At 52.0% G+C, this 89,506-nt stretch carries 78 protein-coding genes and 2 pseudogenes (1 of these 80 only partly in view); 29 read left to right on the top strand and 51 right to left on the bottom strand.

Going from position 1 to position 89,506, the window contains the following annotated elements:
- The first annotated feature begins 41 nt into the window (after positions 1 to 41).
- Positions 42 to 2,120 (top strand): annotated as a pseudogene (locus SPM24T3_RS05735) (YccS/YhfK family putative transporter).
- A gap of 480 nt (positions 2,121 to 2,600) precedes the next feature.
- Here SPM24T3_RS05735 and SPM24T3_RS05730 read toward each other — a convergent pair.
- The 4 genes from SPM24T3_RS05730 to SPM24T3_RS24535 all read right to left on the bottom strand — a co-directional run bounded on the left by SPM24T3_RS05730 (position 2,601) and on the right by SPM24T3_RS24535 (position 5,381).
- Positions 2,601 to 3,815, bottom strand: coding sequence for an aspartate aminotransferase family protein (locus tag SPM24T3_RS05730; protein WP_009635771.1), 1,215 nt, complete (start codon positions 3,813 to 3,815; stop codon positions 2,601 to 2,603).
- A gap of 142 nt (positions 3,816 to 3,957) precedes the next feature.
- A complete protein-coding gene (locus tag SPM24T3_RS05725) occupies positions 3,958 to 4,533 on the bottom strand; it encodes an aminodeoxychorismate synthase component II (RefSeq protein WP_009635770.1) in 576 nt (191 codons plus the stop codon).
- A gap of 97 nt (positions 4,534 to 4,630) precedes the next feature.
- Positions 4,631 to 5,221, bottom strand: coding sequence for a putative adenosine monophosphate-protein transferase Fic (locus tag SPM24T3_RS05720; protein WP_009635769.1), 591 nt, complete (start codon positions 5,219 to 5,221; stop codon positions 4,631 to 4,633).
- Positions 5,211 to 5,381 (bottom strand): YhfG family protein, encoded by a 171-nt coding sequence (locus tag SPM24T3_RS24535; protein WP_009635768.1) that lies wholly within the window; start codon positions 5,379 to 5,381, stop codon positions 5,211 to 5,213. The genes SPM24T3_RS05720 and SPM24T3_RS24535 overlap by 11 nt, the downstream gene beginning before the upstream one ends.
- Before the next feature lie 207 nt (positions 5,382 to 5,588).
- Between SPM24T3_RS24535 and SPM24T3_RS05715 the strand changes: the two genes are divergently transcribed.
- Positions 5,589 to 6,452, top strand: a complete 864-nt coding sequence (locus SPM24T3_RS05715) for a hypothetical protein (protein WP_009635767.1) — start codon at positions 5,589 to 5,591, stop codon at positions 6,450 to 6,452.
- Here SPM24T3_RS05715 and SPM24T3_RS05710 read toward each other — a convergent pair.
- The 4 genes from SPM24T3_RS05710 to SPM24T3_RS05695 all read right to left on the bottom strand — a co-directional run bounded on the left by SPM24T3_RS05710 (position 6,423) and on the right by SPM24T3_RS05695 (position 10,863).
- On the bottom strand, positions 6,423 to 7,952 hold the full coding sequence (locus tag SPM24T3_RS05710) for a helicase HerA-like domain-containing protein (protein ID WP_009635766.1): 1,530 nt from the start codon (positions 7,950 to 7,952) through the stop codon (positions 6,423 to 6,425). The two genes, SPM24T3_RS05715 and SPM24T3_RS05710, sit on opposite strands and share 30 nt — an antisense overlap.
- A gap of 65 nt (positions 7,953 to 8,017) precedes the next feature.
- Entirely contained in the window at positions 8,018 to 8,593 is a 576-nt protein-coding gene (gene ppiA, locus SPM24T3_RS05705; protein ID WP_009635765.1) for a peptidylprolyl isomerase A, read from the bottom strand.
- A gap of 113 nt (positions 8,594 to 8,706) precedes the next feature.
- Positions 8,707 to 9,990: a cytosine deaminase gene (locus SPM24T3_RS05700; RefSeq protein ID WP_009635764.1), complete on the bottom strand. Its 1,284-nt coding sequence runs from the start codon at positions 9,988 to 9,990 to the stop codon at positions 8,707 to 8,709.
- Positions 9,991 to 10,110: 120 nt separating this feature from the next.
- A complete protein-coding gene (locus tag SPM24T3_RS05695; RefSeq protein ID WP_009635763.1) occupies positions 10,111 to 10,863 on the bottom strand; it encodes a helix-turn-helix transcriptional regulator in 753 nt (250 codons plus the stop codon).
- Between the two features lie 128 nt (positions 10,864 to 10,991).
- On the opposite strand from SPM24T3_RS05695, the gene SPM24T3_RS05690 reads away from it, so the two are divergent.
- Positions 10,992 to 12,365 carry an MFS transporter gene (locus tag SPM24T3_RS05690; protein WP_009635762.1) on the top strand — a complete coding sequence of 458 codons (1,374 nt, stop codon included), beginning with the start codon at positions 10,992 to 10,994 and terminating at the stop codon, positions 12,363 to 12,365.
- Positions 12,366 to 12,443: 78 nt separating this feature from the next.
- Here SPM24T3_RS05690 and trpS read toward each other — a convergent pair whose 3' ends face one another.
- The 11 genes from trpS to pilM all read right to left on the bottom strand — a co-directional run bounded on the left by trpS (position 12,444) and on the right by pilM (position 22,681).
- On the bottom strand, positions 12,444 to 13,448 hold the full coding sequence (trpS, locus tag SPM24T3_RS05685) for a tryptophan--tRNA ligase (RefSeq protein ID WP_009635761.1): 1,005 nt from the start codon (positions 13,446 to 13,448) through the stop codon (positions 12,444 to 12,446).
- A gap of 3 nt (positions 13,449 to 13,451) precedes the next feature.
- Entirely contained in the window at positions 13,452 to 14,150 is a 699-nt protein-coding gene (locus tag SPM24T3_RS05680; RefSeq protein ID WP_009635760.1) for a phosphoglycolate phosphatase, read from the bottom strand.
- Entirely contained in the window at positions 14,143 to 14,832 is a 690-nt protein-coding gene (gene rpe / locus SPM24T3_RS05675; protein WP_009635759.1) for a ribulose-phosphate 3-epimerase, read from the bottom strand. Before rpe ends, SPM24T3_RS05680 begins: the two co-directional genes overlap by 8 nt.
- 56 nt (positions 14,833 to 14,888) lie before the next feature.
- Complete coding sequence (dam, locus tag SPM24T3_RS05670; RefSeq protein ID WP_009635758.1) at positions 14,889 to 15,701, bottom strand: adenine-specific DNA-methyltransferase; 813 nt, start codon at positions 15,699 to 15,701, stop codon at positions 14,889 to 14,891.
- 79 nt (positions 15,702 to 15,780) lie between these two features.
- A complete protein-coding gene (locus tag SPM24T3_RS05665) occupies positions 15,781 to 16,920 on the bottom strand; it encodes an SPOR domain-containing protein (RefSeq protein ID WP_009635757.1) in 1,140 nt (379 codons plus the stop codon).
- A gap of 26 nt (positions 16,921 to 16,946) precedes the next feature.
- Positions 16,947 to 18,035, bottom strand: coding sequence for a 3-dehydroquinate synthase (gene aroB, locus SPM24T3_RS05660; protein ID WP_009635756.1), 1,089 nt, complete (start codon positions 18,033 to 18,035; stop codon positions 16,947 to 16,949).
- A gap of 56 nt (positions 18,036 to 18,091) precedes the next feature.
- A complete protein-coding gene (gene aroK, locus SPM24T3_RS05655) occupies positions 18,092 to 18,613 on the bottom strand; it encodes a shikimate kinase AroK (RefSeq protein WP_009635755.1) in 522 nt (173 codons plus the stop codon).
- Positions 18,614 to 18,967: 354 nt separating this feature from the next.
- Positions 18,968 to 20,317 (bottom strand): DNA uptake porin HofQ, encoded by a 1,350-nt coding sequence (hofQ, locus tag SPM24T3_RS05650; protein ID WP_237712979.1) that lies wholly within the window; start codon positions 20,315 to 20,317, stop codon positions 18,968 to 18,970.
- A gap of 64 nt (positions 20,318 to 20,381) precedes the next feature.
- Complete coding sequence (locus tag SPM24T3_RS05645; RefSeq protein WP_009635753.1) at positions 20,382 to 21,275, bottom strand: hypothetical protein; 894 nt, start codon at positions 21,273 to 21,275, stop codon at positions 20,382 to 20,384.
- 15 nt (positions 21,276 to 21,290) lie between these two features.
- Positions 21,291 to 21,833: a PilN domain-containing protein gene (locus tag SPM24T3_RS05640; protein ID WP_009635752.1), complete on the bottom strand. Its 543-nt coding sequence runs from the start codon at positions 21,831 to 21,833 to the stop codon at positions 21,291 to 21,293.
- A complete protein-coding gene (gene pilM / locus SPM24T3_RS05635) occupies positions 21,833 to 22,681 on the bottom strand; it encodes a type IV pilus biogenesis protein PilM (protein WP_009635751.1) in 849 nt (282 codons plus the stop codon). Before pilM ends, SPM24T3_RS05640 begins: the two co-directional genes overlap by 1 nt.
- Before the next feature lie 157 nt (positions 22,682 to 22,838).
- Between pilM and mrcA the strand changes: the two genes are divergently transcribed.
- Positions 22,839 to 25,394 (top strand): peptidoglycan glycosyltransferase/peptidoglycan DD-transpeptidase MrcA, encoded by a 2,556-nt coding sequence (gene mrcA, locus SPM24T3_RS05630; RefSeq protein WP_009635750.1) that lies wholly within the window; start codon positions 22,839 to 22,841, stop codon positions 25,392 to 25,394.
- 99 nt (positions 25,395 to 25,493) lie between these two features.
- Here mrcA and nudE read toward each other — a convergent pair whose 3' ends face one another.
- Positions 25,494 to 26,051: an ADP compounds hydrolase NudE gene (gene nudE, locus SPM24T3_RS05625; RefSeq protein WP_009635749.1), complete on the bottom strand. Its 558-nt coding sequence runs from the start codon at positions 26,049 to 26,051 to the stop codon at positions 25,494 to 25,496.
- A gap of 459 nt (positions 26,052 to 26,510) precedes the next feature.
- Between nudE and SPM24T3_RS05620 the strand changes: the two genes are divergently transcribed.
- The 7 genes from SPM24T3_RS05620 to SPM24T3_RS05590 all read left to right on the top strand — a co-directional run bounded on the left by SPM24T3_RS05620 (position 26,511) and on the right by SPM24T3_RS05590 (position 33,438).
- Complete coding sequence (locus SPM24T3_RS05620) at positions 26,511 to 28,658, top strand: intracellular growth attenuator family protein (RefSeq protein WP_009635748.1); 2,148 nt, start codon at positions 26,511 to 26,513, stop codon at positions 28,656 to 28,658.
- A gap of 27 nt (positions 28,659 to 28,685) precedes the next feature.
- On the top strand, positions 28,686 to 29,351 hold the full coding sequence (yrfG, locus tag SPM24T3_RS05615) for a GMP/IMP nucleotidase (RefSeq protein ID WP_009635747.1): 666 nt from the start codon (positions 28,686 to 28,688) through the stop codon (positions 29,349 to 29,351).
- A 48-nt stretch (positions 29,352 to 29,399) separates the two neighbouring features.
- The gene (gene hslR / locus SPM24T3_RS05610; protein ID WP_009635746.1) at positions 29,400 to 29,813 is read left to right on the top strand and encodes a ribosome-associated heat shock protein Hsp15; all 414 of its coding nucleotides are present in this window, start codon (positions 29,400 to 29,402) and stop codon (positions 29,811 to 29,813) included.
- Positions 29,814 to 30,027: 214 nt separating this feature from the next.
- Entirely contained in the window at positions 30,028 to 30,906 is an 879-nt protein-coding gene (gene hslO, locus SPM24T3_RS05605) for an Hsp33 family molecular chaperone HslO (protein ID WP_009635745.1), read from the top strand.
- A gap of 191 nt (positions 30,907 to 31,097) precedes the next feature.
- The gene (gene pckA, locus SPM24T3_RS05600; protein WP_009635744.1) at positions 31,098 to 32,717 is read left to right on the top strand and encodes a phosphoenolpyruvate carboxykinase (ATP); all 1,620 of its coding nucleotides are present in this window, start codon (positions 31,098 to 31,100) and stop codon (positions 32,715 to 32,717) included.
- Positions 32,717 to 32,962, top strand: a complete 246-nt coding sequence (locus tag SPM24T3_RS05595) for a plasmid stabilization protein (protein WP_009635743.1) — start codon at positions 32,717 to 32,719, stop codon at positions 32,960 to 32,962. The genes pckA and SPM24T3_RS05595 overlap by 1 nt, the downstream gene beginning before the upstream one ends.
- A complete protein-coding gene (locus SPM24T3_RS05590) occupies positions 32,959 to 33,438 on the top strand; it encodes a PIN domain-containing protein (protein ID WP_009635742.1) in 480 nt (159 codons plus the stop codon). The genes SPM24T3_RS05595 and SPM24T3_RS05590 overlap by 4 nt, the downstream gene beginning before the upstream one ends.
- 83 nt (positions 33,439 to 33,521) lie before the next feature.
- Here the strand turns inward: SPM24T3_RS05590 and envZ are convergent, their stop codons facing one another.
- Positions 33,522 to 34,877 carry a two-component system sensor histidine kinase EnvZ gene (envZ, locus tag SPM24T3_RS05585; protein ID WP_009635741.1) on the bottom strand — a complete coding sequence of 452 codons (1,356 nt, stop codon included), beginning with the start codon at positions 34,875 to 34,877 and terminating at the stop codon, positions 33,522 to 33,524.
- On the bottom strand, positions 34,874 to 35,593 hold the full coding sequence (gene ompR / locus SPM24T3_RS05580) for a two-component system response regulator OmpR (protein ID WP_009635740.1): 720 nt from the start codon (positions 35,591 to 35,593) through the stop codon (positions 34,874 to 34,876). Before ompR ends, envZ begins: the two co-directional genes overlap by 4 nt.
- 329 nt (positions 35,594 to 35,922) lie before the next feature.
- Between ompR and greB the strand changes: the two genes are divergently transcribed.
- From greB to SPM24T3_RS05555, 5 genes are all read left to right on the top strand, one after another.
- Positions 35,923 to 36,402, top strand: coding sequence for a transcription elongation factor GreB (gene greB / locus SPM24T3_RS05575; protein ID WP_009635739.1), 480 nt, complete (start codon positions 35,923 to 35,925; stop codon positions 36,400 to 36,402).
- Positions 36,403 to 36,506: 104 nt separating this feature from the next.
- The gene (locus SPM24T3_RS05570; RefSeq protein ID WP_009635738.1) at positions 36,507 to 38,852 is read left to right on the top strand and encodes a Tex family protein; all 2,346 of its coding nucleotides are present in this window, start codon (positions 36,507 to 36,509) and stop codon (positions 38,850 to 38,852) included.
- Positions 38,853 to 39,202: 350 nt separating this feature from the next.
- Positions 39,203 to 39,487 carry a ferrous iron transporter A gene (feoA, locus tag SPM24T3_RS05565; RefSeq protein WP_009635737.1) on the top strand — a complete coding sequence of 95 codons (285 nt, stop codon included), beginning with the start codon at positions 39,203 to 39,205 and terminating at the stop codon, positions 39,485 to 39,487.
- A 4-nt stretch (positions 39,488 to 39,491) separates the two neighbouring features.
- Entirely contained in the window at positions 39,492 to 41,843 is a 2,352-nt protein-coding gene (feoB, locus tag SPM24T3_RS05560) for a Fe(2+) transporter permease subunit FeoB (protein ID WP_009635736.1), read from the top strand.
- Positions 41,844 to 41,916: 73 nt separating this feature from the next.
- A complete protein-coding gene (locus SPM24T3_RS05555) occupies positions 41,917 to 42,846 on the top strand; it encodes a LysR family transcriptional regulator (RefSeq protein ID WP_009635735.1) in 930 nt (309 codons plus the stop codon).
- A gap of 102 nt (positions 42,847 to 42,948) precedes the next feature.
- Here the strand turns inward: SPM24T3_RS05555 and mdcH are convergent, their stop codons facing one another.
- The 10 genes from mdcH to bioH form a co-directional block, all read right to left on the bottom strand.
- Positions 42,949 to 43,878 carry a malonate decarboxylase subunit epsilon gene (gene mdcH, locus SPM24T3_RS05550; RefSeq protein ID WP_009635734.1) on the bottom strand — a complete coding sequence of 310 codons (930 nt, stop codon included), beginning with the start codon at positions 43,876 to 43,878 and terminating at the stop codon, positions 42,949 to 42,951.
- Positions 43,878 to 44,516 carry a malonate decarboxylase holo-ACP synthase gene (locus SPM24T3_RS05545; protein ID WP_009635733.1) on the bottom strand — a complete coding sequence of 213 codons (639 nt, stop codon included), beginning with the start codon at positions 44,514 to 44,516 and terminating at the stop codon, positions 43,878 to 43,880. The genes mdcH and SPM24T3_RS05545 overlap by 1 nt, the downstream gene beginning before the upstream one ends.
- Positions 44,517 to 44,544: 28 nt before the next feature.
- Positions 44,545 to 45,507 (bottom strand): AEC family transporter, encoded by a 963-nt coding sequence (locus SPM24T3_RS05540; protein WP_009635732.1) that lies wholly within the window; start codon positions 45,505 to 45,507, stop codon positions 44,545 to 44,547.
- Between the two features lie 151 nt (positions 45,508 to 45,658).
- Positions 45,659 to 46,471 (bottom strand): biotin-independent malonate decarboxylase subunit gamma, encoded by an 813-nt coding sequence (gene mdcE, locus SPM24T3_RS05535; protein ID WP_009635731.1) that lies wholly within the window; start codon positions 46,469 to 46,471, stop codon positions 45,659 to 45,661.
- On the bottom strand, positions 46,471 to 47,319 hold the full coding sequence (locus SPM24T3_RS05530; RefSeq protein WP_009635730.1) for a biotin-independent malonate decarboxylase subunit beta: 849 nt from the start codon (positions 47,317 to 47,319) through the stop codon (positions 46,471 to 46,473). The genes mdcE and SPM24T3_RS05530 overlap by 1 nt, the downstream gene beginning before the upstream one ends.
- On the bottom strand, positions 47,309 to 47,611 hold the full coding sequence (gene mdcC, locus SPM24T3_RS05525; protein ID WP_009635729.1) for a malonate decarboxylase acyl carrier protein: 303 nt from the start codon (positions 47,609 to 47,611) through the stop codon (positions 47,309 to 47,311). Before mdcC ends, SPM24T3_RS05530 begins: the two co-directional genes overlap by 11 nt.
- 15 nt (positions 47,612 to 47,626) lie before the next feature.
- Entirely contained in the window at positions 47,627 to 48,505 is an 879-nt protein-coding gene (locus tag SPM24T3_RS05520) for a triphosphoribosyl-dephospho-CoA synthase (RefSeq protein WP_009635728.1), read from the bottom strand.
- Positions 48,506 to 48,507: 2 nt separating this feature from the next.
- The gene (gene mdcA, locus SPM24T3_RS05515; RefSeq protein ID WP_009635727.1) at positions 48,508 to 50,169 is read right to left on the bottom strand and encodes a malonate decarboxylase subunit alpha; all 1,662 of its coding nucleotides are present in this window, start codon (positions 50,167 to 50,169) and stop codon (positions 48,508 to 48,510) included.
- 428 nt (positions 50,170 to 50,597) lie between these two features.
- On the bottom strand, positions 50,598 to 50,867 hold the full coding sequence (locus SPM24T3_RS05510; RefSeq protein ID WP_009635726.1) for a YdgH/BhsA/McbA-like domain containing protein: 270 nt from the start codon (positions 50,865 to 50,867) through the stop codon (positions 50,598 to 50,600).
- Between the two features lie 274 nt (positions 50,868 to 51,141).
- Positions 51,142 to 51,924: a pimeloyl-ACP methyl ester esterase BioH gene (gene bioH / locus SPM24T3_RS05505; protein ID WP_009635725.1), complete on the bottom strand. Its 783-nt coding sequence runs from the start codon at positions 51,922 to 51,924 to the stop codon at positions 51,142 to 51,144.
- A 51-nt stretch (positions 51,925 to 51,975) separates the two neighbouring features.
- Between bioH and gntX the strand changes: the two genes are divergently transcribed.
- Together gntX and nfuA are read left to right on the top strand one after the other, a co-directional pair.
- Positions 51,976 to 52,659, top strand: a complete 684-nt coding sequence (gene gntX, locus SPM24T3_RS05500; RefSeq protein WP_009635724.1) for a DNA utilization protein GntX — start codon at positions 51,976 to 51,978, stop codon at positions 52,657 to 52,659.
- A gap of 59 nt (positions 52,660 to 52,718) precedes the next feature.
- Positions 52,719 to 53,294: a Fe-S biogenesis protein NfuA gene (nfuA, locus tag SPM24T3_RS05495; RefSeq protein ID WP_009635723.1), complete on the top strand. Its 576-nt coding sequence runs from the start codon at positions 52,719 to 52,721 to the stop codon at positions 53,292 to 53,294.
- Between the two features lie 127 nt (positions 53,295 to 53,421).
- Here nfuA and malQ read toward each other — a convergent pair whose 3' ends face one another.
- Positions 53,422 to 55,500: a 4-alpha-glucanotransferase gene (malQ, locus tag SPM24T3_RS05490; protein ID WP_009635722.1), complete on the bottom strand. Its 2,079-nt coding sequence runs from the start codon at positions 55,498 to 55,500 to the stop codon at positions 53,422 to 53,424.
- 9 nt (positions 55,501 to 55,509) lie between these two features.
- The gene (malP, locus tag SPM24T3_RS05485; RefSeq protein ID WP_009635721.1) at positions 55,510 to 57,918 is read right to left on the bottom strand and encodes a maltodextrin phosphorylase; all 2,409 of its coding nucleotides are present in this window, start codon (positions 57,916 to 57,918) and stop codon (positions 55,510 to 55,512) included.
- Between the two features lie 156 nt (positions 57,919 to 58,074).
- On the opposite strand from malP, the gene glpE reads away from it, so the two are divergent.
- Positions 58,075 to 58,395 carry a thiosulfate sulfurtransferase GlpE gene (gene glpE, locus SPM24T3_RS05480; RefSeq protein WP_009635720.1) on the top strand — a complete coding sequence of 107 codons (321 nt, stop codon included), beginning with the start codon at positions 58,075 to 58,077 and terminating at the stop codon, positions 58,393 to 58,395.
- Positions 58,396 to 58,481: 86 nt separating this feature from the next.
- Here glpE and SPM24T3_RS05475 read toward each other — a convergent pair whose 3' ends face one another.
- Positions 58,482 to 59,558: an acyltransferase gene (locus SPM24T3_RS05475; RefSeq protein ID WP_009635719.1), complete on the bottom strand. Its 1,077-nt coding sequence runs from the start codon at positions 59,556 to 59,558 to the stop codon at positions 58,482 to 58,484.
- Positions 59,559 to 60,176: 618 nt separating this feature from the next.
- Here SPM24T3_RS05475 and glpG point away from each other — a divergent pair.
- The 3 genes from glpG to glpD all read left to right on the top strand — a co-directional run bounded on the left by glpG (position 60,177) and on the right by glpD (position 63,593).
- Positions 60,177 to 61,013, top strand: coding sequence for a rhomboid family intramembrane serine protease GlpG (gene glpG, locus SPM24T3_RS25285; protein ID WP_037377629.1), 837 nt, complete (start codon positions 60,177 to 60,179; stop codon positions 61,011 to 61,013).
- 9 nt (positions 61,014 to 61,022) lie between these two features.
- On the top strand, positions 61,023 to 61,781 hold the full coding sequence (locus SPM24T3_RS25280) for a DeoR/GlpR family transcriptional regulator (protein WP_009635717.1): 759 nt from the start codon (positions 61,023 to 61,025) through the stop codon (positions 61,779 to 61,781).
- 300 nt (positions 61,782 to 62,081) lie between these two features.
- Positions 62,082 to 63,593 carry a glycerol-3-phosphate dehydrogenase gene (glpD, locus tag SPM24T3_RS05460; RefSeq protein WP_009635716.1) on the top strand — a complete coding sequence of 504 codons (1,512 nt, stop codon included), beginning with the start codon at positions 62,082 to 62,084 and terminating at the stop codon, positions 63,591 to 63,593.
- A 49-nt stretch (positions 63,594 to 63,642) separates the two neighbouring features.
- Here glpD and glgP read toward each other — a convergent pair whose 3' ends face one another.
- From glgP to asd, 6 genes are all read right to left on the bottom strand, one after another.
- A complete protein-coding gene (gene glgP / locus SPM24T3_RS05455; protein WP_009635715.1) occupies positions 63,643 to 66,090 on the bottom strand; it encodes a glycogen phosphorylase in 2,448 nt (815 codons plus the stop codon).
- A gap of 29 nt (positions 66,091 to 66,119) precedes the next feature.
- Complete coding sequence (gene glgA / locus SPM24T3_RS05450; RefSeq protein ID WP_009635714.1) at positions 66,120 to 67,550, bottom strand: glycogen synthase GlgA; 1,431 nt, start codon at positions 67,548 to 67,550, stop codon at positions 66,120 to 66,122.
- A gap of 83 nt (positions 67,551 to 67,633) precedes the next feature.
- Complete coding sequence (gene glgC / locus SPM24T3_RS05445) at positions 67,634 to 68,911, bottom strand: glucose-1-phosphate adenylyltransferase (protein WP_009635713.1); 1,278 nt, start codon at positions 68,909 to 68,911, stop codon at positions 67,634 to 67,636.
- A gap of 24 nt (positions 68,912 to 68,935) precedes the next feature.
- Entirely contained in the window at positions 68,936 to 70,924 is a 1,989-nt protein-coding gene (gene glgX, locus SPM24T3_RS05440; RefSeq protein WP_009635712.1) for a glycogen debranching protein GlgX, read from the bottom strand.
- The gene (gene glgB / locus SPM24T3_RS05435; protein ID WP_009635711.1) at positions 70,924 to 73,110 is read right to left on the bottom strand and encodes a 1,4-alpha-glucan branching enzyme; all 2,187 of its coding nucleotides are present in this window, start codon (positions 73,108 to 73,110) and stop codon (positions 70,924 to 70,926) included. Before glgB ends, glgX begins: the two co-directional genes overlap by 1 nt.
- Before the next feature lie 400 nt (positions 73,111 to 73,510).
- The gene (gene asd / locus SPM24T3_RS05430) at positions 73,511 to 74,614 is read right to left on the bottom strand and encodes an aspartate-semialdehyde dehydrogenase (protein ID WP_009635710.1); all 1,104 of its coding nucleotides are present in this window, start codon (positions 74,612 to 74,614) and stop codon (positions 73,511 to 73,513) included.
- 360 nt (positions 74,615 to 74,974) lie between these two features.
- Here asd and SPM24T3_RS05425 point away from each other — a divergent pair, with 360 nt between their 5' ends.
- On the top strand, positions 74,975 to 75,568 hold the full coding sequence (locus SPM24T3_RS05425) for a YhgN family NAAT transporter (protein ID WP_009635709.1): 594 nt from the start codon (positions 74,975 to 74,977) through the stop codon (positions 75,566 to 75,568).
- Between the two features lie 94 nt (positions 75,569 to 75,662).
- On the opposite strand, the gene SPM24T3_RS05420 is transcribed toward SPM24T3_RS05425, so the two are convergent.
- Entirely contained in the window at positions 75,663 to 75,962 is a 300-nt protein-coding gene (locus tag SPM24T3_RS05420; protein ID WP_009635708.1) for an XRE family transcriptional regulator, read from the bottom strand.
- 2 nt (positions 75,963 to 75,964) lie between these two features.
- Positions 75,965 to 76,099 carry a hypothetical protein gene (locus SPM24T3_RS26035; RefSeq protein WP_009635707.1) on the bottom strand — a complete coding sequence of 45 codons (135 nt, stop codon included), beginning with the start codon at positions 76,097 to 76,099 and terminating at the stop codon, positions 75,965 to 75,967.
- A gap of 121 nt (positions 76,100 to 76,220) precedes the next feature.
- Between SPM24T3_RS26035 and SPM24T3_RS24525 the strand changes: the two are divergent.
- Positions 76,221 to 76,319 (top strand): annotated as a pseudogene (locus SPM24T3_RS24525) (MarC family protein); the annotation flags it as partial.
- A 25-nt stretch (positions 76,320 to 76,344) separates the two neighbouring features.
- On the opposite strand, the gene rhaM reads toward SPM24T3_RS24525, so the two are convergent.
- The 4 genes from rhaM to rhaB are packed head-to-tail and all read right to left on the bottom strand — an operon-like array spanning position 76,345 to position 80,226.
- Complete coding sequence (rhaM, locus tag SPM24T3_RS05415; protein ID WP_009635706.1) at positions 76,345 to 76,659, bottom strand: L-rhamnose mutarotase; 315 nt, start codon at positions 76,657 to 76,659, stop codon at positions 76,345 to 76,347.
- The gene (gene rhaD / locus SPM24T3_RS05410) at positions 76,649 to 77,491 is read right to left on the bottom strand and encodes a rhamnulose-1-phosphate aldolase (RefSeq protein WP_009635705.1); all 843 of its coding nucleotides are present in this window, start codon (positions 77,489 to 77,491) and stop codon (positions 76,649 to 76,651) included. Before rhaD ends, rhaM begins: the two co-directional genes overlap by 11 nt.
- A 9-nt stretch (positions 77,492 to 77,500) precedes the next feature.
- The gene (locus SPM24T3_RS05405) at positions 77,501 to 78,757 is read right to left on the bottom strand and encodes an L-rhamnose isomerase (RefSeq protein WP_009635704.1); all 1,257 of its coding nucleotides are present in this window, start codon (positions 78,755 to 78,757) and stop codon (positions 77,501 to 77,503) included.
- Positions 78,754 to 80,226 (bottom strand): rhamnulokinase, encoded by a 1,473-nt coding sequence (rhaB, locus tag SPM24T3_RS05400; protein ID WP_009635703.1) that lies wholly within the window; start codon positions 80,224 to 80,226, stop codon positions 78,754 to 78,756. Before rhaB ends, SPM24T3_RS05405 begins: the two co-directional genes overlap by 4 nt.
- 302 nt (positions 80,227 to 80,528) lie before the next feature.
- On the opposite strand from rhaB, the gene rhaS reads away from it, so the two are divergent.
- Together rhaS and rhaR are read left to right on the top strand one after the other, a co-directional pair.
- Entirely contained in the window at positions 80,529 to 81,353 is an 825-nt protein-coding gene (rhaS, locus tag SPM24T3_RS05395) for an HTH-type transcriptional activator RhaS (protein WP_009635702.1), read from the top strand.
- A gap of 12 nt (positions 81,354 to 81,365) precedes the next feature.
- Positions 81,366 to 82,217, top strand: a complete 852-nt coding sequence (gene rhaR, locus SPM24T3_RS05390; RefSeq protein WP_009635701.1) for an HTH-type transcriptional activator RhaR — start codon at positions 81,366 to 81,368, stop codon at positions 82,215 to 82,217.
- A 42-nt stretch (positions 82,218 to 82,259) separates the two neighbouring features.
- Here the strand turns inward: rhaR and rhaT are convergent, their stop codons facing one another.
- Positions 82,260 to 83,294: an L-rhamnose/proton symporter RhaT gene (rhaT, locus tag SPM24T3_RS05385; protein ID WP_009635700.1), complete on the bottom strand. Its 1,035-nt coding sequence runs from the start codon at positions 83,292 to 83,294 to the stop codon at positions 82,260 to 82,262.
- A gap of 435 nt (positions 83,295 to 83,729) precedes the next feature.
- Here rhaT and aldA point away from each other — a divergent pair, with 435 nt between their 5' ends.
- Together aldA and SPM24T3_RS05375 are read left to right on the top strand one after the other, a co-directional pair.
- Complete coding sequence (gene aldA, locus SPM24T3_RS05380; protein ID WP_009635699.1) at positions 83,730 to 85,169, top strand: aldehyde dehydrogenase; 1,440 nt, start codon at positions 83,730 to 83,732, stop codon at positions 85,167 to 85,169.
- Between the two features lie 263 nt (positions 85,170 to 85,432).
- The gene (locus tag SPM24T3_RS05375; RefSeq protein ID WP_009635698.1) at positions 85,433 to 85,900 is read left to right on the top strand and encodes a DUF3574 domain-containing protein; all 468 of its coding nucleotides are present in this window, start codon (positions 85,433 to 85,435) and stop codon (positions 85,898 to 85,900) included.
- A 52-nt stretch (positions 85,901 to 85,952) separates the two neighbouring features.
- On the opposite strand, the gene SPM24T3_RS05370 is transcribed toward SPM24T3_RS05375, so the two are convergent.
- Positions 85,953 to 87,137: a NupC/NupG family nucleoside CNT transporter gene (locus tag SPM24T3_RS05370; protein WP_009635697.1), complete on the bottom strand. Its 1,185-nt coding sequence runs from the start codon at positions 87,135 to 87,137 to the stop codon at positions 85,953 to 85,955.
- Between the two features lie 184 nt (positions 87,138 to 87,321).
- Positions 87,322 to 88,638 (bottom strand): gluconate transporter, encoded by a 1,317-nt coding sequence (gene gntT, locus SPM24T3_RS05365; protein WP_009635695.1) that lies wholly within the window; start codon positions 88,636 to 88,638, stop codon positions 87,322 to 87,324.
- 278 nt (positions 88,639 to 88,916) lie between these two features.
- Between gntT and SPM24T3_RS05360 the strand changes: the two genes are divergently transcribed.
- Entirely contained in the window at positions 88,917 to 89,450 is a 534-nt protein-coding gene (locus SPM24T3_RS05360; RefSeq protein ID WP_009635694.1) for a gluconokinase, read from the top strand.
- 41 nt (positions 89,451 to 89,491) lie between these two features.
- Here SPM24T3_RS05360 and gntR read toward each other — a convergent pair whose 3' ends face one another.
- A protein-coding gene (gene gntR, locus SPM24T3_RS05355) for a gluconate operon transcriptional repressor GntR (RefSeq protein ID WP_009635693.1) crosses the window boundary here: on the bottom strand, positions 89,492 to 89,506 show its final stretch. The gene runs 981 nt beyond the window's last position; 15 of the gene's 996 nt are visible here — the last part of the coding sequence; its start codon lies beyond the right edge, outside the window; its stop codon occupies positions 89,492 to 89,494.

Genomic DNA, 89,506 nt, shown 5'->3' with positions numbered 1-89,506 from the left:
CAGATAACTGTCGCGCCGTTTTTTGTTGTATCCTCTCAATTATGACGCTTTGGCGACGAATCTTTTATCACCCTGAAGTTAACTACGCGCTGAGACAAACGCTGGTTCTCTGCCTGCCTATTGCTATCGCCATGCTGTTTGGTCAGTTAAGAATGGGAATGCTGTTCGCGCTGGTCCCTGCCTACTGCAATATTTCCGGCCTCGACACCCCGCATAAACGTTTTTTCAAACGCCTTGCTGTAGGCGGCTCGCTGTTTGCCGTAAGCAGTGTTCTGCTCCAGTTGATGCTGATTAACTGGCATTGGCCGCTGCCGCTGATCATGCTTGGCCTGACGCTACTGGTTGGCGTGACCGGCGCGATTGGCCCACTGCATGCTCGCCTGCTGCCCGGCGCACTGGTAGCGGCGATTTTCACCTTGAGTATGGCGGGCGCGGTGCCGATCTGGCAGGCTCCGATGCTGTTCGTGGTCGGCACGGCGTGGTACGGGCTGTTTAACTGGTTCTGGTTTCGACTCTCTGATGAGCAGCCGATGCGCGAAACGCTCAGCCAGCTTTACCATGAACTGGCCGACTATTTTGAAGCGAAATATAGCCTCCTGACCCAGCACACCGACCCTGAAACCGCGCTGCCGCCGTTGCTTAACCGGCAACAAAAAGTTATCGACCTGATCGCTACCATGTACCAGCAAATTCACATGCTACCGACCGGCGATCGTCAGCACCACAAGCGACTGCTGCGAAGTTTTTAGGTGGCGCTGGATTTGCAGGAGCACATTACCGTCAGCCTGCATTTACCTTCAGAGGTGCAAAAGCTGGTAGAGGAGAGCCACGCCGAGGCGGTTATCCGCCGTAACGCAAAGATTATCGCGACCCGACTGCGGGTAATTGCCGGAGACATTCTCTATCATCGCCGTTCTGACCGTTTTACCATGGCCAACGAGCTGGCGGCGCTGGAAAAAATCTCCTCCCGCTATCGAGATAATCCGGTTGGCCAATTCTGCTATTACCATTTCAGCCGCATCGCGCGCCTGCTGCGCACCCAGCGCCCGCTGTATCGTCGCGATTTGATGCAAACGCAAAATCGCCTGCCGTTCTGGCCCGCGCTTAAAAGTTATTTATCTTTCAAATCGGCGGCGCTGCGCAATGCTGCTCGTTTAGGACTGATTCTGGCGCTGGGCAGCAGTCTGGGGCTATTTTTCAATTTGCCCAAGCCATACTGGATTTTGCTGACTACGCTGCTGGTTAGCCAGAATGGTTATAACGCTACCCGTGTGCGTATCCAGCACCGAGCATTGGGCACACTGATTGGCCTGATTGCCGCTGCGGGGCTTTTGCAGCTAGAAATTCCGCAAAACATCACGCTATTTTTCATGCTGATTATCACACTGGTTTCTTACACCGTACTGCGTAAAAACTACGGTCTTGGGATGATTGGCCTGACCGTGACCGCCGTTTATACCCTGCAATTGCTGGCGCTTAACGGCGCGCATTTCCTGCTGCCGCGACTGTTCGACACACTGATTGGCTGCGCGTTGGCGTTTGGTGGCACGATTTGGCTGTGGCCGCAGTGGCAAAGCGGCATGCTCAGGACCAACGCCCATCAGGCGCTGGAGACCGATCAACAGGCTATTCGGCTGGTCTTACACGACAATCCCGACCCTGCCGAGTTGGCCTATGCGCGCATGAAGGTCAATCAGGCTCACAACCAGCTGTTCACCTCGCTGAATCAGGCGATGCAGGAGCCGGGTTTTAATTCGGATTATCTGTCAGATATGCGTTTGTGGGTAACTCATAGCCAGTTTATTGTCGATCACATTAACGCGATGACGATTCTTGCCCGCGAGCATTATATGTTGACGCCGAAGCTGGCGGTCGAGTATTTGCAAACCTGCGAAATCGCGCTGCAAGGCTGTCAGCAGCGACTGATTTATGATGGGCCGAGCAGCGAAAAGTCACTGTTTAACGCGCCGGAGCAGCATTCCGACATGCCGATCACCGAGATGGAACGCCATTTGCGCCGCATGCTGTCGCATCTGGCTGCCATGCATACCATTTCGTCCCTTGCCTGGAAACAACGGCCGCATCACGGGATATGGTTGACGAGAAGAGTGAAAGAGTAAGCGCTGTTTTATGGAGTGACGCAATCGCATTTTCAAGGTCAATAAACTTTGAATCAAGGCCAATAAGCTCTCAGGAGTTTTTCCGGTTCAATAATTTCAATGAGCATTTAACCGGCAACCTGAACTGAGGTCAAAACACCTTCCCTAATGAATTTAATTATCTAGATTTAAATAACAAATCCTAACCTAAGCACCTAAAAAAATTAAAGAAAGCTCTTTAAGAGAACGGGTCTTGACCGCCGTAGAGTTGCCGGGTTTTCTTTGTAAGGTGGGATTGGCGGCCCAAGGCCAACGCTGAGAGCTGCGGTCAATGAAACGATCTCGTTCTTTTGCACTAATCGCGTCGCGAGGGCAAAGGCACGGGTGTCCAGAGGGGATTTGCCTTGGAATCCCCTCTGGCTGGTGTGGGCCAGCGCCCAGTAAGCGCAGCGCATGCAGTCATGCCGTCATGCCGTGCGCAGCACACCAAACGGAGTGTTATTAGCCGACGACTTTCTGCACAGCTTTTTCAAAGCGTGCCATGCCTTCTTTGATGTCTTCGAAGTCGATCACCAGCGAAGGCGCAAAACGCATTACGTTGCTTCCCGCTACCAGCATCATCAAACCAAACTCAGACGACGCATTGAGGAATTCACCAGCGCGATCCTTGTAATTGTCTGACAGCTCGGCACCGATCAGCAGGCCCTGACCGCGGAATTCGCTGAACACGTGATATTTCGCGTTAATGGCTTCCAGCGCGTTGATAAACGCATTGCGACGCTCGGCAATACCCGCCAGCACTTGCGGGGTGTTGATCACGTCCAGCGCGGCTTCCGCTACCGCACAGGCCAGCGGGTTACCGCCGTAAGTGGTGCCGTGTTTGCCCGGAGCCATGACAGAAGCCACTTCTTCGGTGGTGATCATCGCACTCACCGGGAAGCCGCCGCCCAGCGCCTTGGCGGTGGTCAAAATGTCTGGCGTCACGCCGTAATACATATAGCTGAACAGTTTGCCGCTACGGCCCATACCGCTCTGCACTTCATCGAATACCAGCAGCGCTTTATTGGCGTCGCACAGCTCGCGCAGACCTTGCAGGAATTCTTGAGTTGCCGGGGTCACGCCGCCTTCACCCTGAATCGGCTCAACCACAATAGCGCAGGTGTGATCATCGATTACTGCTTTCACAGCCTCGAGATCGTTAAAAGGTACGTGGACGATATCGGCAGGTTTCGGGCCAAAACCGTCTGAATATTTAGGCTGACCGCCAACAGAGACAGTGAACAACGTGCGACCATGGAAACCGTTGTGGAAAGCGATGATTTTGCTTTTGTACGGGCTGTGCTTAGCTGAAGAATAGTAACGCGCCAGCTTAAAGGCAGCTTCGTTCGCTTCTGCGCCGGAGTTGGCAAAGAACACACGGTCGGCGAAGGTGGCGTCGATCAGTTTTTGCGCCAGACGCAAAGCCGGTTCATTGGTGAACACGTTGCTTACGTGCCACAACGTTTCACCTTGCTCATGCAAGGCTTTCACCAGCGCAGGATGGCAATGACCCAGTGCAGTAACCGCAATCCCGCCGGCGAAGTCAACGTATTCGGTCCCTTGCTGGTCCCACACGCGACTGCCTTTACCTTTGACGGGAATAAACTTGGCTGGTGAATAAACCGGCAAAATTACCCGGTCAAATGCATCACGACCTACCGCTGTTTTTTCTGTCATTGCCCTACTCTCCTTTGCGCTGCCGCTGCTTTCAGGGAATCACACTCGAAATGAATGTGAAAATATAATCACAAAATATGCATAAAAAATCACTCACAGGCAAACACTAATCGCCTTCCTGATGTAAGTAATTTTTAATACTCTAAATTTTAAGGAAATTATCCAGCAGCTCATGCCCCTGCTCGCTGAGGATACTCTCCGGGTGGAACTGCACGCCATGCAAAGGCAAAGTGCGATGAGCGATACCCATGATCTCGTCAGGCGCATCGGCGCTGCCGGTCCAGGCGCTCAGGGAAAAACAGTCAGGCAGCGTTTCCGGCTTAACCACCAGCGAATGATAGCGCGTAACGGTTAACGGATGATTAAGGCCCGCAAATACGCCGGTGCCAGTATGCTGAATCAACGAGGTTTTGCCGTGCATCACCTGACGGGCGCGCACCACTTCTGCACCAAAGCTTTGCGCCATCGCCTGATGACCCAAACATACGCCGAGAATCGGCATAATTTCTGCAAAATGCTTGATGGCCGAAAGAGATATCCCCGCTTCATTGGGTGTACATGGGCCGGGAGAGATCACCAAATGCGAGGGGGCAAGGCGGCAAATGTCTTCAAGCTGCAGCTCATCGTTACGTTTTACCATCACCTCCGCCCCTAATTCGCAAAAATACTGGTATAGGTTGTAGGTGAAGGAGTCGTAGTTATCGATAATCAGCAGCATGGTTTTCCGGTTTGGCAAAGTCTGGGATTTAGCCGCGTCATTCTACCTATTTTCGTCAGTAACCCGCAGACTTTTCCCAGACTCAGTCTATCCAGAGCTAGGCATCACTGATAATGGTTTTAAAAACCTCACTCAACGGTTTTTCATCGCCAAAAGCTGCCGCCTTGTTAGCATCAATCCAACGCTGATTTTCTACTTTACTCCAGTCAATCGCATAACCCGCATGAGTCAGCAACTGTTCAAAGAAAATGCGCTGCGCTCGGCCACTGCCATAACGGAAAGGATGCAGAAGATTAATTTCGGAATAGTAGTGCGCGAGGCGTTCGCAAAGTTCCTCCTTGGGCAATCCAACCAGATAGTCTTCGTCTTCCAACCCCTGCATCAGATTATTGCCTTCGCGCTCAATATAGGCGAAATGGCAAAACGGCGTATCGTCTTTGACAATGTCCACCTCACGCAGTTTGCCGGCCCAATCGAACAAATCCTGAAACAGCGTGGCGTGAATGGCGCAAAGATGCGGCAAACCGATGTTCGGCTGCCCCAGCTCGATAGTGGAAGCACGCAGCGGAGTAAACTCCATCTCTGCTTGCAACAGACGATGAGATTCATGGATTTCAAGCTTGTTTCTCAGCACATTAATCCCCTTGTAGAGATAGGGATCGGCACCGGTGACCGGCTTATCGCTCATAGTGCCTCCTCAGCTCTTCAATGCGGTCAAGGACTCGATCTTCCGATAATTCAACGTGCTCGGTTTGCAGATCATCCAAAGCCGCACTGCGCTGAAAGTTCAAGCTTCGCTGTTTGCGGAAAAATTGCTCTTTCTGTTTGTCTGTCATTTTCGTTGCCATACTGATTCCTCCAGTGACCGAAGACAGTGGAGTTTAAGTATAGACGCTGAGAATGATTTTTTAGCCCGTGGCCATGTGATTCAGATATGAGCGAAACGCGTAAGTAAAAAATCACAATCTCCAGCAAAGTAGGCACTTCTTATCTGCTGTAAACGCCACCTCCGTGGCGCAAATTACGGCTAAGCCCAGCCAGACAGGGAAGCTAAAATGCCAACACCAATCTCCTCAGGGAATCGCAGCCACAGTCCAAGACCGATGGAACCAAGGGCGGTACAATCGAGCTCGATAGAGAGAAGCAACAACATCAATCTTGAGAATGCGAACAGAATTTCGAGAAATCTTAAAAACGTCACTTCCTATCAAGGCGGTATTGTCATCAAGAGCAACGACTCCGAACGCCCCTGGAATATCACAGGCGATATCAGAGCGCATAAAAGTATTGTGCTGGAAAACGTGATTCACACCGGGGAAATCATTGAGTCACTGTCCGGTAACATCTCCATGAAACAGTGCAAAGCAGGCTCTAAAATTCAGGCTAGCGGCGATATTATCCTTGATCAGGTCATTCAGATTAGGACAGGAACGGTCGAATCGACCCATGATAGCGTCGAGATTATCAACTCACAGGTTGGTCAGATTAACGCCTCTAAAAATATTAAGATCCAAACGCTTTACACCACTCCAGAACACAAGACAACGGTTAGGAAACTCGGCAACAATCAAGTACATCCACGAGATCACGCCGCCGGTGTTGATACCTTTGATCAAGCTAGCCGTTCGGCTGATAGGCGCAATGGCGAAGTGAATGGCACAGATATTGGTAGGCCTGAGCAAGGCAAAATCCCGGTTGCAGCTGTCATCCGGAATGTGGAAGTAGTCGGCAATGACTTTTACATGACCGAGGACACATTGATCTTGGGACAACATGTCACCAAAGAAAACGCCTTTGGTCTCATCGTCAAGGCCGACAGTAATAGAGACGTTAATTTGATGGGCAAAAATTTCTACCTAAACGGCGAGCTGATTTGCAGCCCGAACTATTTACAAACGTTTTCTGCCGCCAGTAATTGACCCAAGTACGCCGCGTAAAATTTGACGGCCCAAGTCTCTTGCCATGCTTTTTGCTGCCGTTTGTACGATGCCGTCGTGCTTACCACCGCGCGGGCCGGTGGTTCCAAACAGAAGATCGTTGAGACCGTCCATGAGTCCACCGCCAGCAGATTTTTCGGCGGCAGGATTTTTGGCCTCGACGCTATCCCCGTTTGTTCCAACCGTATTAAATCCCTGAGCGTTAAGTTTTTCATAAGCGGATTCGCGGTCGATGGCGTCTTCATAGCGACCATACAAAGGTGACTGATTGATTGCTTTGTTGAGCCCTTCTTCACCCAGCGGCCCCATTTTCGACTCCGGCGCAATCACCATTGCTCGCTCAACAATTGCCGGACGACCTTTTTCATCGAGAAATGAGATCAATGCCTCGCCGACGCCAAGTTCGGTTATCGCAGTTTCGGCATCAAACGCAGGATTAGCGCGCAGCGTTTGCGCCGCTGCACGTACGGCTTTTTGGTCGCGCGGGGTAAATGCGCGCAAGGCGTGCTGAACTCGGTTGCCGAGCTGCCCCAGCACTGAGTCGGGAATATCCAGCGGATTCTGAGTCACGAAATAGATACCCACGCCCTTGGAGCGGATCAGCCGCACCACTTGTTCAATTTTAGTCAACAAGGCCGCAGGGGCATCGTTAAACAGCAGGTGGGCCTCATCGAAGAAAAACACCAGCTTTGGCTGTTGCGGATCGCCGACTTCGGGCAGATGTTCAAACAGCTCGGCCAGCAGCCACAACAGAAACACCGAATAAAGTTTCGGCTGATTGATGAGCTTGTCCGCTGCCAGCAGGTTGATTATGCCCTGCCCATTGGCGTCGGTTTTCATTAAATCGTTAATGTCCAACATCGGTTCGCCAAAAAACTGATTGGCGCCCTGACTTTCAAGGGTCAAGAGTCCCCGCTGGATAGCGCCTATCGAAGCGGGAGAAATATTGCCGTATTGGGTCTGGAACTGTTTAGCGTTATCGCCGACAAATTTCAGCATTGCGCGCAGGTCTTTCATGTCGAGCAGCAGCAGGCTATTGTCGTCGGCAATTTTGAACACCAGCTGCAATACGCCATTTTGTACTTCATTGAGATCTAACAGACGACCCAGTAATAAAGGGCCTAAATCGGAGAGCGTAGCGCGGATCGGATGACCCTTTTCGCCGAAAATATCCCACGGAATAATGGTGCAAGCCGAGGGTTGCCAGTCTGTGACGCCAATCGCGGCGAGTCTGGCGCTGAGTTTATCGGAGGCCACAGCCGCGGTGCCAATTCCCGATAAATCCCCTTTTACATCGGCAAGAAATACCGGTACGCCAATGCGTGAAAACTGCTCGGCCATTTTTTGCAGCGTAACCGTTTTACCGGTGCCGGTAGCACCGGTTATCAACCCGTGGCGATTAGCCAAAGCAGGGAGAATAGCCAGATCCTGTGCCGGTTTCCCGGCCTGCATTGCTTTTGCAATAACACGAGGTTCACTCATCTTTTCTCCTTGCACGGCCGCCTGTAAAAGCGCGCAGGCAGCCTTGGCTTAAGCTTTAAGAAAGGTTATGGCAAAACTTTAGCAGAAAGAATGACAATTGGTGTTACCGGGACATTCTGATAAGGCCCAACGTTGTCGGTTTTCACTGAGGAAATCTTGTCTACAACATCCATCCCTTTGATAACCTTGCCAAATACTGCATAGCCAAAATCAGTTTGACCATGGTCGAGGAAGGCGTTATCCGCGACATTCAGGAAGAACTGGCTAGTGGCACTGTTTGGATCGGAAGTGCGCGCCATAGAAATAGTACCGCGCAGGTTACGCAGGCCATTGTCCGCCTCGTTTTTGATCGGCGGATTGGTGCTCTTCTGCTGCATCTTGGCGGTAAAACCCCCGCCCTGAACCATAAAGCCCGGGATCACGCGATGGAAGATGGTGTTGTTGTAATAACCACTATTCACGTAATCGACAAAATTAGTAACGGAAACCGGTGCCTTCGCGTTATCGAGTTCCAGCTCAATGTTCCCCGCCGAGGTGGTCAACATGACGTGGGTATCCGCAGACTTGGCTGCAAACGCCGCAGGGGCCATCGCAGTGAGGGAAAGCAAAGCAGTGAAGGTCACTAAAGTACGTTTAAACATGACGGTTCCTTTCTCCATTAGGCAAGCAACAAAACGCATTGATTCTAAAGACCCTCTCACCATCGCGCCAGACCTTTACCGTTATTTACGCAATGCGAGCACAAGCCTTTGAATCAGCGTGTAAAATCGATTAATTCACTCTTCTCGAGATGAATCATTGTTTCAGCAGGGCGCGTCTCGGCGATCACTTTGCCATGACGAATAGAATAGCGCACTGGCACCTGGCGTCGAACGGCATCAAAGCCGTTTTCGGCTGGTAAAATAATCAGATTGGCAACATGGCCGTTTTCGATGCCATATTCCGGCAAATTCATAGTCTTGGCGCTGTAATGAGTGATCAGATTAAGGCCGTCGTTGATCTGCTCGTAGCCCATCAGCTGGCATACGTGCAGCCCCATTTGCAAAACCTGCAACATGTTGGCGGTGCCCATCGGATACCACGGGTCAAACACGTCATCGTGGCCAAAGCAGACGTTAATCCCCGCCTCTAGCATTTCTTTGACCCGCGTAATGCCGCGACGCTTGGGATAGGTATCAAAGCGCCCCTGCAAATGGATATTAACCAACGGGTTGGCGACAAAGTTGATACCGGAGAGCTTCAGAAGACGGAACAGCCTGGACGTATAAGCGCCATTGTATGAATGCATCGCAGTCGTATGGCTGGCGGTCACGCGCGCGCCCATATTTTCACGATGCGCCAGCGCGGCAACAGTTTCCACAAATCGCGACTGCTCGTCGTCAATCTCGTCACAGTGTACGTCAACCATGCGGTTATATTTCTGCGCCAGCGCGAAGGTTTTATGCAGAGACTCGACGCCGTATTCGCGGGTAAACTCAAAATGCGGGATAGCACCGACTACATCTGCGCCAAGTTTCAGCGCCTCTTCCAGCAAAGCTTCGCCGTTGGGATAAGACATGATCCCTTCCTGCGGAAAGGCAACAATCTGTAAATCAACCCAGGGAGCGACTTCTTTCTTGACCTCAAGCATTGCCTTCAGTGCAGTCAGGGTCGGATCGGAGACGTCTACATGGGTGCGAACGTGCTGAATACCGTTGGCGATTTGCCATTTCAGGGTGATCCAGGCGCGTTGTTTGACGTCTTCATGAGTCAGCAAGGCTTTGCGTTCAGCCCAGCGTTCAATCCCCTCAAACAGAGTGCCCGAGATGTTCCACGATGGCTCACCGGCGGTCTGAGTGGTATCAAGATGAATGTGCGGCTCGATAAACGGCGGCAGAGCCAGCCCACCCTGCGCATCGAGAACGTCATCGCCTTGGTTATCGCCCTGCATTTGAGGCGTTATCTGGGTAATTTTTCCATCTTCAATATCGATCTGCCACAGGCCCTGAGTAAACGGCATGCGTACATTCTTAATCGCTCGCAGGCTGGATTGCGTCACCTTTACCTCTCTGTCAGTGTCAGTTTTTCGATGATTACATAAACAATACAGCCTGATACTCGCCAACGGGTAGAAATTTAACGCAAATTTATGACATTCGCATCAGCCGCACGACAGGTGTTAATTTCTCTGACCGTGATTTTCATTCTCGCAGCTGGAGGCGGGTAGGCATTCACTCACGCAAATGACTCCTTGCTGACAGCCAATACCGAAATGCTGCTCCAGAGAGCTCCAGCCAAGCGCGGTGACTTTTAAAGCTCGCGACTCGGCCGATCGGCTTAGCCAATTCCATGCTAAAAAAGCCTCTAACAGCACGGCACCCAAACTTCCGGCAAGGTGATATTGCCGTTCGGTCCAGTCAAGGCACTGGCGAATATTTTCGCCGTGATCCGCACGAATCTCCACGCCCTGCTGCTCAAGCCAGTACCTACCGGCGCTGGTCAGAGAAAAATGTAGCCCTTCTTCTGCGACGATAAGACCGCGTCTCAGCATGCCCTGGGTCACCGCTACGCCTATTTGCCCGGCAAGATGGTCGTAACAGCAACGCGCAAAACGCAAATCTTTGGCAGAGCGATTGGGCGTAGTTAGCCAAGGCGAAGTCACCGGCCCGACCGAGGCCAGACTCTCAAGAAGCTGGGAAATATGCGGGCCCGCCAGTTGGTAATAGCGATAGCGCCCCACCGACTCCACGTTTATTAACCCGCCATCGCGCAGCTTTCCGAGATGAAAACTGGCGGTTTGTGCGGTAATTCCCGCCGCCTCAGCCAACGCGCTGGCGGAAAGGGCTTCCCCACCGGACAAGGCGATCAGCATCACTGAACGCACGGGTTCGGCGATAAGATGGGCCACGACCGAAATATGAAATTGGTTCATTTGGCACGCCAGTGAAAGGGAGTTATATATTTATCAAAGTAGATGACACTTCGATTCGGCTCGAATCATTATTAAGTGCATGCAGGGTATAGTCAATTTATCCCCCCTATGGACTCGTAATATTGCCCATGAACACCACCCCTGCTCAGAAATGGTTATTGGCAGCAACCAGTATTAGCTACATCATCGTTATCCTGGATACTTCAATTGTTAATGTCGCCCTCGCGCCGTTGGCAGCAACTCTACACTCGACCATCACCGGCCTGCAGTGGGTAGTCAGCGCCTATACCGTTACTTTCGCCAGCCTGCTGCTCAGCGGCGGCGCATTAGGTGACAAACTGGGTGCCAAAAAAGTTTATCTCAGCGGTTTGCTGCTATTTGCCGTCGCCTCGGCGGGATGCGGTTTATCAACATCACTCTCTGCTCTCGTGGTTTCACGTATTTTGCAGGGCGCGGGCGCGGCATTGCTGGTGCCTGCTTCTTTATCGTTGATTAATGGCGAATTTTTGGCTGCGCAACAGCGCATCAAAGCAATTGGCATCTGGGCCGGTTGCGGCGGGATCGCCATGGCTGCTGGCCCCTTACTCGGCGGCATACTCATCCAGTTGTTAGGCTGGCGCAGCATTTTTCTGCTCAATATCCCCATTGCTCTGCTCGGCGTGCTCATAACTATGCGCATCTCGGTGATAAAAAATCCCGTCCAAAAGAGGCCAATAGACGTGCCTGGGCAGCTGCTGGCCATTATCGCGCTGGGATCGTCCATCGCCGTGCTGATTGAAGGGGTAAGTCGGGGATGGCAGGACCCGTGGATTGTCGCGTGTATGGTTGTGGCAGCACTTGCCTGGTGTTTATTCATTTTCATCGAACGTTCCATCGAGCAGCCCATGCTGCCGATGACGTTGTTCCGTCAGCCGGAATTTTCCGCTGCGGTTGCCGTCTCGCTGATCTCCGGATTGGTATTTTATGGCCTGTTTTTCCTGCTGAGCCTTTATTTGCAAACCGTGCGCGACTGGTCATCGCTCGATACCGGACTGGCTTTCCTTCCCTTGACTATGCTGGTCACACTCGGGAGTTTTAGTGCAGGAAAACTTAACCGACAATTCGGTGCTTTTTGGCTGATCACCGGCTGCTGTGGACTTTACGCCGCGGGTTTTGCCGGACTACTGGTACTTGGGGAAAACCCTGCCTACTGGCGGATTGCGCTGTGTTTTCCTGCGCTAGGACTTGCCGCTGGAATCATTACGCCAGTCGCCACTTCGGTGGTTATGAATTCGATTACGAGAGATCAGGCCGGGATCGCCGCCGGCGTGCTCAACGCAAGCCGACAGACCGGCTCGGCGCTGGGAGTCGCAATTTTTGGCGGCTTGCTCGGCGCCGTAAAACCGCTCGCTACCGGCATTCATCTCGCCGTCTGCATCGCCATTGCTCTCTCGCTGCTCGGCGGCGCGCTGTGGGCAACCACACTCAGCAGGAATTCAGCGCATAAAAAAACCACGCCGTAAAAAGCGTGGTTTTAATATTTATTACTCAGAACAAATCCAAGTCATTGGCGTTGCAGCCAGGCGTCAAGAACGAAGGATTTATGGAGCAGCAACGAAGCCGATAGCTTCATAAACCTTCTTCAGCGTGACCTGTGCACGAGCGCGGGCTTTTTCTGCACCTTCGCGCATCACCTGCTGCAAGAAAACTTCATCAGAACGATACTGGTGATAACGCTCTTGCAAACCAGTGAGCATTTCTGAAACGGCTTCGGCTACTGCGCCTTTCAGGTGGCCGTACATTTGACCTTCAAACTCGGCTTCCAGCTCGGCAATGCTCTTACCATTCACGCCTGACAGGATATCCAGCAGGTTAGACACACCCGGTTTCGCCGCCTGATCGTAACGGATGACCGGTGGATCTTCCGAGTCAGTCATCGCACGCTTAATCTTTTTGGTCACCGACTTGGTGTCTTCCAGCAGGCCAATCACGTTATTGCGGTTGTCGTCGGACTTGGACATTTTCTTGGTCGGGTCCTGCAAAGACATCACGCGAGCACCAGACTTCGGAATAAACGGCTCTGGCACGGCAAAAACATCACCATACAGCGCGTTGAAACGACCGGCAATATCGCGGCTCAGCTCAAGATGTTGCTTCTGATCTTCACCGACCGGGACCTGGTTGGTCTGATATAGCAAAATGTCTGCCGCCATCAGCACCGGGTAGTCAAACAGACCGGCGTTGATGTTTTCAGAATAGCGCGCCGACTTGTCTTTAAACTGGGTCATGCGGCTCAGCTCGCCAAAATAGGTGTAGCAGTTCAGCGCCCAGCCCAGCTGAGAATGCTCGGCAACGTGAGACTGAACGAAAATGGTGCTCTTCTTCGGATCAATACCACAGGCCAGGTACAGCGCCAGCGTATCCAGAGTCGCTTTGCGTAATTGAGCAGGATCCTGACGTGCAGTGATTGCGTGCAGGTCAACGATGCAATAAATGCAGTCATAGTCATCTTGCATTTTAACCCATTGACGCAGAGCACCCATGTAGTTACCAATGCTCAATTCACCAGAGGGTTGTGCGCCACTAAAGACGATGGGTTTACTCATTTTTTATGCTTCCTGATCCTTTAAAGGGGATAGCCCGAAGAGGGGCAAAAGGTCGGCAAAGCGTTCAAGAACCCGACTGGGTTTACTCAGCGCAATGGCTTCGCCGTAATTATAACCGTAGGTCATTCCAACGCTCTGACAACCAGCAGCCTGCGCCGCTTGAATATCGTTGCGGGAATCGCCAACAAACACCAGCTCGCTGGCTCGCAGGCCTAGATTGGCCAGCATCAGGTACAGAGGCGCGGGGTGCGGTTTTTTCTGCACGACGTCGTCACCTCCCAATACCTGGGAAAATAGCTCATCAATGCCCAAAGAAACCAGCAAAGGTGCAACGAACGGCGTCGGCTTGTTGGTAATCAGCCCTAACGGAATGCCCGCCGCAGCCAAAGCATGCAGGGTTTCTTTAACTTGAGGATAAAGCGTGCTGCCCGAAGCGGCAGTTTGTGCGTAATAATGATCAAACTTATCGCGCACTTTTTGGCAGAACTCAGAGCTAAGGTCACCCTCCGCCCAGCGCACTGCGCGCTCGACCATAACATCAGCGCCGTTGCCAATCCAGGTGCTGACTCGCTCAACGCCCGCTGCGGATAATCCTGCGTCGACCAGCGCTTTATCTACCGCCTCGGCCAGACCCGGCGCGCTGTCTACCAGTGTCCCGTCAAGGTCAAAGGCGACACCTAGCGGAGAAAGCGTGTCAGTCATGAGAAACCTTAGCCAGCTCGCTGCGCATCTTGTCGATCACCGCACGGTAGTCAGGCTGGCCGAAAATAGCCGAACCGGCGACGAACATGTCGGCACCTGCGGCAGCGATTTCAGCGATATTATCGACTTTAACGCCGCCGTCGATCTCAAGACGAATATCATAACCACTGGCGTCAATGCGCTGACGCACCTGACGCAGCTTGTCGAGGGTTCCTGGAATAAACGATTGACCACCAAAACCAGGGTTAACCGACATCAGCAGGATCACGTCGAGCTTGTCCATCACGTAATCGAGATAGCTCAACGGCGTTGCGGGCGTAAACACCAGACCCGCCTTGCAGCCGTGTTCTTTAATCAGTTGCAGCGTGCGGTCAACGTGCAGAGAGGCTTCCGGATGGAAGGTAATATAGGTCGCGCCGGCCTCTGCAAACTGTGGGATCAGGCTATCAACCGGCTTCACCATCAGGTGAACATCGATAGGCTTGTTGATCCCTTTATCTTGCAGATACTTATGCAAAGACTGGAGCACGGTTGGCCCGATAGTCAGATTCGGCACATAGTGATTATCCATGACATCGAAATGCACGACGTCGCCGCCCGCTTCCAATGCTTTAACGGTATCTTCACCCAGACGAGCAAAGTCAGCCGCCAGAATGGACGGAGCAATCAAAAAATTTTTCATCCGTTTCTCCTACTCTCTACGTTTAGTCAGGCCAATACCTGTCAGCATAGGTGGCTTTAGCTAAATAACGCCAACAGCTCAATCACCTTGCTGCGCTGCAATATATTGCTGCTGATAGTCCGTCTTGCCGTAACCTCATGCAAGGTGGCAGAGGAATACCAGTCACGAGTCAACTCGGTATCATGGTTAGAGATAAGTACCGGCACCTGACGCTCAGATAAAAGCTGTTTTGCCAGATTGGCCAGATTTTGCTGGTCATTCAGGTTAAAACTGTTGGTATGGTAAGCCGTAAAGTTCGCCGTGGCCGAAAGCGGCACGTACGGCGGATCGCAATACACAACCGATCCTTTTTGCGCCTTCAACAGAGTTTGCTGGTAATGCTCACATACAAACTGTGCATTCTGTGCTTTTTCAGAGAACCAGCGCAGCTCATCCTCAGGAAAATAAGGTTTCTTGTAACGGCCAAAAGGCACGTTGAAAGATCCACTAAGGTTATAGCGGCAAAGACCGTTGTAGCAATGGCGGTTCAGATACAAAAAGAGCAGAGAGCGGCGATACACGTCGTTACAGGCGTTAAATTCGCCTCTCAACTGGTAATAAAGCTCTGACTGGTTGAATTCTGGAGTAAAAAGCTCGCGAGCGTCACGGATAAATTCCTCATGACGCGTTTTCACGATGTTGTATAGGTTGATCAAATCACTGTTGATATCGGCCAAAATATAGGCGTCATAATCGGTGTTCAGAAACACCGAACCCGCACCGACAAAAGGCTCAATCAAACAATCTCCCGCTGGCAGATAACGTTTGATGTCATCAACCAGCGGATATTTGCCACCAGCCCATTTTAAAAAAGCGCGGTTCTTCTTCATGCCGTCAGTTAGCTACTTATACAATTCACAGCCGCGGATTGTACCCTGTTTTAGACAGCACATCGCGTACAGATCAAATTCATTTTTTAAGGTCTTGCTGTACCTGGTGTACAGGCTTGACCCACGGTTTTTTCGCTTGAACATCGGCAGGCAAACTGGCTATCGCGCGCTTCGCATCGGCAGATGACGCATAATTGCCGCTGACCAGAACGAACCACGGTTTACCATCGCGTTCTGTTTGGTAGACGGTGTAGTTTTTAAGTCCCTGCTGGCGAGCAAAGGCGTTCAAAGAGTTCGACTGCGAAGCACCACTAAGCTGCAGGGTAAAATGGCTACCCGGAGCAGACTTGAGGGCGGCAACGCTGCCTGACTCAACGGCAGAATGCGCAGGTGCAGCGGCCTGGTGAGCAGCCTCTGGTTTTCTGGATTCCGGCTTACGAACCGGTTCGGCAGCACGGGCAGCTGGCGTTGCATGCTCGGCGCGACGCTCGCTACGATGTTCGACTGCAGTGGTTTTTTCTGGCGCACGACGGGCCTGATGCGGCGGTATAGTGACCGTTGAACGACCTTTCAGGCTGCCGTTAAGGGTAGCCGGACCGGTTGGCAACGAGGTCAAAGACTGCGCGCCTGCGGCATTGATGCCATCCTGAGCGGCGGCATTAACCTGCCCTTGCTGCTGGGAAAGCGCATCATTCATGTCGCCCGGCAGGTCAACACGCTCTTTCTGACCATTATCAGCCTGCGGCTGTGCGTCAGTTGGCGTAGAGGAAACAGGAGGCAGACCAATGCTTTTCGGTTGCGATGCACCATTGGCGGCGTCATTTGCAGCACTGTTGTTTATGGCAGTATTGTTTGCTGCTGCACTGTTGGTAGCTGCATTACCTGCATTGGCATCAGACGGCGCAGTGGCGGCCGGAGTCTGAGCGTTTGGTGTAGTAACAGGCGTGCCCGCTGCAGGAGTCGCATCACCGCTATTGCCAGACAGGTTAATATCTTTAGGTCCGTTAGATGGAGCCGCAGCGCCATTTTGGCTAGGGGATTTCAGCGCAGAACCGATGCCTAAAATGACCAGCAACAGCACGATAATGCCGATACCAATCATTAAATACTGACGGGAGACCGCAAGCTTGGGTGCCTGTGAAGACGGTTTGCGCGAGCGCTGTGGGCGGCGGTCGCTGGTATCTGGCTTAAGATCGTCTTCCGGTGTTAAATCGTCCATCTAAAATCCTCCAACCCGTCTGAATGTCAAGGTACACGGCTGTCTTCGATCGACGCCAGAACCATGTCATGAGGTACACCTTTACGAACTTCCGATTTCCCGATAGCCGTAGGCAGAACCAGTCGCAGTTCACCTGCTAACACTTTTTTATCGCGCATCATGTGCGGCAGATAAGATTCGGCAGTCATCTCTTCAGGCCCGCTGACAGGCAAACCTGCTCGTGCCAGTAGAGATTTGACGCGTGCGATATCTTCAAGGCTAAACTGCCCCAGGCGATGTGCGGTGTAGCAGGCCATGATAATGCCCGCTGCCACAGCTTCGCCATGCAACCAGACGCCGTAGCCCATGGCCGCTTCAATCGCGTGGCCGTAAGTGTGGCCCAGATTGAGCAAGGCACGCATGCCGTGCTCGTGTTCATCGGCAGCAACCACTTCGGCTTTCAGCTCGCAGCATCGACGAATACAGTAGGCCAGCGCGGTGAAATCCAGCGTTAGCAGTGCATCGATGTTGTTTTCGAGCCAGACAAAGAAGTCAGCATCAAGAATGATGCCGTATTTGATAACCTCGGCCAGACCGGACGAAAGCTCACGGGCTGGCAGAGAGCGCAGGCAGTCTAAATCGACCACAACGGAGGCTGGTTGATAAAACGCCCCAATCATGTTTTTGCCCAGCGGATGGTTGACGGCAGTTTTGCCACCAACGGAAGAATCGACCTGAGAAAGCAGCGTGGTAGGCACCTGAATAAAGCGCACACCACGTTGATAACTGGCCGCAGCGAAACCGGTTAAATCACCGATTACGCCGCCACCAAGTGCCACGAGGGTGGTATCACGACCGTGAGGCTTTTCCAGTAAAGCAGAAAATACCTCATTGAGAACAGACAGGGATTTGTACTGTTCGCCATCAGGCAGGATCACCTGATCAACACGAACGCCTGCTTGCTCGAGCACTGAACGTACTTTGTCCAGATAGAGAGGTGCCAATGTCTGGTTTGTTACCAGCATGACTTGATCACCCGCCTTTACAGGCATAAAAGAAGCCGGATCGTTAAACAATCCGGCGGCAATCGTAATGGGATAACTACGCTCCCCCAACGTTACAGTAATCCTCTCCATGTCGTGCTCTATGACCTTCTTAACTTACACCCTCAGGCAGTGGTGGAATGCCATAACTAGTTGCTTTCAATCATGTTAATAATTTGATTGGCAACAACTTTGGCGCTTTGGTCGTCAGTACGGATTGTCACATCCGCGATCTCTTCATACAGCGGGTTGCGCTCCGCCGCCAGTGCTTCAAGCACTTCACGTGGCGGTGAACTTACCTGCAGTAAAGGACGTTTCTTGTCACGTTGTGTACGTGCCAGCTGTTTTTCAATTGTAGTTTCTAAATAAACGACGACGCCGCGGGCTGACAAGCGATTACGGGTTTCGCGAGACTTAACGGAACCTCCACCAGTTGCCAGAACGATGCCTTGTTTTTCGGTGAGCTCATTGATCACTTTCTCTTCGCGATCGCGGAATCCATCCTCACCTTCCAAATCAAATACCCAGCCCACATCAGCTCCGGTACGTCGCTCAATTTCGTGATCGGAGTCAAAAAACTCCATATTGAGTTGTTGAGCTAACTGTCGACCAATAGTGCTTTTGCCGGCACCCATAGGCCCAACCAGAAAGATATTGCGTTTCTCTGCCATGTTTTTCGGTATTACTAAGACAATTCGTTGATGATAACCCGCCCCGCCAATCAAATCAGCGACGGGACCTAAACTGAAACCTCATGAGCGATAGTGCGAGATCAGATGAAAATTATCTCAACACTCCTGGTAGTTTGGCAACCGAATAAATTACATAGCGCGCCGCAGGAGGGAAACCATACGTTTTTAACAGCGCGTTGGCATTAAATAAAAATCTCGGTGCTCAATTCGGTAACCCTTGTAAGCTAAATCAGCCGCAGCGTCAAACTCAGAAGCCTTTCCCGGCACAAAAAGTTGCATAAGCTCAACGAAATTGTGCGATTTCAGTCAACAGTATACCTAAACTATTGGATGCTATTGGCTGTTGATTAACGTTGGGGTGATAAAAATAACTAATTCGCGACGTTGGTCATGTGCTGACTGTTGTTTGAACAGCCCTCCAACCAGCGGAAGACCGCCTAAGCCGGGGACTTTATTCACCGTGTTTATATCCTGTTGCTGAAATATTCCGCCCAAAACTAAAGTTTCGCCGTCCTTAACGGTAACCTGGGTCTTAATTTCCTGCTTGTCTATCGACAGCGCCTCCCCCTCAGCCTGCTTTATTTTCCGTCCTGGCATATTTTGGCTGATTTGCAGCGCCAGCGTAATTGCTCCGTTAGGCAGAATTCTCGGCGTAACTTCCATACCCAACACCGCTTCTTTGAATTCAATAGAGGTTGCTCCACTGGCACCGCTTGACACCTGATAGGGGATTTCGGTGCCCTGCTTGATGCTGGCGGTTTGCATGTTGGCGGTCATCAGACGCGGGCTGGCGATAATATGTACTCGGTCTTTCTGTTCCAGCGCCGATAATTCCAGGCTCAAAAGACGTTCTCCGATGCGCGCCAGCGTGAAACCAGCAGTAATCATCGGGTTTTCAACCGCAGCGCCAATATTTACGTCGCCGATTGACGCCCTTTTGCTGGCAATCTCTGGCCTATTCAGCCCCCACTTCACACCCAGCTCACGTAAATTATCTTGATTCATGGTGACGATGTGCGCGGCCAGCTGTACTTGTTGAATAGGAAAATCCAGGGCACTGACCCACACTTTTGCATTGTCCAACTCGGGTTGAGTATCGCGGATCAACAGCTGATTGGTGCGCGAATCGGCGCTCACCAATGCTCTCAATGAAAGTAATGTGCCCTTCTGCGCGCTGAGCTGAGTCGCGACTGCCGTTGCGTCTGCATGTTTCAACGCCAGCGTACTGCTGATTAATGGACGCGCCAGCTTTTGCCGTTCTGCCTGTTCGGTTTTTTGCTGACGCTGTCGAGCCAGTTCGGTTTCGGGAAAAACCATCAGCACGTTGCCCTGCTTCTGGCTGGTCAGCCTGCCCATGCGCATGACGATGTCCATCGCCTGTTGCCATGGCAGCGTATTGAGACGCAGCGTCAAATTACCTTCCACGCCTTGCCCGATAACCAGATTTAGCTGCTGATGGTCGGCCAATGCGCGTAAAATCAATCCGATAGGGGCCTCAAAAAATTCCAGGCTGATCGGTGCCACAGTCGTTTTTTCGTTTTTTACTGCCGCAGAAGTTTTGGCTGCTGGAGTCGTCTTGCCCGCAGCATGAGCGGAAAAGGTAAACTCCAGCACCAGCACGGCGGCACACATTATCCGCAGTAAAAAAAATGCAGAATGAAAAGCCGCGGCAAAAAAACGCATTATTTTAGCGAATATTTTAATTAAAAAGGGGGGCATCATGTCCTCCGTGACATTTTTTGCAGGCTCAGGGTCCTGCCAGAGTGAAAGTTTGCTGCTTTACACCGCAGCGCGGACGGCCAAAACTGACCCGAACCTGTTGTTTACTCACTTCATCGACATAACCAAGCCCGTCGGCCAGCGTGTCTCCGGTTCTGGCCCGCAACCACTCTCCGCTCGTCAAACGCAGCCAACCGGTAAAGCCTCGAGCATCGCCAATCACGCCTCTGAGTTCCGGCAGCCCTTGCCGTTCATTATTGATATCGCACTCTTCGACTGCAGCGGACTCGGTCAAAAAAGGATCCCTGAACAGAGGCATGGCAAACTGTTGCCGAGCCTGCTTTATTTGCTCGGCGGTGATTCTGCCGTGATAGGACGCCAGCTGCAGCGTCACGTCGAGAATAGCGTTGTCGGGATCGGGCCGGGTCAGCAAAAGCTGCTCTATCGCCAACGGCGCTGTTGATTGCGTCATCAGACCATCAAGCAGCTTTACCAGCCCGTTAAAGGGCAATTGCAGCTTGAATGAACCTTGCTGCTGCAAACCGTTGTCCTGACCATCCGCAACAGGCGCAGGCCTTTGGGGGAGCCAATGCAGCAATTTCCCTCCAGCCGTACTGAGCGGTGCAAGCAACTGTTGCGGCAGAGGGGGAATCATCGTCGGTAAAGGGGCGATGCCAACCAACACAGCCTGCAACTCTGCACGCGAACGCTGGCGTAGCAGTGTGCGCTGCTGTTGGTGAATCTTTTCTCGAAGGGTTGTAATCTGCGTTTCAATCACCGCCGCCGATTGAATCAGCATTGACAGCGTGAGCCAGTAACCCCCCGCCAAAATCAACAGCAGTAAAAAACTGATTAGCGCCGCAATTTGCCAATCGGGTCGGAGTAATAAATGCAGGATAAATTCGCGGTATTCCTTGCGCATGGCGATCTCCCTTTCCTATTCATTTTCCAAAGAGGCCAGCGCCGCGTTAAATGAAAAATACAGCGAACCGGTGGCAAGCTGCTTCACTTCCCGTAATTGAACCTGAGGTAACAAACTCTCCCGCTTTAACGACTCGCTCAACGCCAGGATATTGCTGTAGCTTTCACCCTGGCCGTCGAGTTTGAATTGGTCGCCACTGTGATGCAGTTGAGTCACCCACACGCCCGGAGGAATAACCTGTGACAAATGCTGTAACAGCTTGGTATACCGCAGGCTGCGTTCAAAGCGCTGTTGACTCTGCAACGCAAGAAGCTCGGCCCGCTGAACTGCATTCTTGAGTTTGTTGACGGTTTCAAGCTGGGCCTGTAGCGCGTTGTGCGAGGCGTTAAATTCTGCCTGACGACTTTCGCTCTGCCGCAGCTGTTGCTGACTGCGCAAGGCGAACAGCACGATCAGCACTATTTCCATAGCTACACCGATCAGTAACAACCAATGCCAAAATCTAAAGCGTTTGTTGCGATGCGTTTCGCGCCACGGAAGAAGATTAACCTGCAGCATCAGCGTTCAGCCGGGCGCAGCGCAAGACCGGCCGCAATAACAAAAGCGCCGGTTTCCAACGGCAGCGGGGGTGACATCTGCGTGAAGGCGCTAAATGGCGACCAGACTTTCATTCCCGCAGGCGGCGTATCGGGTTCAAAGCTGCTGTAATGGATTTCCCCACTGCACAGTTTGCTAGCGCTATAAAGGCCGCTGAGCGTGTTGTGCCACTGGTCGAGTGACGGGGCTTCGTCTTCTTCCAACAAACCAAACTGAAACGGCAAACCGTGCGGAGCCACCCATAACCACTGTTGATTTAAGCGATGCAGCAGCAAAGATTCGGCCGGAATACCCGCAGAACTGGCACTTTGCTGGATGGCGCAGGGCGTCAGGTCAATGGCCTCGGGGAACAGTTTCGCCTGCGCCAGACAGTGCTGCCATTGCGCGACCTCATCCTGACGCGCCGCGGTAACCACCAATTGCCGGTTGTCGCAGGGTTCCGTTCGATAGTCGATCATCAGGGACTCCATCGCCAGAGGCAGCTGTTTAGCCGCGCTGGCGCGAATAAAGGCGTCGCGGTGCGGTTCCTGCAATCGGTTATCCGGCGTGGGCAGCCGGAGCTGGATAATTCGCTGCGCCGGGAGGCAGATGCGTAATGAAATTGTTACGGGCAAACAGCGTCGCCAGCGCGATAAAATGACGATTAATTGTTCAGTCTCATGTAATATTCCCTGCCGCATAACCTCTTGCGGTAACGGGTGCTGCCACCAATGGCGCAACTGCCATCCGCTACGTCGTTTTTGAACGGCGATAGCTCTGGCATAACCGTTTTGAATATCCAGGCCCACTTGCCATGTAAAGTGTCGCATTATGTTGCACTTCCTTGTCGTTTTAAGGGCATACCCGACTCCATACTTGTGGGTATATCTACGGGGCAGACTTGCTTTTATAGTCTGCCTTCGACTACCGTACTGCGCGCGCGGCTGTTTATAAACTGCCCAAATGTCATTAAATGGGAATTATCAGGTGAAGTTCGTAAAGTATTTATTGATCCTTGTAGTGTGTTGCATTGTGCTGGGAGCTGCCTCGGTATTTGGCCTTTACAAATATATCGAGCCACAGCTGCCAGATGTCGCGACGTTAAAAGACGTTCGCTTGCAGACACCTATGCAGGTATTCAGCGCCGACGGCGAATTAATCGCTCAGTACGGTGAAAAGCGTCGTATTCCGCTCAAACTGAACCAGATCCCACCAGAGCTGGTGCATGCGTTCATTGCGACCGAAGACAGCCGCTTCTATGAGCATCACGGTATCGACCCGGTCGGTATTTTCCGTGCAGCTTCGGTTGCCCTGTTTACAGGCCACGCCACGCAGGGTGCGAGTACTATCACCCAACAGTTGGCGAGAAACTTCTTCCTCAGCCCGGAACGGACGCTGACCCGAAAAATCAAAGAAGCATTTTTGGCCATCCGCATCGAACAGATGATGACCAAAGATGAGATCCTCGAGCTTTATCTCAACAAGATTTACCTCGGTTATCGCGCTTACGGTGTAGGCTCTGCGGCACAGGTTTACTTCGGTAAAAATGTCGATCAGCTGACCCTCGGCGAGATGGCAGTGATTGCCGGTTTGCCCAAGGCGCCGTCAACCTTTAACCCGCTCTACTCCCACGACCGTGCTCTGGCTCGCCGTAATACCGTGCTGTCTCGTATGCTCGACGAGAAATACATTACTCAGCAGCAGTACGACGCCGCCCGCGCAGAACCGCTGGTAGCCAACTACCATGCGCCGGAAATCGCTTTCTCGGCCCCTTATCTCACCGAGATGGTGCGCCAGGAGATGGTGAAACGTTACGGCGATAACGCCTACAACGATGGTTACATGGTCTACACCACCATTACCCGCAAAACCCAGTTGGCTGCACAGGATGCGTTGCGTAATAACGTGATGGCCTATGACATGCGCCACGGCTATCGCGGCCCGTCGAACCAGCTGTGGAAAGTCGGCGAAATGGCGTGGGATCAAAAGAAAATCGTTAATTCGCTGAAAACGCTGCCAGTTTATGGCCCGCTGTTCCCGGCAGTAGTGACGCAGATTGATGATACTCAGGCAACGGCTACCATGGCCAACGGCGATAGCATCAGCATGCCGTTTAGCGGTATGAGCTGGGCGCGCGCGTTCCGTTCTGATACCAGCCAAGGTCCGAATCCGAAAACAGTCGGCGACGTGGTGCAGCCGGGTCAGCAGCTCTGGGTGCGTAAAGTCGGCAACGACTGGTGGCTGGCGCAGGTACCTGACGTCAACTCGGCAATCGTATCTCTGAACAATGTCACAGGTGCGGTAGAAGCGCTGGTCGGTGGTTTCGACTTCAACCAGAGCAAGTTCAACCGTGCCACGCAGGCGCTTCGTCAGGTCGGTTCTAACATCAAACCGTTCCTGTATACCGCCGCAATGGACAAAGGTCTGACTCTGGCAACCATTCTCAACGATGTGCCGATCACTCGTTGGGATGCCGGTGCGGGCACCGAATGGCGTCCAAGGAACTCACCAGATACCTATGACGGTCCAATTCGTTTGCGTCAGGGTCTAGGCCAGTCGAAAAATGTGGTGATGGTGCGTGCAATGCGCGCGATGGGCGTTGATTACGCGGCAGATTATCTGCAACGTTTCGGCTTCCCACCGGCAAACATTGTGCATTCAGAATCGCTGGCGCTGGGTTCGGCTTCATTTACGCCAATGCAGATGGTGCGTGGTTACGCCGCGCTCTCCAACGGCGGTTATCTGGTTGACCCGTACTTTATCGCCAAGATTGTTGATCAAACCGGGAAAACAGTATTTGAAGAAAAACCGCGCATTGCCTGTGAAACCTGTGATATTCCGGTAATTTACGGAAACTCTCAGAAATCGGCCGTGCTTTCGGATGACAACGTTGAGAACGTCGCCGTTTCTGACGAAGCCAAGAATGCGACCGTACCACAGCCGCAACTTGAGCAGGTTACCCCGGCTCAGGCTCAAAGCGACAGTCAGCAGCAGTATGCGCCACACGTAATCAGCACCCAGCTGTCATTCCTCATCCACGACGCAATGAACAGCAACATCTTCGGCGAACCAGGTTGGATGGGAACCGCGTGGCGTGCCGGCCGTGACCTTAAGCGTCACGATATCGGCGGTAAAACGGGGACCACCAACAGCTCGAAAGATGCCTGGTTCTCGGGTTACGGCCCTGGCATTGTGACCTCGGTATATATCGGTTTTGACGATCATCGCCGAGACCTGGGGCGCACCACCGACTCTGGCAAGATTGAAGACCAGCTCTCGGGCTATGAAGGCGGTGCGAAAACTGCGCAACCTGCATGGGATGATTACATGAAGACCGTGTTTGATGGTGTACCTGTGCAGATGCTCAGCCCGCCTCCAGGCATTGTTACGGTGAATATCGACAAGCGCAGCGGCAAGCTGGCCGATGGTTCTGGCGACAGCCGACCTGAGTACTTCATTGACGGCACGCAGCCGACCGAGCACGCGGTGCATGACGTCGGTACAACTATCATTGATAACGGCCAGTCGAAAGAGTTGTTCTAATCTTCACCACGGCTGAATTCCCGCCGCGTTGAACCATAAAAAAGCCGGGCTGAAGTTATTTCAGCCCGGCTTTTTCAATTCTATGTTATTAGCTTTGTTTTAAAACGTCTGACGAGTCAGGAAATCGTGGGCTAAAAACAGCGCGCTGACATTTCTAGCCTCGTTGAAATCGGGCTGCTGCAACAGTTCCATCATACGGGCGATCGGCCAGCGTGTTTGCGGCAATGGCTCGGGTTCATCACCTTGCAGACTTTGCGGATAAAGATCCTTGGCGATCACGATGTTCATCCGGCTGGAAAAATAGGATGGCGCCATTGTCAGCTTGGTCAGCACGTCAAAATGCTTTGCGCCAAACCCCACCTCTTCCATCAACTCACGATTAGCGGCTTCAAGCACAGTCTCACCGGGATCGATAAGCCCTTTCGGGAAACCCAGCTCATAGCTTTCGATGCCCACTGCGTATTCATGAATCAGCAAGATATCGTCGCCAATCACTGGCACTATCATCACTGCTTCTCGAGCGGAAGGACGCATACGTTCGTAAACGCGCTGTTCTCCATTGCTAAACGTCAGATCGACAGACTCGATAGTAAACAAACGGGAGCGGGCTACAGTTTCAACTTTCAGGATCTTTGGTTTTTGCAGGTGCTTATCCATATCGTCCCCAATTATATTATCCTCTTGCTGCGACCAAGCCTTACAACAGCCAGCCTTACTGCTCAACACGTATTTCTCTATAATGCGTTAATGCTAACCGCTATCGCAATCTTTGAACGCGATTCTTTACCAAATACCTGCTTTAATCGCAGGACACCGCGGACATCTCACCGTCTTAAAACCTTAATAGGCAATAACAAATTCGCGCGCGTTAAAAAATAGGATTATGCCGATACCCATAAGAGGTATTGGAAGGTTATCATTTAAAGTGGCTTGAACTACTTGGTTCATGTGTATAGTACATTGATTACAATAATAAAACTTTTAACTAAAAAAAGATACGTTCGAATAGCTTGTAATCAGGTTGCACTTTGAAATCATGATTTTTGTTTTATCATTATTTTTTTGTACATTTTTCAACCAGATAGATCACAGTATCTGAGTCTGAACGGGGATAGGATGAGTACAGTCGTCGAGACGCTGATGTTCATGAGCGCAGTGATTATTATCGCGGGCATAGGCCTGTGGTGGGTGCTGCGACGCCGACGATTAGCTTCTACCAGCATGCATTTCTCAAAACCGAATCAGCGCAAACTGACCCAGCAAGAGCGCGATGCCGTCGAGAAATATTTCCGCCAGAATGATCCACTAAGCCAAACGCCAATGACTCATCGCAGCAATTTGATACTGCAACGAGACAAGCTGGCGCTGACGGCCAAAAGCGAAAATGTTTACTCCGTCACCCGAGCGATTACGCGTTACGGGCTGGCCAGCGATGACCCCAATAAGTGGCGCTATTTCCTTGAAACCACTGAGATTCATCTGCCGTTGTTCTGGGAACAGTACATCGCGCAGGAAAACCACGTTGAACTGATCAAAACCCAGACTATCCCACTAGTGATCTCCCTGAATGGACACTCACTGGTCGATCATATTTATGACCGCGCTTCGGTTACCTCTGCCGTTATCACTACACCACCGCAAAACGCCTCGATTCGTCCCGAGGAAAACGATCATGTCGAACTGCTCAGCGTGCGCCAAGAAACCAAAGAAGAGTATCAGCTGACCCAATCCAGCGGGATCCTTGAAGCTCTCGCGCTATCTCTGGTGATGATACTGGTATTTATCACGCTGATTGGTCCGGCAAGCATTCTGCCATGGATGCTGGCGCTGACTCTTCTGCTGGCAGCCTGGGTTGGCTGGCGGATAATCGCAGATACACTTGGCCGCAACCGTAAAGAAATCCATTGCCTGCGCGGCATGCCAAAACGCTGGGGACTGTTCGGAGAGTCCAAACAGGGCGACATCAGTAATATTTCACTCGGCGTCGTAGACCTGATTTATCCGCCACACTGGCAGGCGTATATCAACCGCGAGCTGGGCCAGAAAACTGACATTGATGTCTATCTCAATAGTCAGGTGGTGCGCCAGGGGCGTTACCTTTCCCTGCACGATGAAGTTAAAAACTTTCCGCTACAACGCTGGGGCAAGAATCTGGTGCTGACCTGCGCATCTATTTTTTTGCTGATGTTAATGCTGGCCTATGTGCCACTGAGCCTGCCGTTAAAGCTCAGTTTTGCCTGGCTGCAAGGCGCGCAAAGTACCCAGGTCAACAGTGTGGCCGCGCTGGAAAAAACCCCGCTGCGAGTTGGTGATACATTAAAAGTGCAGGGCTCTGGAATGTGCTACGTTCCTCCGCGCCTGAATGCAGGTTCAAGTACGCCGTTTATGCCGTTTGACTGCTCCGCAGTCTACTGGAACGAGGCAACTCCCCTGCCGATGCCGGAGTCGGAAACTATCGAAGCCGCAGACGATCTGCTGGCGACGGTGCACACCCAGCTGCATCCAAACGGTAGCGGTACCGAGCAAAATATTAACCCGCAGCTGGCCACCGCCATTGAAAAATCAGGCATGATCCTGCTCGACGACTTCTCGGATATCGTGTTGAAAACCCAAGCATTATGTAGCAACAGTGAAGACTGTGTGCGTTTGAAGAACGCGCTGGTTAACCTGGGTAATGCCGATAACTGGGGCACGCTGGTCAAGCGAGCGAAGTCTGGCTCGTTAAAAGGTATGAACGTGCTGCTGCGACCGGTAAGCGCAGAATCGCTTAATGAGCTGGTCAATACGGCAACTACGGCGTTTTACTCCAACGAAACTCTGCGTGCCGCCGAGGCGCTGAATAGCCCGCCGCCGGGAGGATTCTTGATAAGTAATGACGAAGGCAAGCAGCTAGTCCCTGAAAAACGTCCGCCGCTGACACTATTTGCCTATAATCCTCTGGACCAATGGAAACAGCTGCAAAACCTCTCTGCAATGCTGCTGCACACCTCGTTCTCCGCGCAGGGCGTGATTACCAATATCAGCATTGATGCCAACGGTACTCGCCATATATCACTGCACAGCGAGCCGGATATCTCCACGCTGTGGCGCTATTTGGGTACGACAGTGCTACTGATAGTGATTATTGCCACGCTGCTGGTAAACGTTACGCTGTTGATCAAACGCCGATTCAATGACCAGCTGCGGATGGAAAAAATTCTGTCTTACTACAATAGCTGTTTCAATCCGACGATCATCACCCAGCCGTCGCGTACGCTAGACTGATAGCTACAAAACAAAAGAGCGAATTATATGACTCTGGATCTCGACTGGAAAAACATCGATACCGTCTTGCTGGACATGGACGGTACGCTGCTCGATTTGGCCTTTGACAGCCGTTTCTGGCTGCAGCAGGTTCCTCTTGCACTCAGTGAAAAGCAGCAGATCCCGATTGAAGAGGCGCGCCAACACATCCACCGTGAATATTTAGCGGTACAGCACACGATGAACTGGTACTGCTTCGACTATTGGAGTAAAAAGCTCGGTCTCGATATCTACCAGATGACTACCGATATTGGCAGCAGCGCGCGTTTGCGTGAGGATACTGCCCCGTTTTTGAATGAGTTACGTCAAAGCGGGCGTCGTACTATCTTGCTGACCAATGCACATCCACACAGTCTGGCTGTGAAAATCGAGTATACGGGTTTAGACCAGCACCTTGATTTATTACTTTCCACCCACACATTTGGTTATCCGAAAGAAGATCAGCGCCTTTGGGCTGCCGTCCAGCAGCAAACCGGTTTTGATCCGGCAAGGACGCTTTTTGTAGACGATGGCGAACCTATTCTTGATGCGGCGAAAACCTACGGGATCCGCTACTGTCTTGGAATAGAAAATCCTGACTCAACAATGGCGGCAAAGTCATTTCAGGGCCATCCTTCAATCAGTGATTACCGCAGTCTGTTGCCTCTGGGCTAACTGGCGCGGCCTCCGCCGATGATGTCCCTGCCCTATACGGGAGGAATCATGAAGGGAAAAGCACAACAACAGGATGACAACGCCATTCGACTCGATAAATGGCTATGGGCCGCGCGTTTCTATAAAACCCGCGCCATAGCACGCGAGATGATTGAAGGCGGCAAAGTCCATTACAACGGCCAGCGTGGCAAGCCCAGCAAACTGGTTGAAGTGAATGCTGAAATAAAACTGCGTCAGGGCAATGACGAAAAAATCGTGATAGTGCTGGATGTTACCGACCAGCGCCGCAGTGCAGAACAGGCCCAGTTGCTCTATCAAGAAACTGAAGCCAGTGTGGCGAATCGAGAGAAAGTCTCAGAAGCCCGCAAGATGAACGCCTTGACCATGCCACACCCCGATCGGCGGCCAGACAAAAAAGAACGGCGCAGCCTGATAAAATTTAAATATAGCGATCAAGACTGAGCTATTGAGTAGCTGTGTAGCTGAGTGCCCAAGAAAATCGCAATCCGAACATAGCTAAACTTGGTTAAATACCCCGTTTTCCCCAAAGTCATGGACGCTACAGCAAGCAGCAAAGGAACGAATCCCGTGAGCTTATAAGCAAGTGACTCGGGTGAGTGAGAGCGACTAACGCAGCTGTGGTGTTCGGGACGCAGGGGAAATAAAGAGAGAGATTATGTCTAACAAAGATCAATTACACCGTTATTTGTTTAATCACCATGCCGTGCGTGGCGAACTGGTTTCCTTGAGTGAAACCTTTCAGCAGATCGTAGCGGGCCATGATTATCCTGCCGAAGTAAAGAATCTACTCGGCGAAATGTTGGTAGCGACTAGCCTGCTGACCGCGACGCTAAAGTTTGATGGTGATATTACCGTGCAGGTTCAGGGCGATGGTCCGCTGAAGCTGGCAGTGATTAACGGCAACAACCTGCAAGAAATGCGCGGCGTAGCTCGTTTGCAGGGCGAAATTGCCCCTGAGAGCACGCTGAAGCAGATGCTGGGCAACGGTTACATGGTAATTACCATTTCTCCGAGCGAAGGCGAGCGTTATCAGGGCGTCGTGGGCCTGGAAGGCGAAACACTGGCCGAGTGTCTGGAAGATTACTTCATGCGCTCTGAGCAGTTGCCAACGCGCATCTTTATCCGCACCGGCGAGTCTGACGGTAAAGCCGCGGCGGGCGGGATGCTGCTGCAGGTTCTGCCAGCGCAGGAGACTGATGCTGAAGAGTTCAGCCATCTGGCACAGCTGACGACCACCATCAAGGCCGAAGAGCTGTTCACCTTGCCAGCCAACGAAGTGCTGTATCGTCTGTATCATCAGGAAGAAGTCACCCTGTATGAACCGCAAGACGTTTGCTTCAAATGTACCTGCTCTCGCCAGCGTTGTGCTGACGCGTTGCTGACGCTGCCGGATGAAGAAGTTCTGGAAATGCTTGAAGAAGATGAAAAAATCGACATGCATTGCGATTATTGCGGCAGTCATTATGTCTTCGATGCCATGGATATGGTGGCTATCCGCGCAGGTGCCAACAGCAGTAATGACAGTATTCACTAACTAATACCGTACAAATCTCCAGCAAAGGGGCAGTTTAATAGCTGCTCCTGTTACATGAAGCCGTGCTCTACCTCGCAAATCTACCAAAAATGTCCCAATAGCTTCAATTATTTGGAGTGTCCCGTGTAAAACGACTATTGTTCTCCCTACAATATCGCGCAGACAGACGATGTATATAAAGGAGCAGGGATATGTCTAACACACCTTTTTCGGCAGACGAGCTGGCCCAATACGGGATCACTCAAGCCAATGAAATCATTTACAATCCGAGTTATGACGTGCTGTATCAGGAAGAGCAAGCTCCTGGTTTGGAAGGGTTTGAACGCGGTCAATTGACCGAGCTTGGCGCAATAAATGTAGACACCGGCATCTTCACCGGCCGCTCGCCAAAAGACAAATATATTGTCCGTGACGAGACGACTCGTGACACTGTTTGGTGGTCAGATCAGGGCAAAGGCAAAAACGATAACAAGCCGCTGAGTCAAGAAACCTGGCAGGTGCTGAAGCAGCTGGTTGGGCGTCAGCTTTCTGGCAAACGCCTGTTCGTAGTTGATGCTTTTTGCGGCACCAATGAAAACTCACGCCTCAAGGTTCGCTTCGTCACTGAAGTTGCCTGGCAGGCACATTTCGTTAAAAATATGTTCATTCGCCCTACCGACGAAGAGCTGATTGGTTTTAAACCAGATTTCGTGGTGCTCAACGGCGCGAAATGCACAAATCCAGACTGGAAAGAGCAGGGTCTCAATTCCGAAAACTTCATCGCGTTCAACCTGAGCGAAGGCGTGCAGCTGATTGGCGGCACCTGGTACGGCGGCGAGATGAAAAAAGGCATGTTCGCGGTGATGAACTACCTGCTGCCTCTGAACAATATTGCCTCTATGCACTGCTCTGCCAACGTGGGCGAGAAAGGCGATGTAGCCGTGTTCTTTGGCCTTTCTGGCACCGGAAAAACCACCCTGTCCACCGATCCAAAGCGCAAGCTGATTGGCGATGACGAACACGGCTGGGATGATGAAGGTGTATTCAATTTCGAAGGCGGCTGCTACGCTAAAACCATCAATCTGAGCAAAGAAGCCGAGCCAGATATTTTTGGTGCCATCCGCCGTGATGCCTTGCTGGAAAACGTGGCAGTCAACGAGCAGGGTGTGATCGATTTCAGCGACGGCTCTAAAACCGAAAATACCCGCGTGACTTATCCGATCCAACATATCGACAATATCGTCAAGCCGGTGTCGAAAGCGGGTCATGCCACCAAGGTTATCTTCCTGACTGCCGATGCGTATGGCGTACTGCCGCCGGTTTCCTGCCTGACTGACAAGCAAACCGAGTACTATTTCCTGTCTGGCTTCACCGCCAAGCTGGCCGGCACCGAGCGCGGCGTGACTGAACCTACGCCAACCTTCTCTGCCTGCTTTGGCGCTGCGTTCCTGACGTTGCACCCAACGCAGTATGCTGAAGTGCTGGAAAAGCGTATGAAAGCCTCCGGTGCGAAAGCCTATCTGGTTAATACCGGCTGGAACGGCACCGGTAAACGTATTTCCCTGAAAAACACTCGCGCCATCATCGACTCTATCCTCAGCGGCGAGATCGACAACCAGCCAACAACCAAACTGCCGATTTTCGACCTTGCGGTGCCGCAGTCTCTGCCGGGCGTTGACACGCAGATCCTCGATCCGCGCGACAGCTACTCAAGCGCCGAGCAGTGGCAAGGAAAAGCCGAAGATCTGGCCAAGCTGTTTGTCGACAACTTCAGCAAATATACCGATACCGCTGCAGGCGCCGCGCTGGTGAGTGCAGGACCTAAGCTTTAATGGCAACGCTGACGATTCGCAACCTCGATGACGAAGTTAAAGATTTGCTGCGACTCGCGGCGGCCAGAAACGGGCACTCCATGGAAGAGGAGGCCCGGATCATTCTTCGGCAGGTGCTGCAAGGCAGCCAGCCGAGCTATGGTCTAGGCAGTCGATTGCAACAGCGATTCTCGTCTGGCGGCGGCGTTGAGCTAGCTCTACCTCAGCACGGCAACGCCTCTCTCGACGGAGAAAAGCAGCCATGATCGTGCTCGATACGCCGGTGATAATGGAAATTTTGCGGCCAAAACCGCACAAGTCTGTGCTGGAATGGCTGAATGCGCAGGATGCGCAACAGCTTTTCCTGACCGCTATCACCGTTGCTGAACTGTTTGCCAGCCTTGAAAATCTGGCTGACAGCAAGCAGAAAGCGCAGGTCTCAACGCTGATGCTAGAAATGCTAAACCAGGATTTTTCCGGAAGATTGCTGCCGTTCGATGCACAAAGCGCGATTATGTTTGCCCCGCTGTTGGCAGGGAATCAAAATATCGAGATTTCTTTAAGCTATGCGGAATTGCAGAAGGTCGCCATTTGCCAGCAGCATCAGGCGCGTCTTGCGACTTTAGATGCGCACCGCTTTGCCAACAGCGGTATTCCGCTGCTGAATCCCTGGGAAAATCAAGGCAGCCCTCGCTGGCGCGAAGACTCGGCGGAATACTTTGTAATGAGTAGAAAGTCTTAACGAGTAAAAGTTTGGTGTCGGGTAATAGGTCATCAAGACCCATTATAAGAGCTTTGCTCCACATTAAATGCTGGAGCAGAGTCTTAGACCGGTGATACCGGAGTCACAACAACATCTTTTGCCGCATGAGGCAGATACGCTCTAAATCGTAATCCTCCGCGAGGACTCTTGCCGATATCCAGCGAACCGGCGTGCGCATCGATAATACGCTGCACAATCGCCAAACCTAAACCGGTGCCGCTGATAGTGCGCGCACTGTCGCCACGCACAAACGGTTGGAACAAATGGGCTAACTGATCAGGTTCGATGCCCGGACCATCATCCTCAACCTGGAACCAGCTGCGATTGAGCTCGTGACCGCTGCTGACCTTGATCCAGCCATTGCCGTAACGTGCTGCATTCACCACCATGTTCACCGCTGCACGTTTAATCGATAGCGGATGCACGTTGACCAATACTTCGCCGTCTACCAGATCGGTTTCAATCTCACGCTCGTAGCCGCTTTCTGCTGCAACGACTTCACCCAGTATCGAGTTAAGGTCGCAAACCTCAGTCTGCATCTCCTGCCCGGTGCGCAGATAATCAATAAATTGCTCGATGATCGCGTTGCTCTCTTCGATATCCTTATTGATAGATTCAGCCAGATAGGCATCTTCAATGCTCATCATTTCTGTCGCGAGACGGATACGGGTGAGTGGCGTGCGCAAATCGTGACTCACGCCCGCCATCAGCAGCGTTCGATCGTCTGCCAGCTGTTTGACGCCCGAAGCCATCTGATTGAACGCGCGGGTTACCGATCGCACTTCAGAAGCGCCATATTCACGCAACGGCGGCGGAATAATACCCTTCCCGACCTGCAACGCGGCGTGTTCCAGCTCAACCAGGGGTCGATTCTGGATACGGATAAACAGCCATGCGCCACCAATAGCCAGCAGCATAATTGCCAACGTATAGCGGAACAGTGGGGAGAAATCGCCCTGATGAATTTCAGTTAACGGCACGCGCACCCAGATGTCCGGTGACAACCAGGTTTTCAGCCAGACAACGGGGGTGTTTTTATTTACTTCAACGCGAACATCGGTAGGACCGCCAAGTTGCTGAGCCATTTGCTGGCTCAGGAACTCGTAGTGCTGCGCCCAGCGTAAACCACTCTCTTCGGCAGCAGAGTTGGTGTACAGCGAGATGCCCAGCTCACGGTAGATTTCACGGCGAAACGCCGGTGGCACTTCCAGCAGTGTGCCATCCTCGAGTTGCAGCTTGTCGGTCATCAGCATACGAACTTCGTAGGCCAGGACTTTATTGAACTGCTGCAAACTCGGCAGAATGGCGAAGTTCAGCACCACCAGATAGGTCGTCACCAGGCTGACAAACAGCAGGGTGACGATTAAAAGCAAAGTACGGGCAAAGGAGCTACGCGGTGAAAAGCGTATTTTCCTCATGCCTTACTGCCGTCCGGTACGAACACGTAGCCCAGACCCCAAACGGTCTGAATATAACGCGGATGCGCCGGATCTTCTTCAACCATGCGGCGAAGACGAGAAATTTGCACGTCGATAGAACGTTCCATCGCGCTGTACTCACGGCCACGAGCCAGGTTCATCAGTTTGTCACGAGACAGCGGCTCGCGAGGATGGCTCACCAGCGCTTTCAACACGGCAAATTCGCCGCTGGTCAAAGGCATAGGTTCGTCTTCACGGAACATCTCACGCGTACCGAGGTTCAGCTTGAATTTACCGAAAGAAATCACGGCTTCTTCCTGTGAAGGCGCACCCGGCAGCTCATTGGCCTGACGACGCAACACAGCGCGGATACGAGCCAGCAGCTCGCGCGGGTTGAACGGTTTTGGAATATAGTCATCGGCACCAATTTCCAGGCCCACGATGCGATCAACTTCTTCACCCTTGGCGGTCACCATAATGATCGGCATAGGGTTGCTTTGACTACGCAGGCGGCGGCAGATAGACAAGCCGTCTTCACCTGGCAGCATCAGGTCAAGCACCATCAAATGGAAGGATTCACGAGTCAGTAAACGGTCCATTTGCTCAGCATTGGCAACGCTTCGTACCTGGAAGCCTTGCTCAGTCAGATAACGTTCTAAAAGTGCGCGTAAACGCATGTCATCATCTACTACCAGAATCTTGTGATTCTCTTGCATTTTCTTACTCCCAAAGGCGCTAATACCCGAAGCAGGTATTGTTAAAAAAGCCGCGACTAACCGACAGCTTTTAATGGTATATATTCTAGTCGAAATTGTAACAATGCTTATGCTTTACCCAATTTATCAATAATTTTTAACTATTTCACGCCATCTAACAGCAAAACGTGCGCCCGTTTGGGGCCTGTTCATATCTTTATGCTTTTTACACTTTTCTGCGAGCGTTCTCGACAGAGTAAAAAGTCGAGTAAATCGGGGGTTTCCCTGAGCTTCCCCACTGGGTTATTCTGGCTCTATGCAGCAACTTAACGGATTAAACAAAGAAGCCGATGAAAACCAAGCTGATAACGCGTGAAGGCTACCAGAAATTAAAGGGTGAACTCGACTTCCTATGGCGCGAGGATCGTCCAGATGTCACAAAAAAGGTAACCTGGGCCGCCAGCCTCGGCGACAGAAGTGAAAATGCCGATTATCAATACAACAAAAAACGCCTGCGCGAGATCGACCGGCGAATACGTTATCTCACCAAATGCATGCAAGAGCTGCGTATCGTCGACTATTCGCCGCAGCAGGAAGGAAAGGTATTTTTCGGTGCCAGCGTCGAGATAGAAAATGATGACGGCGAGATACTGAATTTTCGCATCGTCGGCTACGATGAAATTTTTGGTCGTAAAGATTACATCTCGATTGATTCACCAATGGCCCGCGCGCTGCTGAAAAAAGAAGTGGGCGACAGCGCGGTGGTCAATACCCCGATTGGCGATGCGGTCTGGTATGTCAACCAGATAGCCTATCCTCAGGCCGAATGATCTTCCAACAGTCTCAAAACGCCAGTCTGCAAGGCTGGATGACTGGCATTTTACGTGTTCAAACCGTATAACTGTCCCCTCCTCAATAGAACTGATACGCAACTATGAATGATCAACTGAGCCGCATTATCGCGACAGAATTGCAGGTACGCCCGGAGCAGGTTGCCTCGGTCGTCCGCTTACTGGATGAAGGTAATACTGTGCCGTTTATTGCACGGTATCGTAAGGAAGTCACCGGCGGGTTGGATGATACCCAACTGCGTCAGTTGGACAGCCGTCTCGGCTATCTGCGTGAGCTGGAAGAGCGTCGCCAGACCATCCTCAAATCCATTGATGACCAAGGCAAGCTGAGCGATGAGCTGTCTAAAGCCATTAACGGCACGCTGAGCAAAACTGAACTGGAAGATTTATATCTGCCGTTCAAACCTAAGCGCCGCACCCGTGGGCAAATTGCCGTCGAAGCCGGTCTGGAACCGCTGGCCGACTTGCTGTGGCAAGACCCATCACACGAACCTGAACAGGCGGCCGCTGCCTATGTCGATGCCGACAAGGGCGTTGCCGATACCAAAGCCGCCCTTGATGGTGCGCGATACATACTGATGGAGCGTTTTGCCGAAGACGCAGCGCTCTTGGCCAAAGTCCGTGATTATCTGTGGAAAAATGCTCATCTGACCTCTCGCATGGTCGAGGGCAAAGAGCAGGACGGCGCTAAATTCCGTGACTATTTCGATCATCACGAGCCGTTCTCGCAGGTTCCCTCGCACCGCGCACTGGCGATGTTCCGCGGGCGCAACGAGGGCGTGCTGCAGCTGTCTCTGAATGCCGATCCGCAGTCCGACGAGCCGCCGCGTGAGAGCTATGCCGAGCAGATCATTATCGACCATCTGGGTCTGAAGCTTGACAACGCGCCTGCGGATGTCTGGCGTCGTGCAGTGGTTAACTGGACTTGGCGTATAAAAGTGCTGATGCATCTCGAAACCGAGCTGATGAGCACCGTGCGCGAACGCGCCGAAGAAGAAGCGATCAACGTTTTCGCCCGCAACATGCACGACCTGCTGATGGCCGCTCCGGCAGGCATGCGCGCCACTATGGGCCTCGATCCCGGTCTGCGTACCGGCGTTAAAGTTGCCGTGGTCGATAACACCGGCAAGCTAGTGGGTATCGACACCGTTTATCCGCACACCGGTCAAGCTGCAAAAGCCGCGCAGCAGGTTGCCGCGTTGTGTATCAAACACAACGTTGAGCTGGTCGCTATCGGCAACGGCACTGCCTCGCGTGAAACCGAGCGTTTCTTTATCGAGCTGCAAAAACAGTTCCCAGACGTGAAAGCGCAAAAAGTCATTGTCAGCGAAGCTGGAGCCTCGGTTTATTCAGCCTCCGAACTTGCCGCGCTGGAATTCCCGGATCTCGACGTTTCCATTCGTGGCGCGGTATCCATTGCTCGCCGTTTACAAGATCCGCTGGCCGAGCTGGTGAAGATTGATCCAAAATCTATCGGCGTAGGCCAGTATCAGCACGATGTCAGCCAGAGCCTGTTAGCCAAAAAACTCGATGCCGTGGTGGAAGATTGCGTAAATGCCGTGGGCGTTGACCTCAATACTGCTTCAGTACCATTGCTGACGCGCGTGGCCGGCTTGACCCGTATGATGGCGCAGAACATCGTTAACTGGCGCGACGAGAATGGTCAGTTCCGCAACCGCGAACAGCTGCTGAAAGTCAGCCGTCTGGGGCCAAAAGCTTTTGAACAGTGCGCGGGCTTCCTGCGTATCAACCATGGCGATAACCCGCTGGATGCTTCGACCGTTCACCCGGAAACCTATCCGGTGGTGCAGCGCATTCTGGCAGCGACTCAGCTGGCGTTGAAAGACCTGATGGCCGATTCCAACGTGCTGCGCGGGCTGAAAGTCAGCGAGTTCACCGATGAGCGTTTTGGTGTGCCGACCGTGACCGACATTATCAAAGAACTTGAGAAACCGGGTCACGATCCGCGTCCTGAATTCAAAACCGCGACCTTTGCAGAGGGAGTGGAAACCATGAACGACCTGACGCCGGGCATGGTGCTGGAAGGCACAGTCACCAACGTGACCAACTTCGGCGCTTTCGTCGATATCGGCGTGCATCAGGATGGTCTGGTCCATATCTCTTCATTGGCTAACAAGTTTGTCGAAGACCCGCACACTGTGGTGAAAACCGGCGATATCGTGAAAGTGAAGGTAATGGAAGTTGACCTGCAGCGTAAGCGTATTGCACTGACTATGCGCCTTGACGAGCAACCGGGCGAAGGCCCCGCTCGTCGCAGCGGAGGGCCGTCTGCTCCGGCAACCCATGCTAATAAAGGTCGCGAAGCACCAAAACGCAACGCCCCTGCGCCTTCTGGTCGCGGCAACAATAATCCGGGCAATAACGCCATGGCCGATGCCCTTGCCGCCGCCTTGGGTAAAAAACGCTAAAATACCTGCTCCCTGCCCTAATCCTTTCTCAAAGGGTTAGGGCGCTTACTCGGTTACTCGTTTCCTCAGCAAGCAGAATTAGATCGAAATAGCAGAACACGGGTTCTTGACTAGAACACCCGCCTTAAATTTCCTTATTTTGCCATTATTCCTGCCCTAACTCTGCGCTGCATCAATAAAACGTCCCCCTCGCTGGCCTAGGATGCTCACGTAACGGAACTATCCGCTGCCACACCGTTCATGATTAACGCCGTTGCGGTAACAAGAATTATTAGTCTTTACATTCAGATAGTTAATTAAGTCACTTATAACCAGGCCACTTTCTGATGCGGCCTTAAAGAGTCTATCCCATGCAGCTTAAACCCCAGCGCAGTTACAAAATAATCGGCTACGCCGCCGATATCAGTCCGGCGTATCGCCAGAAACTGCTGTCTCTCGGCATGCTCCCCGGCACCTGTTTCAACGTGCTGCGCGTGGCTCCGCTGGGCGATCCGCTGCAAATTGAATTACGCCGCACCAGTTTGGCTTTACGCAAAAAAGATTTACTGCTGCTCAGGATCGAACCACACGAACCCAGTGATTCACTGCATCGGCGTACGACAAACCAGCCCTCTATACCCGTCTTGCAAAGGTAACGCGATGAAACAGCTGACCATTGGGCTGATAGGCAACCCGAATTCAGGAAAAACCACGCTCTTTAACCAGTTAACGGGATCACGCCAAAGAGTCGGCAACTGGGCCGGAGTCACCGTCGAGCGCAAGGAAGGCTCATTCTCGACTGCCGCGCAGGCGGTCAAGCTGGTCGATTTACCTGGCACCTATTCGCTGACCACCATTTCAAGCCAGACTTCTCTCGACGAACAAATCGCCTGCCACTACATTCTCGGCGGCGAAGCCGGAATGTTGATCAACGTGATTGACGCCTCTAATCTTGAAAGAAATCTTTATCTTACGCTGCAACTGCTAGAGCTGGGCATCCCGTGCATTGTGGTGCTGAATATGTTGGATATCGCCGAGGCGCAAAATATTACCTTAGATATCAAGGCTCTTTCCTCACGGCTCGGCTGTCCGGTTGTTGCTCTGATTGCTACTCGCACCAATGGTTTAGATGCGCTGTTGTCCGCCATAGACCAGCATCCAGAACCCATCCTGCTTCAACGTATTGATTACCCTGCCGCTTTGCTGCATGAAATGAAATATCTTGCTGAGGCAATGCCGCAAAATCTTCCCCGACAGCGGCGCGAATGGCTGGCAATCCAGATGCTCGAAGGAGATATCTACAGCGCTACACATTCAGGGGAGGCAAAAAATCGGCTCGATGAAGTCCATAAACGTCTTATAGCCAATGGCATTGCCGATCCAGCGCTAGCGATTGCCGAGGCGCGCTATAAAACACTGACTCGCCTAGGTAGCGAGGTCGGCAATACGCTTTCGAGCACGCCTCATCGTCTGACTCAACTGCTTGATAAATTTGTACTAAACCGTTTTCTTGGCGTACCCATCTTCTTGTTGGTGATGTACCTGATGTTCGTGCTGGCCATCAATATCGGCGGCGCGCTAAAGCCGCTGTTTGAAATCGGTTCGGCGACGCTGTTTGTCGATGGTATTCAGTGGCTGGGCCATGGACTGCAATTACCGACCTGGCTGACGCTATTTCTTGCCCAGGGCGTAGGTGGCGGGATAAGCACCGTAATGCCGCTGATCCCGCAAATTGGCATGATGTACCTATTTCTTTCTTTTCTTGAAGACTCCGGCTATATGGCGCGGGCAGCCTTCGTGATGGACCGACTGATGCAGTCTCTCGGCCTGCCGGGCAAATCGTTTGTGCCGCTGATTGTCGGTTTTGGCTGTAACGTGCCGTCGATTCTGGGGGCTCGCACGCTGGATGCACCTCGTGAACGGCTGATCACCGTAATGATGGCGCCGTTTATGTCATGCGGCGCACGATTGGCGATCTTTGCCGTGTTCTCGGCAGCATTCTTCGGGCAGAGCGGAGCTTCGATTGTATTCTCGCTGTATTTGCTGGGCATTGCGGTTGCAGTGCTAACCGGTCTGGTGATGAAACACACCGTGGTTCGAGGAGAGGCTTCGCCCTTTATTATGGAGCTTCCGGTCTATCACATTCCTCAAGTTAAAACGCTGCTGCTGCAAACCTGGCAACGTTTGCAAAACTTCGTCCTGCGGGCGGGTAAAGTCATTGTCATTGCCTGCATATTTATCGGCGCGCTAAACAGCTTTTCGTTTAACGGCAAGCCGGTAGATTCAATTAATGATTCCGCGCTGGCCAGCGTCAGCCGCGTGTTGACGCCAGTGCTTACGCCGATGGGTGTGCATCCCGACAATTGGCAGGCGACTGTGGGCCTGATTACCGGCGCGATGGCCAAAGAGGTAGTGGTCGGCACGCTGAACACGCTTTACACCGCCGAGCAGTTGAAAGCCGCCCCCTTTGACGCTAGCCAATATGCTCCCGTGAGCGAGCTGCGCCGTGCCGTGGATGAAACCTGGAGCAGTCTGCTAGACACCTTTAGCTTTAGCGTACTGGCAAATCCTATTGAGGCCAGCAAAGGCAACGGCGAGATGGCGGCCAGTGCCATGGGCGTGATGAGTGCCAAATTCGGCAGCGCCATTTCCGCCTACAGTTATCTGATCTTCGTGCTGCTGTACGTGCCCTGCGTATCAGTCATGGGGGCTATCGCCCGTGAGACCAACCGCAGTTGGATGATGTTCTCTATCCTTTGGGGCCTGAACGTCGCCTGGTCACTGGCAACACTGTTTTATCAGAGCGCAACGCTAAGCCAGCACCCGTTGCAAAGCGCAACGATTATTGCCGCAGTGCTATTGGTCAACGCACTCATCCTCACCGGTCTTCGCTGTTCTCGCAGTCGCGGGCCGACAACATTGGCCGTTGGCGCTTTGCTCCCCTCCACAGGCGGTGGCTGCAAAGGATGTGCCGAAAGTAAAAAATGCGGCACGCGCCGAACAACGCCGTAAAAGCCTGAGATACTCTGTCGTATACCGCCCTTAAACGCTAAGATTGAGCGGGATCGACACTCTGGAGCCAGCAATGATCGACAGTGAAATCACTTTCCGCAAGCTTGAGGTTTTCCTGGTATTTATGGAAAAGCTGAATATTGCCCGCACCGCAGAACAACTCGGTTTGAGCAGTGTCAGCGTGCATCGCGCCCTACATTCACTCGAAGAGGGACTGCGCTGTCCGCTGTTTATTCACCGCGGGCGAAATCTGCTGCCTTTACCCGCCGCTGAAACGCTGCAACAGCATGCCATGCAGGTAATTGAACAAATGGAGTTGGGGATTCAGGCGGCACAGCGCACAGCCGGTTTTGGCGATAAGCGCATTCGTCTCGGTACGTTGTATTCGCTGACGCTGGAAACTATTCCACGCCTGATTATGGGCCTAAAAATCCGCCGCCCCGAGCTCGAATTGGAGTTGCTGATGGGTTCCAATGAAATGCTGTTGAATCGGCTGGCCGAACAGCAGTTGGACGCAATTTTAATTTCCACCAGCGACTCGGTTATCGATGAGCATCTGTATGAAAGTCTTCCGCTGTTTATAGATGATATTTATCTGGCCTCTCCTGCCGACTCGAAGCTAATCGTCGAAGGGCCGGTAGATTTACGCGATTTTCGCAAAGAGAAATTTATTTCGCTGGCCGAGGGATTTGCTACTTACCACGGTTTTCAGGAAGCCTTTCAAGTGGCAGATTTTGAGCCGGATATCGTCACCCGCGTCAATGATATTTTCTCGATGTTGAGTCTGGTGCAGGCAGGAATCGGCTACACATTGATTCCAGGAAGGATGAAAGGCGTTTATGCTGAAACCGTCAGGCTTATGCCGCTGGCCGAACCCTATCAGATGCGGCAAACCATCTCATTGGTGTTTGCCCGCAGTCGCGAACACGATCCCAACCTACTGGCACTTGCCGCCGAAAGCCGGATGTACGCACGAGGGCACTCAATAAAAACTGTTGATTAGATAAGCTCACGATCGCCACAAATTTCAACACGATAACCGCAAATCACAGAAAATTTGGTCTATTCCCCGTAATTAATGTTTTTTCAACGTTTTTGGCTTTCCCTAGCGCCGCTCCAGCCTTTGTGCCAGCGTACTCAACTCGCTAATCGCCGTCTGGCTGAGCGACAGTGCCAGACCTTCCGTCATTACCCGCTGGGTTAAGCCAGTCAAAATTGAGCCTGGAGGCATTTCCACCGCCAGCCTTACTTCTCGCTGATAAGCCGCAACCATCGCGTCAAACCAGTTCACCCTGCGTGCCATATTAAAGGCCAGATCGTCGGCAATTTTCTCTGGCTGCCAGTAAACTCTTGCGCTACTGCCGCTGAGATAACCACACGTTGGGCGTTTAAGAGTTACACTATTGAAAGCATCGGCCAGTTTCGCCGCCGGTTTATCCAACAAGACGCAGTGCGACGGCACGCTTACCGCCAATTTACGCGTCTTTTGCGCCCCGTTCTCTGCAGCCAATACGCACACCTGATACATAGCCTCATCGCTACCGGCAATCACTAGCTGGTTTTCTGCATTAATATTGGCTAAAAAAACCGGCATCATCGGCGAATTAACCTGATCCAGCAACAGTTCAAGCTCTAACTGGCGCAAACCCACGATCGCTGACAGGCCAAATCCCTGTGGATACGCCTGCTGCATCAGCTCGCCACGCAGCGCGACCAGTTTTACCGCCGTTTCAAACTCCAGCGCGCCACAAATAACCGCAGCAGGAAACGCGCCAATTGACAGCCCGCTGACAAAATCAGGCTGAACGCCTGCTGCACGCAGATGCTCAGCCCACACCACGCCGCTAATCAACAGGCAAAGCTGCACCTCACGGGTTGCGCGCAGTGCTTCGGCGCTGTCGAGAGTCAGAACGTCTTGCCCTAACGCTGCGTTAGCTCGTGTTAGATAACTCTGGCTCAGCGCAGTAGCAGGTAATCGATGGAGCATTTCGGGGAATTGCGGCCCCTGACCGGGAAAAGTAAACAGAATTTTCATCAGTTTTTATCTTCTTCAACAGGCGGCGACCACGGGTTATCCACCAAACGAGGCCCGCAGGCAGTTTTTAACAGCACACTGCCACCCCGTAGCCATTCGCTTAGCGAAAATCCGCCCTGCGGTGTGTTGATCTGCACATCGGCTCGACACGGCAAAAGCGCTAACTGCCGATAAAAATCGCTAAACTCTTCGCGCGGCTGCACTGTGTCACAACGGATCAGCAGGTCTAAATCGCTATCGGCGTGCATCACCGGAATATCCGTCGCCAGCGCGTAGCCACAGCTGCCGGTCACCCCCCAAACCCAAGGCAAGCGCAGGCCAATCAGTGTAATCAGTGCCTGCACCGGCTGCTGGGACACAAAGGTCGATCGCAGCAAACGGTTTGCATCGGCCACCAGTGATTCTGGCGTCACAATTCGGCTCACCTCCGCCGGGTCTATCCACGCTGCGGCGCGCTGACTGCGGCTAATCCCGCGCACTCCGACAGGCAGGCAATCGGAGTTGTGAATATCGCGGCGCACCACCAGCGGCAAATGCGTTTGCCAGCCGCTGGCGACCCAATCGGGCAGCACTTGCCCCTCTGCGGCAAACGGCCGCTGCTTGCTCCACACCAAATCATGAGCTCGAGGAAAATCCATTATTTTTCCTTTTATTAAAATTGATTCATCAATGCATTGAGGCCGTGAGTGAGATAAACAGCGGCAGGGTCAGAATAGCCAATATCGAGCTAATCAGCAGCGATGCCTCGGCGTCTGGTGACTGCACGCCAAAACGATTTCCGAAGACGATGCCGAAGAAACCCGCCGACAGCGCAATCATCAGGATTGCCGTCACTGCCACCTCACCGCTGATGCCAAAGGCCATTACCAGTCCCCAGGCAATAAACGGCTGGATCAGGTTCTTGGTCACACAGGATATTAGCACCGCCGCGTTGATTTTTAGCTTGCGTGCCGACAGGATCACGCCGGTCAGAAACAGCGCCGAGGCGGTGGCGGCCAGTCCCAACGGTTTGATCGATGCCAGCACAATATCGGGCATTTTAATGCCAATAGCCGACAGTACTACCCCAAGCAGTGGTCCCCAGACGATCGGTTTTTTAATCGAACGCCACATCAATATCGGCAGCATGGTTAGAGCCGAACCGTGAGATTCACCGTTGGCCCGGGCTTTTTCTCGCTCTAAAATCAGCAGGCAAAAAGGCGTCATCAATACCGATCCGCAGGCAATCGACACCGCCACTGACAGCGAGGTTCCCGCCCCCTCACCTAATACACTGCCGAGAATAGGCAATCCCAGCGCGGCATAGTTTGGCAGCGCGACAGTTAGCGTCAGTACCGCCGCATCCTGCGGTGACTTTTTAAACACGCGGGTACAGAGAAAATACAATGCGGCATAGGTTATCCACATGCTCAGCACCAATAGCAGAATCAGCGGACTCTGGCCAACAATGCCCCGCCACGGCGTCTGCACCGTGGCGGTAAACAAGGCTGCCGGTAAAGCAAAATCCATTACAAACACGTTCAACAGCGAGACATTCTGATTCTCGACCATTTTCGACTTGCCGGCAAAATAGCCGAGGATCATGATGACGAAAATAGGAGCAAGCGCGTGCAAAATTACGTAGGTCATAGTGGGTTACCTGAGGTAAGAATTATTGTGAATTCCTCGGTCCACCGGCTGCGATGTTTTTTATATACTTCCAGTCATACTCGGGTTAAAGCGCCTGAGACTTCATGCTGTTTGCAGGTCATAACCGGTCAAACAAAAGGAAAAGTCTTTATCACCACTGCTGTCGCATTAATTCACGCACCTTAAGCGAACTGGCACGATTATCGGCCCCTAACCGATTTTCCAGAGACACGCCCTGCAACGCAATTTCACTGATCGCCTCATCAAGCACCGATATCACCTTAGCTATCTCGGCAACTGCGGGATTTTCAGGATCGCTGATATCCATCAGCTGTGATAACAGTCCCAGCGTGGCGTAATTCTCAATGTCGTAAGCCATCGGTGGCACTTCGGCGGCCAGCTTTTCCAGTGCCTCGACGGATCGCAAAGTGATACGCGCGGCAGACTCTTTACCCATCGCGTGGATCATCACGCCAGGATTATTAAAGGCAATCAGCTTGTTGGCCTGATAACCGTGCGCCAGAAATGCCCCGGACATCGCCTTGCCGACGATTAATCCAACAATAGGATGCCCGGCCAGACGTGCCTTGGCGTAGGCCCCTGCGGCTCCGGCCAGCGACTGATGAATGCCAAACGCTTCTTCACGTCGGCCATACGCCTGACTCGGCACGTCGATAATCGCCACAATCGCGCGTTTCACCGTTTTGTCGGCATCCTCTTCAATCACTTGACTGACTACCTTGGCCAGAGTCCAGCCTTCAAGCAGCCCTACCTCGCCCTCGGCCGCGCGGGGATAGCGGTTTTTTGCATCGGGAACGACGGCGATAAAACGCACGTTATGCTGGTAAAGTTTTCCATCGGCGGCTCTTACTGATTCACATAGCCCGTTAATTTCCTGGCCATCAACAGCAAGCTGGTTGAACCAATAATTTCCTCGACTAAAAGTCTGTTCAGAAGTACTCATTACTTATTCTCCTGATTTGCAGCGGCATCTTTAAACAGCGCCGTCGTCACTTCACGGCTGGCCTGCACTGAAGTATCAAAACTTGCCAGTTTTGGCAGATAATAGTCATAGTTATCGGAACGATGCTGCGCCGGAACACCTTGATGAATAAATTCGAGCATGCTGGCTTTAACGTCCCCCAGCGAATCCTCAACCAGCGCGTCGACAAAACCGCTGGCATAGCGCACCTCGCCGCCGGTCATGCTCCAGATAAACGGCCGGTCGCGAGAATCGTATTCTGCTATTCCGGCCTCCTGCTCGATAACCTGTGGTCCGTTCAAGCCAAGCCGTGCTTCGCGGGTGACTATCAATCGGCTGCACAGCGCTGCGGCGATAGACATCCCGCCAAAGCAGCCAACGGTCCCGGCAACGATGCCGATGACCGGCGTGTAGCGGCGTAAATCGACAATCGCGGCGTGAATATCTGCAATAGCCGCCAGCCCGAGATTGGCCTCCTGCAAGCGCACGCCGCCAGTTTCCAGCAGCAAAACCGCCTGCGTGGGTATCCCGTTGCGGTTGTCCTCTGCCGCCAGTTCCAGCGCCGAGGCCATTTTCGCCCCTGAAACTTCGCCCATACTGCCGCCCTGAAATGCGCCTTCGATAGCAACAATCACTGCCGATTGCCCTTCAATTGTGCCGCGAGCGACTACCATGCCATCGTCGGCCTGCGGCACTATGCCCTGCCGCTCCAGCCACGGCGAAGAGATACGCTGGAAAGGGTCGAGCAGCTCGCGAAAAGTGCCGTCATCCAGCAGCGCCCGCGCGCGCTGCCGCGCATTTAGTTCGATAAAGCTTTGATCAGCGGACATTGGAAGCCTCCTCAAATACCTGCTCAATGCGCAACCGGGCAACGCCGGGAGTTGCACCAAAGTCGTTGATTTCCAACTGCCCGGCGGGTAATTCACGCACGCCGATCAGATGGTCAAAAAAGCGCTGCCACAGCGGCTGGCTGCCGTCGACTGAGGTCGCCACATGAACGGTCAACGCCGCGCCATCTTTTGGCTCATACAACGCCTCAAGATCGCCGGAGCCCACCACGCCAGCCTGGGCATGGCTCGGCAAGCTTGCATTTGCCGGATAAGTAAATTCAAAACGTTCCATAACACCTCTTGTTAATCATGATGTTAAATCTCGGAGTAAATGAGCCTGCCCGCCGATACGGTCGATAAACAAGGCAGCGGCCAGCAGGTCTGCGGCTCCGCCCGGCGAAACGTTATCTGCCAGCATCCGTTGCTCAAGGCGCTTGAACTGGTCGAGACCTTTGGCCGTTTGCACCCCTCCCGCCTCCAGCACTCGCGTTGCCCCCTGCTGCATCTCAAGCAGAGCAGGCAAGCCGCCGCGCGAAAGTACGCAGGTATCTGACAATGAAGTCATTATCGCCAGTAGCGCATTTATCTGGGCCTGATTCTCATCGGCACCGGCCTCGCGGCTGCGGTAAAGCTCGGGCAGCGCCTGCCGCATCAGGTGTGGAAATCCAGTTTGTGCCTCTTCTTTCGCACCCGGCAGCTGATAACGCTGCACCGCACAAGCCCCTTTGCTAAAGGTTTTTGGGCTTAGAGCATCAGGCATGGCGGCAAGCTGGGCGGCACGCTGGGTAATTTGGCGAGCACCAAGAGCTGAAGGTTGCATCGCTACCGCGCTAACCAATAGCCCCAGCGACCAAATCGCGCCACGATGGGTGTTGATCCCGTCCGTTGCCGCCATCATTTCCTGCTCCCCCTTACGCCCCAGCCGCCCCACTTCTTGCCGCAGCGCAATATCGGGGAAGCGCAGCCAGCAGTGCAGTGCCAGAGCATGAAAGGTGGGCGTAAGGCTGTGAGCAGAATGTTCCATCAGTGAAAGAGTCAGATCGCTGTGCGCCCCCGAACCCCGGCTATCGACCAGACCCGGCTTTGGGCTTAGACGCGCCTCATCCAGCAGTGCCTGAGTGGCGATTTCTGCCAATCTGGCGGCTAAAATATCGCCCTGTCCGTTTTCGGCTATGGTTAAATGCATGATTACCAGCTCCTGAATTTTGCCGGAGGGTGATATAACCCGCCCGACCAGTCAACCAGCTCACTGACGCTGGTAGCGGCCAACAGCGAGCGTGTTGCATCGGTGCGGCGAATGCCCATATCTTCCGGGAATACCACCAACTCCTGCTTGCGCAGCTCGGTGACCCGCCTGGCATCAACCCCTAAGCCAACGTCGGTAATTCCGGCAACAGCGGCAACCATTGCCCGGCGCTCTTCCAGCGAACGAGCGCGATGAAGATGTGCAATCCCTTCTTCGGTGAGTACGTGGGTTACGTCGTCGCCGTAAATCATCACTGGCGCAAGTGGCATGCCAGACTGCTTGCCAACCTCAACGGCTTCGAGTTTCTCGACAAAAGTAGGTTTACCGCCGGACTGGAATGTTTCGACCATCTGCACCACCAGCTTGCGGCCTGGAGTCATTGGATCAGGCTCTTCAATCATGTCCAGCCAGGCGGGAGTAGCATGACGACGACCGTGAGGATCGTGGCCCATATTTGGCGCGCCACCGAATCCGGCCAAACGGCCTTTGGTCACCGTCGAGGAGTTGGCAAGTCCGTCAACCTGTAGCGTCGATCCGATAAACATATCAACGGCATATTGTCCGGCAAGTTGGCAAAAAGCGCGGTTGGATCGCATCGAGCCATCGGAGCCGGTAAAGAACACGTCTGGTCGCGCGGCAATATAATCCTCCATCCCTAACTCACCGCCGAAGCAGTGCACGGTATCGACCCAACCGCTTTCAATTGCCGGGATCAGAGTGGGGTGTGGATTCAGCGCCCAGTGCTTGCAGATTTTGCCCTTCAGCCCCAGCTGTTCGCCGTAGGTCGGCAACAGTAATTCGATGGCTGCAGTGTTAAAACCAATCCCGTGGTTAAGCGATTGCACCTGATGTTTGGCATAAATCCCTTTGATAGCCATCATCCCCATCAATACATGGACCGGCTTAATCAGCCGTGGATCGCGGGTAAACAGCGGTTCGATAAAGAACGGTTTGTCAGCCACGACGACAAAATCAATCCATGAACCGGGGATATCAACGCGCGGCAGATCGTTTTCATCGTCAACCAACTCATTCACCTGCGCGATAACCAGACCATTTTTAAACGCCGTAGCTTCCACCAGCGCGGGGGTATCTTCAGTGCTTGGGCCGGTATAAAGATTGCCTTTGCGATCGGCTTTAAATCCAGCGATCAGGGCAATATTCGGCACCAGATCGACAAACAAACGGGCGTAAAGCTCGATATAAGTATGGATAGCACCGATTTCCATCAACCCGTCTTCCAGCAACTGCGCGATACGCAGGCTCTGCGGGCCAGAAAAAGCAAAATCCAGCTTGTGGGCGATCCCACGTTCAAACAGATCAAGATGTTCCGCCCGACTGACGCTGGGCATGATCATATGCAGATCGTGTAATTTTTCGGGGTTGGCTTTGGCAAGCATGCGGGAAAGAAAATCGGCCTGCTTCTGATTATTCCCTTCCATTACCACGCGATCGCCGGGAGCAATAAGGGTTTCCAGAATCGCGGTCATTTGATCGGTGGGTAACACCTTGCCTTGAGCCACAGCCTGAACACTATCGATACGCCGTTTTTTATCACTGCGTCGCGTGTCCCAGACTTTCGTCGTCTGTGAATATTGCTTCATGCCTAAAACCTCTGGGTTTAACCAATTAATAGCTACATTTGCGTGAATATATAAATTTATTACGATTAAAAATAAAAATTATAAAAATCTAACTGGCTGTAATTAGTCTAGAAACACCTCAAGCTCCTATCAATCAAGGAGCCAGGCTTATCGTTAGCCTGAGAGTAACAGTTAAATAAAACTAATCACTTTCAATGCTTTATAAATATTAAAACGAGAAATGCCGCACAAAAAATACGGTATTCAGATGATGTGTATGACTAGAGAGTAGAGTACAAACAGGCTTAGGATATTATTTATTCAATAAATGAGTTGGGTCGCAGGGTTATTAGAGAATTAAGAGAAAATATTGATGTTTGAATTTATAGATACAAATTAAAAAGGCGAGCAATATTTTGCTCGCCCGTTCTGTTCATTACACGCTGTAATTATTTAAAAACTTCGGCAGTTGCGCTGATTTTATTGTCAGTATTTGCTTCGATAACAACGTAATATTTACCGCCTTTTTCATCGGCTAATTTATTAATTGCTCTTTTAGCATCCATTGGGGCTGTTTGTTCGTTGTCGATGGACACTGTACCAATGCTGGTGTAGTTATTTTTCTGCGCTTCCTCTCTGGTGATTTCTTTGGCTGCCATCGCGCCAGTAGAGAAAGTCCCCAACAACAGGGCAGCAACAACCACTTTTTTGTAGTTCATGACATTACCTCTTTATGAGTGATTTATTTTTAATAACGTTCAAGGCAGTTAACGCCAGACAGTCCGTGTTGGTATGAACTTCCTGCTCAAATACCGCGCTTCTCCCAGAGACACAGACTCTTGATGATTCTGTTGAACAGATTTATCGAATTTCTGGCGTTACCTCATTGAGTATTCATCACTTATAGAAATTATCAATCAAAGAAATCGTTGCCTGTCACTTAACCTTTATTATGTGATACAGCGCATTCTTTTTAGAAAATCAGGGAATTACTTACATCAAATTATGGTCATGCAAGAAATCGATTACTGCCGAAGAAAACGCCTCAGGATGCGAAATAAACGGCGCGTGTGAGGCTTTCTCGATTTTGGCCGACGGCGAATGAGGCCACAGCTGGTCTAACAATGGAATAATTTTGCGCGGCACCAGGCCATCAAGCGCGCCATAAATACGCAGGAACGGCATCGTGAGATCCTGCATCTCAGTGCGTAAATCTTCATGCTTAAGGATTTCCAGACCGCTGTTCAGCACTTCGACAGGTGGGAACGGTAAATCCAGCACCATTGATTTCAGCAGCTTGGCATCCTGCCGCGCGCTTTCACTTCCCAAAGTTTGTAATGCCAAAAAACGCTCCACGGTGCGTTTGAAATCCTCACTCAACTGCTGCTGAAAACCGTGCAACACTTCCGGGCGAATACCGGGCCAATGATCTTCCTGAGCGGCAAAGCACGGTGAAGAGGCCACAGTTATCAGCGCGTCAACCCTTTGTGGGGCAACAAGAGCGGCCTGACTGGCGACCAGCCCCCCCAGCGACCAGCCGATCCACACGGCTTTTTCCGGAGCCTGTGCCAGCACCGTCTCGGTCATCTCTGGCAAAGTTAATGCACCAAAATCGCGGCTGCGGCCATAGCCCGGCAAATCCACCAGATGCAGGCGAAAATGCGGCGCCCATCGAACGCTAATGTAACGCCACACTTCCGCGTTCAGTCCCCATCCGTGAAGCAGCACAATATCGCGCGAACCTTCACCTAAAGTCTGCCAATAGAGGCGATTCATACTGTAGTGTCCCTGTCAGTGGATGCTTACTAAAGGATTAGTCTACCAATAATGTTTACCCTTGCCAGTCGATGTTGGCTCTGCCAGCAACCTTTGCAGTTAGCGAAACACGGGATTTGTAGCCTGTGCCTTCGCCAGTTGCCAATTATTCCTGTGTGTTGTCCCTGCTGCGGGCTGCCTGGCGGCGACGCGGGGCAAGCCTGTGGCCGCTGCCAGCTCAAGCCGCCGGGGTGGCAAGCGCTGATTTTTGCCCAGCTGTACCAGCCGCCTATCAGCACATTGCTGTTGCGCTTCAAGTTTTCGGCTGTCCCGGAGCTCGCCGTGCCACTGGCCAGACTTTTCCTGATGCGCTGGCTGGAACGCTGGCGCGAAGGAAGCGTAGTCAGGCCGCAGATTGTACTCAGCATTCCGTTGCATCTGCGCCGTTATCGCCAGCGCGGCTACAATCAGTCGGACCTGCTCGCCCGCCCTCTTGCGCGCTGGCTGGGCTGTGAATATTTTCCCGCCGCGCTGCAAAGACAACGCGCTACGCCATCGCAGCAAAAGCTTTCAGAAAGAGAAAGGAAACGAAATTTACAGCGGGCATTTTGTTGCACTCAAAGGTTGGCAGGAAAACATATCGCCTTGATTGATGACGTAGTCACTACCGGCAGCACAATTAGCGAAGTCGCTAAGATACTGAATAAAGAGGATATTGCATCGTTACAGATTTGGTGCATTTGCCGCACCTTGTAGTCAGTCTGTTAAAGGGCGTATTATAACCGACTGGAGTAGTCAACTATTGAGCCAATGCTATGATCATTATTACCGATGCTGCCCAAGAGCACTTTGCCAAGCTTTTGGCAAACCAGGAAGAAGGCACCCAGATCCGCGTATTTGTGATTAATCCCGGTACGCCAACTGCAGAGTGCGGTGTTTCTTACTGCCCACCCGACGCCGTGGAAGCCACGGATACAGAGCTGAAATTCGAAAGGCTTTCCGCTTTTGTTGATGAACTGAGCGCACCTTATCTGCATGAAGCAGAGATCGACTTTGTAACCGATCAGCTCGGCTCACAGCTTACGCTGAAAGCGCCGAATGCTAAAATGCGTAAAGTTTCCGACGACGCACCGTTGATGGAACGCGTTGAATATCAGCTGCAGTCGCAGGTTAATCCACAACTTGCCAGCCACGGCGGCCGCGTTTCTTTGATGGAAATCACCGACGACGGCATTGCTGTTCTGCAATTTGGCGGCGGCTGTAATGGCTGTTCCATGATTGATGTCACTTTGAAAGACGGCATTGAAAAAGAGCTGTTGCAGTCTTTCCCTGAACTCAAGGGCGTGCGCGATCTGACTGAACACCAGCGCGGCGAGCACTCGTTCTACTAATACGATCCCGTCCCTGCTTCGGGGCGGATTAGATCAGGAATAAACTCTGGCAAGTTTCCGTTACTTGCACTCCTGATCTGGCCTTCCCCCACTGTAAAAGTGGGGGGATGTTTTTCTAAATCCTTTGTTACTTCACTCCCTTTCTGCTGCGATCCAAATCTTTCAACAACAGATTGATATGCTCATTGCTGAACATCTCCTCCAGCGATACCCTCAACTTACGCCGCCAGTTTGGGTATTCTGTATTCGTTCCCGGCACGTTAACCGGCGTATTCATATCAAGCCAGTCTTCGGGCTGCAGGCCCAGCAACGCACTGGAACTGATAGCCAGATAACGCTGTAACCCTCTATTTAAGGTCTCATTCATCTCCATTTTCTCGGCGTGTTTACCGAATTTTTTAGGAACACAGTGATGAAGATGAAGCGCATCCAGCAGCGATTGCCGGGTTTTGGCACGATCCAGCCGCAAATCGGCCAACACTGAGGCATCGGGATAAATCCCCAGTTTCTCACCCAATGTCAAATCATCCCCCTGCCAGTAACCGCGCAGCGTTGGGAGGTCGTGCGTCGTTACAGTCGCCATCGCCTGCACGACATACTTTTCAGGGGCCAGATAAACCCGCTGTTTGTCGTGTTCGAAATACAGCACCTTGTACGAATACACCCCGCTGTCCCGCAGGCTGGCAACAATCTCTTTCGGCACCGTGCCGAGATCTTCGCCTATCACCATGCACTGATGACGATGGCTTTCCAGCGCCAACACTCCTAAAAGATCACTCAGGGGGTAACTGACATAGGCTCCCGCTGCGGCGGTTTTATCTTTTGGTATCCACCACAGGCGCAATAGCCCCATAACGTGGTCGATACGCAGCGCACCGCAATCACTCATATTGGCGCGCAGTAAATCAATAAACGGCTGATAGGCCCGGCTACGCATGACGTTTGGGTCCATGGCCGGTAATCCCCAGTTCTGCCCCTGCGGCCCTAACACATCCGGCGGCGCGCCTACAGTTGCGCCAAGGCAATAAAGTGCGCGATTACACCAGGTTTCCGCACCGCCCTCCGCCACGCCCACGGCCAAATCACGATACAGCCCGATGGGCATTTTGAGCTCCAGACTGGCTTGATAAGACTCGGCAAACTGGGTATGTGCCAGCCATTGCAGCCACAGGTAAAATTCCACCTGATGATGATATTCCGTGCAAAATTCCTTGACCCGAGAGGACTGGGGATCGCGATAAGCCTTGGGCCAGACCGGCCAGCCCCAAAGACTGTCATCCATCTTTCGTAGATGCACATGCAGCGCATCGAACACCGCCTGTTGTCGCAGGCTTTCCCCGCCAAGTAATACAAAGTCCTGGAAATCACGCTTACGCGGGCTGGCATCGGCTATGTTGGAAAATTCTGCCCACGCTAGTTGCAAGCCTTTGATTTTAAGGTCCATGACTTTTTCGTAATCGACATTTTCGACGCTGCGCACTTTTTCCAGCGCCCGCCGGGTTGCTGCACTTTTCCACCAGCGCTGTGCTTCTTTACTGCGACTAAATTCTTCAATCGCATTGACGTCAATGTAGGTGACATTGAGCCAGCGGCGAGACGAGGGGCTATACGGACTAGCACTGGAAGGATTAGCGGGATACAGCGCGTGAATCGGGTTAAGGCCGATAAATGCCCCACCGCGCTCCCCCAACTGTTTAACCATCTGTTTTAAATCGCCAAAATCACCCACGCCCCAGTTATTATCCGAGCGCAGCGTGTAAAGCTGCACGCAGGCGCCCCAAAGCTTTTCATCATTAATTAAAGCCTCAGGCTCATAGCAGCGAACAGGAGTAATAATCACCCGGCAGTGCCAGATTTCTTTTTTCCAGCTCAGCGTCAGCTGGTGATAGCCTAAAACCAGATTGCCACCCAGCTCGAGCCGTTCACCAAAGGTGCCTTCTCCCGCTTCACTGTCACCATTTTCCAGCGTGAGTTGCCACTGGTAAATGCCCTTGCCGCGCGGCTCCAGGCTTATCGGCTCACCGGTTTTAAACACTTTTACCGACGGTAACGGACCGGTATCTGGCACCTGTTCGTCGCGCCCCATCGCTTCCAGCAAAGCCAGCTTGGTCTCGTCAGAAACGGTTTGCTCTTCATCGACCATATTAATAAAGCTGTCAAGAATCCCGGCCCGCTTTGCCGCCAGTTCGAGTTCATCACCCCGCATGCCTGCTCCTTAGCGTTTAGCTTGCCAAATACGCTGCTGATAATCGCGAATGGACCGGTCAGCGCTAAACATACCCACGCGCGCCGTATTGAGGATGGTTTTTCGTGTCCATTCATCGCGATCGCGATAAAGCTGGTCGACTTTTGCCTGCGCTTCGCAATACTCGGCAAAATCAGCCAGAACCAGATACGGATCGCCCCCTTCCAGCAGGCTTGTCAGCATCGGTTCGAAGGCCTTTTTATCACCATTGCTATAGAAACCGCTGGCCAGCTCGTCCAGTATCGCCTTGAGATGCTTATCTTTTTTAACTATCGTTTTCGGCTTGTATCCCTTCTTCAATATCGCCTTAACCTGATCGACGGTATTACCGAAAATAAAGATATTGTCTTCACCCACTTGCTCGGCGATTTCGACGTTTGCGCCGTCCAGCGTGCCCACGGTGAGCGCGCCGTTAAGCGCCAGCTTCATATTGCCAGTGCCGGAGGCTTCTTTACCGGCGGTAGAAATCTGCTCAGACACATCCGCCGCCGGAATCATCAGCTCGGCAACAGAAACCCGATAATCGGGTATAAACACCACTTTGATACGATCGGCCACCAACGGATCGTTGTTGATCTTCTTCGCTACCTGATTGATAGCAAAGATAATATTTTTTGCCAGATAATAGCCCGGTGCCGCTTTTGCACCGAACAGGAACACGCGTGGCACGATATCAAGTTTAGGGTTGCTACGGACCTGGTGATAAAGGTAAATGATGTACAGCAACGCAAGATGTTGCCGCTTGTACTCGTGCAGGCGCTTGATTTGCACATCAAAAATGGCGTCGGGATTAATGACGATGCCAGTATGAAGCTTGACGTATTCAGCCAGCCGCAGCTTGTTGTCATGCTTGATCTTTCGATAGCGTTTACAGAATTTTTTATCTTTTAGGCTGGCTTCCAACCCTTTTAACGCATCTAAATCGGTAACCCATTCAGTTTTCAGCGTTTCATCGATTAAAGCTGAAAGCTCGGGATTACATTGCTTAAGCCAACGGCGGGGAGTAATGCCGTTAGTCACATTATGGAATTTTTCCGGCCACAGCTGGTGATATTCAGGGAAAAGGTCTTTTACTACCAGATCCGAATGCAGCGCCGCTACGCCGTTTACCGCAAAACCAGCTACTACGCATAAGTTGGCCATGCGCACTTGCTTATCGTGATGTACGGCCAGTTTGGCCCATACCGCTTCGTTTCCTGGCCAGTGCTGATCGACAAGTTTCTTAAAGTTGGCGTTAATTTGCTTAATAATGACGAAATGTCGCGGCAACAGGCTGCGCACCAGCTTTTCGTTCCAGGTTTCCAACGCTTCAGGCATCAGGGTATGGTTGGTATAAGCGAAAGTGCGGCTGGTGATGTGCCACGCATCGTCCCAACTGAGCTGATGTTCATCAATCAGTACGCGCAGCATTTCAGGAATACCAATGGTCGGATGGGTGTCGTTGAGCTGAACCACCTCGTAGTCCGGAAGTTCATGGATATTTCGTCCAAGAAAATGATGGCGGCGTAAAATGTCGGCCACCGAGCACGCACACTGGAAGTATTGCTGCATTAGACGCAGCCGCTTGCCTTCGTCATGGTTATCATTGGGATAAAGCACTTTAGTCAGCTTGGCTGCATCGATGCCCTGCTGTTCGGCGAGCAAAAATTTCCCGTCGTTAAATTTTTCCAAATCGAAAGGCTGCGGGTGAGTCGCCTCCCACAGTCGCAGCGGCTGAGTCACGCCATTTCGATAGCCGATAACCGGTAGATCCCAGGCTTCGCCGCGTAAGATAAAATCGGGTTTCCAATAGGATTTACCGCTTTCATTTTTGATAATTTTGCCGCCAATACCGACATCTACCCCCAGCGCGCTGTTATGCCGAAACCAAGGATAGGCATTGCGCTGCCAGTCGTCCGGGGCTTCATGCTGCCTGCCATCGACAAAACTCTGACGAAAGAGACCATATTGGTAGTTTAGGCCGTAACCGATAGCAGGTTGCCCCACGGAGGCCATCGCATCGAGATAACAGGCCGCCAACCTTCCCAGCCCGCCATTGCCTAGCGCCGGGTCAATTTCCTCTTCAAGCAGGTCCGTAAGATTGATGTCATATCTTTCCAATGTTTTGGAAACCTGATCGTACCAACCCAGATTAATCAAATTATTGCCCGTGAGGCGGCCAACCAGAAACTCCATCGAAATATAGTTAACGTGTCGTTTAACTTTTTTACTCGCCTTACCGCTGTCTGGGCGAGGGGGTAATTGTTCAGCCAGTGCGGCACTGACCGCATGCCACCATTGATGCCGGGTCATATCGCCAGCGGATGTCAGTCCAAAAGCCTGCCATTGACGGGTTAAAGCCGCCACAAAACTGTCCTGCTTAAATATCGGTTTGGGCATAGGGCAATCTCTATCCTTGGTGAGCATATTCAAAACGAATGGCGAAAACAGGTAGGTAAGCACCTATTATTTATAAACCCATTAGCGGAAATTTGTTTACAATAGAGGCGAATATTTTTAACTGACGGTAACCGTCATCACGAGGCTAGAAGCAGCATGGAACAGTTTGAAGCAATCAGCGTTGAGCAGGCCCACAACCGCCTGAAAGAGGGTGGCGCAGTGATGGTTGATATCCGTGACATTCAGAGCTTTAACAACGCTCATGCTCTGGGAGCTTTCCATTTAAGCAACGAAAGCATCGGCGCATTCATGCAGCAGACCGAATCGACCACTCCAGTGATGGTGATGTGTTATCACGGCATCAGCAGCCGCAGTGCAGCTCAGTATCTATTAACTCAGGGGTTTGATGCGGTCTATAGCGTGGACGGCGGATTTGATGCCTGGTCTAAAGCGTTCCCACAGGACGTAGAGGCCTAATATTCGTTTAAGAATTCCTTTACTCGGGCTGCTTTTATTGAAATATCAGCGATTTTCATTAGCAGCCCAAGTTAATAAATAACGAATTATAAAACTATTCCATTGGGACTCGTTACTGTTCTGCGCGCTTTTCTCTTTAATTTGAGGAAGTGGACTTCAAACAGATAATACGACAATGTTGACACTAAATAAGTGAATAGCAAGGCAATAATAAAAAATATTAAGCTATGATTATCTACACCGAATTTTCTGCCAATCACCGTGATGGCAAAAAAACAGGCCAGGTGCCACATATAAAGCCCGTAACTTATTTTCCCCGTATAAACCAGAAATTTGTTTTCCAACACGCGCGCCAATGGATTGGAGATTGCATGTTTATCCCAATGATAAACATAGAAGATAATAGCGGTGAAAACCATTGCCATCGAGGTTGGAAGATAACCGCATTTTCCCACCCAACCGGAGGGTAACCAGAATGCGCTCAGGCCTGTGGTTATGACAGCATAGGCAGACAACGCAATACCTGCGAGCAACATCCAGAAGGCAACACGAGGTGCAGACTTATAGTCTTTAATTTTGGCAAACAGAGCCCCAAGAATTAAAGCGTCAGTGCAGCTTAATAATGTCGCATTGAACATATAAGGATTATTACCGGATGCATGATAAATAAAAGATCGCGCCAATAAAGAAAATATAATGAGTGGAATAAAGACTTTAACCATAACTCTTTCTTTCAGGAAGAAAATTGCCAATGGCCACAGCCAATAAAACTGCTCCTCTGCGGCCAATGACCATGTCTGGATAACAAACCCTGGCGTGGTGCCGGTTATGCCAATATATAAATTTTGCAGGTAGAGGATAAACCAGATGTAGCCTGCAGCAGATTGGCCAGTAGCTTTCAGGAAAAGATAATTTACTAATAAATAGGCATAGAAAAGTGGAAATATTCTTAACAGTCTATTCAGTAAAAAGCCTCCTAGATATTCTTTAAAAGGCTGCTGTTTCTGTTCAAGTAAAATACCTGTAATTAAGAAGCCTGACAGACAAAAGAAAAGCGGCACGCCAACCCAACCCAAAGAGAACCCGGGAATTTCCAAATGAAAAAGCATAACGATAATCACGGCAAACCCGCGAACACCATCGAGGGTACGAATATGTTTCATAATGGGTGCTCTTTAATTAAATAGATGCGTTAAATTTTCGAATTAAAAACATATCGCAGCAATTTAATTTAATCAAACCTCTGGATTTCTTTAAACTTATTCCGATTACTCTTAAAATTTACAACCAAATAAAAATAAGCGCATGATATTCAAGGTAAATAAATAAATTAAAAAATCCATTAGATACTTTAAACTAATTACATGAATATTCTCTCCAAAGCAGCATTGACATACACAATATCAGAGCATTAGGAATTTTAATTACCGTCAATCATTAACCAATTTAATTAATTAGATAAATCACGTAATTTTCATCTATTACAAATCGTTATTTAAGACGAATATAGCTTATGAGCTCATAAAACGATCTAAAATTAATTGGCATAAAATCCTATTTATCTGAAAATTTAGCTAAGCCGAGCAGTTAAATTCAGACTTTAACTATCCCATTACCCGATTTTTCAAGTCTTCACTGGAACATTTATAGTCACTTATCTGGCATACACCGAAGGCCGCTGACGTTATAATCAACCAAGTGCAGAAGGGGGTAAAATCCATTTGCGCTTTAGGGTATGATATTCACATAAAATCAAATGATTACAGGGCTAGCTGAACATTATGATAAGAGTTTTAAGCCTGTCTAACCCCCGCATGGCGCAGGCATTTGTCGATTACATGGCAACACACCACACCCCCTTGCAGGTGAAACACGAGGGGCAGGAAGTCCAAATCTGGCTTGAGGATGATTCTAAACTCGACTTTGTCGAAGCCGAGCTGGCAATGTTTATCAAGGATCCTTTAAACCCGCGTTATCAGGCCGCAAGTTGGCATACCGGAAGTACTCAAACCAAACTGAACTACGAACACTATTCTTACTGGCAGCGGATCCGCAGTCAGGCTGGTCCGCTGACTATGGCGGTTATTTTTATCTGCATTGCAGTCTTTATCCTGCAGCAGATTTACGGTGACCAAACCGTAATGGCCTGGCTGTCCTGGCCTGCCGACCGCAGCCAGTATTTTGAGCTATGGCGCTGGTTTACTCCGGCATTTCTGCATTTCTCACTGCTGCACATTCTCTTTAACCTGATGTGGTGGTGGTATCTTGGCGGTCCGGTTGAAAAACTTCTCGGCAGCGGGAAGCTGTTCACCATCGCGCTGATTTCTGCTTTGCTCAGCGGTTGGGGCCAATCTATTTTCAGCGGTATTTTGTTTGGTGGCCTCTCGGGCGTGGTCTACGCGCTAATGGGCTACGTCTGGCTGACCGGCGAATTAAAACCCGAAAAGGGCCTCGCCCTGCCGCGTGGGCTAATGATTTTTTCTGTTGCCTGGCTGGTGTTGGGATACTTTAATGTGATGGGCCTCGCAATCGCCAATGCCGCTCATGTTTTTGGTCTGGTCGTGGGACTTATCATGGCCTTTTGCGATACGCGCACACCGCGCGAAAAACGCACTTAGGGGAATTAGGTGAAACAAACACAACGACATAACGCCATTGTCGAACTGGTGCGCCAGCAAAGCTATGTCAGCACGGAAGAGCTGGTCGAGCATTTTGCCGTCAGCCCGCAAACGATTCGTCGTGACCTCAACGATTTGGCCGAGCAGAATAAAATTCATCGCCACCACGGCGGTGCTGCTCTGCCTTCCAGCTCAGTCAATGCCGCGTACACCGACCGAAAAGTCATGTGGTCAGATCAAAAAGCGCGCATTGCTGCCCGCGTTGCCTCGCAAATCCCTGACGGCTCAACGCTTTTTATCGATATTGGGACCACTCCGGAAGCGGTGGCTCATGCCCTGCTCGACCATCAAGACTTGCGTATTGTTACCAATAATCTCAACGTCGCAACGCTGCTGAGCCCAAAAGAAGATTTCCGCATTTTGCTGGCTGGCGGTGAAGTTCGCAGCCGTGACGGTGGCATTATGGGCGAAGCGACGCTAGATTTTATCTCTCAGTTTCGTCTCGACTACGGCATTCTGGGGATTAGCGGCATTGATATGGACGGTTCGTTGCTCGAATTCGACTATCATGAGGCGCGAATCAAGCGTGCAATAATTGAAAACTCGCGCAATGTGATGTTGGTTACCGACCATTCCAAATTCGGTCGTAACGCCATGGTAAACCTTGGCAATATGAGCCTGATCGATTACATGTTTACCGATCAGAAACCGCCAGAAAGCGTGATGGCGCTGATCAGCAAGTATGAAGTTCAGCTAGAACTCTGCTAATAATCTGCCGGGAAACCTTCTCCGCTTCCCGGCGTTATAATCAATCCCAGCCCTAAAACTGCGTTCATATTCACTTTCCGCCATCCTTACCTCTCCTCTAAACGCGCAATAACGAAAAATCAGATGAGCTTTTACCCGCGATTTGCTGTATCCCCCTTTAATTCAGGTTAAAAATGTTACCTGCATCACGCATGAATGTTTTTATTTGGTTAACTCTTGGCTTGTTTGTTGGTTATCGATTACACTAATGAGCGAAAACGAACATTAAAGAGCTATTGCGAACATTTGGAGGAAGATGACGTGGAAACCAAAGACTTGATCGTAATCGGTGGCGGCATCAACGGCGCCGGTATCGCAGCAGATGCGGCTGGCCGTGGGCTGTCTGTCTTGCTGCTTGAAGCGCAAGACTTGGCTTGCGCGACCTCTTCGGCCAGTACTAAACTCATCCATGGCGGTTTGCGCTATCTTGAGCATTACGAATTCCGTCTGGTCAGCGAAGCGCTGGCTGAACGTGAAGTTCTGCTGAAATTAGCGCCGCACATCGCCTTCCCTATGCGTTTCCGCCTGCCGCATCAGCCACATCTGCGCCCAGCCTGGATGATCCGCATCGGTTTGTTTATGTACGACCATTTGGGTAAACGCACCAGTCTGCAAGGCAGTAACAGCCTGAAATTTGGCGAAAATTCCGTGCTGAAGCCTGAGATTACTCGCGGTTTCGAATATTCTGACTGCTGGGTCGATGATGCTCGTCTGGTGGTACTGAATGCTCAGGAAGTCGAAGAGCGCGGCGGTGAAATTCGTACTCGCACCCGTGTTAATCGCGCATGGCGCGAAAACGGTCTGTGGATGGTTGAAGCGCAGGAAATTGATACCGGCAAGACCTTTACCTTCCGGGCCAAAGGTTTGGTCAACGCCGCGGGTCCGTGGGTCAAACAGCTGTTTGATGACGGCCTGAAGCTGAAATCGCCTTATGGTATTCGCCTGATTAAAGGCAGCCATATTGTGGTGCCACGCGTGCATACCGAACAGCAGTCTTATATCCTGCAAAACGAAGACAACCGAATTGCCTTCGTGATTCCGTGGATGGATGAATTTTCGATTATCGGTACCACTGACGTGGAATATCACGGCGACCCGAAAAGCGTCAAAATCGACGACGAAGAAGTCGACTATTTGCTGAAAATTTACAACAGCTACTTTAAAAAGCAGCTGACCAAAGAAGACATTGTCTGGACCTATTCTGGCGTGCGTCCGCTGTGTGATGACGAATCGGACTCTGCCCAGAAGATCACTCGCGACTACACTTTGGACGTGCATGACGAACAGGGTAAGGCTCCACTGCTGTCTATTTTCGGCGGCAAGTTGACCACCTATCGTAAACTGGCCGAACACGCGATGGAGAAACTGTCGAAATATTACCCTAACGCCGGTCCTGCCTGGACCAAAAATGGCGTTCTGCCGGGCGGTAACATCAACGGTGATCGCGACGGCTACGCCATTGAACTGCGCCGTCGTTACAGCTGGCTCTCAGAGTCTCTGGCGCTTCGTTATGCTCGCACCTACGGCAGCCAGACCGATCTGATCCTTGAAGGATCGACCGGAATTGCTTCGCTGGGTGAAAATTTCGGTCATGAACTGTATGAGGCCGAGCTACGCTATCTGGTTGAGAAAGAGTGGGTTGTCGAGCTGGATGATGCAATTTGGCGTCGTACCAAGCTGGGGATGTGGCTCACCAAGCCTGAGCAGGCGCGTGTGGCCGAATGGCTGAAAAATAACGCGCAGCAGCGTAAAGGCCTGTCACTGGCGTCATAAGATTCGATTTCTGGAAAAAAGGGGCTTCTAAAAAGCCCCTATCCCTTCATCAAAGCTTCACCGGCTTAATATTCCAAATTTTCTCCGCATATTCACTGATTGTTCGGTCTGACGAGAAATATCCCATGTTGGCAATATTCAGCAGCGCCCGGCGTGACCATTCGTCCTGCTGTTGATACAGCTCGTCGACCTTATCTTGCGTATCGACATAGCTGCGATAATCCGCCAGCAGCTGATAGTGATCGCCAAGGTTAACCAGGCTATCGAACAGGTTGTGATAACGGCGCGGATCGGTCGGACTGAAAACTCCGGTGGCAATCTGCGTCAGGACTTTGTGCAGCTCTGGGTCATTATCGTAATAATCATGCGGGTTGTAGCCATTTTGCCGCAGCGCTTCAACCTCCGGCGTGGTGTTGCCAAAGATAAAGATATTCTCCTCGCCGACGTGCTCCAGCATCTCGACGTTGGCACCGTCAAGCGTACCAATGGTCAGCGCTCCGTTGAGGGCAAACTTCATGTTACTGGTGCCCGACGCCTCAGTGCCCGCCAGTGAAATTTGCTCGGAAAGATCGGCCGCCGGAATAATCAGCTGAGCCAGACTGACGCTGTAGTTCGGAATAAACACCACTTTCAGCTTATGCTGGGTGCGCGGATCGTTGTTGATCACCGTCGCCACGTCGTTGATCAAATGAATGATCTGCTTGGCGGCATAATATGCAGAGGCGGCTTTACCGGCGAAGATCACCGTGCGCGGCACAAAATTAGCCTCGGGATCGTCAATAATCCGGTTATAGCGGGTAATCACGTGCAGCACGTTCAGCAATTGGCGTTTGTACTCGTGAATACGCTTGATCTGCACGTCGAACAGGCTGTGAGGATCGATAACCACCTCAAGTTTCTCGCCAACATAAGCGGCCAGACGTTTTTTATTTTCGTACTTGGCTTTCTGCAATGCTTTCAGGAAACTCGGATAGTCAATGTCCTGCTTCAGCTCCGCCAGCTGGCTGAGATCGGTGCGCCAAGTGTGGCCAATCGCGTCATCGAGCAGCGCAGATAGTGGTTTGTTAGCCAGCCCAAGCCAGCGACGCGGCGTCACGCCGTTGGTCATATTGCAGAAGCGATCAGGATAGATCCTGGCGAAATCGGCAAACAGCGATTTGACCATCAAATCCGAATGCAGCGCCGAGACACCGTTGACTTTATGGCTGGCAATAACCGCCAACCACGCCATACGCACCTTGCGACCGTTGTTTTCATCAATGATCGACACGCGCGATTTCATTGCGTTGTCCCCTGGCAGCACCTCTTCAACATGATTGAGGAAGTGTTCATTGATTTCAAAAATGATCTGCAAATGACGCGGCAGGATCTTGCCGAGCATGTCTACCGGCCAGGTTTCCAGCGCCTCGGTCATCAGCGTGTGGTTAGTGTAAGAAAACACGCGACTTACCGTGTCCCACGCCGACAGCCAGCTGACCTTGTGATCGTCAATCAGCAGGCGCATCAACTCGGGGATCGACAGCACCGGGTGGGTGTCATTCAGGTGGATAGAGATTTTATCGGCCAGATTGTCGAAGGTTTTGTGGGTATTGTAATGGCGGACCAGAATGTCCTGCACCGTGGCGGAGACCAGGAAATATTCCTGACGCAAACGCAGCTCGCGGCCAGAATAGGTCGAGTCATCGGGATAGAGCACTCGCGACACGTTTTCTGAATGGTTTTTATCTTCTACCGCAGCAAAGTAATCGCCCTGATTAAACTTACCAAGATTAATTTCATTACTGGCCTGCGCGCCCCACAGCCTTAATGTATTGGTGGCATCGGTATCGAAACCGGGAATGACCTGATCGTAGGCGACCGCCACGACTTCTTCGGTTTCCAGCCAGCGTGTCTTGGAGCCTTCATGCTGCAAACGTCCGCCAAAGCGCACTTTGTAGCGAGTATTATAGCGCTGAAACTCCCACGGATTACCATATTCCAGCCAGTAGTCCGGCGACTCGCGCTGCTCACCGTTAACAATATTTTGCGCGAACATCCCGTATTCATAACGGATGCCGTAACCGCGCCCAGGTAGCGCCAGCGTAGCCAGTGAATCCAGGAAACAGGCTGCCAGACGCCCTAAACCGCCGTTGCCGAGGCCAGGGTCATTTTCCTCGCCAATCAACTCTTCCAGATCCAGGCCCATCTCGTCGAGTGCCTGTTTGATATCATCGTAAATTCCCATCGACAGCAGCGCATTGGATAACGTTCGGCCAATCAGGAACTCCATGGAAAGATAGTAAACCTGCCGCACATCCTGGGAAAGCTGATGCCGATTCGAACGCAGCCAGCGCTCGACCATGCGGTCGCGAACGGCAAATAGCGTGGCGTTCAGCCAGTCATGCTGGTTGGCAACGGAAGGGTCCTTCCCAAGAATAAACATTAGCTTATAAGCGATGGAATGCTTAAGTGCATCGACGCTGACAGTCGGCGAAGTATAGTTAATCGGTGAAGTCATAGCGTTACGTTCCCAATTATGTTTGTGGTTCAAAGCCGTTGATAAAGGCTCTTATAAGCCTGCGCAGCTACTTTCCAACCAAAATCAATTCCCATTGCATGATGCTGAACGTGCCGCCAATGTTTCGGACGACTCCACAGCACGAAGGCACGGCGGATCGCATTACTTAGCGACTTTCCGGTGCTTTCTTCAAATACAAATCCACTGGCTGTGCCATCGGCCAGGTTTTCCAGCGCACAATCAACAACGGTATCGGCGAGTCCCCCAGTGCGGCGCACCAGCGGCAAAGTGCCGTATTTCAAACCATAAAGTTGCGTTAATCCGCACGGCTCAAACCGGCTCGGCACCATGATGACGTCGGCACCGGCGATAATGCGGTGTGAAAAAGCTTCGTGATAACCCAGCTGAACGCCGACTTGTCCGGGATGGTCTGCCGCCGCGGCCAAAAACGCCTGTTGCAGCACAGCATCACCCGCGCCCAACACCGCCAGTTGCCCGCCTTGCTCGAGCAGCTCGGGTAATCCTTCGAGCACCAAATCCAGCCCTTTCTGGCTGGTCAGACGGCTCACCACGGCAAAAACCAGCCGCGAGTCGTCCACGTCAAGCCCCATGGCGCGTTGTAAATAAGCTTTGTTGATTGCCTTGGCGCGCAAGTCATCGGCGCTGTAACGCGCGGACAACAGCACGTCGGTTTTAGGTTCCCAAATGGCCTCGTCAACCCCGTTGAGGATCCCGGTCAGCTTGCCTTCGCTAAGCCGCTCAAGCAGCAGTGATTCCATGCCGTAACCAAATGCCGGTTGAGTGATCTCTTTGGCATAGGTCGGGCTGACCGTAGTGACGTGATCAGAATAGAACAGCCCGGCCTTGAGGAAGGAAATCTGCCCGTAAAATTCGAGGCCGCGCATCTGGAAAAACTCGGCTGGCAGCTGTAATTCGGCCAGATGCTGAGCAAAAAACAGCCCCTGAAACGCCAGGTTGTGAACAGTAAATACTGTTTTTGCCGGACGCCCGCGAGCAACAATGTAGGCCGAAGTTAAACCGGCATGCCAGTCGTGGGAATGAACCACTTCCGGCTTCCAATGAGGGTCAAGCCCACACGCCAGCTCGCAGGCGATCCAGCTCAACAGGCCAAACCGCAAATGGTTGTCTACATATGCGTTGGAGGACTGATCGTGATACGGGCTGCCGGGCCGGTTGTAGAGATAAGGAGTATCGATCAGATAGATCCCTACCCCGTTGTAGAGAGCAAAACGCAGGTCTACGTGGCCGGCGAAGGTGTCTATGGAGGCGACTAACTGCGTTTCACCCATGCCTTTTTTGACATCGGGAAAAGCAGGAATCAGCACTCGAACGTCATCCCCCTCGGCAATTTGCGCGGCGGGCAAAGCGCCGGCAACGTCAGCAAGACCGCCAGTTTTCAACAGAGGAAACAGCTCGGAACAAACATGTAAAACCTGCATTCTCGCTCCTGAATTTTCATCGCGCTACCTTCGTTGATTGGCGCGAACTGAAATAAGTGAATAATTCGATCTTGTCGCCAGCGCTATAATTTCGCCAGCATGCTGCGGGTCACTAGAACGATCCCGCTTTCCGACCGATAAAAACGCTTGCTGTCTTCCTCTGCATTCTCTCCAATCACCATGCCTTCCGGGATATGGCAAGCTCTGTCTATCACACACCGACGCAGACGGCAGGAGCGGCCGACGTTAACATCAGGTAATAGGATGCTTGAGTCGATATTGCAAAATGAATTAATGCGCACGCGCGGAAAAAGCACTGAATGTACAACTACCGATCCAGAAACAATACAGCCTCCCGAGACCAGCGAGTTCATGGTCATGCCATGACTTCCCGAACGGTCTTGCACAAATTTGGCAGGCGGCAGCGGTTCCATATGTGTGCGAATTGGCCAATTGGTGTCGTACATGTCCAGCTCCGGCGTCACCGAAGCCAGGTCCAGATTGGCGCGCCAGTAGGCGTCTATCGTGCCCACGTCGCGCCAATATGGCGGTAATTCATTGTTCGAGGTTACGCAGGACAGCTGGAAAGGATGCGCCCAGGCAACGCCCTGACGAGTAATTTTAGGGATCAGATCCTTACCAAAATCATGGCTCGATTCTTCACTGGCCATATCCTCTTCCAGTAAACTGAATAAATAGTCCGCATTAAAAATATAGACCCCCATGCTGGCCATTGCCTTGTCAGGTTGGCCGGGAATCGACGGCGGATTCTTGGGTTTCTCGAGAAATGACTTAATCTGGTAATTTTCAGCCACGTCCATGACGCCGAATTCGCTCGCCTCTTCCAGCGGAACTTCGAGACAGGCTACGGTACATTCGCCGCCTTTTTCGACGTGATCGATCAACATGCGCGAGTAATCCATCTTGTAAATATGGTCCCCGGCGAGGATAACCACGTATTCGGCGTTATAGCGGCGAATAATATCCAGATTCTGATAAACCGCATCAGCGGTACCTTTGTACCAGTTCTCGGTCATCTGGCGTTGCTGTGCCGGAAGCAGGTCGACAAACTCATTCATTTCTTCGTTTAGGAATGACCAGCCGCGCTGAATATGCTGCACCAGCGTGTGCGATTGATACTGCGTGATCACGCCGATCCGGCGGATCCCCGAGTTGAGGCAGTTCGACAGGGCAAAATCAATAATCCGAAACTTGCCGCCAAAATGAACTGCGGGTTTGGCTCGGGTGTTCGTGAGATCTTTTAGACGCGATCCCCTTCCACCGGCCAGGATCAGCGCTACCGATTTGAGAGGCAGTTGTCTCGCCAACATCATGCGGTCATTAAATTCTAATGTAGCCATAGCTGAACCCTTTCTGATGCCCTGCTAACCTTGGATCAATACGCAGAGTGTTTTTGCCGTTGCCCGCCAAGACGAGCCTTCCCTGACGTTTTGCTGTTCATTGCCAAAGGGCGCAACACACTGCCAGCGGCCTTCAGGTAATGCCATTTCGACGTCATTCAGTGATGAATTAACCACCAGTAACCAGCGGTCGGACAATAAAATTTGCAAACATTGCTGCCCGCCTTGTTCCCAGCCGGGTGTGGTCATCGGCTGCCCCCAGCGGTCTAGCCAATGCACATCTTCAGAAGTTCCCTGCCACCATTTGTCTCGCGTCAGTGCCGGAATTTTTTTGCGTAACGCGATCAGTGCCGCCACATAATCAGTCAGCCCGCTGTCGCCGTTCTGCCAGTCCAGCCAGCTGATTTCGTTATTCTGGCAATAGGCATTGTTATTGCCTTGCTGTGAATTACCGAATTCGTCACCCGCCAGCAGCATCGGCGTGCCCTGCGATAACAGCAGCGTTGCCAGCAGTGCTCTTTGGCTCAAACGCCGCTGCTGGCTAACGGCAGCGGAGGCGTTCAGGCCCTCTTCACCGTGGTTCTGGCTGTAGTTGTTATCGTGGCCGTCGCGGTTGTTCTCGCCGTTGCTCTCATTGTGCTTCTCGTTAAAACTTACTAAATCACGCAGCGTAAATCCGTCGTGCGCGGTCAGCATATTAATGGCTGAATAAGGCAAACGGCCCTCATGTTCAAACAGATCGTCAGAGGCCGAAAAACGAGTCGCGAACTGCCCCAGCGGCAGCGTGCCGTGCAGCCAGAATTTACGGATATCGTCACGCCAGCGATCGCTCCACTCGGCGAAAGGATAGGGAAAATTACCCACCTGATAACCGCCCGCACCAATGTCCCACGGCTCGGCAATCAGCTTGCAGTTGCTCAGCAGCGGATCGGCCTTGATCGCTCTGAACAGCGGTGAATCCACCAAATATTCCGGCGTGCGGCCCAGTAACGTTCCGAGATCAAAACGAAAACCGTCGATGTGGAAGCTTTTGACCCAGTAACGCAGGCTGTCGAGTGTCCAGGCAATAATATCCTCGTCAATCAAACGCATCGCGTTACCACAGCCGGTAAGATTGTTGTCGCTGCCGTCTTCGTTGAGCCAGTACCAGGCGCGATTGTCGAGACCGCGTAACGAGACCGTCGGCCCGCCCACGTCCAGCTCGGCGCTGTGGTTAAACACCACGTCGAGAATCACTTCAATGCCCGCCTGATGCAGCGCCATAATGGCGGTTTTAAATTCATCTATCGCGCTGACGCCGTTTTGGCCGCTGGCGTAATCCGGCTCCAAAGCACAGGGGCCTAACACGTTGTAACCCCAGTAATTACTCAAACCTAACCGCTGTAGCCTTGGCTCATCGGCGTGATGCTGTACCGGTAACAGTTCCAGTGCAGTTATGCCGAGCTTTTTAAAATAGGCCAGCATTACCGGATGACCCAGCGCGGCATAGGTTCCACGCAGCGCCTCGGGGATCTCGGGATGAAGCTGCGTCAAACCGCGCACGTGGGCCTCATAAATCACGGTTCTGCCCCAGGGAACAGCCGGAGAGACATCACGATGCCAGTCAAATTTATCGGCGGTAACCACCGATTTCGGCACTAGATCGGCACTGTCGCGCGTGTCGAGGATATCAATGCCGCCATTGAGACAAGGATCGTCTACCAGCGAGCCTTCCAACGCGTGCGCGCTGGGGTCTATCAGCAGCTTGTGTGCATTAAAACGATGGCCGGTGGCGGGATTAAACGGCCCGTGAACGCGATAGCCGTAGCGCTGGCCCACTTTTCCACCCGGCAAATAGCCGTGCCAGCGGTTGCCACTTCTGGCATGCAGCGGCAGGCGTTTTTCGTTGCCCTGTTCGTCAAACAGGCAAAGCTCAATCTTTTCAGCCTCGGCAGAAAACAGGCAAAAATTAATGCCATTTCCGTCGTAACTCGCTCCAAACGGTGCGGGCTTGCCGGGCTGAAGAGAGTTCATCAGCAATCCTCCCGGCGCAGATAAATGGTTGCCAGAGGAGGGATAACCAGCGAAACAGAGTGATCGCGCTGATGGCTCGGATAAGGATCAGTGTAGACCTCGCCGACGTTACCGACGTTGCTGCCGTGATAGTAATGGGCATCGGTGTTCAGCACTTCGCGATAACGCCCCGGGCGGCCGACGCCAATCCGATAGTTATAGCGCGGAACCGGCGTGAAGTTGCTGATAACAATGATCTCGTTGCCCTGATCATCGCGGCGGGCAAAGGCAAATATCGAATTTTCATGGTCATCGACCACCAGCCATTCAAAGCCGCGCGGGTTGAAGTCCAGCTCATACAGCGCAGACTGCTCGCGATAGGTGTGGTTGAGATCGCGCACCAGATGTTGCACACCGGCGTGCCAGCCGTTTTGGTCATCGAGCAGATGCCAGTCGAGACTTTGGTTAAAGTTCCATTCTCGGCCCTGTGCGAATTCACAGCCCATAAATAAAAGTTTCTTACCCGGATGCGCCCACATAAAACCGTAATATGCGCGCAGGTTGGCAAATTTCTGCCAGGCGTCGCCGGGCATTTTATCGATCAGCGAACCTTTGCCATGCACCACCTCATCGTGAGACAGCGGCAGCATAAAGTTCTCGCTGTAGGCATAAAGTACGCCGAAAGTGAGAAGATTATGGTGATATTTTCGGTGAACCGGATCGAGCTGCATATAGCGCAGCGTGTCGTTCATCCACCCCATGTTCCACTTGTAATGGAAGCCAAGACCGTTGGCGTCCGGCGGCATGGTGACGCCAGGATAATCGGTAGATTCTTCGGCCAGCGTAACCGCGCCGCCCAGCTCACGGCCAATGGTCTGATTGGTATAGCGCAGGAAGGAGATCGCCTCGAGGTTTTCGCGACCGCCAAAGTAATTGGGGATCCATTCCCCGGCTTTGCGGCTGTAATCGCGATAAATCATCGACGCCACTGCATCCACCCGCAGGCCATCGATACCATAGCGCTCAATCCAGTAAAAACCATTACCCGCCAGATAGTTGCGAACCTCATGACGGCCATAGTTGTAAATTAGCGTGTTCCAGTCCTGGTGATATCCTTCGCGGGGATCGGCGTATTCATACAGCGCGGTACCGTCAAACTTCGCCAGCCCGTAGGCATCACTCGGAAAGTGACCCGGCACCCAGTCGAGGATCACGTTTAGCCCGGCCGCGTGAGCCGCATCGACAAACGCCTTGAACTCGACGGGAGAACCATAGCGCCGTGTTGGGGCATACATGCCCAGCGGTTGGTAGCCCCAGCTGCCATCAAAAGGATGCTCGTTGATCGGCATCAGCTCGATGTGCGTGAAGCCCATCCATTTAACATACTGCACCAGCTGCTCGGCCAGTTCGCCGTAGCTTAGCCAGAAATTATCGTCGGTATGGCGACGCCAGGACCCGAGATGAACTTCATAAACCGAGACCGGCTGGTCAAAGGCGTTGGCTTTTTTACGCTGTGGGGAGAACTCGACCACGTCGGGGATTTTTCGTATCAGCGAGGCGGTTTCCGGACGCATCTGCGCCTCAAAGGCGTAAGGATCAGCCCGCAGACTCATGTGCCCGTAGCAGTCGATAATTTCAAACTTGTAAAGTTGGCCTTCGCGCGCGGCGGGGATAAACAGTTCCCAAATACCATTTTCGCGACGCAAACGCATAGGATGACGGCGTCCATCCCAGAAGTTAAACTCGCCAACCACGGAGATACGCGTGGCGTTGGGTGCCCAGACGGCAAAACTCACGCCCTCGACACCATCCAGCGTCATAGGGTGCGCGCCCAGCTTTTCATAGGGACGCATGTGCGTGCCTTCCGCCAACAGCCAGATATCCATATCCTGCAATAGCGTGCCAAAGCGGTAGGCATCATCAATGATATAGGTGTCATCGCCCCAGCGGACCTCAAGCTGGTAGCGGAAAAATTTTTTGCGGCGCGGCATCAGGCCGACAAAAAAGCCGCGTTCGTCATAGCGTCGCAGCTCCGCAACCCGACTCTGTTTCTGCGGGTCGATGACCCAAACCTGGTCGGCATCCGGTAAAAGAGCACGCACTTCCAAACCTGCGGCCACTTCGTGCATCCCTAGCAGTGAAAAGGGATCGGCATAGCGGCCGGAAAAAATTTGGTTAACGACGTGCTGATCGGGAAGTACTGGCATGGTGTTTCATCCTGTGATCAATTAATCAACAAACTCCAATAAACAACATTGTCTCGGCCCGAGCATTTTTTCCTTTAGCGTCGTGCTTTCATCCTGAAAATGGCCTATTTGCCAGATTTAATCCTTCAAGAATACCCATCTCCTCACTATGCGCAGAGTCAGCCAACAATATCCGTCTGTATTCACAAATTTTGAAAATACAGACAAATGCCATACTCAAAATCTTATTCTGCCCTTACTAAGCATAGCCAAAGCTTTCAAGGAGCAAGGTCTGAATTAAAAGAAATTTTTAGAAAAGATAACACGCTACAAAACGGTGATAAAACAGCCAATTTCACAGCAAAAAGAAAATAAAAAAGGGATACCAAATGGTATCCCTGAGATAACGTGCAAAGATGGATTACAGCAGAATACGCAGCATGCGGCGCAGTGGTTCTGCAGCGCCCCATAACAGCTGATCGCCCACGGTAAAAGCGGACAGATATTCAGGGCCCATGTTCAGCTTACGCAGACGGCCAACCGGGGTGTTCAACGTACCGGTGACGGCAGCCGGGGTCAGCTCACGCATCGACAGTTCACGATCGTTAGGAATAACGCGGACCCAGTCGTTGTGCGTCGCCAAAATCTGTTCGATTTCAGGGATAGACACGTCTTTTTTCAGTTTCAGAGTAAACGCCTGGCTGTGGCAGCGCAGCGCGCCGATGCGCACGCACAGGCCGTCAACCGGGATCACGCTGGAAGTTCGCAGGATTTTATTGGTCTCGGCCTGACCTTTCCACTCTTCTTTGGTCTGGCCATTTTCCAGCTGTTTATCGATCCACGGGATAAGACCACCGGCCAAAGGCACGCCGAAGTTGTCAGTCGGCAGAGTGCCGCTGCGAGTCAGTTCGGTAACCTTGCGCTCGATATCAAGAATAGCGGAAGCAGGATTTTGCAGCTCGTGAGCGACAGAGTTATGCAGCATGCCCATTTGGGTCAGCAGCTCGCGCATGTGACGCGCACCACCACCGGACGCCGCCTGATAGGTAGCAACCGATGCCCACTCAACCAGGTCGTTGGCAAACAGGCCGCCCAGCGACATCAGCATCAGACTGACGGTACAGTTACCGCCAACAAAAGTTTTGATGCCTTTATCAATACCTTCATGGATCACTGAGCTATTAACCGGATCCAGAATAATGATCGCGTCGTCTTTCATTCTTAAAGAAGAAGCGGCGTCGATCCAATAACCCTGCCAGCCGCTTTCACGCAGCTTTGGATAGATTTCATTGGTATAATCCCCGCCCTGACAGGTAATGATAATATCCAGCGCACTCAGCGCGTCGATATCAAAGGCGTCTTGCAGCGTGCCCTGATGGCCGCCAAATACTGGCGAAGCCTGGCCGTGCTGCGAAGTGGAGAAGAATACCGGACGAATGGCGTCAAAATCGCGCTCTTCTGTCATGCGTTGCATGAGCACAGAACCGACCATACCGCGCCAGCCGACGAAACCTACATTTTTCATAATAACTGTCCTGCCCTGAGGGTGATAACTGCATTGATTGCGCGTTTGCACCGTTTTGGCACAAATCACCCCTCGAAACGGGTGACAGTGCGGCTTGTTGCCCTGTTAGCGCGCGAGTGTATACCTTACAAAATGTACAGTAAGTGGCAAGTGAATTTAATCGATACCAGACGCTTTGTTAGCAGCATTGCTTATATTCTCTAAATTATAGCCAAAGTCATCAGGGGTTGAGCCAGGCAGATGGCGAGTCGATTGAGAGGGGATTTTTTATATTTCATAACAACAAGCCGGTGATTGCTGTGGGCAATTGCAGCTAACACCGCTATAACTTCAAAGATGCAGGCTAAGGAACGCGTTGAAATGACTGAAATGATCTCGGCAACAGTTTTATTATTTTTGATTATGGATCCGCTGGGCAACCTGCCGATCTTTATGTCAGTGCTTAAGCATCTGGATCCGAAACGCCGTCGCGTAGTGTTGATCCGCGAGATGCTGATCGCCCTGCTGCTGATGCTGATCTTTCTGTTTGCCGGTGAGAAGATCTTGTCATTCCTGAATCTGCGGACTGAAACGGTGTCAATTTCCGGCGGGATCATCCTGTTCCTGATTGCCATCAAGATGATTTTTCCTTCGCACGACAATAACAGCAGCGGCTTACCGGCGGGTGAAGAGCCGTTTTTAGTACCGCTGGCTATCCCGCTGGTCGCTGGCCCATCGATACTGGCTTCGTTGATGCTGCTGTCGCATCAGTATCCAAATCAAATCGGCCACCTGACGCTGGCGCTGTTAATTGCCTGGGGTCTGTCGATGTGTATTTTACTGCTGTCGAACGTGTTTCTGCGGCTGTTGGGCGATCGCGGCGTCGATGCGCTGGAGCGTTTGATGGGATTGGTGCTGGTGATGCTCTCAACCCAGATGTTCCTTGATGGCGTGAGAGCATATTTGAAGATTTAGAGTTTTGCTCCCCGCAGCCATGGGGAGCAACCAGTTTTTAAACCTGTAGAATGAAAATTTATTAAAACGAGGATTTAAAAAAGTTATCGGTGATTTAAACCGTAAAACCAAAATGTTTTCCACCCGGCAGCTCAACGTCGATGCTAAGTTTTCCGCCCAATGCCTCGACATAACGCCTCAAAGTGTCAATTTTCATCTCACTTCCGCGCTGTTCAATAGCCACCACAGAGGGCTGCTTGATGCCCATTGCCTCAGCGACTTCTTTCTGAGACAAATTCAGCTGTTCACGCAGTTCATAGAGCCGAGTTTCAAGACGCATTTCATTCGCCATAGCTTTGATACGTTCCTGACTTTCAGGTGTACGCTGGGCCATAAGTTCTTTTAATGTCGCCATAGTTACTTCTCCAAATTCAATTTTTTCAGATGACGATCAAATTCAGCGTCTGCGGTTCGAATCATCTCTGTATAAAACTTCTGCTCGTTTGCACCTTTTTTATCCCCAGAACAAAAAACAACCGCATTACGTTTCAACTTCCCACATCCGTGTTAGTCCTTTATGAGAGAAACGTCCGTAGCCTCACTTATCAACTACAGTCTATATTATAGAGCGTAGTCAATATAATGACAGTCAAATTTTGTACAACGTTAATTTCAAAGCGTCGATGCGCTGGAGCGTTTGATGGGATTGGTGCTGGTGATGCTCTCAACCCAGATGTTCCTTGATGGCGTGAGAGCATATTTGAAGATTTAGGGTTTGAGCTTGCTGCTTCGCCATCCTATTGCAGATAGAACACGCTTTTCAGTTCTTGGCTCACCGGGCTATTGTCCGCATTGGATGGCATCAGCGCCGACATTGACTGCCACCAGCGCTGGCAAACCGCGGTTTTTGCCACTGCGTCCCAGCGCTCCTGCGATTCAATCTCCACCACGGCGAACAGCAGATTTCTCTGCTGATCCAGAAAGATACTGTAGTGGTGAGCGCCGTGAGCCTTAAGCGTCTGCTCCAGCTCAGGCCAGACAGGTGAGTGTCGCCGCTGATATTCGTCATGGGCGTGCGGATGCACCTGCATCACAAACGCTTTACGCAACATTGCGTTTGTCCAGGTGCAGCGCCTCCTGCCACGGATTAACGCCAAAGCGTTTGCCGAGGGCGATAAGCTCCTGAGTGCTGATAGTCTGCTTCATGCCGCCCATCGAGATCACTTTCACCAGGACTTCCGAGGATTTTTCAGCGGTGTCGATCAGTCCAAATGTCTCATCCAGCGTCGGCCCGGCGCCAAAAATACCGTGGAAAGGCCACAGCACGATGCTGTGCGACTTCATCTGTTCAGCGGTTTTTTCGCCGATGCCGTCGGTGCCCGGCACCATCCACGGCACGATACCAACGCCGTCCGGGAACACCACCAGACACTCGGTACTGCCTTCCCAAAGTTGACGGGTAAAGCTCGCCGCATCCAGCTCCAACACATAACTTAGCGCCATAAAGTTAGTCGCATGACAGTGCATGATCACCCGGTCGGAACCGTGGGTTAGCTGCTTGCGCACGCTGTGCGACTGAAAATGCGACGCCAGCTCGGAGGTCGGCACGCCACCGTTCACCAGCCCCCAGTGAATTTTATAAGACGTGCCCTCTTCGCTGACCTGTAACAGCACCAGGCTATCGGCAGGGTCAAGCTGCACGTTGCGGAAAAACTTGCCAGAACCCGTGACCAAAAACCAGCAGTTTGCCAGCAGCGGCGCTGGCTGAGTCAGCTCGATATGACGCGGCTCGGTGACGAAATCAGCAGTAAAAGGGCTGACTTCCTCTTCCAGTAATCTCAGGCTGATATTGCCACCATTGCGCTCATCCCAGCCCTTCAGCCACATGTCGCTGGTCGCCTTGACCATTCCTTGCACAAACCACGAAGAAAGAATGCTTTGCATGATAAATCCTTAACGTTGACTGAGAATTTGTTGTTCATAGCGACGCACGTCTGTGACCCAACCTGCATCGGCGGGCACGTCGTTACGCAGGCAATAGGTTTCCCACACGGCCTGCCACGGCAGTGATTTTTGTTCTTCGAGCAGCGCCAGACGCAGAGTGTAATCCCCCTCATTTTCGGCCTTGCGCAGCTGTTCAACAGGCTCGAGCAGCGCGCGCAACAGGGCTTTTTTGGCATTGCGCGTGCCAATCACCCAGGCGGCGATGCGATTGATCGAGGCATCGAAGAAGTCGAGGCCAATGTGCACCTTATCTAGCAGGTTGTTGCGCACAATCTCGCTGGCGATGGCCTGCGTTTCGTCGTCGAGGATCACCACGTGATCGCTGTCCCAACGTACCGGGCGACTGACGTGCAACAGCAGCCGCGGCACATACAGCATGGCGGTTGAGATCTTGTCGGAAATGACCTCGGTCGGATGGAAATGTCCGGCATCCAGCGTCAGCGCAGTCTGGCGGCTGGCGGCGTAACCGAGGCAGAATTCGTTGGAGCCGACGGTATAACTTTCCGCGCCAATGCCAAACAGTTTGCTTTCAACCGCGTCAATGTGGTGCGCCGGATTGAGCTTCTCTTTGATAATCTCATCGAGTGAACTCATCAGCCGCCGGCGCGGCCCGAGGCGGTCAACGGTGAGATCTTTCATGCCATCCGGCACCCAGATATTCATCACCGACGGCGTGCCGAGCTGCTCGCCGAACGAGGCAGACACCTTGCGGCTGGCCTTGCAGTGCTCAATCCAGAACTGACGAATTTCCGCGTTGGCACTGGACAGCGTGAAACCGTCTGCGCTGTGTTCGTGCGAGAAGCAGGTCGGATTAAAATCCAGCCCGATACGATTTTTTTTGGCCCACTCGACCCAGTTGCTGAAGTGCTGCGGTTTGATGTCGGTGCGCTCGACCGGCCGATCACTCTCCAGATAAATCGCGTGCAGATTCAAACGCTTTGGACCAGGAATCAAAGACATCGCCTTGTCGAGATCGGCGCGTAGCTCCACTGCCGTCGTCGCTCTGCCCGGATAATTACCGGTGGCCTGAATGCCGCCGGTCAATGCGCCCTGTGGATTCTCAAACCCGCGCACGTCGTCGCCCTGCCAGCAGTGCATGGAAATCGGCAGCGTGTCCAGTCGTGATAACGCGGCTTCGACATCTACACCCACGGCGGCAAAGCGCTGTTTGGCGAGATCAAATGCCTGGTCGATAAGCTTGGTCATAAGCAAAATTCCTTATTGGATTGGCTCAGCGCCTGAAAACGCGGCCAGTGGGCTGCGAAAGCGCTATCAGAATGAGGTTCAATTCGGTGTAACGGAAAATGATTGGCAACGTGCTGGCGGAAGGCAGTGACGTCTTGAATATCGCCGAGTGCAATCAGCTGGCAGCCAATATTGCCCAGCGTCGAAGCTTCGACAGGCCCGGCGACCACCGGCAAATTGCAGGCATTGGCGCACAGCTGGTTAAGGAAATGATTCTGGCAACCGCCGCCGACAATATGCAGCTGGCTGAAAGATTTGCCGCGCACCAGCGTCAATTCTTCAAGCACCTGACGATAAAGCAGCGCCAGGCTGTCAAAGATGCAGCGCGCCAGTTCGGCAGCGGTTTGCGGCTGAGGCATGGCGTTTTCAACGCAGGCATCCTGAATTTCACGCACCATGCTGCCCGGATTGATAAAGCGATCGTCATTGGGATTGATAAGCCAGCGACAGGCGGTTTGCTGCCGGGCATCTTCGATCAGCTGACACAGGTCATCGATGTGCAGCTCTTCGCAGACTCGTTGCAGCAGCCACAGGCCCATAATATTTTTTAGCACCCGATAGCGCCCTTCTGCCCCGCCCTCATTGGTGATATTGGCGGCCAGAGCAGCGCGGTTGTTGAATGGCCTCCGACTTTCAAAACCCATCAATGACCAAGTGCCAGAGCTGAGATAAGCCGCATCAATGTCGGCCAGTGGCGTGCCCAACACCGCGCTGGCAGTATCATGGGTCGCAACCGCAATCACCGGCACGCCTTTACCTTTGGCGTTATGCCATTCACCCACCGCCTGGCCGGGCTGAGAAGTAGGCCCAAACCATGACGCCTTGGCTCCCGCCCAATGCAGCAGTTTGCTGTCCCATTCGCCGCTCTCAATATTCAGCATCTGCGTGGTGGTGGCGTTGGTGTATTCCCAGCACAGCTTGCCGGTCAGGCGATAGTGCAAATAGTCAGGAATTTGAACAACGTGAGCGATTTTTTCCACCAGTTCGGGCTGCGCCTGCGTTAGCGCGCGCATCTGATAGAGAGTATTAAAAGGCAGAAACTGAATGCCGGTCTGTTTGTAGATCGCCTCACCACTCAGCTCGCGCTGCGCTTTGCTCATGACACCGTGAGTACGCCGGTCGCGATAAGAGACAGCGGGTGCAAGACGCTGGCCGCAGGCATCCAGTAACACAAAATCGACGCCCCAGGTATCGATGCCGAGACTGTCCAGCGCAATACCTTCGTCGTCCAGCTGCCGTAAACCGGCGCGAATGGCCTGCTCCAACGCATCAACATCCCAGCATTCATGTTCATCGATTTGTACCAGCTGATTAGCAAAACGGCTGACCTCGCGCAGAGTCAGCGAACCCTGGGCAAGATCGGAACGGGCCAGCATGATACGGCCGCTGGAAGCGCCGAGGTCGATAGCAACGATATGGCGAATGGTCATTGGATTTCAGTCCCTGCTAATTCAATGCCACCAGTCTAAAACCCCTGCAATCTGCTGCCTTTTGCTAACTGCCAGCGCAAAAGCGTTGCTGGCAATTGCGCAAAGATAGACTTGAACCAGCTCACACTTTTTTCGTTTGGCTCTGGTGGCTCAAGCTGTGACCCCTGCCGCATTTCTGAATCTTTTGTGGTTCATTCTTGAAAATTACCGCCTTCAAGGCGATTTCGTGGTCAAAAATTCAAGGTAAAGTGGCGCAACCCTCACTACCATCGGTTACGAATTTATTAATGAGGTGTTAAAAAATGACCATCTTGCACAGCGTTGATTTTTTCCCGGCCGGTGGATTTTCCATAGCAGTAGAGCCTCGTGCCCCGCAGGGCGCTTTCCCGGAGCATCATCATGATTTTCATGAGATTGTGCTGGTCGAACAGGGTAGCGGCATTCACGTATTCAACGGCCAGCCGCAAACTCTGTGCGGCGGCTGCGTGTGTTTTGTGCGCGATCACGATCGCCATCTTTATGAACAAACCGATAACCTGCACCTGACCAACGTGCTGTATCGAGGTCCTGATGCTTTCCGTTTCCTTTCCGGTTTGCGCGATTTATTGCCGCAGGAAAGTGACGGTAATTATCCCTCGCTGTGGCGCATCAATAATAAAGTCATGGCCCGGGCCAAGACGCTGATCGACCAATTGCCGCGCGGTAGCGAGCAATTTTCTTTAGAGCAACAGGCCGAGCAGGAACTGCATTTTATGCAACTGTTGGTGTTGTTGCGTCAGGGCCGCAGCGCACAGGATGAAAATAATCAGGAAAGTCGCCTGCGCCACCTGCTCGATTGGCTGAATGAACACTACAGTGAAGAAATTGACTGGGACGAGCTGGCGAGCCATTTTTCTCTTTCGCTGCGTACCCTGCACCGTCAGTTGAAACAGCAAACCGGCAGCACGCCGCAGCGCTATCTCAATCGCCTGCGCCTGCTGCAATCGCGCCATTTGCTGCGACACAGTGACCTGCGCGTCACCGATATTGCTTTCCAATGCGGCTTTGGGGACAGCAATCATTTTTCGACACTGTTTAAACGCGAGTTTGGCTACGCGCCGCGCAATGTGCGCCAGCATATGAACTAATTCAGGGGATCTATGACACTACGTTTGCCGAAAGCCGACTATTTACCCTCGGAGCTGATGCCGGTGGCGGTTGCCGATCGCGCGCCCCAGCCGTCATTCCCCGCGCACACTCACGAGTTTTGCGAAATCGTGATTGTCTGGCGCGGCAACGGCCTGCACGTCCTCAACGATCGGCCTTGGCTAGTGACCTGTGGCGATATTTTTTATATTAAAGAGAGCGATTGCCACAGCTATGATTCGGTCAATGATCTGGTGCTGGATAATATTATTTACTGCCCGGAAAGATTCAAACTGGGGCTGGACTGGTCAGAAATGCTGCCTCGCGACGAAAGCGACGGCCCGGCGCACTGGCGATTGACGACGCGCGGAATGGCGCTGGCGCGAGGGGTGATTTTACAGCTGGTGCAGGAGAGTCGAAAAAGCGACGTGCTGTCTTTGCAGCTTACCGAGGCGCTATTTTTACAACTGGCGCTGATCCTGCGTCGTCATCGTTATGCTGCTGATAAAGCTTACGCGCTACCTGAGGGTGAACAGCTGGATTTGTTGATGTCGGCGATTCAGGCCGACGTGGGGAAAAACTTGTGTCTGGCGACCTTTTGCGAGCAGCACCAGCTTTCAGAAAGGAGCCTGAAACAGCTTTTTCGTCTGCAGACCGGAATGAGCATCGGGCATTATTTGCGTCAGCTGCAGCTTTGTCAGGCTAAACACTTATTGCGCAGCAGCGATCGGTTAATTACCGAGGTGGCTGCCCGCTGCGGTTTTGACGACAGTAACTATTTTTCCGTGGTATTTACCCGTGAAACCGGCATGACACCCAGCGCCTGGCGTCAGCGGTTTGAACGCACGACAAAGGTTGCGATTTAAAATCCTGACGTCTGAAAAGACCGTCAGGATTGATACAGCAATTTAAGATGCCATTCCCAGACCCACGATGTTCGCCGCCATCACGATCACCAGACAACCCAGGCTCAGCACGCCCACCGGACGCTGCCCGACATTCTTCCACTCTTTCATAATCAGCCCGACCAGCCCGCCACACAGCACGTAGAAGCTCATATGCAACATCCAGCTGATAAAGTCATACTGCGCAGGAATTTGCGCGTGACCCCAGGCGTAGAAGAAGAATTGCAGATACCACATGGTTCCACCAAGTAGTGCAAACAAGATATTAGCCACCAGCAGCGGTTTTGCTACCGAGAAATCAGCTTTTACCGACAGCTCTTTTTTGGTCGCCAGACGGATAAAACAGTAGGCCAGATTGACAATCGCCCCACCGCCCATGATCACCACATAGCTTGGCAGCGCGACGTAAAGCGGGTTAATCCCCAACGCGGCGGCGGCTTCATGCATCGGCTTGGCGGCGTCCATCGCGAACGACATTCCGGCGGAGAAAATACCGCACAGCACCGCAAGCAGCAGGCCTTTCTTAAGATTGAACTCTTGAGCCGTCACGCCCATCGCACGCTCTTTCAGCAAACCGGCGCGCGAGACAATCGCCACGCCAATCACTGCAACGAAGACGCCAAGCAGTGTTAAACGCCCACCCTCGGAGCTGAAAAGTTCGACAAAGCGGCCCTGCAACAGCGGGGTCATCAAAGTGCCTACCACCAGTGTCACCCCGATGGCGATACCAATCCCCATCGACATGCCGAGATAACGCATGGTTAAGCCGTAATTGATGTTGCCGATACCCCACATCGCGCCAAACAAAAATACCGGCGCAAGAGTCGAGAGACTAAAAGAACTGTAGTAACTCCAGAAATGCGGCAGCAGGATGGCGCTGACCACCCACGGCAGGATCAGCCACGACATCACACCGCCAACGGACCACATGGTTTCCCATGACCAGTTGCGAACTTTTTTAAACGGGGCGTAAAAACAGGCCGCACTGGTGGCACCGATAAAGTGCCACATGATGCCTAACAGGATTGCGTTATTCATTTTTATTTATTCCTTCGTAGAGTTGAGGCGAACAGGAAATAAGCGGCTTCCTGCATACGAAGGAGTCTAAGGAGTTGTTACCGCGCAGAGCCTCTGTATGGTTGCCCACCCAAAGTTAATTCTGGCGAAATTAGCGAGATTTCACCGACCGCGATCACAAATTTCTTTTCTGACCCTAATCGGCCCAATTCATCCATTTTGCTCGCCATCCCCGTCGTTACTGGCGAAATCACAAATGTGCCAGCTAGATTCTGCCGAAACACTGATTTTTGCCATCCTGCCCGTTTATGTGGCAATGGCGGAAAGGTTCTACGTCGCAATCTGCGTCATGTTTGAAGAATGAAACAATTTTACCTCAATTAATTAACAGACTGCTTTCATTAACCCGCTTCTGTGACCCATAACTCGATCCACGCGATAACGGAGAATCTGCAAATGACCATTATTCAACAACGCATGTATATCGACGGCCAGTTTGTTGAAAACCAGAGTGATAAATGGATTGAGGTGATCAATCCCGCGACCGAGGCCGTAATTTCGCAGGTGCCAGAGGGCAGTGCGGAAGATGCCAGGCGCGCTATCGACGCGGCCCATGCGGCACAAGACGGCTGGGAGGCGCTGCCTGCGGTTGAGCGCGGCGCGTGGTTGCATAAAATTGCCCACGGCATTCGCCAGCGCGAGGCTGAACTGACCAACACGATTATTGCTGAAGGCGGCAAGACGCGCGGGCTGGCGCAGACTGAGGTGTTGTTCACTGCCGACTATCTCGATTATGTCGCGGAATGGGCGCGCCGCTACGAGGGCGAAATTGTGCAAAGCGATCGTCCAAATGAAAATATTCTGGTGTTCAAGAAAGCAATCGGCGTGACGACCGGGATTTTGCCGTGGAACTTCCCGTTCTTCCTGATTGCCCGTAAAGCCGCGCCCGCTCTGCTCACCGGCAACACCATCGTGATTAAACCCAGCGAACTGACGCCGAACAACGCGATTATCTTTGCACAGATTGTCGATGAGATTGGCCTGCCGAAAGGTGTGTTTAACCTGGTGACCGGGTATGGTCCGGTCGTTGGCCACGAGCTGGCGGCCAATCCTAAAGTCGGCATGGTTAGCCTGACCGGCAGCGTCAACGCCGGAATTCAGACCATGATTGCCGCTGCGCAAAACGTCACTAAAGTGTCGCTGGAGCTGGGCGGCAAGGCTCCGGCCATCGTGATGAATGATGCAGATCTGGATTTAGCAGTGAAAGCGATTGTCAGTTCTCGGGTGATCAACACCGGGCAAGTGTGTAACTGTGCCGAACGTTTGTATGTGCAGGAAGGCGTTTACGACGAGTTTATGACTCGCCTGAGCAAGGCGTTCGAGCAGGTAAAATTTGGCGATACGGCACAAAATAGCGACCTCGATATGGGCCCGCTGATCAGTGCCGAGGCGTTGAAACGCGTTGAGGACAAGGTGGCGGCTGCGGTGCAACAGGGCGCCAAAGTGCTGCTTGGCGGCAAACGGGCCGGCGATAAAGGCTTCTTCTTCCAGCCGACTATTTTGACCAATGTTCGCCAAAATATGGACATCATGCAGCACGAGATTTTCGGCCCGGTTCTGCCAGTCACCACCTTTAAAACGCTGGATGAAGTCATCGCGCTGGCCAACGACAGCGAATACGGCCTGACGTCGGCTATTTATACACAAAACATCAATACCGCGATGACCGCCCTGAAGAAACTGAAGTTTGGCGAAACTTATGTGAATCGTGAAAACTTTGAGGCAATGCAGGGCTTCCACGCTGGATGGCGCAAATCGGGGATTGGCGGTGCGGACGGGCGTCACGGTCTTGAGGAATATCTGCAAACTCATGTCGCGTATTTGCAGTACCAATAGGGGCTTATCAGTCAATCTGCTTTTTTAGGCAGTACTGATTAACAAGGTTTTTTTGCGCGGTCACGGTAGCGATTTTTGCCGCCGTGATCCCGCCGATTCCCAATCAAAGGGGATCGCTGTTCTGTAAATAGCATGAATTTTCAGTGCGTTGAGTGATTGCGCAGCAGTGATATCCGGCCCTATGATGTCGGTAACGGAAATTTTACCGTGCCGACAGCGCATAATCTGGCGCTGCTGATGATAGCAAATCACAAGGAATAGCCATGAAAACCCCCGCTCTGCTTGCCGCCCTAGTGGGCCTAACCCTGACGGGCTGTGCCGCCACGCACCCTGCGCCTCAGGCCCCTTTTCCGCCCAAAGCTGCCGAAGTTGCTCCACCAGCCGCGCCGGCATTAATGTGTAAAACGGGCAACCTGATGACTCAAACCACGCTTTATTTTGGCCTGAGCCGTCACAACGCCGCGCCAATCAATGTGAAACAGTGGCAGTCGTTTGTCGATAAAGACGTGACGCCGCGCTTCAAAGACGGTTTGAGCGTGTTTGATGCCAAAGGGCAATGGTTGAGAAGCGAGGGAGTGGTGATTAAAGAAAACAGCAAAGCGCTGATGCTCATCCACGGCACCAGTCCCCAAGAGCAGACAAAAATTGCCGAGATCCGCGATCTCTACAAAAAACGCTTCCAGCAAGATTCAGTCATGCAGGTCGATAGTCCGGCGTGTGTAGATTTCTAAGTAAAAAACCCGGCCAGCAGCCGGGTTGATCATTAAAACGCAATAAAAAATCTTACAGCACCAGCCCCGCGAAAGCCGCAGAAAGCAGGCTGACCAAGGTTGAACCGTAGATTAGTTTCAGAGCGTAGCGCGACACCACGTTGCCCTGATTTTCGTTCAGACCTTTAATTGCCCCCGCGACAATACCGATAGACGCGAAGTTGGCGAATGACACCAGGAACACCGACAGAATGCCCAATCCGCGCGGTGACAGCTCGGTCGCAATTTTCTTCAAATCAATCATCGCCACAAATTCGTTCGTCACAAGTTTGGTCGCCATGATACTGGCCGATTGCAAAATATCAGGGCCGGGGATGCCAATAAGCCAGGCCAGCGGATAGAAAACGTAACCCAGAATCTGCTGAAAACTGATGCCGAAAATCGCGGTAAACAACGCATTCACTGCGGCAATAATGGCGATAAAACCAATTAGCATCGCCATGATAATCACCGCTACTTTGAAACCTGCGAGAATGTATTCTCCCAGCATTTCGAAGAAACTCTGATCTTCGTGCAGCTTGTCGAGTTTGATTTCTGGCTCATCACCTGCAGGTGTCGGATTGATAATCGAAAGAATGATAAAGGTGCTAAACATGTTAAGGATTAGCGCGGCAACCACGTATTTCGGCTCTAGCATGGTCATATAAGCGCCGATGATGGACAGCGACACGGTAGACATCGCCGCAGCAGCCATTGAATAAAGGCGACGCGGAGAGATTTCCGCCAGCACACCTTTGTAGGCGATAAAGTTTTCAGATTGACCAAGGATCAGCGTACTGACCGCATTGAAGGATTCCAGCTTGCCCATGCCATTAACTTTCGACAGTAAAGTGCCAACAATACGGATTAGCAGCGGCAAAATACGCAGGTGCTGCATAATGCCGATTAACGCTGAAATAAAGATAATCGGGCACAGCACGCCAAGGAAGATAAACGCCAGCCCCGCCTTGCTCATACCGCCAAAAACAAAATCCGAACCCTGTGCCGCATAGGTCAGCAGGTTTTCAAAGAAAGCGGATATCGCTGTAACCACGGCCAGGCCGCTGCTGGCATGCAGAAAAAACCAGGCCAGTAGCCCTTCAATAATGACTAATTGAAGAATAACGCGTGGGCGGATTTTTTTGCGATCGTTACTGAAAATGAAGGCCAGAAGGAAGATGACTACGAGAGCCAGTATAAAGTGAAAAACGGTTGGCATAGGGGGGTTGTCCAGCATCCAAAATTATTTGCCGGTATTGAGCCATAATTTTGAGCCGCTTTCACCTTTCCTGATGATTTATTTACGCTGGAATGATCGTCGGGATGAGTTGTTGAGGGGCAAGGCAGGCCCCTGTCCTGAAAGAAAAACAGGGGCCCGTAAAACCTGACAATGATCTAAAAAGTTACACCACGTTTGAAAGCAGCAGACAACCCACCAGACCACAAACAGAGATGATGGTTTCCAGCACTGACCAGGAACGGATAGTTTCACCGATAGTCAGGTTAAAATACTCTTTGAACAGCCAGAAGCCCGGGTCATTAACGTGAGAGAAAATCACGCTACCGGAACCAACAGCGATAACCATCAGCTCAGGACTGGCACCGGTTGTAGCAATCAGTGGCGCTGCGATACCGCCCGCAGTAATTGCCGCAACTGTTGCAGAACCCAGAGCCAGACGCAAAGCCGCAGCGATGGTCCAGGCCAGCAGGATTGGCGACAACGTGCTGCCCTGCATCAGGCTAGCAATGTATTTATCGACGCCGCTATCAACCAGCACCTGTTTGAAGGCACCGCCACCGCCGATAATCAGCAACATCATGGCAATAATTTTGATTGAATCGCTGACGGTTGACATCACTTCATCCATCTTGCGACCGCGATTAAGACCAAAAGTGAAGATAGCGATCAGCACGGCGATTAGCGTTGCCATCACTGGATCACCAAAGAACTCGGCGTAATGCAAAATCGGATGCCCTTTAGGGACGATCATCTCGGTGATCGCGCGGAAGGCCATCAGAATAACCGGAACCAGCGAAGTCAATACACTCACGCCAAAACCCGGCATCTCTTCTTCGGTAAAGGTTTTCGGGTTGAACAGGCCCTGTGGAACCGGCTTATCAATGCCTTTAAGGAAGCGCGCATATACCGGACCGGCCAGAATCACCGTCGGAATACCCAAAATTGCGCCGTACAGCAGAGTTTTGCCCATATCCGCATGGAAAATGGTCGCAATCGCCGTTGGGCCTGGGTGCGGAGGCAGGAAGCCGTGCGTTACTGACAACGCCGCCGCCATTGGAACTCCAACGTATAGCAGAGGTAAGCGCGCAGAAGCGGCAACTGAGAACACCAACGGCAGCATCAGCACAAAGCCGACTTCATAGAACAAGGCGAAACCAACGATAAAGCCGGTAATCACCAGCGCCCATTGGATATATTTAACGCCAAACTTGTCGATTAGAGTGGTGGCAATGCGCTGGGCACCGCCGCAGTCGGCCAGCAATTTACCCAGCATCGCGCCAAAGCCCATAATCAGAGCCAGACTGCCGAGCGTACCGCCTACGCCATTTTTGATTGAGGTGATAACTTTATCTACCGGCATCCCCTGCATCACGCCAACTGCCAGCGCGATAAGAATTAACGCGATAAAACCGTTTAATTTGAATCGGATCATAAGCAACAACAGCAGAGCGACGCCTACTGCAACGATGACTAATGGCATAACTTTTTCCCCTTCCGCCCATTTCCTTTCCCTTAACTTATAGCCTGTTTGTGACAGCCCGACAGTTTTAGGTAAGAACATAGTGCGCAGTGATATTTTTTTGTAAGTTTGCGAATTCAGCGCGAGCCAGATCGTCAGACAGCGCTAAAATTTATACAGGTTCCTTTGTGATATTAGTCACACCTCCATTTGTTACCGGTATCATGATACCGGTAACATGCTAATATAAGGAATCACCCGCTTGGGTAAATTCGAAATATGGGACGGAGATCAAACTTATGGCAGGTCAAAGCATCATTTTGATGGGTGTATCGGGCAGCGGTAAATCTACCGTGGGCGCAGCCGTAGCTCGAGCAATCAACGCGAAATTTATTGACGGTGACGATCTTCATCCTCGCGCCAATATCCAGAAAATGGCGAGCGGGCATCCGCTTAACGATGACGACCGCGCCCCTTGGCTCGAGCGTTTAAGTGATGCCGCCTATAGTCTCCAGCACAAAAACGAGACCGGCATCATTGTTTGCTCTGCGTTAAAACGCAGCTATCGTGATGCTCTGCGCAAGGGCAACGATGGGATGATTTTCCTGTATTTGAAGGGCAGCGAAGAGGTTATTTTGCAGCGCCTGAAGGCCCGCGTCGGACATTTTTTCTCCCCTGATATGCTGAAGAGCCAGTTTGCCGCATTGGAAGAGCCGGGTGAAGATGAGCCGGACGTAGTGCGCGTGAATATCGACCATCAGGTAGAAGGCGTGGTAAAGCGTTGCGTGACTGCGCTGGAAAATGCCAAGGCAAAGATTAAAGCTGAGGCCTGATTTTATTCGTTTGCCTCAGCTCGCTTGCCTCAGGGCGACGGTTAAATACTGCCGCC

Origin of the sequence: Serratia sp. M24T3 (assembly GCF_000257645.1) — a bacterium.
Classification (GTDB): Bacteria; Pseudomonadota; Gammaproteobacteria; order Enterobacterales; family Enterobacteriaceae; genus Rouxiella.
This window is presented reverse-complemented; position numbering and strand designations above follow the sequence as displayed.

Coding starts and splice junctions, on each gene's coding strand:
- SPM24T3_RS05680 (WP_009635760.1), bottom strand. CDS start 14,150: ATGACTGACACGCTTTCTCCGCTAGGTGTCGCCTTTGACCTTGACGGG.
- rhaB (WP_009635703.1), bottom strand. CDS start 80,226: ATGACCATTCGCCATATCGTTGCTATCGACCTCGGCGCTTCCAGCGGC.
- SPM24T3_RS05715 (WP_009635767.1), top strand. CDS start 5,589: ATGCCAACACCAATCTCCTCAGGGAATCGCAGCCACAGTCCAAGACCG.
- SPM24T3_RS05520 (WP_009635728.1), bottom strand. CDS start 48,505: ATGCATTTAACCATAGCCGAAAACGGACAGGGCGATATTTTAGCCGCC.
- SPM24T3_RS05510 (WP_009635726.1), bottom strand. CDS start 50,867: ATGAACTACAAAAAAGTGGTTGTTGCTGCCCTGTTGTTGGGGACTTTC.
- rhaD (WP_009635705.1), bottom strand. CDS start 77,491: ATGCAAAGCATTCTTTCTTCGTGGTTTGTGCAAGGAATGGTCAAGGCG.
- glgP (WP_009635715.1), bottom strand. CDS start 66,090: ATGACTTCACCGATTAACTATACTTCGCCGACTGTCAGCGTCGATGCA.
- SPM24T3_RS05590 (WP_009635742.1), top strand. CDS start 32,959: ATGATCGTGCTCGATACGCCGGTGATAATGGAAATTTTGCGGCCAAAA.
- bioH (WP_009635725.1), bottom strand. CDS start 51,924: ATGAATCGCCTCTATTGGCAGACTTTAGGTGAAGGTTCGCGCGATATT.
- glpG (WP_037377629.1), top strand. CDS start 60,177: ATGATAAGAGTTTTAAGCCTGTCTAACCCCCGCATGGCGCAGGCATTT.
- SPM24T3_RS05710 (WP_009635766.1), bottom strand. CDS start 7,952: ATGAGTGAACCTCGTGTTATTGCAAAAGCAATGCAGGCCGGGAAACCG.
- rhaR (WP_009635701.1), top strand. CDS start 81,366: ATGACACTACGTTTGCCGAAAGCCGACTATTTACCCTCGGAGCTGATG.
- mdcH (WP_009635734.1), bottom strand. CDS start 43,878: ATGAAAATTCTGTTTACTTTTCCCGGTCAGGGGCCGCAATTCCCCGAA.
- pilM (WP_009635751.1), bottom strand. CDS start 22,681: ATGCGACACTTTACATGGCAAGTGGGCCTGGATATTCAAAACGGTTAT.
- SPM24T3_RS05665 (WP_009635757.1), bottom strand. CDS start 16,920: ATGGACGATTTAACACCGGAAGACGATCTTAAGCCAGATACCAGCGAC.
- aldA (WP_009635699.1), top strand. CDS start 83,730: ATGACCATTATTCAACAACGCATGTATATCGACGGCCAGTTTGTTGAA.
- SPM24T3_RS05570 (WP_009635738.1), top strand. CDS start 36,507: ATGAATGATCAACTGAGCCGCATTATCGCGACAGAATTGCAGGTACGC.
- glpE (WP_009635720.1), top strand. CDS start 58,075: ATGGAACAGTTTGAAGCAATCAGCGTTGAGCAGGCCCACAACCGCCTG.
- SPM24T3_RS05370 (WP_009635697.1), bottom strand. CDS start 87,137: ATGCCAACCGTTTTTCACTTTATACTGGCTCTCGTAGTCATCTTCCTT.
- SPM24T3_RS05420 (WP_009635708.1), bottom strand. CDS start 75,962: ATGGCGACATTAAAAGAACTTATGGCCCAGCGTACACCTGAAAGTCAG.
- asd (WP_009635710.1), bottom strand. CDS start 74,614: ATGAAAAATGTAGGTTTCGTCGGCTGGCGCGGTATGGTCGGTTCTGTG.
- SPM24T3_RS05720 (WP_009635769.1), bottom strand. CDS start 5,221: ATGAGCGATAAGCCGGTCACCGGTGCCGATCCCTATCTCTACAAGGGG.
- SPM24T3_RS05595 (WP_009635743.1), top strand. CDS start 32,717: ATGGCAACGCTGACGATTCGCAACCTCGATGACGAAGTTAAAGATTTG.
- SPM24T3_RS24535 (WP_009635768.1), bottom strand. CDS start 5,381: ATGGCAACGAAAATGACAGACAAACAGAAAGAGCAATTTTTCCGCAAA.
- rpe (WP_009635759.1), bottom strand. CDS start 14,832: ATGAAAAATTTTTTGATTGCTCCGTCCATTCTGGCGGCTGACTTTGCT.
- mdcE (WP_009635731.1), bottom strand. CDS start 46,471: ATGAGTACTTCTGAACAGACTTTTAGTCGAGGAAATTATTGGTTCAAC.
- pckA (WP_009635744.1), top strand. CDS start 31,098: ATGTCTAACACACCTTTTTCGGCAGACGAGCTGGCCCAATACGGGATC.
- SPM24T3_RS05530 (WP_009635730.1), bottom strand. CDS start 47,319: ATGTCCGCTGATCAAAGCTTTATCGAACTAAATGCGCGGCAGCGCGCG.
- gntX (WP_009635724.1), top strand. CDS start 51,976: ATGTTTACCCTTGCCAGTCGATGTTGGCTCTGCCAGCAACCTTTGCAG.
- SPM24T3_RS05545 (WP_009635733.1), bottom strand. CDS start 44,516: ATGGATTTTCCTCGAGCTCATGATTTGGTGTGGAGCAAGCAGCGGCCG.
- glgX (WP_009635712.1), bottom strand. CDS start 70,924: ATGAACTCTCTTCAGCCCGGCAAGCCCGCACCGTTTGGAGCGAGTTAC.
- SPM24T3_RS05475 (WP_009635719.1), bottom strand. CDS start 59,558: ATGAAACATATTCGTACCCTCGATGGTGTTCGCGGGTTTGCCGTGATT.
- rhaM (WP_009635706.1), bottom strand. CDS start 76,659: ATGTTGCGTAAAGCGTTTGTGATGCAGGTGCATCCGCACGCCCATGAC.
- aroK (WP_009635755.1), bottom strand. CDS start 18,613: ATGGCAGAGAAACGCAATATCTTTCTGGTTGGGCCTATGGGTGCCGGC.
- mdcA (WP_009635727.1), bottom strand. CDS start 50,169: ATGAAGCAATATTCACAGACGACGAAAGTCTGGGACACGCGACGCAGT.
- aroB (WP_009635756.1), bottom strand. CDS start 18,035: ATGGAGAGGATTACTGTAACGTTGGGGGAGCGTAGTTATCCCATTACG.
- SPM24T3_RS05555 (WP_009635735.1), top strand. CDS start 41,917: ATGATCGACAGTGAAATCACTTTCCGCAAGCTTGAGGTTTTCCTGGTA.
- nfuA (WP_009635723.1), top strand. CDS start 52,719: ATGATCATTATTACCGATGCTGCCCAAGAGCACTTTGCCAAGCTTTTG.
- yrfG (WP_009635747.1), top strand. CDS start 28,686: ATGACTCTGGATCTCGACTGGAAAAACATCGATACCGTCTTGCTGGAC.
- mdcC (WP_009635729.1), bottom strand. CDS start 47,611: ATGGAACGTTTTGAATTTACTTATCCGGCAAATGCAAGCTTGCCGAGC.
- SPM24T3_RS05730 (WP_009635771.1), bottom strand. CDS start 3,815: ATGACAGAAAAAACAGCGGTAGGTCGTGATGCATTTGACCGGGTAATT.
- malP (WP_009635721.1), bottom strand. CDS start 57,918: ATGCCCAAACCGATATTTAAGCAGGACAGTTTTGTGGCGGCTTTAACC.
- feoA (WP_009635737.1), top strand. CDS start 39,203: ATGCAGCTTAAACCCCAGCGCAGTTACAAAATAATCGGCTACGCCGCC.
- SPM24T3_RS05725 (WP_009635770.1), bottom strand. CDS start 4,533: ATGCTGCTGATTATCGATAACTACGACTCCTTCACCTACAACCTATAC.
- SPM24T3_RS05405 (WP_009635704.1), bottom strand. CDS start 78,757: ATGACCAAGCTTATCGACCAGGCATTTGATCTCGCCAAACAGCGCTTT.
- glgA (WP_009635714.1), bottom strand. CDS start 67,550: ATGCAGGTTTTACATGTTTGTTCCGAGCTGTTTCCTCTGTTGAAAACT.
- dam (WP_009635758.1), bottom strand. CDS start 15,701: ATGAAGAAGAACCGCGCTTTTTTAAAATGGGCTGGTGGCAAATATCCG.
- envZ (WP_009635741.1), bottom strand. CDS start 34,877: ATGAGGAAAATACGCTTTTCACCGCGTAGCTCCTTTGCCCGTACTTTG.
- SPM24T3_RS05425 (WP_009635709.1), top strand. CDS start 74,975: ATGACTGAAATGATCTCGGCAACAGTTTTATTATTTTTGATTATGGAT.
- glgB (WP_009635711.1), bottom strand. CDS start 73,110: ATGCCAGTACTTCCCGATCAGCACGTCGTTAACCAAATTTTTTCCGGC.
- malQ (WP_009635722.1), bottom strand. CDS start 55,500: ATGCGGGGTGATGAACTCGAACTGGCGGCAAAGCGGGCCGGGATTCTT.
- hslO (WP_009635745.1), top strand. CDS start 30,028: ATGTCTAACAAAGATCAATTACACCGTTATTTGTTTAATCACCATGCC.
- hslR (WP_009635746.1), top strand. CDS start 29,400: ATGAAGGGAAAAGCACAACAACAGGATGACAACGCCATTCGACTCGAT.
- feoB (WP_009635736.1), top strand. CDS start 39,492: ATGAAACAGCTGACCATTGGGCTGATAGGCAACCCGAATTCAGGAAAA.
- SPM24T3_RS05360 (WP_009635694.1), top strand. CDS start 88,917: ATGGCAGGTCAAAGCATCATTTTGATGGGTGTATCGGGCAGCGGTAAA.
- SPM24T3_RS05540 (WP_009635732.1), bottom strand. CDS start 45,507: ATGACCTACGTAATTTTGCACGCGCTTGCTCCTATTTTCGTCATCATG.
- hofQ (WP_237712979.1), bottom strand. CDS start 20,317: ATGCGTTTTTTTGCCGCGGCTTTTCATTCTGCATTTTTTTTACTGCGG.
- ompR (WP_009635740.1), bottom strand. CDS start 35,593: ATGCAAGAGAATCACAAGATTCTGGTAGTAGATGATGACATGCGTTTA.
- SPM24T3_RS05695 (WP_009635763.1), bottom strand. CDS start 10,863: ATGAACCAATTTCATATTTCGGTCGTGGCCCATCTTATCGCCGAACCC.
- gntT (WP_009635695.1), bottom strand. CDS start 88,638: ATGCCATTAGTCATCGTTGCAGTAGGCGTCGCTCTGCTGTTGTTGCTT.
- SPM24T3_RS05640 (WP_009635752.1), bottom strand. CDS start 21,833: ATGCTGCAGGTTAATCTTCTTCCGTGGCGCGAAACGCATCGCAACAAA.
- greB (WP_009635739.1), top strand. CDS start 35,923: ATGAAAACCAAGCTGATAACGCGTGAAGGCTACCAGAAATTAAAGGGT.
- rhaS (WP_009635702.1), top strand. CDS start 80,529: ATGACCATCTTGCACAGCGTTGATTTTTTCCCGGCCGGTGGATTTTCC.
- glgC (WP_009635713.1), bottom strand. CDS start 68,911: ATGGCTACATTAGAATTTAATGACCGCATGATGTTGGCGAGACAACTG.
- trpS (WP_009635761.1), bottom strand. CDS start 13,448: ATGAGTAAACCCATCGTCTTTAGTGGCGCACAACCCTCTGGTGAATTG.
- SPM24T3_RS05645 (WP_009635753.1), bottom strand. CDS start 21,275: ATGCGCAAGGAATACCGCGAATTTATCCTGCATTTATTACTCCGACCC.
- rhaT (WP_009635700.1), bottom strand. CDS start 83,294: ATGAATAACGCAATCCTGTTAGGCATCATGTGGCACTTTATCGGTGCC.
- SPM24T3_RS05620 (WP_009635748.1), top strand. CDS start 26,511: ATGAGTACAGTCGTCGAGACGCTGATGTTCATGAGCGCAGTGATTATT.
- SPM24T3_RS05375 (WP_009635698.1), top strand. CDS start 85,433: ATGAAAACCCCCGCTCTGCTTGCCGCCCTAGTGGGCCTAACCCTGACG.
- nudE (WP_009635749.1), bottom strand. CDS start 26,051: ATGGATAAGCACCTGCAAAAACCAAAGATCCTGAAAGTTGAAACTGTA.
- SPM24T3_RS05690 (WP_009635762.1), top strand. CDS start 10,992: ATGAACACCACCCCTGCTCAGAAATGGTTATTGGCAGCAACCAGTATT.
- ppiA (WP_009635765.1), bottom strand. CDS start 8,593: ATGTTTAAACGTACTTTAGTGACCTTCACTGCTTTGCTTTCCCTCACT.